The sequence below is a fragment of the Pannonibacter phragmitetus DSM 14782 genome, from assembly GCF_000382365.1.
Classification (GTDB): domain Bacteria; phylum Pseudomonadota; class Alphaproteobacteria; order Rhizobiales; family Stappiaceae; genus Pannonibacter; species Pannonibacter phragmitetus.
In genome coordinates this window covers 1-100,361 of record NZ_KB908232.1, presented here as the reverse complement: position 1 = coordinate 100,361, position 100,361 = coordinate 1, and the positions used below count along the sequence as shown (strand labels likewise).

Sequence of the window (100,361 nt, the reverse complement as noted above, 5' to 3'; positions counted from 1 at the left end):
CAGAACATCGCCCTCCTGCGAAAAATCGCCCTCAACGTCATCCGCTCCCATCCTGACAAGGCCTCAATCAGGCGGAAAATCAAAAAGGCTGGATGGGACGAGGACTTCCTAACATCGCTCATAAGCCATATGCGATAGCCCTGCCTTGAGGGGGAGATGCCCCCGTCAGGGGGCAGAGGGGGGGATGCAGCGTCTCGAAAGAACCGGAAGCCTGTACCGTGCCGGGGCGCTGGCACCCCCCTCTGTCTGCTGGCGCAGACATCTCCCCCTCAAGGGGGGAGAGGGGCGGAGAAGCCGCAGCATAGATCAGAGGCTTCACTGCGGAGTGCTGCAGCAACTACAGTTCAGTTCCGGTATCCATCCATACCGTAAATCATCCGGCCTCCTTCCTCAACTCCCTGCCCCCCTTGCCTTTGGACAAACGCAGCGGAATAAGGGGGCATCTGTCTCCATGAGACCATCCGGCACGAGGAAGCGCCATGTCTGTCGATATCAATACGGTGAAGCGCGTTGCGCGTCTTGCCCGCCTGAAGGTGAGCGATGCGGATGCCGAGCGCATGACCGGCGAGCTGAATTCCATTCTCCAGTTCGTCGAGCAGCTGGACGAGGTGAACATCGAGGGCGTCGAGCCGCTGACCTCCGTGGTGGCGCAGACGATGAAGAAGCGCGCCGATGGCGTGACCGATGGCGGCTATGCCGCCGACGTGGTGGCCAATGCGCCGGCCACCGAAGACAACTTCTTCATGGTTCCCAAAGTCGTCGAATAAGCCGGGCAAGGACATAACATCATGACCGATCTGACCAATCAGACCCTTGCCGAAGCCCGCCGCGGCCTGCGCAACAAGGACTTCACCTCCGCCGAGCTGACGGATGCCTTCCTTTCCTCCATCGAGGGCTCCAACGGCGCAATCAACGCCTATGTCGCCGTGACGGCGGACAAGGCCCGTGCCATGGCCAAGGCATCGGATGAGAAGCTGTCAAAGGGCGAAGGCGGCGCGCTGGAAGGCCTGCCGCTGGGCATCAAGGACCTGTTCGCCACCAAGGGTGACCACACGCAGGCCTGCTCGCATGTTCTGGACGGCTTCAAGCCGACTTACGAATCCACCGTCACGTCCAACCTGTGGGCCGATGGCGCGGTGATGCTGGGCAAGCTGAACATGGACGAATTCGCCATGGGTTCGTCCAACGAGTCCTCCTACTACGGCAATGTGGTCAACCCCTGGCGCAAGACCGGCTCCACCCAGGCACTGGTGCCGGGCGGTTCCTCCGGCGGTTCGGCGGCAGCCGTTGCGGCGAGCCTGTGCCTTGGTGCGACGGCGACCGACACGGGTGGCTCCATCCGCCAGCCTGCCGCGCTCACTGGTACTGTCGGCATCAAGCCGACCTATGGCCGCTGCTCGCGCTGGGGCATCATCGCCTATGCCTCGTCGCTGGATCAGGCCGGCCCCATCGCCAAGACGGTGGAAGACTGCGCCATCCTGCTGAAGTCCATGGCCTCCGTTGATCCGAAGGACACCACCTCCGTCGATCTGCCGGTCCCGGACTACGAGGCCGCGATCGGAAAGTCCGTGAAGGGCCTGCGCATCGGCATTCCGCGTGAATACCGTGTCGAAGGCATGCCGGCGGAAGTGGAGGCTCTCTGGCAGCAGGGCATCGTCTGGCTGAAGGAAGCCGGTGCCGAGATCGTCGACATCTCCCTGCCGCACACGAAATATGCCCTTCCGGCCTATTACATCGTCGCCCCGGCGGAAGCCTCCTCGAACCTTGCCCGTTATGACGGCGTGCGCTACGGCCTGCGCGTGCCGGGCAAGGACATCGTCGAGATGTACGAGAACACCCGCGCCGCAGGCTTCGGCAAGGAAGTGCAGCGCCGCATCCTCATCGGCACCTATGTGCTGTCGGCCGGCTATTACGACGCCTATTACCTCAAGGCCCAGAAGGTGCGGACGCTGATCAAACGCGACTTCGATCTGGCCTTTGAAGCAGGCGTCGATGCCATCCTGACCCCGGCAACCCCGGATGCCGCCTTTGCGCCGGGCGAGTTCTCCGATCCGGTCGCCATGTATCTCAACGACATCTTCACGGTGACGGTGAACATGGCCGGCCTGCCGGGCCTCTCCGTGCCTGCGGGCCTGTCCTCCACCGGCCTGCCGCTCGGCCTGCAGCTGATCGGCCGCCCCTTCGGCGAGGAAACCCTGTTCCAGGCTGGTGCCGTGATCGAAAAGGCCGCCGGCCGCTTCACCCCGGCCCGCTGGTGGTAACATAAGTCTGGCGCTGTCAGGCTAAGATTTCAGACCCGCCGGGGAAACCCGGCGGGTTTGTTTTTGCGAATGAGTGACGGTGGAGCTTGTTTTTCTCAGTAATAAAAATAAGCTCCGTCATGCCATGACTTGATCATGGCATTCATTCCGATGCTCACCCGCATCCATTTTCTCGGGTATGTTTCTTTATTATTGCGCTGAAGGGCTTTCCATTATTTGCTTTCAGGGAACGGTATGGATGCCACGATCAAGTCGTGGCATGACGAATGCTGCTGGCACTTCATATGTGTCTGCATGCTGCAAGCCTCGGGCAAGGTCCGGCCCGTCTAAGCCGTAGAGGCCTGCGCGAAAGCCCTGCGGTGAGTCCCGGCTGTGTTGCCGTCCGTCTTTCACGCCAGCCCCCATGGATGCGTCTCCTCCTAAGGGATAGGGAGCATCTTGAGAGAGACGGCGATGATCGAAGACTATCTGATGCAGGCGCATGGCGCCGTGACGGCCGCCATGCAGACCCGTGGCCAAGGCCACCTGCCGCTGACGCTGGCCTATGTGGACTGGGAAACCGGCGTCCTCACGGCCGGGCTCGATTTCAGGGAAGGTCCGTCCGAGGAGACCTTTGCGCATCTGCGCCATCTCACCTGCGGTCTGCCGCTGCGGCTTCAGCCCTTCACGGCACGCCGGCACATGTCCAATCAGGACCGCATCCGCCCGGTCGTGGGCGGGATCCAGATGGTGGTGAACCGCAGCTATCAGGAGTTCACAGGCACCATCTGCATCGGCTGCAGTTATGATGATGGATCCATCACGCTCAAGCACGGGGTCCTCGTCTCCGGGCATGTGGTCAGCAAGACGAACACGACCGTCTATCAGAACAGCAAGGTACCGCAGGACAACATCGGCAAGGTTCAGGTGATCACCAGCTGGAAGAACGGCAGCTGCGATGCTGCCTTCGTTGCCAAGACTGACGCCGCCGCCGTCACCAAGGGAGAGATCTGGACGGCTGCCGGGCCCTATTTGCGCGTGACGGGTGTTGCGGGGGATGACGTGATCGTGCCCGGCCTTGGTGTGAAGATGCTGGGCATGAACAACGAGGCCCCGCAGGAGGGCCAGGTGGTTGCCACCGGCGTCAGCGTCACCTTCGCCGTGGGCGAATATGACGAGCCGCAGACCCTGACCAATCAGGTTCTGGCGTCCTATGCCTCCGAAGAGGGGGACAGCGGCGGTCCGGTCTACACGCAGGTGGGCACGAGCACCGATGTCACATTCTGCGGCATCAATGTCGGGTCCTGCTCCAACACGGATGTGACCGCGAGCACGCAGACAGTCAAACCAGGAACCTATGGCATCTTCTCCCCCTGGTCTCAGATTGATGCCGCTTTCGGTGGCAATCTGGATGCCCTTTCGGCTTGACGCTGTGAGTTGAGCGCGGTCTTCTGCCAGCCTTTCTGCCGGATTTATTCCTGCCGTTGCTGGAGAAGGCCGTGTTTGACGTGGATGCTGTTGTCATCGGAGCGGGTGCCGTAGGGCTGGCCGCCGCCCGTGCTTTGACCGAAAGCGGGCGCGAGGTCATGGTGCTGGAGCGCCATGGGCTGATCGGCTCGGAGACAAGCGCCCGCAATTCCGAAGTCATTCACGCAGGGATCTATTACCCGAAAGGCAGCCTGAAGGCCGAACTTTGCGTGGAAGGCAAGGAGCGGCTCTATGCCTATTGCGCGGCGCGCGGCATCGGCCACCGGCGCTGCGGCAAGCTGATCGTTGCAACCTCTGAAGAGCAGGTGGCGGAACTGGAAAGCATTGCCGCCCGCGCTGCTGCCAATGGCGTTCATGACCTTGCGTTTCTGACGAGGGCTGAGGCGCAGGCGCTGGAGCCGGCGCTGGCCTGCGAGGCTGCGCTCCTGTCACCGTCCACCGGCATTCTCGACAGTCACGGCTACATGCAGGCACTGGAGGGAGACATCACCTCGCAGGGCGGGCAGATGGTGCTGCACAGCTGTGTGGCCGCAATCCATCACCGCAGCAGTGGCGGCTTCGATTTGCTGATGGAGGGGCCGGAGGGTTACCGGCTGTCCTGCCGTCATCTCGTGGTCAGCGCCGGCCTTTCCGCAATGCGGCTGCTGTCAACGCTGGACGGCTATCCGCAGCGGCCTTTCCACATGGCCAAGGGCAACTATTTCCGCCTGTCCGCCCGCCCGCCGTTCTCGCGTCTGATCTATCCGGTGCCGGAGCCGGGCGGCCTTGGCGTGCATCTGACGCTCGATCTGGCAGGGCAGGGGCGCTTCGGACCGGATGTGGAATGGGTCACGGAGGAGGACTACACGGTCGATCCGGCCCGGGCGGATGGATTTTATGCCGCGATCCGGCGCTATTGGCCGGATTTGCCCGGTGAAGCTCTGCTGCCTGACTATGCAGGTATTCGCCCCAAACTGACAGGTGAAGGAGAGGCTGCTGCAGATTTCCTCATCGAAACTGAGGCTGGCCACGAAATCGCCGGTCTTGTGAATCTTCTCGGGATCGAATCGCCCGGGCTGACCGCTTCAATGGCCATTGGCGCCCGCGTTGCCTTGATTGTTAACGAGCAATGAAGCCTATTTTGCGTTCTGCGAATTACTGCCGCATTTCGTTTCTAAAAGGATGCCAAGGAAGACCGGATTAAGGGTTTGGTATTCCTGTTTTGTGAGGTGTTCAGAAAACGTGAGGTAAAAGGTGCCGCATTGCAGCATTTTGATGGACGAGAGGCCTAAGTATCTCATATTATTGTTGCAACGCTTTGTGTCGTGTGCGACATCCAAGGCCTTCCTGCATCGCTGGTGACCCACTCTCCTCGGGCAATTGACGTGATCGATCGACGCAAGTTTCTTGTGACCAGTTCGCTGTGTCTCGGTTCCCTCGCAGGTGCTCTGGGGCTGACGCCGGGCGTTGCGTTTGCGCAGGATAGCGGTGCAGCCGCCCCTGCAGCTCCCGCCTTTTCCTTTGATGCCATGGTCGAGCAGATGCGCCAGAAGGCGCGCGAAGCCTATCAGGAAAGCGCTGCAGAGCTGCCGGAGCGTTTCGCCACGCTTGATTACGACCAGTACCGCGCCATCCGTTTCCGTCCGGACAAGGCGGTCTGGCGTGATGCGGGTGTGAATTATGAAATGCAGGCCTTTCCCCCGGGCGGGCTCTACAGCACGCCGGTCCAGATCTATGAGGTCGACGGGCCGAACCTGCGTGAGCTGCATTTCACAGGCGCGGATTTCGAATACCGTGAGCCGCTCAATGCATCTGACTTCGAAGGCCAGGATCTTCCCGGCGTCGCCGGTTTCCGGCTGCACTATCCGCTTAACCGTCCCGAGTACAAGGACGAGTTGATCGCTTTCCTGGGCTCCAGCTATTTCCGTGCCCTCGGCAAGGGGTCGATCTACGGCCTGTCGGCGCGCGGTCTGGCCATTGATACGGCTGCCGGGCGTCCGGAAGAGTTTCCGCGCTTCACGCGTTTCTTCATCGAGCGGCCGCAGCCGGGGCAGAACAGCCTCAAGATCTGGGCTGAGCTGGAGAGCGAGCGGGTGACGGGGGGCTATGCCTTCGTGGTAACGCCGGGCATCAATACCGAGGTCGAGGTGGATGCGCGTATTTTCCTGCGCGGCGACGTGGACCGTCTGGGCATTGCGCCGCTGACGTCCATGTATCTGTACGGCGAGAATGACCGGCTGGGGTTCGATGATTTCCGCCCCGAAGTTCATGACAGCGATGGTTTGCTTATCCTTCAGGCGTCCGGCGAGCGGCAGTGGCGGCCGCTGGTCAACCCGCGCCACCTGGCCTTGTCCTTCTTTTCGGCCGAGAAGCCTCAGGGTTTCGGGCTGATTCAGCGGGACCGCAATTTCGAAAACTATCAGGACACGGAAGCCAAATACGAGCGCCGTCCGTCCTTGTGGATCGAGCCGCTGGATGACTGGGGCAAGGGCCACGTGATGCTGGCGGAAATTCCTTCCCAGAAGGAAATTCACGACAACATTGCGGCATTCTGGATCCCCTCGGAGCCTGCGAAGGCCGGTGCCGAGCTGCGCTTCCGCTACCGCATGTATTGGGGCCGCGAACCGGAGCCGGGCACGGAGCTTGCGCAGATCACCGATACCCGCACCGGCCACGGCGGCAGCGCGGCCTCGGATTACGACAGTGCGCTGCGCAAATTCGTCGTCGAATTCAAGGGCGGACCGCTGCTGTCGATTGGCGGCGATGCGGCGCTTGAACCGAAACTTTGGGCTCAGAATGCGGAGGTGCGTAACCCGCAGCTTCAGCAACTGCAGCCGGGGCACTGGCGTTTCATCTTCGACCTTTACAGGGAAGATGCGAACCAGCCGTCCGAAATGAGCTTGTCCCTGTCCTTGAATGGCAAGGCAGTGACAGAGACCTGGATGTACCAATGGAACAAAACGGTTTGAATGGGGTTGTCATGGGAGACCTGGAGGCTTCTATGTCGATTGAAACGGACTTTACCGCAGATGCGGAAGTGTCAGCGGTTTCAGCTGGTTTGGAGTTTGTCAGCACCCATACCGGCCGGGCGGACGTCGAGGATGCCGTGCTTTTGCAGGCGGTAACCGAGACGCTTGCGGTGCTTGGATTGGACCGGACGGCGGAAGATCTGCTTGCGCAGGCTGACCGGGATGCGGCGACGCTGCGTCTGGTTGCCTCCTGCATGGCTCTGCCGCAGCCGCAGGTCGCTCTGGCCATGCCCGAGCATGACCTGCAGGGATATTTCGTTCCGGCCCGCCTGCGTTCGGCTGCTGGTTTCCGCAGCCTTTTCGGTGCTCAGCCGCCGGTGGGTGAGGGCTGACATCCATGATAGGGTCGGGGGAAAGCCGCCTCGCGGTGGCAATCCGGCGTATTGGAGCTTTCGTGCTGGCGGCGACCCTGACGGTTGCCGCCGCTTCCATGTTTGGCACGGTGGTTCAGTCGGACGGGTTTGACTGGGTTGACGTTCTGCGTATTACGCTGATTGTCATCACCGCATTCTGGCTGGCCTGGGGCGCTTGTACGGCGCTGCTGGGTGTGCTTTTCACGCCGCCGCAGGTGCATGCCGTGCAGGGCCGTCCGACCGGGCGGACAGCCATTCTGGTGCCGGTCTACAATGAAGACACCGGTCCCGTTTTTGCCCGGATTGCGGCCATGTACCGCTCCATCGAGGCTGCCGGCTACATCGATCTTTTCGATGTGCATGTGCTGTCGGATTCGACAAAGGCGCCCAGTGTGGCTGCCGAGAACGAGGCCTACCGTTCGGCACTGATCAGCCTGAAGGCGGGCGGGCATCTCTATTACCGCAACCGCAGCCCGAATGTGGGCCGCAAGGCCGGCAATATCGCGGATTTTATCCGCACTTCGGGCGGCGCCTATTCCTACATGCTGGTGCTGGATGCCGACAGTCTGATGCGCGGCGAAACCATCATCGAGATGGTACGCCGCATGGAGGCTGAGCCGAAGCTCGCGCTGCTGCAGGCCCTGCCGCAGGTCATTGGTCTCAGCACCCTGTTTGGCCGGATGCTGCAGTTCTCGGCCGCCTTCTATTCCCCGGTCTTCACCCGCGGTGTGGCAGCGCTGCAGGGCTCTGAGGGGCCGTTCTGGGGCCATAACGCACTCATCCGCGTGCGGGCCTTTGCCGAAAGCTGCGGCATGGGCGCGCTTACCGGCAAGCCGCCGTTCGGCGGGCATATTCTCAGCCACGACACGGTGGAAGCGGCGATGCTGGCCCGTGACGGCTGGACCGTGCGCGTCGACCCGGATCTGGAAGGCTCCTATGAGGAGGCTCCGGCCAATATCGTGGCCTATGCCAAGCGTGACCGGCGGTGGTGCCAGGGCAACCTGCAGCACGCCCGGCTGCTGATCGCGCCGCGCTTCCGCCTGTGGAGCCGCATCTCGATCCTGCAGGGGATCTTCGCCTATCTGTCCTCGCCGATCTGGCTGATCTTCATCATCGCCAGCCTTGCCGCGCCGCTGTTCGCGCCGCCGCCGGTCTATTTCGATGCGTCCTCGCCATTCCCGGTGTTCCCGCATCCGGAGACGACCACGGCTCTGGCGCTGCTGTTCGGCGTGGTGGCGCTTCTGATCCTGCCCAAGGCCATCCTGCTGGTGCGGGCGCTGGTGCGGCGGGATTCCCGCAACTTCGGCGGCGCCATCTGTGTGACCCTGACGGCGTTTCTCGAGCTTGTCTTCACCTCGATGCTGGCGCCGGTACACATGATGTTCCAGAGCCGGTCCGTTTTGCAGATCCTGCTCGGGGCCGATTCCGGCTGGCCTGCGGCTGACCGCGCCGATGGCTCCATGTCCTTCTGGGACAGCATCAAGGCGACATGGTGGATGACCATCGGTGGTGCTGCCGCCATGGTCTTCGCCTATAACTACACACCGGACCTGCAATTCTGGCTGATGCCGATTGCCCTGCCGCTGGTGCTGGCACCGCTTCTGGTCTTCCTCACGTCATCCGTAATGGTGGGGCAGGCTTTCCGCCGGCTCCGACTGTTCGTCACGCCTTTCGAGATGAACCCTGAGCCGGTGATTGCCGATCTTGAGCGCACACTGGAAGCTGGCGCCAATGCGCCCACGACGCCGCTCGCGGCCAAGGCAGCGCAGGCGGTCTGAGCCAGGCAGTGAGTGTTTGACAGTCAAGGCGCGGGGGCAGCTCCCGCGCCTTTTTTGCTTTCCAGGATATGAGCGGTCACCCCGCCTGTGTGAAAACGCCGCGCAGGCCCTGCAAAGGCTCGCCAGCGGAGCGATCGCGGGCTAGAGTGCGCGCATGATTGATGTTTCAGCCATGTGGGCGGATCTTTTCGAATTCGCCGGACTTCTCAATCCGATCGCGCTCGTGATCGGCGCCGTCATGGGCTATTTTGCGGCCCAGCGGCGTCAGATCATCATCGCGGCCTTTGCCGCAGCGGTGTTTTCGCTGATGGCTGACGCGCTGCTGCGCTCCATCGGGCTGCCTCAGTTCGCAGCGCAGGCAGGCCCGCTCGCCGCCTTTCCCTTCCGGTTTGCCGGCGGCGGCATTCTGGCTCTGGTGGTGCACCTTATCGTCCGGCGCAAGGCGCAGAAGGCTTGATGTCAGCACTCTGAGCGGCGGTGTGGATCAGCCGTAGCGGGTCCATTCCTTGAAGAGATTGGCATTCGGGCAGATTGCAGGAGCATGGGCGGCACCTTCCGGATGCGCATCCAGCCACTCCCGGCATTGCTTGGTGTGGCCGCAGCTGAGGCAGCGGGTGGCCGCTACGCGCAGATCATTTGCGCCGCTGAAACCCGCGTTTGGCTTGTTGACGGCACCGATGGCACTCATCATGCGGCCCATCAGTTCAGCACGTTCGTTCAGTCTGTCCATCCAGCTCATGAAACTTCCTCCTGCCGGGCAGCCCCGGATTTGGCTCATATTTCTCCGGCAAACAGCTTTGCGCCTTGACCCCGATCAAGCCAGGCCGAACAATATGCGGGTCAGTGAGCGCAAGTTCGGGGAAGGGCGCATGCCGTGACGCAGGTTTCAACCGGCCAGATGACGCCCACCCAGGCGGCGGGTCCAGCGCTTGAGGCACTGCCCGCCGGTGCGCAGTTGCGCGGTCAGGTGGTGAGCGGCGCGCCTGAGGGCATGATGCGGCTCGCGGTCGGTTCTGCCCGGCTCGATGTGAAGGCGGATCTGCCGCTGCCCGCCGGAACGCCGGTGCTGATCGAGGTCAAGCAGCCTGCCCCCGCCATGCTGCTGCAGGTGAGTGCCGATGAAGCTGCGCTTCAGGGGCGCGGCCAGCCGCAGGTGAATGCGGGTCAAAACGGTGGGGCAGGCGCCAGCCCGGCCACAGGTCTTGCTCCCGGTCAGGCAACGTCCGATGCAAGCCTTCAGGCCCAGCAGCTCAAATCCGCTGCTGCGCTGGATCAGGCTGCAGGCGGCGCCACGCCCGCGCAAGCCGCCCTCCAGACCGGAGCGGCCCAGGCCCGGCCTGTGCTGGCAAATGTCGATCTGTCCACCTTTGTCCTGTTGAAGGCCGATACGAATGCTCCGGCGGCTACGTCTGGGCCGAGCCCTGCGGCCTCTGCATCCGGCTCTGCCGCTTCTGGTTCTCCAGTATCCAGTGCTGCAGCAACCGGTTTGGCTGCGGCTCCCGGCACGCCTGCGGGCGGGCAGGCTGCTGCCTCTGCTCCGGCAGGAGGACAGGGGAGCGTTCAGCCTTCGCCGCAAGCAGGCTTGCAGCCGCCAGCACCTGCCGTCACGGACACGGCAGGGCGCGCTCAACCAACCGCTCAGGCACCCGTTGCAGGTGCGGCACCTTCGGGGATGGCACCGTCTGCGCCGGGCCCGGGGCAGGCCGCAGGAAGTGGAGCTGCCGGATCTCCCGCACAGGTGCCAGCGGCAGGAACGGTGCCCGCTCCTTCAGCTTCTGCCGGGCAGGGCCAGATATCAGGTCAGATACTGGGTCAGACTGTGGGCCAGCAGGCCGGGCCCGGACCCAATCAGGCGGCCAATCCGGGAGCAAGCCCGGTGCCAGCCCAGCCCCAGCCACAGGGGCAGGCCCAGAGTCTGGCCCAAGGTCAGGCAGCCGGTCCGCAGCCTGCTCCATCCTTGCCGTCCGCGCCACCATCCTCCGCTGCCGCAGCTGGCTCCACCGGCACGGGCGCGGAGGGAGTTGGTGCGGCAAAGCCCGCAGTCCCGTCCGCCGCCGGACTGCCGGCCGGAGCGGCCGTGCCTTCCGGGGCTGCTCCCGGTCAGGCCGCTACAGCTCCCGCATCTGGCCTTGCTGCGGCACCTCAGATGGCGCCGGGTCTTGGCCAGTCATCCCCGGCAAATGCCGGTACCGCTGCCTCAAATTCAGCCACAGCCACTGCGCCAGCGCAGATCGCAGGCCCGCCTGCTTCCTTGCCCGCTTCTGGCCCGGCTTCCGGCACCACTATGCAGGGGCCTGTGTCTGTGCCTTCGCCCGCGCCGGCTGCGGCCGGTTCAGGTGCCACACTCGCACGGCCTTCCCTGTCCGGTGCGCAGACGGAGGCGGAGCTTCAGGCTCTGGCGCGCGGGCCGGGGCCCTTGACGGCGGCAGGTGAAGCCGCGCGGGCGCTGGACCCGCAGGCGCTTAAGGCGGCGCTTGCCGAACCGGCGCAGGCTCGCACGGTGCTGTCCGCGCTCATGGCCAGTGCCGGCAAGCTGGACACGGCTGCGCTTCCGCCTGCCGGACAGAAGCTTGTCGAGGCCTTGAAGGGCTTGCAGGCGGATGCGGACAGCCTGTCCGATCCGGCAAGGCTGAAGGCTGCGGTGGATGCAGTTCTCGGGCTTGCCGCATCCGCCACCGGCGCCATGGCGGCCGGTCTGCAGCGCAAGGGCGATGTGCCGCAAAAGACGGACGGCCTGACCATGCTCTTGGTGCGGCTGGCAGGCCTTGCCGATGAGGCTCTGGCCGCCCAGCCGCAGCTGCCCTCCGGCCGCAAGGGGGCGGCACAGGCGGGCCGCGGGGGCATGCCGTCCAGTCTCGATCCGGAAACTGCCGCGGCGCTGGCGCAAAAGACCGGCGCAGAGGTTGGCGAGCGCGTGCGGCTGCAATCCGTCTCGCGCATGGCGGCGGAATATCTGATCCGGGACATGGCGCGGGCCGCAGGCAAGGGCGCCGCGCAGGAATCCCAGGCCGGGCAGGCCCGTGCCGTCTCGGGCGCCACGGCAGGGGCTGCCCCAGCGGGAACGTCCTCAGGTGCACCGGCGGCGCGGCCCGTGGATGTGTCGCTGGATCTGCCGGTGCTGATCGACGGCCAATCGCGGGTCCTCAGCCTCAGGATCTCGCGTGATCCGCAAAATCCTGATGTGCCGGCCGACCCCAAGGGACCGGAATGGCGCGTGCGCTTCAGCCTTGATCTGCCCGAAGGCGGGCTGGTGGAGGCAGCGGCGGGCCTGCGCGGCACCAGCAGCTATGTCACGCTGCGCGCTGCCGAGGACGAAACGCTGGCCGGTTTCCTCAGCCGCCGGGAGACGCTGGCGGCGCTTTTTGCCGATGAAGGGCTGGACTTGGAGGATCTGCGCATCCTGAAGGCAAAGCCTGAAGCCGCTCCGGCCATTGCGCCTCTGCCGCTGGACCGCAGTTCATGAAGAAGACCGAAACGCCGGATCCCGCTACGGAGGGAGTGGCGGCAAAAACTTTGGCAAAACCGCCCCGCAAGCTCGCCATTGCCCTGCATTATGACAACCGCAGCGCCCCGCGTGTTTCGGCCAAGGGCATGGGGCCGGTGGCCGAGCGGATCGTCGAGATTGCCCGGGAGGCCGGGGTGCCGGTCGAGGCCAACTCGCCGCTGGCCGAGGCCCTGTCGCATCTGGAGCTGGACGAGGAAATCCCCGAGGCACTCTATCAGGCGGTGGCGGTGCTGATCAGCTTCATCCTGCGAAAAGGCAAGGCCCCCAATCCGCCCGGCTGACGGCTGGCGGGTTTCATCTGCAATTTCCAGCGGCCGGGCGGGCTCTCCCTCTTGCAGGCAGGGCAAATCCCGTCTAGGCAACAGGAGCGTGCGCCGGCGCAGCCAGACCTCCGGAAACGGGCGGGAAAGGCCTGTGCGGCAGACGCGCAACCCGCCGGAATTTGAACAGGATTAGAGATCAGATGACGATTGTCGAGGCACGCAAGCCCGATCCGAAAAAATTCATCAAGGGAGCCACCGGTGACTGGGAAGTCGTGATCGGCATGGAAGTCCATGCGCAAGTGACCTCCCAGGCCAAGCTCTTCTCGGGCGCCTCGACGGAATTCGGCAATGATCCCAATGCGAATGTCAGCCTCGTTGACGCGGCCATGCCCGGCATGCTGCCCGTGATCAACGAGGAATGCGTGGCACAGGCGATCCGCACGGGCCTTGGCCTGAAGGCGCAGATCAACCTGAAGTCCGTGTTCGACCGGAAGAACTATTTCTACCCGGATCTGCCGCAGGGCTACCAGATTTCCCAGTTCAAGCAGCCGATCGTTGGCGAGGGCATCATCATCCTCGACATGCCGGACGAGCGCGTGGAAGTGGGCGTCGAGCGTCTGCATCTGGAACAGGATGCGGGCAAGTCGCTGCATGACCAGCATCCGACCATGTCCTTCGTCGATCTGAACCGCTCCGGCGTGGCGCTGATGGAAATCGTCTCCAAGCCGGACCTGCGCTCGGCGGACGAGGCCAAGGCCTATCTCACCAAGCTGCGCATCATCCTGCGGTATCTGGGCACCTGCGACGGCAACATGGACCAGGGCTCCATGCGCGCCGACGTGAACGTCTCCGTGCGCCGTCCGGGCGAAGGCTTCGGCACGCGCTGCGAGATCAAGAACGTCAACTCCATCCGCTTTGTCGGTCAGGCCATCGAGTATGAAGCCCGCCGCCAGATCGCCATTCTGGAAGACGGCGGCTCCATCGATCAGGAAACCCGTCTCTATGATGCGGTGAAGGGCGAGACCCGCTCCATGCGCTCCAAGGAAGAGGCGCATGACTACCGCTATTTCCCGGACCCGGACCTCTTGCCTCTTGAGTTCACGCAGGCCTATGTCGATGAGCTGGCCCAGCACCTGCCGGAACTGCCGGACGATAAGAAGGCCCGCTTCGTTGCGGATTACGGCCTGACGCCCTATGACGCGGATGTGCTGGTGGCCGAGAAGGTGTCGGCAGACTTCTTCGAATCCGTTGCCAAGGGCCGCGATGCCAAGATGGCGGCAAACTGGGTGATCAACGAACTGTTCGGGCGCCTCAACAAGGAAGGCCTGACCATCGAGACGAGCCCGGTGAACGCCGGCCAGCTCGGCGGTATCATCGACCTGATCAAGGAAGGAACGATTTCGGGCAAGATCGCCAAGGATCTGTTCGAGATCATCTGGACCGAGGGCGGCGAGCCGGCGGCTGTCGTGGAAGCGCGCGGCATGAAGCAGGTGACCGACCTTGGCGCCATCGAGGCGGTCGTCGACCAGATCATCGCCGCCAACCCGGACAAGGTGGCCCAGGCCAAGGAAAAGCCGACGCTGCTCGGCTGGTTCGTCGGTCAGGTGATGAAGGAATCCAAGGGCAAGGCCAATCCGCAGGCGGTGAACGACCTGCTCAAGGCCAAGATCGGCATCGAGTAACCGGTGCTCTCTGGTTTTTGAAGTTTTCACGCCCCGGACCATGGTTCGGGGCGTTTGCATGTGGAGATAAGGTGATGGACGGATTTCGTATCGAAAAGGCGCGCTCTGAGCATCTGGCGGATATTCTCGCCATCATCAACGCCGGTGCAGTCGGCGCAAGGGAGGACTATGAGAGCAGCGATCCGGAGGACTATCGCGCTGCCTTCGATGCGGTTCTGGCTGCTCCCGAAACGGACATCTATGTGGTGCTGGGCGGGGCAAGCGGCGAAGAGGTTCTGGCCACCTATCAGCTGATCTTCGAGAAGGGCCTTGCCTTTCGGGGGCGCGGCCGGGCGAGCCTTGAAAGCGTCCATACGCGGGCGGATATGCGAGGGCAAGGCATCGGCAAGGCGATGGTGGAACATGCCGAGGCTCTGGCGCGGGCGAGGGGCGCTGCCCTGATCCAGCTCACCTCCAACCGCATCCGCCTCGATGCCCACCGCTTCTATCTGCGCGAAGGCTATGAGCAGAGCCATCTCGGGTTCAAGAAGATGCTTTGAGGTGCTGCGATGACCGAGGCAGTTGAAATAGGAACAGGTACAACAGTGAGCATCCGCATGAAGACACCGGCGCATCCCGGTGGGTTTGTGAAGCATGAAATCACTGAGCCGCTGGAACTGTCGGTAACGGATGCGGCAAAGGTGCTGGGTGTGACAAGGCCGGCGCTTTCGGCCCTTCTGAACGAGCGTGCCGCGCTATCGCCTGAGATGGCGTTGCGTATTGAAAAGGCCTTCGGTGTTTCGATGGAGACACTGATGCGCATGCAGAACAGCTTCGACATTGCGCGCACGCGGCTGAAGTCTGACGAGATTGTGGTGACCCGTTACGAAGGCGGTATCCCAGACGCATGACTTGCCGGGCGGGAGCGGCTGGCCTAGCTTGGCAGGTGAGAGCGGGCATTTGCCCGCGCTGATCCCCTGACCGGATCTCCCGAGCTGATCCCAAGACTGGAGCCCCTGATGCCCGTGACCCAGACTGCGCCCATCGAACTGCATTACTGGCCGACGCCGAACGGCTGGAAGATCTCGATCCTTCTGGAGGAGCTCGGCGTTCCCTACGACGTGAAATACGTCAATATCGGCAAGGGCGAGCAGTTCCGCCCCGAGTTTCTGGCCATTGCACCGAACAACCGCATGCCGGCGATTGTTGATCCGGAAGGCCCGGGCGGCGCGCCCATTTCCGTGTTTGAATCCGGCGCCATCCTGCAATATCTCGGCCGCAAGTTCGGCGCGTTCTATCCGGCAGACGAGCGCAAGCGTACCGATGTGGATCAGTGGCTGATGTGGCAGATGGGAGGTTTTGGCCCGATGCTTGGTCAGAACCATCATTTCCGCATCTATGCGCCTGAAAAGATCCCCTATGCCATGGACCGCTATCTCAACGAGACGCACCGGCTTTATGGGGTTCTCAACAAGCAGCTGCAAGGGCATGACTACGTTGCGGCAGATGAATACACCATCGCCGACATGGCCATCATCGGCTGGGCGCAGGGCTGGAAGAACCAGGGCATGGACCTTGAGGAGTTCCCCCATGTGAAGGCCTGGAAAGCCCGGCTGGAAGAGCGTCCCGCCGTGCAGCGCGGGCTTGCGGTTGGCCGTGAGGAACGCGAACGGCAGGCTTCGCTGGCCGGCGACAAGGACGCGCAGAAAGTTCTGTTCGGCCAGCGCGCCCGCTAATATCAAGGCTTTCGATGCTGACGCATCGCGCCTTGAGAACGCTCAAGCGCCGCACGGGCTTGACCAACTCTCGATGAGTCAAGCTCATCGAGAGTTGGTATCAGCGGTCAGGCTGCGGGGGGGCACGGCCTCCGTGGCCCTGATTGCAGCCGTGGTTGCAGCCATCGGATGAGCGAAGCTTGCGTTTTTATTGTCAAAAATATCAATGAGCCTGCATATTCTGTGCGCCATGTGAGTGTTTAACTGCTGATTTCATTGCTTCTTTATTGTTTTTCCCGATCCTGCCGTCTTGCTGCTGGCGCGCCTTTGCCGCTGGCGCCACTTCAAGATCATGGGAACACGTCAGTGACAGGAAGATTGATCGATATGTCTGCAACCGGGCGTTCGCGTGTCTGGCTGCTTACGGGGTTGATCACGCTGTGTGTCATGCTGCTGGCCGTGATGGCGGACAGCTACAATCTGCCCGACCTTGAGCCGGAGCACCGTTTCTGGTCGCTGGCGATTGCTCTGGTCATGCCCATCGTGACGACGGGACCCTTTTGTTTTGTCGTGTTCAACCGGCTGCGTCAGGCCGCGTTGCGCGAGAAGGAGCTGGAGGCGCTGGCGACAAGGGACAGCCTGACATCCGTTCTCAATCGCGGCGCTTTTACCATGCTGGTTTCCGCCTATCTCGATGATGCGCGCCGTCAGGAACAGACCTCTGAAGGCGCTTTGCTGATCGTGGATGCGGACCATTTCAAATCGATCAACGACACTTTCGGCCACCAGACCGGTGATACCGTTCTCAAGGTGATCGCGCGCGCCATCAGTTCCCCCTTACGCAAAGCCGATCTGGTCGGACGGGTCGGCGGCGAAGAGTTCTGTGTTTTCCTTCCGGGAATCTCCGCTGATGATGCGCGGAGCATTGCCGAGGCGATCCGTTGCAGCGTGCGCGAGGCAGCGCAGCTGCTTCAGGCACCAGTTCCGGCAGTTTCGGTCAGCGTCGGCGGCGTCGCTTTCAGGGAGCCTGTCGCCTATGACCGGTTGTATGAAGTTGCGGACCTGCTGCTCTACAAGGCCAAGAACGGTGGACGTGACCGTATCGAATTTCAGCATTTCGGCGTGCTTGCCTGATTTTCGGGGAGCCAGGGCTGTCAATCTGCCGGGGCGGGGCGGCTGACATGATCGCCGCCGCCTCACCGAACCCGCGTGAAACCATCCGGTGCCGGCTCCCCGCGCCTTGAATAGGCTTGGATGCCGCACGGATCTGGGATCACTTCACCCGAGACCAGGTTTCGCCCTTGCAGATGAGGCCGCCCATGACGCAGCCTTCCAGCGTCATCTTGCCGGCGCCGTCCATCTGGATGAAACCGGTGTAGGTCTTGCCGTCCTCGGCATTGTAGACCTCGCCCTTCCACTGCCCATCCTTGCCGGTCGGCTTCATGCCGAGCACGATCTGTGTGCCGAGCAGGGGCTTGCTCTGCTTTGCCGGGTCCGGGTTCTTGGTGTCGTTGCGCGGTTCTTTCAGCCAGATGATGGTGCCGCACAGATTGCCGCCGCAGGGGGCGATCTTGATGCGCGACGAACCGCTGGGGCGCGTCCATTCGCCTGAAGCATCCGCAGCATGAGCAGAGGTGGCCGGAAGCATCAGCATCAGGGAAGCTGCCAGCATCAGGCCGCCGCCGAGCGTTGCGGACAGGCTGCGGGCTGATGTGTTGCGGACAAGTGAAAGCATCATTGCGTGTCTCCTCCCAAAGCACCTGCCTGCCTCCTCAAGCAGACAAGGTGCCGTTTACGCAAAGGGAAAGCTATGACGTTTCGAGGCGGCTGAAAAGCCGTGCCCTTAGGGAAGGAGGCAGCTAAATTTTCACGGCTTGAGACTGCCCTTCGTCAAAGCCGGGTCAGGCTGCTCCCTGCGGCACAGATTTATCGGGCCTCGGCATCGGCAGCCGCAACGGCCGCGTGATAATGGCGGCGGATCTCCTCCAGATCGACACTCACCTTCGGGGTCTTCAGGTCCATGGACTGAAGCGTTTCCTCGATGATCCGTGCGACGGCAAAATTGCGCACCCATTTTCGGTCGGCCGGGATCACATACCAGGGCGCGTCCTTGGTGGAAGTGCGTTCCAGTGCATCTTCATAGGCCTTGGTGTAAGCGTCCCAATGCTTGCGTTCAGTGTAGTCCGCCTCGCTGATCTTCCACTGACGCGTCGGGTCATTGAGGCGGACGGCAAAGCGTTCCAGCTGTTCTTCCGGGCTGATGTGCAGGAAGAACTTGAGAATGCGCGTGCCACTGGCCGTCAGAAGCTGCTCGAAGGCGTTGATCTGGTCATAGCGGGCGCGCCAGACCTTTTCCTCCACCATTTCATGCACCCGCACCACCAGCACGTCCTCATAATGGGAGCGGTTGAAGATGCCGACTTCGCCCTTGCCCGGCACCGCCTTGTGCACGCGCCAGAGGAAGTCATGCGCCAGCTCCTGTGCCGTCGGCTGCTTGAAGGAGGTTACCTTCACCCCTTGCGGGTTGAGGCCGGACATGACCTTGCGGATGGTCCCGTCCTTGCCGGCCGCATCCAGCCCCTGCAGCACGACAAGCAGAGAGGAACGGGCGTCCGCATAGAGCAGGAATTGAAGCCGCGCGAGCGACTGTGTCACTTCCGCCGTACGTGCCTCTGCCGCGTCCTTGTCGTGCCCGTTGGGTTTGTCTGCCGTGGGCAGGGCGGACAGATCCACCTTCTGGCCCGGCCTTACCCTGAGGGATTCAAGCCAATCGCGTTCGTCCTGACTGCCGGCCATGCTGGTCTCCCTTGGTTGCTCTGTCGGCTGACAATGACTGCCGCCGCCGGCAAAGGCAACAACGCGGCAGCTGTCTCAGGGTTTCAGCCATTCCACCAGCAGGAGCGACATGCCCGGCACTGCACAGACCACGGCAAGGCCGATGAGGCTGGTGACGAGGAAGGGCAGCACACCTTGGGCAACTCGCTCCAGTGGTAGTTTCGTAATGTTTGCAGCTACATAGAGGTTGATGCCAACAGGCGGCGTGAAGAGGCCGATGGCTAGGTTGATCATCACCACGACGCCGAACCACACCGGATTCCAGCCAAGGTGCTGGGCTACGGGCAGGAAGATCGGCAGGCAGATGAACATGATGGTCACCGCATCCATGAACATGCCCGCAATCAGCAGGATGAGCATGATGACCAGCAGGATCACCCACTGATTGTCGGAAATCCCCAGCAGGGCCGTGGAGTATTGGCCGATCAGATCATCGACCGTCACCACCCAGCCGAAAAGGCTGGCATAGGCGACGACAAGCATCACCACAGCAGAGGAAGCTGCTGCCTCCACCAGAGCCTGATAGAGCCCGCGCAAGGTCAGCGTGCGATAGATGAGGCCGCCCACGAGCAGGGCATAGACGGTGGCGACAAGCGCGGCTTCCGTCGGTGTGAAGGCGCCGGAATAGATGCCGCCGAGGATGACCACCGGCGTCAGCAGCCCCCAGAAGCTGGAGACGAAGGAGCGGCGCAGGCGCTGGCCATAGGGCAGGCCTGCATCCGGATCGGCCGGAAGCAGCCGCTTCAGCGTTTCGGCTCCTTTGGCCGCATCGCCGCTGCGCGCAAAGGGCAGGGCGGCCAGCATCAGCAGGCCGAGGAACAGGCCGGGAATGATGGCGGCGATGAAGAGGCTCGAAATCGAGGCTTCGGCGATGACGCCATAGATGACAAGGCCGATCGAGGGCGGGATGACGATGGAAAGCGCAGCGCCGGTGCACACGAGCCCGGCGGCAAAGGCCTTCGGATAGCCGTCCTCCTCCATACCCTTGATGATCAGCGGGCCGATGGCGGCAACGGAGGCAGGCCCCGACCCGCTGACTGCGCCCCAGAACAGGCAGACGGTGGTGCCGACAATGCCCATGCCCCCCGGCAGGCCGCCGATGAGCACGCGGAAGAAGCGGATCATCCGTTCGGCAATGCCAAGGCTGCCCATCAGTGTGCCGGCGAGAATGAAGAAAGGGATCGCCAGCAGCGAATATTTGGCGATGCCGGTGGCGATGAGATCGCCCGCCATTTCCAGCCCGAAGCCGATGGACCACATGGCATAGAAGGCGGAGAGCCCCAGCGCGAAGGCGACGGGCAGGCGCAGGGCCAGCAGCACGAAGAAGACCAAGATCATCTGCGTGCCCGCACCCATATCTGACCAGAGTTCAAGCATGGGCTTTTCCTTCCGCACAGAGCGCGCGCCAGCAATCCAGACTGTACTGGAGGTGGCGCAGCAGAATGAAGGCAAAGCCTATCGGCAGGGCGAAACTGTAATACCAGGCCGGGATCTGCAGCGCGTAGGACCGCACGCCACTCTTCATCTGGCTCTGGACGAGGTCGAAGGTGTATTTGGCCGAGAGCGCCAGCAGCACGGCAGACATGAGCGCGGCGAAGATCAGCATCGCCTTGCGCAGCGGTTGCGGCACCATCTCGTAGATCAGGGTGACGGCCAGATGGTCGCCCTTGCGCGCAGCAACCGCCGCGCCGAACACGGTCAAAAGCAGGAAGCCGTTCGTCAGGATCTCTTCCGTCGAGGCGAGGGAATAGCTGGTGGCGTAGCGCACCACCACATTGACGAAGCCAAGCAATGTCATGCCGGCAAAGATGACGGCGCAGATGAGTTTTTCTGCCTCACGCAGCAGGAAGGACATGCGGACGGGCTCCACGGCTGGCAGACCGGATCTCCGGACTGGCCCGGCGGATCAGGGATCAGACACAAGGCGAGGGGGAGCGGTGCGCCTGCCAAAGGGGCAGCCGCACCGCACGGCCTGCCTACTGCTTGGCTGCGATGGTGTCCGTGAAGGTCTTCACCAGCTCGGGGCCAACTTTCTCCGACCACTTGTCGAAGGCCGGCTTCGTGGCGTCACGGAAGGCCTGGAGTTCCTCGGCAGTGGGCTCGTAAATTTCCATGCCCTTTTCCTTCAGCAGCTCGATGCCGCTGGCGGTTGCCTGACGGGTGATGTCCTTCTGATAGGCCATGGCTTCGCTGGCGGCCTGCTGGACCTTGGCCTTGGTGGCATCATCGAAGCTTTCCCAGCGCTTGCGGCTGATGCCGAGGAAGACCGGGTCATAGGAATAGTGCCAGGTTGAGAGGTATTTCTGCACCTCATAGACGCGCTGGGGAATGATCACGGCACCGATCGGGTTCTCCTGTCCGTCCACGACGCCCTGCTGCAGCGCGGTGAAGGTCTCGGTCCACTGCATCTGCTGCGGGTTGGCGCCTAGGGCGTTCATGACGTCGATATACATCGGGCCTGCAACGCGCATCTTCAGGCCCTTCATGTCTTCGGGAGACTTGATGGGCCGCACGTTGTTGGTGACTTCGCGGAAGCCATTTTCGCCCCAGGCCAGCACGATGATATCGTGGGTGGCCATGATTCCCTTCATCTTCTCGCCCGGCGCGCCATCCGTGGTCGCATCGACGGCCTCATAGCCCGAATAGAGATAGGGCAGGGAGAAGACCGCCATTTCCGGCACCAGCGGCGTCACGTTGATGGCCGAGGTGACGACGAAGTCGAGGAAGCCGCGGCTGACCATCTCTGCCTGCTTCATCTGATCGCCGCCCGAGAGGGACGCGTTCGGGAAGACCTTGACGTCATAGGCGCCAGAGGTCGCTGCGCTGAGCAGTTCGTTGAACTTTTCCGCGCCCTTGTGCCACGACGTGGCGTCGCCGGTGTTGTGCGACAGGCGCAGGGTTTCTGCCGATGCCGTACCCATGAGGGCTGCAAGGGCAACGGTGGCCGTCAGCGCGAGCCGGTTCAGCTTCTCGAACTTCATTGTCTCTCCTCCACTTTTTTGCCGCTCAGCGGTGTTCGTTCCGTGAGCGTGCCGTCATGCTACCTGCAGCTTTATCCGGTCCTTCTGGCGTTGCTGTTTCCCTCCCGCATCGCCAAAAGGTCCATAATGTGGATCATCTGCAAGTCCAATCCGTTCCATGACAATAGCCTCTTGCGGCTCTTGAGCAAGAAGAAATAAGCTGGCTTTTGTGATGATGCAGAAAGGCCGGATTTAAGGTCCATAATATGAACCACTTGATGGCAACCTCCAGATGCTGAATGGCTCACAGAGCGTCGATCGTGCCCTGTCGCTTCTGTCGAGGGTGGGGCGGCATGCGGCAGCGGGTGCGCCGCTGTCCGTGCTTGTCGAGGAAAGCGGCCTCAACAAGCCGACGGTGCGCCGCCTGCTGCTGGCGCTGATCCGTGCCGGTCTTGTCGAGCAGGACCTGGTCACGCGCCGCTACTATCCGGGTGCGGAGGCCTATGTGCTGGGCATCATGGCGGCGCGGCGGTTCAGTCTGGTGGAAATCTGCCTGGAGAGCCTGCGGCGCCTGTCCCGCCGCTCGGAGGACACGAGTTTCGTGTCGCTGCGGCGCGGGTTGTTTTCCGTGTGCCTGCACCGGGAGGAGGGAGCCTATCCGGTGCGCACCCATGCGCTGCTGGCGGGGCAGGAGCATCCCCTTGGCGTGGGGGCCGGGTCGCTGGCCATGCTCGCCGCGCTGCCGGATGAGGAGGTGGCGCAGGTGCTGGCCGAGAATGCCCAGATCCTTGCCGAGCGCTATCCGGCCTTGCCGCCGGAGCGGATTCTTGAGCGGGTGGAGGAGACGCGCAGGCGCGGTTTCTCGGTCAATCCGGGGCTGATCTTTGCCAATTCCTGGGGTATCGGCGCTGCCTTGCGTCACCCGGACGGGCAGGTGATCGGCGCACTGAGCATTGCGGCCATCGACAGCCGCATGCAGGAGCCGCGCCAGCAGGAACTGGCCGGATTTCTGCACGAGGAAGTGCTGCGGGTGGAGGAGAAGCTCGCTGCCATGTTCGCCAGCCGGGAGCAGAAGGCCGCAGTGCGGGCCATAAGCGCCTGAGTTTTTCGCCCGCCTTGAGGAGAGGCGGGCACGCAATTCGTTGTTTGGGAGGACAAGCGCAAGTGACAGGAACAAGCCAGATGCAGGATCTTTCGGCCGGGGTGGCGCCCGCCACCACGCGGGTGATGAACCTCAGCCAGTTCCTCACCCAGGCCGCCCGCCGCCATCCCGGTGCCATCGGCTTTGTCTGGGGGGAGCAGCACTGGACGTGGGCGGAGATGGAGGCCCGCGCAGAGGCCATGGCCCATGCGCTGGTGCATGAATTCGGCGTTCGCAAGGGCGACCGGGTGCTGATCCAGTCGGCCAACTGCAACCAGATGTTCGAATCCATGTTCGCCTGCTTCCGGGCCGGTGCCGTCTGGGTTCCGGCCAATTTCCGCCAGTCACCGGAGGAGGTGGCCTATCTGGCGGCGGCCAGCGGCGCGAAGGGCATGATCTGCGGCGCGCAGTTTCCCGCCCACGCCGCCGCCTGCCGGGCGGAAGCAGCTTCACTCAGCTTTGTCATCTCCATCGGCGCATCGGAGTTCGCCGAGGATTATGACGCCATCACCGCGCGCAACATGGGCCGCAAACAGGCGCCCGTGCCGGTGTTCCGCGATGATCCTTGCTGGTTCTTCTTCACCTCCGGCACCACCGGACGGCCGAAGGCGGCGATCCTCACCCATGGCCAGATGGCTTTCGTCATCACCAACCACCTGTGCGATCTGATGCCGGGGACGGGGCCGGAGGATGCCTCAATCGTCGTGGCGCCGCTGTCGCATGGCGCGGGCGTGCATCAGCTGACGCAGGTGGCCCATGGCGCCAAGACGATCCTGCCTGCCTCCGAAAAGCTCGATGTGCCGGGCATATGGGCGCTGGTGGAGCGCTGGAAGGTGACCAATGCCTTCACCGTGCCGACCATCCTGAAGATGCTGGCAGAAGACCCTTCGGCGGACCAGTACGACCATTCCAGCCTGCGCTATGTCATTTACGCCGGTGCGCCCATGTACCGGGCCGACCAGAAACGGGCGCTGGAAAAGCTCGGCAAGGTGATCGTGCAATATTTCGGCCTCGGTGAAGTGACCGGCAACATCACCGTCCTGCCGCCCGCCTTGCACACGCTGGAAGACGGGCCGGGCGCCCGCATCGGCACCTGCGGTTTCGAGCGCACCGGCATGCAGGTGGAAATCCAGGACGAAAACGGTGCGCCGGTGGCGCCGGGCGCGACGGGGGAGATCTGCGTCATCGGGCCTGCTGTTTTCGCGGGCTATTTCAACAATCCGGAAGCCAATGCCAAGGCCTTCCGCAATGGCTGGTTCCGTACCGGAGACCTGGGCCACATGGATGAGCGGGGCTTCGTCTACATCACCGGCCGCTCCTCGGACATGTATATCTCCGGCGGCTCCAACATCTATCCGCGCGAAATCGAGGAGAAGATCCTCCTGCATCCGGACATCACCGAGACGGCCGTGCTGGGCATTCCTGATCCGGTGTGGGGCGAGGCAGGCGTTGCGGTCTGCGTGGCGCGGCCGGGTGCGGACCCATCGGCCATTGATCTGCGCGGCTGGCTGGACGGCAAGGTCGCCCGCTACAAGCTGCCGAAAATCACCGTGTTCTGGGAGGCCATGCCCAAGTCGGCCTATGGCAAGATCACCAAGAAAATGATCCGGGAGGAACTTCTGCGCCGGGGTGAAATCCCCGCGCCGGATGCCGGAGCCTGAGCAGGACAGACAAGGGAGGAACTGGGATGAGCGATCAAGGCAAGGCCAAGGCTGTAGCCATCACCGGCGGTGCGTCCGGCATCGGTCTGGCAACCGCACACAAGCTGCAGAGCCTCGGCTATGAGCCCTGGCTTCTGGACCTGAAGCCCGAGGCGCTGGCTGCCGCCTGTGCGGAACTGGAGATTCCGGCAGAGCGCGGCATTGTCTGTAACGTTGCAGATGAAACGTCGGTTGAGGCGGCCATGCGCCGCATCGCAGCCGCCACCAGCCTAGCCGGTGTGGTCAACTCCGCCGGCATCGGCTTTGACCGTCCGGCTGTGGAGACCAGCGTCGAGGACTTCCGCAAGGTGGTCGATATCAATCTCACCGGCAGTTTCATCGTCTGCCGCTCTGCGGCGCGGCTCTGGCTGGAGCGCAATGAAACGGGCGCCATCGTCAACATCACTTCCATCTCCGGCATCTGCGGCAACAAGGGCCGCTCGGCCTATGGCGCGTCCAAGGGCGGGCTCAATCTTATGACGCTGGTGATGGCCAATGAACTCGGCCCCTGCGGCGTGCGGGTGAACGCGGTGGCTCCCGGGCCGATCGACACGCCGCTGGCCCGGGCCGTGCATACGCCGGATGTGCGCGAACAATGGCACAAGCGTGTGCCGCTGCACCGCTATGGCCAGCCGGAGGAAGTGGCAAGCGCGGTTGCCTTCCTCCTCTCGGACGAGGCATCCTATGTGAATGGCCAGGTGCTGGCAGTGGATGGCGGCTTCGTCATGGCGGGGCTGTCCGCATGAGGCCGGATGCCGGAAAATCCATGCGCCAGATCGTTCATCCGGGGCCGGTGGCAAGGGAACGCCTTGCTGCCGTGCCCTGCCGGGTGCGGCCGCTGAAGTTGACGCTGGAACCTGCTGCCGGAGAGACGGTCCTTGCGGCACTCGCCCGCGCCTTTGCAGATGCCGGCTATGCGGCGGGTTATGCCTGCCTTGAAGACGTCGCCATGGCGCGGATGAATTACGTGATCCCCGCCGCAAGCCCTGATGACAGCCACGCCGCCTGGTACAGCGCGACGCATGAGGGCGGGCCGGGCAGCCGGATCTCCCGGGCCGGGCTGCATCTGGGGCAGAGGGATGGGGCGCCTTTCTTCCATTGCCACGGCATCTGGACACCGGCAGGCAGGTCCGAGGCCATGGGGCATCTTCTGCCCTTCGAGGCGGAGCTTGCCGGGCCGGTGGAGGTGGATGTGCTGGCCATTTCCGGCGCGCATCTGGTGACGCGGCCCGATGCCGAGACCAACTTTCCGCTGTTTGCGCCTGAGGCTGCCCCGCCTGCACCCGGCGAAGCCGAGCGGGAAAGGGCGGGCAGCGCCCGCGGCCTGCTGCTGACCATCCGGCCCAATGTGGATGTCTGCGCCATGATTTCAGAGGCCTGCGAGGCGGCAGGCTTTGCCGCCGCATCGGTGCATGGCATCGGCTCGCTGGTGGGGGCAGACTACGAGGACGGAACCTCCGTCTCGTCCTACGCAACGGAAGTGCTGGTGCGCTCCGGCTCCTGGCGGCGCGGGCAGGGCACATGCCTCGACATTGCCCTTGTCGGGCTGGACGGGGCGATCAGCACCGGCATCCTGCGGCAGGGCTGCAATCCGGTTTGCGTGACCTTCGAGCTGCTGCTGACCGAAGTGGCGTGAGCGCCGCTCCGGCCAGGATCAGCGGCGGATGCCGTTGAGAATGCCGCCAATGGCGCCGCCCAGAAGCGCCGCTCCGGCTGCATCAATCATGGGATCATGCTCGGGAGCGCCTCCCGGCGGCAGGCGCTCCGGCTCGGCCGCGTAGATGGGGGAGCCATCGGCCGTAGTCCCGCGCTGCACCTGTTGCGGCGGGCGCTGGAACTGGCGCTGCGGCCGCTGTTCCTGCACCGTCGCGGCCAGAAACTCGGCCTGCGTCTGCTCCTTCAGCAGGTCATATTCCTCTTCGGACAGGCTGCCGGTTTGCTCATATTCATTGTAGCTCTGCCATTCCTTGATGGCTGCGCGTGAGCGGGCGCCGAAGACACCGTCCGGCGTTCCCGAATCATAGCCGGCAAGGTTCAGGCGCAGCTGGATTTCGCGGCGCTTGACCCGGGACCAGGACGCTTCGTCGTCCGTCTCGGCTGATGTGGCGGAGGCGCTGGCCGTGACGGCCTTTTGTGTTCTGGCGCCTTCGGCCGTTTCCTCTTCCGCTTGCGTGTCTGCCGTTCCGTCTTCTGCTGCAACCTCGCCGGACGCAGGGGCATTGGCCGCTTCAATCCGCTTGATCTGGTTGCGGGCAAAATCGGCAAAGCTGCCGGTGGGATAGGCGGCCAGATAGACGTTGTAGTCCTCCACCGTTCCGCCAGCCGCCGCGGCATCCCACAGCGCCTTCTCCCGCTCCCAGGCAAGGGTGGCACTGGCGGGCACCGTGCCGGAGGCTACGGCTGCAGCATCCTGCGAGACGGTCGTTTCCGTGGTGGCATTGGCCGGTGCGGCAGAGCGGTTGAGATAGACTTCGCCAATCAGCGAGGCATTGACCCATGGGCGCTGTTTCTGCCCGGTTTCCTTGAACACATCCCCCGTCACGCGGGTCATCACGGTCTGGATTGGCGTGTCCGGCGCATCGATGTGGCGCAGCAGGGCGCTGGTGAAGGGCGAATTGCTGCCGGTGCCATCCAGTGCCACGTCACCGGGGCTGGTGGCAAAGGCGATGACGGAGCCTTCGCCGCCCTGATCCTGCAGTTTCAGTTCGGCAAGACCGGCACCAACGCCGGCCGAACGGGAAGGATTCATGGAGCGGGCCAGCGTGCGCGCCAGCGGGTTGTCGCGGCAGGCATCCAGAAACACCATCCGCACCTTCACGTCATTGGACATCTGGCGCAGCACGAAGTCGGCGGAGATGGTTTCAAAGTCCAGCGCCGTTTCGTCATCGAATTTCGCATCCACGGGGACGAGATAATTGGTGCCGCCCACCTGCATGCCGTGTCCGGCATAGAACAGCAGCGCCACATCGGCGCCGCGCGCTTCCTTTGCGAAGTCGGCAACTGTGCGCCGCATGGCCTGATAGTCGAGGTCATAGCCTGCCACCACCTCGAAGCCGAGCCCCTTGAGCTTGGCCGACATGGCACGCGCATCATTGGCCGGATTGGGAAGCGCGACGGTGTGGACATAGGCCCCGTTGCCCATGACCAGCGCCACGCGCTTGGCCAAAGCCGGGCTGCTGCCGGCCAGAATCAGGAGAAGACAGGTGAGCGCGCGCGCAAGCATCTTCAGGACCTTTCGCAGGGAAGCGAAACCGGCAGTTCGTCAGGTTTTCTCTGGTAAAGTTCTGCCACGGCTGGCTGCATGCCTGCAAGCGCCCCCGCGTCCGGTATCTGCTTTTTTGGCGTGACCAGCCCTGCCTGCAACTCACAGGCTTCGAAGCTTCGAAGGCCTGGCGCGCGCCCAATGTGTCTGCCGTCAGGTGCTGAAGAAAAGAGCGGGGAACTTTAAACGAAAAAAGACGCCTAAGCGTCTTTTATACCGTCACTCTCTAGAAGGAGAGTGGTACGCCCAAGGGGAATCGAACCCCTGTTTTCGCCGTGAAAGGGCGACGTCCTGACCGCTAGACGATGGGCGCTTGACTGTCTGGCCCGTGTGGGCCGCGTCGTGTGAGGAGGCTTATATGCAGATTGTTCCGGGCTCGCAAGAGGGTATTTGCATGTTTTTCCACAGGTCCGGATCATCCGGGCGGCGGAGAGGCAATGGAGGCGGCAGAGGGCGCAGAAATCTGCGCCTTTTTGCCGGGCAAAATATCCACAGCCTTGATTTCAGACCATGATTTCCTGCCCGGCAGTGCCCATGCCTGACCCGGATTGCCGGGAAAGAGCTTACCAGCTGCCGGTGTTCGGCATGGAAGACCAGGGTTCCGCTGGTGCCTTGGCCGCGCCCTTCTGCAGAAGTTCGATCGAGATTCCATCCGGAGACCGGACGAAGGCCATGCGGCCGTCGCGCGGCGGGCGGTTGATGGTGACGCCCTTGTCCATCAGGCTGGCGCAGAAGGCATAGATGTCGTCCACCTCATAGGCGAGGTGGCCGAAGTTGCGCCCGCCCGTGTAGGTTTCCGGATCCCAGTTATAGGTCAGCTCCAGCAGCGGGGCGGCATGGGCCTTGCCGCTTTCCACGTCGCCGGCGGCTGCGAGGAAGATCAGCGTGAAACGGCCGCCCTCGTTCTCGATGCGGCGGACCTCGGTCATGCCCATCTTGTTGCAATAGAAGTCGAGAGAGGCTTCGACATCGGTCACGCGGACCATGGTGTGCAGGTAGCGCATCTTGATTCCCTTATCTGATGTCCCGGAGGGCACTGGCGGTGCCGGCTTGTGGCTTTTGGCCTGGGGCTTGCCATGGGCTGCAGCCTTGCGCCACTCTCGGGGTCTGTTCGTTGAACGGAACCAGCGTGACGGTCGGACCGCAAAATGACAAGACACCGCAATGCCAAGACAGATTGATGACCTGACCGCTGCGCAGGCCGCGCTCCGGGAGGTGTTTTCCGGCGGCGGGCGGATTGTTGTCCTGACCGGCGCCGGCATTTCAACCGAGTCAGGCATTCCTGACTACCGGTCTCCGGGAGGCATATGGTCCAGGATGGCGCCTGTTCAATATGCTGATTTCGTTGAAGACAAGGCGCAGCGGCTGGAAGACTGGCGCCGGCGTTTCATCTTCCACGGCGATTTCACCCGAGCCCACCCGAATGCCGCCCATCTTGCCCTGGCGCAGGAGGCAGAGGCCGGGCGGGTGCAACTGGTCATCACGCAGAACATCGACGGGTTGCATCAGCGGGCAGGACTGCCGGAGGACAGGCTGGTGGAGCTGCATGGCAATGGCACCTGCGCCGCCTGTCTTTCCTGCGGTCAGCTGGCAGAGCTGATGGCGCAGAAGGAGCTGGCGGATGCGGGCCGCAGCCCGCGCTGTGCAACCTGCGGCGGGCTTTTGAAGGCTGCCGTGATCAGCTTCGGCCAGTCCATGCCGGAAGAGCCCTGGCAGCGGGCTGTCGCGGTATCCCGAAAGGCCGATGTCTTTATTGTGGCCGGGTCATCGCTGCAGGTTTATCCCGCTGCACGCCTGCCAGAAATAGCAGTTCAGGCCGGGGCGGAAATGATGATCGTTAATCAGCAGCCCGGACCTCTCGATGATCTTGCTTCTCTTCTCATCCGCACACCGGCAGCCGCGACCTTTGATGCTCTGTTATCCGGGTAAAATTGACAGGTATGATGCAATTGCAGTGGGCAAAGACTGAGAGGTTGTGGTTTGTTAACAAAAGGCTCTGGCCGTGCCCCCTGTGAGTGTTATCCTTTTCTTAGGAATCAGTAAGCGGTGAGTCGGATGGTTCACCCGAAGCTGACGTAAGCGGCACAGAGATGGGGCTTGGACACATGGGGGCTAAGACGGCTCAGGATCCCCGGCTGATTGAGACGATGGCGGAAGACGCCGGCGTCGACGTGATCGAGCTGGCCGGGACGATCAAGTGGTTCGATATTGCCAAGGGGTATGGCTTTATCGTGCCGGACAATGATGGCCTGCCGGACATCCTGCTGCACGTGACGTGCCTGCGCCGGGACGGTTTCCAGACCGCCTATGAAGGTGCGCGCGTCGTCTGCGAGGTTCTCGACAAGCCGCGCGGCCTTCAGGCCCTGCGCGTTCTGTCGATGGACGAATCCACCGCCGTGCATCCTTCCCAGCTGCCGCCCTCGCGCACCCATGTGCAGGTCGTGCCGGAAAGCGGCTTCGAGCGGGCAACCGTCAAGTGGTTCAACCGCGTCAAGGGCTTCGGCTTCCTGACACAGGGCGAAACGTCCGAAGACATCTTCATCCACATGGAGACCCTGCGCCGCTTCGGCATCACGGAACTGCGTCCGGGCCAGGAAGTGCAGGTCCGCTTCGGTCAGGGGCCCAAGGGCCGCATGGCTGCCGAAATCCGTCCGCTCGGCGGTGGCTCTCACATCCCGTCCTCCCATTGAGGATCAGCTGCGGCGCGCCTGTATCTTGCGCTGCAAAGGAAATATCCGTCCGTTAATCGGGCGGGAACACCTTGCACCTAGGGTGCGGGGCGAAATGAAAGGGCAGGGCGGCCAGGTTATGGCAAACCCGGCTGGAAGACATCCGCCAAAAGAAGCGGTGCTTTCGATGAGACTGACCTCCTGAGGTGGCCTTGTACCGGCCCTGAAGGATTGGTTATTGTACCAGTTGCGTATGAGTCTGGAGGGGGAAGTAATGCGTATCGCCCACTTCACGGCACCTTTGCGTGCCTTGAGCGTCCGGAGCACAGGTGTTCCGGCGCCATGTCTGCGTGGAGCCTTCGGGATCGCCGTCAGGGCCATTCTGGTTGGCATGATCGTTCTGGGTGCGGCAGCCTTTGCCAAGGCGGCCGGACTGCCGGCCGAGCAGCTGACGGTGGAAACAGCGGCAGGCCCGCAGACCTTTACCGTAGAAATTGCCGCCACAGAGGCAGACCGGGCCACGGGTCTGATGAACCGCAAGGAAATGGCCGCAGATGCGGGCATGCTCTTTGTTTTTCCGGAAAGCGGCGAGAAGTTCTTCTGGATGAAGAACACCTACATCTCCCTCGACATGATCTTCATTGATGAGGCGGGCCGTATCGTTTCCATCGCCAGGGACACGGAACCTCTGTCGGAGAAGATCGTCGCTTCCGGCGGCAGCGCCCGCTATGTTCTGGAAGTGATCGCAGGCACCTCAGCGCGCCTGCAGTTTGCGCCGGGCCAGAAGGTCTCGGCGCCCAGCATCAAGCCCTGAGATTTGCCGCAAGGTGCCGGTCCGGAAACCGGCGGTGCGCAACTGCGCAGAGGCAGTCATTGTCCCGGCCTTCGGGCTTGACGCTGCGCAGGGGAAGGCGGTACACCCGCACACATACCGGACGTCGGGGTATAGCGCAGCCTGGTAGCGCATCTGCTTTGGGAGCAGAGGGTCGCAAGTTCGAATCTTGCTGCCCCGACCACTTTCTTTCCCCAGCCTGCAATCCATGAAGAATCCGTGTTTCCCCGCCTGATACCGGGGCTTCCGATGCTGAAGAAGCAAGCCTTGAATTGGTTGAGCCCGTGCGGCGCTTGAGCATCTTCAAGGCGTGATGCGTTCGCACCTCAGCGCCTTGTATCAGGTGCTGCACGGGCGGGTTTACGAAAGGCAAAGCTCGCTTTTTTGCGTCCTTCATCGCTTCATGGTTGTGCTGCGGTTTCGCAGCATCTGCATGATGGGGAAACGCATGACCTTGATACTTCAGGAAGATCCGACGCTTGTCGTCGCTGACGCTCTCGCCGCCCTTACGGGGCGCATCCGGGAGCAGGGGTTGTCCTTGCAGGAAAGCACGGACTTTCAGGCCTTTGAAAAGGCTGTGTCCCGGACGGAAGACCGCTATCTGATGGAGGACTTCTCCATCCGCTTCGTCGATCTGCACGCCAGCCTTGCCTTCTGGGTTGGGGCCTATAACGGGCAGGGCGAGCTTGTGTCCGTTCAGGCCGCCAAGATTGATGATCTCAAGGACAGGAGCCTTGCTGCCTTCTGGCAGCAGCAGCAGCGGCGCCTGTTTGAAGATCCGCATGCGGAGGCAAGACTTGGCACCGCCCATGCCGCTGAAGCGTTCCGGATGCGGGGCCGGATCGTCTACCATGGCAATCTGTGGCTGAGAAAGGACATCCGGGGCAGGGGCCTTGCCGAACTGCTGACGCAGACCGGCTTTCTGCTGGCGCTGCTCAAGTGGTCACCCGACTATCTTTATGGCCTGATGGCGCAGGCCAATGCGATGAAGGGCTTCGGGGTGCGTGTCGGCTACAGGCACTTTGCGCCGTCCGGAACGCACTGGATCTCGGCCCCCGCCCACATCCGGCCCGATGACTGGCTCGTCTGGGCGACGCGGGCCGATCTCGTCACTCTGGCGCGGGGCCTTGCGGCTCCAGAGCCTGAATGACGCCGAAATAAGCCAGCATCCGCACCGGTGAATCGGGTCTTGGGCGCAGGGGCATGATCAGCCGTTCATAGGCCACGTCGTGCATCCGTCCGCCCAGCCGGATGCCGGTGCGGCCATAGCCATAGTAGGTGCCGGCATCCAGTGCGCTCAGGTAGCCTGCTGCGGCAGCCCGCTCGAGTTCGGGATCCGGCGTCACCATCGCAGCGCCGGACTGCTCGCTCCAGATGCTGCCGAATAGCTGGACCTGCGAGGAAAGCCGCCCCGCATAGACGATCGGCGGCGCCGTGCCGCTGTCATCCGGTAATGCGCAGAGGCTGAGGTAGGGCAGGTGCTTCTGCAACTCCGGCCCGGTAACAGAGCCAGCCCTGCGCATGTCTTCATAAAAATGAGACAGCCGGGGGTCCGCAAGCCCGCGCTCGATCGCACTGCTGCCTAGGTCGGCAAAGAGCTGTCGGGGTCTGGCGAGCATCGGGCCTGTCAACTTTCTCGGGGCATTCGCCTCCCGGCTCGGGGCGTCTGCCGCAGGGCATATGTACAGACAAAGATGCCCTAGTCATCCTGCAAACGGAAGCGTGAAGTGAAGAGGATGCGTGCTGGTACCTATGGCTTCCGGCGGGATCAGTCGCGTGCCAGTGTCCGGAGCAGCACTTCGATCACATCACAAAAGTCCTCGCGTGCTTCGGGTGACAGATCCTCGGCGCTCACGGCTTGGTAATCGACCGCCAGAATCATGTCCCAGACCAGAGCGAGCTCCTGCTGTTCCGCTTCGGAGCGCAAGCGGCTGGCCCGGTTCCGGGCCGGAGCAAGATGCTCGTGCTGCAGTCTGGTCAGATCAAAGAGGGACATCATGAACTTTCCTGGAACATGCGAGTGGGGCAAAGCCTGTCCGGCAGCGGCACGTCCCGGATTGTACACGGCATATGCGCAATCCTTGGGTGCTTGGTTAGAATAGTTCCAGCCGGGCTCTTGTCATAGCAATCGAAAGTGAGCGCTGCGGTTGCAATTTGTAGCAAGTCCCGTCAGTTCTTGACTTCCAGTGCCGTCAGGCCGCCAGCTCCTTGTGTCAAAACCGGTTGCGTGGCCGCTGCAATGCGCAAGTGATGTTGACATTCGCTCCGTTCCCGCAGAAAACAGCCATGAATGGCTGGTGCAGCACCGTGGGAATGCCGCAGCCCGGAAAACCCCGGCAAACCAGCAGCTTGCAGCACGTGTGCGAGACAGGACAGACACAATGGTGGCGCGAATCTACCGGCCGGCGAAGACGGCCATGCAGTCGGGCAAGGCCAAGACGCAGCGTTGGGTGCTCGATTACGAGCCCGAAGTTGCACGCAGCATCGATCCGCTGATGGGTTACACGTCGTCTTCTGACATGAAGCAGCAGGTGCGCCTCTTCTTTGAAACCTGTGAAGAAGCCGAAGCCTATGCACAGCGCAAGGGCATTGCCTACCGGGTGGAAAAGCCGAAGGACCGCACCATCCGCGGTGCAAGCTATTCGGACAATTTCCGCTTCGACCGGCACGCGCCCTGGACACATTGATGCGGGTCTGACCAGATCAAGCCTGCCGGGCGGTCATGCCGCCCGTACTGCCTTCCGGGCGTTTTGAAATCGACACCGGGCAAAGCCGCCCCTGCGGCATGCCACGCGCGGCAGATCCGCGCAAACGGCCCCTTAGCTCAGCTGGATAGAGCACTCGCCTTCTAAGCGAATGGTCGCAGGTTCGAATCCTGCAGGGGTCGCCAAAAACTTACTTAACTCATTGATTTTGTTGTAGGTGCGACCATTCTAAGAATGACGTGCGACCTAGAGCTTGTTTTGCAGGCGTTCGCTGCCGCTTTGGGCTAGCGCCTTGCGGCCTGCTGTCGCCGTATAATGAACGGGGCAGGCCAACAGTCGCTGGCCTGCCCCGGGAAGAATAGCTCAGATGCGAAGAGCGCCTGCGATGTCATGTCCGGACGGTTAGCCGGCAGGGAACGGCAGCGAAGCTTGCTCAGCCCGCTTTCGTGCTCCGCAGCAGATCACCCGGCGACAGCTTTGCCCGCAGCGCCTCATTCACATCAGCAGCATCCTCGTCCAGCGCGTTGGCTGCCATCGTCAGCAGATAGGCGCAGAAGGTGCGGCCATCCTTTTCAGCTTCACGGCGGGTGAAATAGATCATGCGCTTGAGGGACTCCGCAGACATGTCCTGCATGGCATCATGACCATGCACTGTTTCCGCGGCTGCTTCAGCCTTCGTCAGTCCTGCAGCTTTCGACATGTGCAACCTACCGTTCTGATATTGACCGGTTCTCCGGCCTTGCGTGAAATACCCAGTTCTTGGGCGGCAGCTGGTCTCCCGGCTCACTGAAAACCAGCCTGCCACGGCACCGGTACGTTGATCATCGGGTTGTAGCGTGAAATGAACGTGATAGGTTGACCATGATTGCGGTAATGCTGAAGAATCGGCACTCTTGAGTTGCAGGTTGTGCGTGTGCTCTGAGAAACCTATCCTAGTACATAAGGAAAAATAGCAAGGGAATGGCGGAGGGCGGGAGTGCCTGCAGCAGAATTTCTTGCTTCTGGTCCGGAATGATTGTGGGACAAACAGCATGACGAGGTTGTTTTTCAGGACGCTCGGGGTGCCGCAGCTTGAGGACAGCAGCGGAAGGGTGCTGAGTCTGAAGACGCGGAAGGCCTTGGCCATTCTCGGCTATCTGGCGCGCTGCCCCGGAGGAACCGAGACGCGCGGCGAGCTTTCAGCCTTGCTGTGGAGCGACGGTGACCGCTCCCGTTCGGCCATGTCCCTGCGTCAGGCCCTGAGCCACATCCGCCAGGCGGAGAAAGAGGCGGGGATGCGGCTGGTGGTGGCAACACCTTCCACCTTGTCGCTGCTGCGTGAAAACATCCAGACCGACATCGACGTGCTGACACGGGGCGTGGGCGGAGCCGATCCGGCTGAACTGGACCGCATCAGCTCGCTCTGGGCGGGTGACTTCCTGCATGGCTTTGATGTGCTTGACCCTGCATTTGGCGAATGGCTTGCTGTCGAGCAGGCACGGGTGCGCTCGGTGCTCAGCAAGAAAATCACCGAAGTGCTGGAGGAAAGCCGGGCGGGCATAGGCCATGTTGCCTGTGTCAAGCGCGAGCGGCTGGCACGGTTTCTCCTGTTGCTTGATCCGGCCAATGAATATGGGCATCAGGAACTGATCCGGCATTTTCTCCGGCAGGGGCAGAAGGAGAGAGCGCAGCAGCAGTTCCGGGACTGTGCCCGGGAGCTGCGCAATCTCCTCGACATTGAGCCCTCCGTGGAAACGCGCCGCTTGCTGGAGGACCTGCCGGATGCTGCCGGTTCCGGCGCGCGTCAGGCTGTGCTTTCCCAGGTCTCAAGCAGCGGTCCAGAGACCCGGCAGCCCAGTGTCATTGCCTTTCCCTCGGGCAAATGGGCCGCTTCTGTCCCGCCGCCTGCGCCGGTGGCCGGCGGCGAGGCGGGACGGTTTGCGGGCGGCGGCGGCATCGAGGCCGCAGGTTCCGGTGAGATGCGTCTGCCAGTCATTTCGATCTCCAGCATGGCCTGGGACGAGACAGCCGGAGATGAAACGGCTTTTGCTGTCCGGGAAGAGGTGGTGACGGGGCTTTCCGCCTACCGGTCGTTTGAGCTCTACGAGGCTGCCTATTGGGCAGGGGACGGCAGCATTGCGCCGGTGCGCGTGGACGGCGGGGATCTGGGCAGCTTCCTTTTGCGTTTTCACCGGGACCGGACGCTCAACCGGCTTGGCATCCAGCTGGAGAACAGGACCAGCGGCCAGATCGCCTTTCACGAGCTGATAGATCTCGATCTGGTCAGGTCCAGCCACGAGCTTCACGAAGCCGTCTACCGCACGGTCAGCCGCATCCACAGTCATATTATCGGGCGCCTGCGCCAGCGGCCGGGCCGCAGCCCATTTGCGCGCTGGTGCCAGGCCGATGCGTTGATCTGGGAGTTCAACGCTGCCGCCGACCGCAAGGCCCTGGCAATCATGAAAGACCTGCAGACCAGCGATCCTGCCTTCAGCCTGACCTATGCCGGTCAGGCTTCGATCCTGATGAAGCAGGCGCTGTTTTACCCGACCGGGGAAGTTCAGATTGCGGATGCCGAGCATGTGCTTTCCCTGACAGAAAAGGCCGTGGCTCTGGATCCCTGGCAAGTGGTGAATCACCGGGTGAATGGCTGGGCGCTGATCCGTTCCCGCCGCCCGGAAGATGCCCGGCGTGCCTTCATACAGGCTCTGAAGCTCAATCCGCTCGATCCGATGAATGCTATTTCTGCCGCTGAAGCGCTTGCCTATATCGGAGAGCGGGAAAGCGCGCTCAAGACGGCCGAGAAGGGCTTTGACGGGCTGATTGTCACGCCGCGCATCGTCTATGGATATCTGGCGAATGTATTCTTTGCGCTTGGCGACTATGAACGGTCGGCCGACTACGCAAGACGCGGCCCCTTTGACAATCTGCATGGTCTGGCCACCCGCTTCGCCGCGCTGTACAGGGCAGGACACATGCAGGATGCGGAAGCAGCCCGTGCCCTGCTGCTGCAATGTATGGAGCGTCAACTGGGAGCGTCCTCGCGCTGGCACAGTTCCGTACAGCTGCGGCAATGGCTGGATGAGGCCAACCTCTTTCAGGATCCGGAGGCCCGGGCCTCCTTCGACATGGCCCTGAACAGCCTGCGGGAGACTGTCGGGATCACCCGGCGCGCTTGATTCTCGCGGCTATGGCCTCTGACGCAATGCCGGAAGGTGGCGGGCAGGGTCTTGCGCCGACCGGAACTCTTGTCAATGGCGCGCGGCCGGTCTGTCCTGACCGAGGCTGGCCTCGATATCCTGCAGATAGGAAGCGTCTGCGAGGGCCAGCTTTTCCGCATTGTAGCGGAAAGGCAGCACCACATGACGACTTCCGGGCGTTTCTGTGATGATCCTGAAGTCGAACAGGGCAGTCAGGCTTGCGGGCAGGCCTGCAGCGGCCAGAACCGCTGCCGGATTGCGGCAGAGTGCTTCACGCTTGTCCGGATCAGCAGCTGCCTCAGCCAGAATGCGGCCAAGAGCCGGGATCTTGGAGGCGGGCAGGGGAAAGCGGGCCATGGCACTTTTCCTTGAAAGATCTTCAGAGCATTGGTTGTACAGGTCAGCCCGCCACATCTGCGGGCTGACCTGTATTCCGGGCTTACTCCGGCAGGATGTCGTAGTAGCAGGCGCCCAGGGCCTTCCGGCCGAGTTCCTCGAAATAGGTTTCGTCGGCGGCCGCAAGGCGTGCGGTGTCGATGACCGAAGGAATGACCAGATGCACGGTGTCGGCACTGTCCGCATGGATGGTAACGCCGGAAAGATGCTTGGCAGCAGCGGTTGCAGCTTCGCTGGCAGTGGCCGCATCATTCACGGTCTTGCCGATGAGCGCGCCGAGGGAGAGCTTGCTGTCGAGAATGGCTTCCTGCTTCATGACGAACCTCTTCATTCTGGTGTTTGACCTGCAGGCACCGGGTAAAGCGAAGCTCTTCCTGGAAACTGTTATGTTCCTGGGTCGAAGGGCCTTGCCTGATGCTGGTGTCACGTGTTCCCGTCAGATGATCTGGCCGGGCTGCCGTTGCTCGATCAGGCTGCGCCGGACAGAGCACTTCGGCAAGAGGCGGGCTGGAGCTCGCCAGCAATGCAACTCTTGAGCGGTGAAGGCTTGTGGACAAGGCAGTGGCACAAAAAGGGGCATTTCTGCGCGCTGCCGAGACGGCCGGAGCGGAGCCGCATGGGGCGCTCCGATCAGCGGCGCAGGGCCGTGACGTTGGGGGAGAAACGGCGCAGGCTCTGGCCTTCCTTCTGTCCTGCGGCCTTCTGGAGCAGCGCGGCGGCAGGGTGCAGGCCGCAGAAGGCATTCCGCCTGAGACCCTGCGCCTGTTTGCCGGGTTTTTGGACCGTTTCGGGCCCCGGATCGCCTTTGCACCGCTGGCGGACTGTCCGGTTCATGTTTGTACGGCCATGCCGGGGGCACTGCCTCAGGGCTGGCGGCGTGAGGCTCTCCAGCCACTTCTGGCGCAGCTGGCCTGCGGCGGGCAGGGGCTGGAGCGGCACCGGGCCGTCCTCGGCTGCCTCGGCGAACTGGCGGAAAGGCTCAGTCTGATCTCGCAAGGGCCGGAGGATCCGCTCGTCCTGGAGCGGCAAGGCGAAGAGGACGAGGATCTGCCGGCCGGGGCCTTCCTGCAGTTCAGCGCCGCTCAGGAGAAGGAGCTGGCCGCCCGCGTTCCCGCGCTTTCTGCGGTATGGGAGGACCAGAGGATCGGCTGGAACCGGCTGTCCCAGCGCCGGATGCGTGTTACCTCTGCCTTCTCGGATGAGGCTGCGCTGATTCCTGCCTTTGCAGTTCTCCTTGGCGAAGGACAGAACGCGGGGATAGCGCAGCTCCCGCTTGGATCGACGCTTGGTTCGACGCTGGGGGCGGCCGTCTGGACGGACCGGGAAACAGCAGCCCGGCGGGCAGTGCTGGAACTCGCCGAAAGGGACGCTGCCGGGATCTGGTGGCACAACCGGTTGGGGATAACCCCTCTGCCCCCGGGGCAGGTGAGAGAGTATCTGCCTAAAATATGTGCTGATTGGCTCTCTGCACGGGCGCGCGTCACCCATTTTCTTCACTTGCCGGTTGACTTTTCCTTGCATGTGATTGCGGCCGTTTCCCATGGTGAAGACGGGAAATCCGGCGTGATCGGTGTGGCCGGCGGGCTGGAGCCTGGGGCGGTGCTTCAGTCTGCAATCGGAGAACTCGTACAAGGTGAATTTTCACTGGAGCTTGCGGGCCGTGCATCTGTTCGGGACAAGGCCGGCAGAACTGGCTCACCATTGTTGTCCTATGCCGCAATGGACGTGCGGCAGGATCTGAGGATGAAGGCGCCTGCGGTCTCTGCCGCAAGGGCGCTGGAGCGCGAGTTTTCCTGGCAGGAGTTCGAAACCTCGTTGAGGGCGCAGAACATCCGGATCTGGCTTGCGGATTGCTCAAGAGCGGAGGCCGGGCTTGCCTGCGTGAAGGCCATCAGCCCGGATCTGTGCTCCTGGCTCCCCCGCTTCGGCAATCCGCGGCTTTTCACGGCCCCGGTCCTGTGGGGGCTGAGGTCCGGTCCTGCAGACGAAAGCGCGTTTTCCGGACGGCGCTATCCGTTCTGAACCGGCGGCTGCCACTGCATGTGAAGTCCGGCCTGTTTGCCGCAGTCAGATGCGTGGAAATCCGGATGGCAGAGCGCTTGACAGGTCCGGTCTGACGGCTTAGAAAAAACCTGAGACTGATACTCCACTTTTGGAGCGGCGCTCTCACCGGCTTCGTGCCGGTTCCCCTCTTGGGGTCTCTGGAAACCAGACTTTAAAGGCGGGCTTTTGGCCCGCCTCTTTTTTTAGTTCAGCTTTTGAGCGTTGTCAGCCCGGACGGCCATCTTCCTTGGGCCGGGCCAGGGTCATCACCCAGAAATGGCGCCACTTGCCGGTTGGGCGGCGCACCCGCGAAATGCCGACCCGGGTCACATAGGGATTGAGCAGGTTGCGCCGGTGGCCGGCAGACCCCTTCCATCCGGCCATGGCGGCATCGAGGCTGTCATAGCCGGCGCCGAGGTTTTCAGCGGCCGCATAGTGGTCATAGCCATGCCCATCCAGACGGCGGGCAAGGGCGATGGCCCGGTGCTCGCGCGTGTCCATGCTGTCCCAGCGGGCAATGTGGTTGGCCATCCATGCCGAGATTTCGTTCAGGCGCCCGTCGGCCCGCAGCGGCGGCAAGCCGTTTTCCGCCCGGAAGCCATTCAGCCTCTGCAGCATCTCGTCCCGGTCAACGGAGACCGGATCAATGGGCACATTTCGATCAAACTGGCTGCCGGATCCGCCGCCACAGGCCGCAAGGGGAAGAACGGCTGCGCCAAGCAAGGTCAGGCGCAGGGCGTCGCGTCGGGAAAGATTAGGTCTCAGCATCGTCCCTCAGGATCTTGAAAGGATGTTGTTATTTTCCGCCAGGCCAGCTGACGCCCTTGTCCGCAAAGAAGGGATAGGGCCCCGGATATGCCTCTACATAGTGAAGATGGCTGGACAAACCAGCCTCCGGGTCGAGCCGGTGCACAAAAAACGCAGGCGGTTCCATCACAAATTCGGCAGGGGCGTCCGGCGCGAAGTCCAGAACGCAGGCATGGGCCGTGCTGGGGCACAGGGTCATGACCGTACCGGCAAAGCGCGCGATGATTGTCCGGTGCACATGACCGCAGATCAGCCGCTCCACGTGATGATGGCGTGAAAGGATCGCCGCAAGCGCCTCGGTGTCCGCAAGGCCGATCACGTCCATATGGGCGATGCCGGTCACCCTGGGCGGGTGATGAAGGGCAACGAGGGTGGGGGTGTGATCGGCTGCAAGGGTCTGGTCAAGCCAGGCGATCTGGTCCCCGCCCAGCCGGCCATAAGGCTTGCCCGCAACGCTGCTGTCCAGCACTACGAGGCGCAGGCCGCCGATGGTAACGGCATAGTGCAGCTTGTCCCCGGCGGGCGCATCCCCGACACCCGGAAAATCCGCCAGTTCGCTGCGCATGGCGGCTGTCAGGTCATGATTGCCCGGCATCACATAGACCGGGCAGGGCATCTGGCGGCAGAGCTGGCGCAGCAGGGCATATTCCCGTTCATCGGCGCCATCCGTCAGGTCGCCGGTGATGACAACGGCATCGGGCTTCTGCGGCAGGGCGGCAATGGCGCGGAAGGCACGGGCCGCAAGCATGTTTGTGTCGCTCACCCTGTAACAGGCAAGGCCGCGCGGGCGCAGGTGAAGGTCGGTTATCTGGACAATCAGGGTCATCGGCCTCGGGTACTGTTCCATGGAAAGGGCGGGAGGACGATAGTGGAAACCACGTTTCGCGCAAGTCTCAGGTTCCCCTTTGGATTGCTCTCCTGTAGGAAGCGGTGCAGCATCACATGGCAGGTGCAAACGGTTCCGGAACAGTCATATGCATGAGACCGAGCAGCAGACAGGCGAGAGCATCGACGGCGGCGCAGCCGGCATGGCACAGGCGCGCGATCCACGGCCGCATACGGCCTGGCTGAAGCTGCTTGGCCATGACCTGTTTGCCCCCGCATTGCTGCTTCTTCTGGCGCTGTTCATGTTTGTGCCGGGCCAGTCGGCCGTTCCACCGCTTGACCGGGATGAGCCGCGCTTCACCCAGGCCACCAAGCAGATGCTGGAAACCGGCGACTACATGGACATCCGCTTGCAGGAGGAGCCGCGCTACAAGAAGCCGATCGGCATCTACTGGCTGCAGGCCGCTGCCGTGAAGATCACGGGACATGACGCGTCCGCACCCTTGTGGGTCTACCGCTTGCCGTCCCTTTTGGCGGCGCTGACGGTTGTGCTGGCGGTCTATTGGACGGCACGCGCCTTCACCGGGCCGCCTGCCGCCCTCGTGGCCGGCATGCTGGTGGCTCTGGCGCTGATCCTTGGTGTTGAAAGCCGCCTCGGCAAGACGGACGCCACGCTCTTTGCTTCCATCGTTCTGGCGCAAGGGGCGCTGGCGCGGATCTATCTGGCGGATGATGCCACACGCCGCCATTGGGGGCTGGCACTGGTCTTCTGGGTGGCGCTGGCGCTTGGCATTCTGGTCAAGGGGCCGGTGGCACCGATGGTCGTTGGCCTGACAGTTGCCGCGCTCGCCCTGATGCGCCGCCGGATCGGCTGGTTCCGCGCTGCCGCGCCGCTGCCGGGTGCCGTTCTGGCGCTCCTGCTGGTGCTGCCGTGGTTTGTGGCGATCTGGATTGCCTCCAAGGGCACTTTCTTTGAAGAGGCCATCGGCCGCGATCTGATGGGCAAGGTGGCCGAAGGGCAGGAGAGCCACGGTGCCCCGCCGCTGACCCATATGGCGGCCATGCTTGCCGTGTTCTGGCCACTGCCGGCTTTTCTGGCGCTGGCAGCCCCGCGCATCTGGGCGCTGCGCTCCCTGCCGCTGGTGCAGTTCTGTGCGGCCTGGTTCTTCCCGGCCTGGGTGGTGTTTGAACTGGTGGCGACCAAGCTGCCGCATTACACCATGCCGCTGCTGCCCGCTCTTGCGCTGCCCGTTGCCCTGGTGATCGTGGACGAGCGGCCGGCTTCCGGCCGGGTGCTGCGCTGGATTGCGGCGGTGCTGCTGGCGCTGCTGCCCGTGGCGATTGCCGCGGCCTCCGTGGCCGGGCCGCTGTTCCTTGGCGACTGGCCGTCCCCTCCGGGCGTGGTCTTCTGTGTCATCGCGGCCGTGATCAGCGTCTGGGCCTCCATGCGTCTGCTGCGCGGCGACATGACGGGTGCGCTCTGGCGCTCCTGCGCGGCTGCGGTTGCCATGACCACCGGCTTCTGGGGCTTTGTGGGGCCTGGACTGTCGGCGATCTGGGTCAGTCCGCGCCTGGTGGCCGCAATTTCCGAAGCTGCAGGCTGCACACCTGCAAGAGTGGCCTCGACCGGCTTCAGCGAGCCAAGCTTTGTCTTCCTGCAGGGCACGGACACCGTTCTTGGCCCGCCGGAGGAAGCTGCTGCCTTTTTGGCGCAGGAGCCGGGTTCCTGCCGCCTTGCCGTGGTGGAAAGCCGTCAGGAACAGGCGTTTCTGGCCGCCGCCGGCAAGGATGGGCTTGTGCCCGTGCTGGCAGGCAGGGTACAGGGCCTGAATATCAACGGGGGGCGGCAGCTTGATCTGGGGCTTTATGTGCCCGCAGCTGCCGCAAGATGAGCGAGCAAGAGGTAAGGCCCCTGATGGCATCCGGTCGTTTTTCCAAGATCCGCAAGCGCTTTGCAGCCAATGTTGCGGCCATTCGCGCCATAATCGGGAACCGCCGCGCGCGGGCTCAAGGCGTGCATGAGCCTCTGGCCGCGGGCCAGCGTCCGCAGGATCTGCTGGCCGTACTGTTGTTTGCCTCGGGTCTCGGTCTTGTGCTGCTTGATATTCCCGCCATTCCCTGGGTGCGTGCCTTGCCGCCCGAATATGGCATGGTGTTTTCCTGGGTGACCGATCTGGGCAAGTCCAACTGGATCCTGTGGTCGACCGGGATCTTCTGCCTTGCCTATCTGGCTTTTGTGAACACGCAGGCGCTCAGGGTCAGGGTCCGTCTGGCCGGAGCCATGATCTGGACCTATGCGGCCTTTGTCTTCTATGCCGTCGCGCTCAGCGGCATTCTCGTGGTGATCCTGAAGTGGAGCATCGGCCGCGCACGGCCGAAGCTTTATGAAGTGGCCGGGCCGGTGGACTTCAATCTCTTCGCCTTTCACAGCACCTACACCAGCTTTCCGTCCGGGCACTCAACCACTGTTGCTGCCTTCGCGCTGGCTTTGGCGCTGATTTTTCCGGCCTGGCGCTGGCTGATCGCCGCCGTGGCCTTCTGGGCGGCTTTCAGCCGTGTGATGGTTGGTGCGCATTATCCCTCTGACGTGGCTGCCGGTCTGGTGCTGGGCGCTGCGACAACGCTTTACTGCGCCCGCTGGATGGCGAAGCGCCGCATCGGGTTCGTGCTGCTGCCCGGCGGCCGGATCAGGCCAATTGCGGGCGGTTTATCTGCACGCGCAGCCTTCCGGGCGCTTTGGAATGCGGCACTGGGGCGCCGGTCTGCGGCCGCGCATCCCGCCGCTGCTCAGGATGAAAAGTGAGATGCCGATGAACGGTACAGCACAGGCCATGGCAGATGCCGGACTTGAGGTGAGCGTGATCGTGCCGGCCAAGGACGAGCGCGACAACCTGCCCATCCTGCTGGACGAAATTGCCGAGGCGCTCCAGGGCCGGGCCTTCGAGGTGCTGGTGATCGACGATGGCTCGACCGATGGCACCGATCAGGTTCTTGCCAGCTATGCCGCTTCCCACCCCTGGCTGCGCCCCCTGCGCCATGCCCGGTCTGGCGGCCAATCCTGCGCTGTGCGCACCGGGCTTCGCCATGCACGCGGGCGGATTGTTGCCACGATCGATGGCGATGGTGAGAACAATCCCGCCTATATCCCGGAGCTGATGGCCGCTCTGGAAGCTGGCGGGCCGTCCGTGGCTCTGGCCGCCGGTCAGCGGGTGGGGCGCAAGGCGAGCCGGGCCAAGCGCATCGCCTCGCGGCTTGCCAACCGCCTGCGCGGTGCAATGCTGAAGGACAACACGAGGGACAGCGGCTGCGGCCTCAAGGCGCTGCGCCGCGAGGTCTTTCTGCAGCTGCCGTACTTCGACAGCTGGCACCGCTTCCTGCCCGCGCTGGTGATCCGCGAGGGCTATGGCGTGGTGCATGTGGATGTGCTGGACCGGCACCGCCGCCATGGCACGTCCAAATATGGCATCTTCGACCGGGCCCTGATCGGCGCACTCGATCTGTTTGGCGTCTGGTGGCTGCGCCGCCGCCGCAAATCCATCCCTGAGGTTTCGGCCATCGTACCGGCCGCCGGACCCCGTTGAGACCACGCCGGAGCGGATCACAGGAGCCGCAATTCAGATGAACGCTTTGCTTGACTGGCTGCATACGGTTTTCGTTGAGCAGCTGGATGTTTGGATCATTCTGGGCTTCGTTGCCCAGTTCATGTTTTCGATGCGCTTTGTGGTGCAGTGGATTGCATCGGAGCGGGTAGGGCGGTCCATCGTGCCGGTGGCCTTCTGGTTCTTTTCCATCGGCGGCGGCACATTGCTGCTGATCTACTCGATCCAGCGTCAGGACCCGGTGTTCATCGCCGGACAGGCCCTTGGGCTGATCATCTATGTCCGGAATCTGTGGCTGATCTTCAATGAAAAGCGGCAGGATCCCACGATCTGAACCGAGCTGCTTGGCCAGCAGGAAAAAACAACGGGCGGGATGGTGACCATCCCGCCCGTTGTTGTTCCGGCACGCCCGGCTTTCAGGCGGCGCGGATGGTGCCGAGGAAGCGGGAGAGCTCGCGGTTGAGCTGATCGGCCTGCTTGGCGAGATCGGCCGAGAAATGCAGCACGTCCGTCGAGGCGGAGCTGGATTCCTGGGCGGCGCGGGTCACCGTGGTGATCGCGCCGGATACTTCCGCCGTGCCGCTGGAGGCCTGCTGCACGTTGCGGGCAATTTCCTGCGTGGCGGAGGACTGCTCTTCCACCGAGGCGGCAACTGCGCCGCTGATCTGGCTCATCTTGCGGATGGATTCGGCGATATCCGTGATGGCTGCGGCCGAGTCCGTGGTCGAGAGCTGGATGGAGGCGACCTGCGAGGCAATCTCCGTGGTGGCCTTGGCTGTCTGGTCGGCGAGCTGCTTCACTTCGGCGGCAACCACCGCAAAGCCCTTGCCGGCTTCGCCCGCACGGGCCGCCTCGATGGTGGCGTTGAGCGCCAGCAGGTTGGTCTGGCTGGCGATGCCGTTGATGAGCTCGACGATGTCACCAATCTTCTGGGCTGCATCCGACAGGCTGTGAACCTTGCGGGCGGCCGTATCGGCATCGGTCACGGCCACATTCGACATGCGGTTGGACTGGTCAACCTGACCGGCGATCTCGCGCACGGACGCGGTCAGTTCCTCGGTTGCCGCAGCAACGGTCTGGACGTTGGCCGAGGCCTGCTCGGCGGCCGCTGCCACGGTGATGGACTGCTGGGACGTGTGTTCCGCGTTGGAGGACATGGCCTGCGCCGCCTTTTCGAGACGGTTCGCGGCCACCGTGACATTGCTGACAATGCCGCCGACGGCATCTTCAAATTCCTTGGCAATGCGCGCCATCATTTCCCTCTGACGGGCTTCGGCACTGGCCTTCTCCGCATCGGCTTCCCGCTGCAGACGTTCCTTCTGGATGCTGTTTTCCTTGAAGATCAGCGCGGCCTTGGCGACAGCGCCGATTTCATCACGGCGGTCCGTGCCCGCAACGGCGACCGCATTATCACCGCCGGCAAGCCGGGTCAGCGTTTCGACCATCTGTCTGATCGGCTTTGCCACGCCATACTGGCTGACATAGAGGCCAATGCCGATACCTGCGATAATGGCGATGACGGCCGTGACCACCATGGTGGTTGCGGCGGAGATGGCGGAACTGGACGCCGTCTCGCGCTGGGTCTTCATCATGTCGCCGGAGTAGGTGCTATAGACCTTCACTGCGTCCGTCACGGCTTTCTGGCCGGAGAGAGCGGTTGCAAGGGCGCTGTTGATGGCTTCTCCATTAGCCGGATCCTTGGCGGCCACGTCCACCATGGCAATGATGGTCTTGAAATAGGCATCCAGGGCTTTGCGCACATCCGCCAGTTGCTGCTTTTGCGCCGTGTCGGCCACCGCTTCGAGAACTGGCAGGCGTGCGAGCATTTCCGTCGACCGGCGGTCTGTCTCGGCGCGGAAATCGGAAGCCTTTTCAGGGGCAAGTGCCAGCTGATACGTCATGCGGCTGATGGCGATGATATCGATACGCAGGTCCATCGCTTCCCGTGCCGCTTCCTCGGATGCACCAACTTCGGTGAAGGAATGGCTGAGGGTGTTGATCTGCGTCCAGGCGACGGCCGCGATCCCGGTCGCGCAAAGCCCCATGAGGATAAGGACCGCCAGAATTTTCTGAACGATCGGAATATGCTTGAGTGCCATCGGTAAGGCCTTTCTGCCGAAGCGGAAGATTCTGGCCGTTACGATAGGATGTGGTGATTACTGAAGCTTTAAATGAAAATGACAGCTGAGTGACGTTTAGGACAGTTGGTCCGGCTTCTTTGTAATTTCAGATTGTATGTAATTTTTCCGGTAAAATCTTCGATTGCCGAATGTGAGGCAGGAGGTCTTCCGGCTTTGTTTTGCGGCGCACAAGAAATCAGCCGCCCTGAGGGCAGCTGATCCCTTCTGCTGGCGGCGAAGAGCGGTCTCATACCAATGCTCGATGAGCTTGACTTGTCGAGCGTTGGTTAAGCCCGTGCGGCGCTTGAGCAATTTCAAGGCGTGATGCGTCAGCATCGAAAGCCTTGGTATCAGATGCCGGAAAGTTCGCTGCGGAAAGGCGGATTGGCGCCCGCGCGTGAAACCGTGATGGCCGCGACCGCGACCGCACGGGCCAGTGCGGCTGCAAGGCTCTGGTCCGCGATGCCTGCAATCGCCTCCTTGGTCAGGAGGTCCGCATCGTCCAGCGCCGAGAGGAAACCTGCGTTGAACGTGTCGCCGGCGCCGACCGTATCCACCACCTCGACCTTGCGGGCAGGAACGGTCACGTCGAGCGTGCGGGTCAAAGCCCTTGCGCCATCCTTGCCCAGCGTGAGGATGACGATCTTCGCGCCGCTGGCGATCCAGCCTTGTGCAAGAGCCTGGAACGGCTCGCCGGGGGCCAGCCAGTCCAGGTCCTCATGCGAGACCTTGATGATGTCTGCCTGCGGAATGATGCGGGCAAGGCGGGCGCGGTAGGCAGCTTCATCGGTGATGAAACCGGGGCGGATGTTGGGATCGAGCGAGATCACACGGGCGGGGGCCTCACGTGTCAGCAGGGCCTCATAGGCGGTACCGCAAGGCTCGCCGATCAGGCTGATGGCACCGAAGTGCAGGGCGCTTGTCCCGTCCGGCAGCACCGGCAGGTCCTCCGGCGTGATCAGCCGCCCGGCCGAGTTCTCATCATAGAAGGTGTAGGTGGCGTCTCCATTGACGAGGCGCACGAAGGCGAGCGTCGTGGGACGGGCAGAGCGGATGCACAGGTCTGAAGTGACGCCGGAGGCCGCAAGATGGGCCAGAAGCTGCTCGCCAAAGAGATCCGTTGAAATGCCGCAGAGGAAGCCTGCGCGGTTGCCGAGGCGGCCAAGCGCAAGGGCCGTGTTGAAGATGGCGCCGCCCGGTACCGGCAAAAAGACTGTGCCTTCCGTGCCAACGGTCCTGGGCAGCATGTCCATCAGCGCTTCGCCGCAACACAAGATCATCCGCGTTCCTCCCGGTTTCCGGATCAAGTCAGGTCCGCACTGCTTGTGCCCCGGCACGCGCGGCGGCGCAAGATCCCCCGGGGCCGAAGGTGGGCCTCCTGCCTCCTGTTCCGCCGCCGGATGCCGGGATTGCACGCCCTGACCATCTGGTCTGGTGCGCTCATCGTGAAACGGTGTCAGCGGTATTTTTCGATGAACTCATCAATGGACAGCATGCGGATATCCGGGAGGGCTTCGCGCAGGGCGTCATGGCTCCAGTCCCACCAGGCAATGGCCTGCAGGGCTTCGGCCTGAGCTTCGGAGAAACGCCGCTTGATCGGACGGGCCGGAACGCCGCCGGCAATGGTGTAGGGCGGCACATCCTTGGAGACCACGGCGCCTGCGCCAACGACCGCACCGGTGCCCACGGTGACCCCGGCCAGAACCGTGACCCCATGACCGATCCAGACATCGTGGCCGATGGTGACCCAATGATCCTTGCGCCACAGGAAGAACTCGGCATCGTCCTCGCCGAGGCCGTATTGGGCAGCGCGGTAGGTGAAGTGGTGCTGGCTGGCGCGCCAGGTGGCATGGTTGCCCGGATTGATGCGTGCGCCTTCGGCAATCGAACAGAACTTGCCGATGGTTGACCAGACAATGTTGCCGCCCTTGACGATGTAGGAGTAATCACCAAGGCTCGATTCCCGCATGGAAACATGCGCCATGATTTCGGTCCACTTGCCGATCTGGCAATCAACCACCGTTGCGGTTTCATGGATGCTGGGGGCTTCGGAGAGTGTTTTCATTATCTTGTACCGTTGTATGTGCCGATGAAACGGGTGCGGATGACTGCCGATAGCGCGTCGATGACATAGACCATGGCGATGATCAGGAAGATGATCGACCAAGCCTCGTCCCAGCGGTAGGCGCCGATGCGGTCGGAAAGCAGGAAGCCGATGCCGCCCGCGCCGACGATGCCGAGGATCGTGCCGGAGCGGACATTGGATTCAAAATTGTAGAGCGTGATCGACAGAAGCACGGGCAGGACCTGTGGCAGAATGCCAAAGCGGACGGATTGCAGCGGTGCGCCGCCCGAGGCGATGACGCCTTCGACTGGCTTCTTCGAGGTGTTTTCGATGGCTTCGGCGTAAAGTTTGGCCAGCACACCTATCTCGCTGACGGCAATCGCCAGCACACCGGCCAGAGGGCCAAGGCCGAAGGCGCGGATGAAGATCAACGCCAGGATCAGCGTCTCGAAGGCGCGGATGATATCAAAGCCGCGCCGCACGCCGAAGCGCAGGAACGGAATGCGGTTGATGTTCTGGGCGCCAAGGAAGGAAAGGGGAAAGGCGATGAAGGCGCCCAGCACGGTTCCGAGGAAGGCCATCGACAGGGTTTGGGCAAGGCCGGTCAGGATCTCCGACATTTCCCGCCAGGACGTCCAGATATGGGGCGGGAACATGAAGGACAGCACCCGGCCAAGGCGTTGCAGTCCGTTCCAGAGCCGTTCGGGCGACGCATCGAAATCATGGAGGCACCAGGCAAAAAGGGCCGTGAAAGCAAGCCAGAAGCACGGCCGGGCGAACCGCTGCAGCGGAGGGCGCCGGAAGGCATGTGGCAGGCGGGCTCTGGCACGGGCGATTTCGGCTGCGGTGATGGCAGGGGCGGCAGCCGGGCCGTGACGATATGCGGTGTCGCGCTGCATCACGCGTTCCTTTCCAGGCCGATGATGTGATGGCGGAGCTTTTCCGACAGCCAGTCGATCACGGTGACGGTGACCAGGATGATCAGGAACAGGGCCGAAAGGTCGGTGTATTCCTGATAGGACAAGGCGGTGCGGAACTCCTGTCCAAGACCGCCGGCGCCCACATAGCCGATGATCGAGGAGGAGCGGACGTTGATCTCGAAGCGCAGCAGCGTGTAGCTGATGATATTCGGCATGACCTGTGGCACCGCGCCATAGCGGATCTGGTCGAACCAGCTGCCGCCTGCCGCCTTCACACCTTCCAGCGGGCGCATGTCGATGTTTTCGTTCACTTCGGAATAGAGCTTTCCGAGCGAACCGGCGGTGTGGAAGGCGATGGCGAGCATACCGGCCAGGGGCCCGGCGCCGAAGCAGAAAACGAAGATCAGTGCAAAGACCAGATCCGGCACAGTCCGGGCAATTTCCAGCACCCGCCGCGAAACCCACAGCGTGACAGGGCCCGGTGTCAGGTTGCGGGCAGCGAAGAAGGACAGCAGGAAACCGCCGGCAAGGCCCAGAACAGTCGCCATGAAGGCTATCAGGATTGTTTCCAGCAGCAGCCAGAGCCAGACCTTCCAGCGCCAGAACCATTCGGCCAGATCTTCGCCGAGGCTGGCGGGCGATAGGACGGGGATGGTCTTGTACAGATATTCGCCAAGCCGGGGCAGGCCGGCCAGCAGCACCCAGCGCTCGGCGCGGCTGCCGTCGGCGAGTGTGATCTGGCTGACCTTGAAGAAGTCGGAAAATCCGGCCGTGACCAGAAACAGCACCAGAAGGAGGGCCGAGACGACAAGGAAAGTCAGCCGGGCGCGGCTGCGTTGCGCGGCATAGTCCCGCTCGAAGGCCGTTACTGTCGGGGATACAAGGGTCATGAGCTGTCCGTTGCTGCGTATTTTCTGCCAATGCCCAGCGTCACCGCCCCAGGTCTTGCGATGCTGACGCATCACGCCCTGAAATTGCTCAAGTGCGGCATGAGCTTGACCAACTCCCGATGAACAAGGCTCATCGGGAGTTGGTCTTGTTCACAGAGCGCTGATGTCAGCTCCGGCGCTGCTTCTTGAACCAGTCGCGCATGTCGATGATCCACTGGTAGCGGTCATGGTCGACCTCGACATAGCCCTTGGCCGTGGATTTTTCGGCGCCGGACATTTCCTTGAAGGCCACCGGATCGGCCGTGGGGACGTTCTTGACCGCGTCCTTCATTGCGGTGATCAGGCCTTCCGGCAGATTGGCGCGGGCCGCAAAAGGACCGGAGGTGATTTCCGGTGACTGCCAGATCCAGCAGATCTCGCCCTTCTGGATCATGCCCTTGGCTTCCATGCGCTGCGGAATGCCGTTGATCTCGTTGTTGATATAGGTGGCGGCCGCGTCGAACTGGCCGTTGGCGACACCGGCAACTCCCGCTTCATGGCTGCCGGAGAAGGGCGTTGCGCCAAAGAATTCGGACGGCTTGAAGCCTTGCTTGTCGAGATTGTAGTAGGGCACGTTGTAGCCCGAGGTGCTGTCCGGATCGGCAAAGGCGAGCGTCTTGCCCTTCAGGTCCTCGATCTTCTTGTAGGGGCTGTCACAGCGCACGGCGATGACCGAGAAGTAGCCGGTGGAACCGTCCTGCTGCACCTGTGTCAGAAGCGGGATCATGCCGCCTTCGGACTCCGTGTAGGCGGCCGCATAGGCGGAGGAGCCGAGGAAGGCGAATTCGATCTGGTTGGCCGCGAGCGCCTGGATCACGCCATCGTAGTTTCCGGCCGTGAAGATCTCCACATCCACACCTACCGTCCGCTTCAGATAGTCCTTGAAGGGGGTGTAGCGGGAGACGCGGTCGCTTTCGTTCTCGCCCGAGAGAATGCCGAACTTGACGACCTTGTAGTCGTTCTTCCAGTCCTGGGCGTGGGCGGTGGTTGCACCGAGGCCGAGGGCAAGCACGGTGGCGGCGGCAATGATACGCATGTCAGTCTCCCTTGAGAGGTCAGGCCTGCATCGCGACCCTGAGGCTCGTCGATGTCACGGTTTCGGTGAAGTCCTCGAGGTCCTCGCTGCCGTAGATGCTGCGCATCACCTCGCAGGTGAGCAGCCGCGGCGCGCCATCGAACATCACCCGGCCGGAGCGCATGGCGATGATCCGGTCGCAGTAGGTGCGGGCGGTGTCGAGGGTGTGAAGGTTGACGAGGATGGTGATGCCATCCTCGCGGTTGATGGTGCGCAGGGCATCCATCACGCGGGTCGCATTGCCGGGATCAAGGCTTGCGATCGGCTCGTCGGCAAGCAGGATGCGCGGGTTCTGCACGAGGGCGCGGGCGATGGCGACACGCTGCTGCTGGCCGCCGGAAAGCGTTCCGGCCCGTTGCAGCGCTTGCGGGGCCATGTCAAGCCGGTCAAGGGCGTGGATGGCGAGCGTGCGCTCCTCGTCGGAGAACTGCATCGCCATGGAACTGAGGAAGCCGTGGGCAGAGAGGCGTCCGACCAGCACATTGGTGAGAACGTCGAGCCGTTCCACCAGATTGAACTGCTGGAAAATCATGGCGCAGTCCCGGCGCCAGGCGCGCAGGGCCTTGCCCTTCAGCGCACCGACATTGAGACCGCCGAAATGGATCGTCCCTTCACTCGGGTCGATCAGCCGGTTGATCAGGCGCAGCAGCGTGGATTTGCCTGCGCCCGAGCGTCCGATCACCCCGACGAACTGGCCCGGGGCAATGGAGAGCGTGACGTTGTCGACGGCGCGCGTGGCGCCGAAGGAGCGGCCGAGGCCGGAGAGGGAAAGGATGTTCTGTTCCATGACGGGAAGACTGCCCGCCCTCTGTAACAGCGCCGCGTCATCCGAATGAATTTTCGTCTGGGCCTTTGTGACGTATCCGTGACTGATATGCAGCTTTTACGGGCAAGGGACGTTGTTCCCGCTGCGGAAAGTCTTTCAGGAGGTGGCTGAAGCCCGGTTTAAACTCATCAATCCAATAGGTTAGCCTGTGGGCTGGGCTGACGGCCGGAGTTTGCTGCAATGAAAGGTTCATCTGTCCTTCGCTGAACTGTCATGTAAACGGCGGAAAGTCATTCGAACCAATTTTCACACTGTCCGCCGGCTCCATGCCATTTGCCGGGCCGGTGCGTCAGGAAAAGGCAATGATCGAGACAGCGCATCAGTTCGAGGGACTGGCCGAGTTCTATGAGGCCGGCCGTCCCGGGTATCCACCCGCGGTGTTTGCGCATCTGGCGCGGATCTGTCCGGCCCGCTCCGGGCTGAAGGTGGCCGTCGATGTGGGGGCGGGGCCGGGCAATTCGACGGGCGATCTGCTCACCGGTCTTGGTGATGGCTGGAGCGTCATTGCGGCTGAGCCGGGAGAGGACATGCGCCACGTGCTCATGCGCCGGTTCCGCAATACGCCGCAGGTGCAGATCATCGGCGCCCCGGCCGAGCAGCTGAGCCTGCCGCCGGATTTTGCCTCGCTGGTGGTGGCCTGTTCGGCCGTGCACTGGTTCGACCGGCCGAAATTCTACGCCGAAGCTGCGCGGATCCTGTCGCCGGGCGGCATTCTGGCGGTTGTGCGCAACCGGCGCAGGCCGGGGCAGATCTTTGACGGGTTCGACGCCTATGTCTGGAAACATTATCCCAACAGCGCGGAGCTGGAGGCCCGGGAGCAGCGCAAGGAGCCGAGCCATGAGGAACTGTCGGGACTGGACGGTTTCCTGACCGCGCACAGCCGGCGCTGGCCCTGGTCCCGCGCCTTTACAGCGCGGGAGCTGATCGATTTCTATCTGACGCGGGCAGTGGTCTGGACTGTTGTCCGCCGTCTTGGCCTGTCGCGGGTGATGGCGGATTTTCAGGAAATCTGCGCGTCCCATGGCCTTTCGGGCGAGACGCGGATGGACATGCACTTTGACACGCTGGTGCGCTGGACGCAGCGCCGGGCCCGTCCGGCAAGAACGGGCTGATACCAATGTTCGATAAGCTTGACTCATCGAGCATTGGTTAAGCCCGTGCGGCGCTTGAGCATTTTCAAGGCGTGATGCGTCAGCATCGAAAGCCTTGGTATGAGAGGAACGGTGCCGCCGCATGTGGCGGCACCGCAGGCGCGGCTCAGGCCGTCTTTGCGCGCGCCCCGAGATGGCCGCCGGAGTAGATGAGCCGGCCCTGCCGCAGCGTGGCCCGCACATGGCCGATACCCGTATCATCTGCAATGACAAGGTCAGCGAGGCGGCCGGTTTCGATGCAGCCGCGATCGTCGAGACCGAGGGCTTTTGCGGGGTTGAGGGTTGCCAGACGCACGGCGCCGGGAAGGCCATCCCGGTCTGTTCCGGCGAGTTCCAGCAGGGCCGGAAGCATGGCCGAGGGGTGATAGTCGGAGGCCAGCATGTCGAGAAGACCGGCGGCATGGGCCTCGCGGGCCGAGAGATTGCCGGAGTAGGACTGGCCGCGCAGGGCGTTGGGAGCGCCCATGGCCGTGGCCAGCCCGCAGCGGCGCGCTTCGGCGGCAGCCTCCAGCGTCACCGGGAATTCGCTGATGACCACGCCGAGGCCATGCATCAGTTCCACCTTGTCCGTTGTGTCGTCGTCATGGCTGGCAAGGGCGACACCATGCGCCATGCACAGGCTGGAAATGGCTTCGAGCGTTTCGGCCAGAACGCCGGCCGGCTGCGTCCGCTCTTCGATGCGGCGGGCGATGGCCTCGGCCGCTTCTTCGCGGCTCAGGCCTCTTTCCCGGGCCATCTTCTGCACGTGCCGCTCGATGTCGCGGTACTGGCCCTGGCCGGGCGTGTGGTCGGTGAGCGAAATGAGATCGACGGTTCCCTCCGTGATCAATTCCTCGATGACGCTGAGTGCCTTGGGGAAGGTGATCTCGAACCGGGCGTGGACGCGGTGATCGACATTGAGCATGTGCCGCATTGCCTTCAGCTCGCGGATCACGGCGCTGGTGTGTTCATAGCTGCGCAGATGCCCGTAGGTGGACATGGGACTGAAGGAGAGGGCGGCATAGGCGGTGGTGAAACCTGATCCGGCGAGGCGCCGGTCAAGATCGCGCAGCCCCAGTTCCAGCGGCATCGGCACATTCGGGCGCGGCTCGACCTCGCGTTCCACCATGTCGCCATGCATGTCGACAAAGCCGGGCAGCAGCAGAAGGCCGTTCCCCTCAAGCTCTGCGCCCGCAACCGGAGTATCGCGCAGTTCGGCGATGCAGCCATCCTCGATCCGCAGGGAGCCGTGTTCGATCACCTCGTTCGGGGTGACAATGCGAAAGTCAGACAGCCACATGATCAAGTTCTCCGGTTGCCGCAGGCGCGTAGGGGACCGCCGTTTCCGGCTCAGTCTGGGTGGTGAGAAGGATTTCCCGGTCGATCAGGCCCGCCACATCACCCGGGTGATGGAAAACACCGATCATGGCGACTCCGCCGGCCTTCAGATCCGCCAGCCGCCGCACCAGTGCAGCGCGGGCACCGGCATCGAGCGAGGCGGTTGGCTCGTCCAGAAGCAGAAGCTTCTGCGGCAGGATCAGAGCGCGGGCAAGGTTGACCTTCTGCTGTTCGCCGCCGGAAAACGTGGTGGGATAGGCACGCCACAGATCACGTTTCACGCCGAATTCTTCAAGCCAGCGGTGTGCCTCGTCAAGGGCCTCCGCTCTGGCCATGCCCGCCCGGCGCAGCGGTTCGGCGACGATCTCGACGGCGGCAACGCGCGGCCGCGCGGTCAGGAACTGGGTGACGAAGCCGATGTCACGGCGCCGCAGCAGGGTGATGTCGACATCGGCGGCTGTTGCAAGGTCGATGCGGCCTTCGCCGGCCGCGTACCAGATGTGCCCGGCCTGCGGCAGGTAGCTGCGGTAGAGCGTGCGCAACAGGGTGGATTTGCCAGCCCCGTTTTCGCCCCGCAGCAACAGGAACTCGCCGGCATGGAGGCGGAAGGAAATGCCGCTGAAGGCGTGCAGTTCCTGGTCGAGGTGATACATGTGGAAGCGCTTTGACAAACCTTCCACGTCGAGAAGCGGGGGCATGCGGACTGGTTCCTTGTTGTCAAAGTTTGGCCTGCACGAGCTGCTGGGTGTACTCGTGCTGCGGATCCTGGAACACCTGGTCGACGAGCCCCTGTTCCACCACCTTGCCACGGCGCATCACCATGACGCGGTCTGCCATGGTGTGGATGACGCCCAGATCATGCGAGACGATGACCATGGTGATGGCGCGGTCGCGCTGAAGACGCTTCAGCGTGTCCAGCACCAGCGCCTGCACCGAGACATCGAGGCCGGTGGTGGGCTCGTCGAGCAGCAGCAGCGAGGGTTCCAGCGCGATGGCCTTGGCCAGCTGGACGCGCTGCTGCATGCCGCCGGACAGTTCGATGGGCCGGGCGTCCATGCGCTCCAGCGGGAATTCCGAGGCGTCGAGTGCATCCCTTGCCTTGCCGCGCAGCACCTTGAAGCTGCGCTCCCCGGCCACCAGTAGCCGTTCGGCCACATTGCCCGACGAGGAGTGGCGCATCAGCAGGCCGAGGTGCGGGTTCTGGTAGACGATGCCGATGTTGCGGGCGCAGAGCATCCGGCGCTCGAACCGGCCGAGGTCGAACAGGTTGCCGGTCAGACCCGCTCCGTCAGGCCCTGGCAGATTGAGATGATAGGTGCCGCTGCCGGGCGTGTCCTCGAGGTTCATCATGCGCAGCAGCGTCGACTTGCCCGAACCGCTCTCGCCGACGATGCCCAGAACTTCGCCGGGATAGACGGTGGCATCAACACCGTCGAGGGCGGTGACCCCGCCAAAGCGGCGGGAAATGCCGCGCATGGTGAGGAGCGGGGGAATGGTCATCAGCCGGGGCGCGGCCTCGATGCGCTGAGCGGGGCTTTGGACGGTCATGTGCGGAACTCCCCGTTCTTGTACCAGGTCCCGATGTCCGGGATGGCTTCGCCTTCGCTGCGGCGGATGGCTTTGATGCCGAAATGGCTGTCGGACACCTCGAAGGAGGAGCTGCCATCGTCCTGCGGGATCTCGTTCATGAAATAACCTGTCACGCCGGAGCGGTGGCAGGTGAGCGGCTGGTGCTCCTCGACCTTGTAGGGCACATCCGAGAAGACCAGCGGCTCCACCTTCGTATAGGGTGGCACGGCATAAAGGCGCTTCTCGCGGCCGGCGGAAAGGAAGGTCAGATGCCGCGCCATGTGAAGTTTCGGCACATCCCAGCGCGGGATCGGCGAGGGCGTCATCACATGGCGGCCGTTGACAAGGCTGGGATAGGCCGCGCCCTGCATGATGCGGCCAGAGCGGACCATCTGCTCGTAAAGGGTCAGCCAGAGGCGGCCATAGTCGGCATCAGCGTGCATCTGCCGGGCCACCGACATGTTCGGCTCGACGGGGCGCAAGGGCTCCGGGTTCGGCACCTGCAGGACAAGGATCTGGTCCTCCCGCAGGATCTCCTCCGGCACCCTGTGGCGGGACTGCAGGATGGTGGCTTCGCCCGTGTCCCAGGTCTCACCAGCGCCCGAGACGCGGGCGAGGAACTTGCGGATCGAAGCGGCGTTGACGCTGTCATCGGCGCCCTGGTCGATGACCTTGACGACGGACGAGGGCTTCAGCAGCGTCAGCGTCACCTGCAGGCCGCCGGTTCCCCAGCCGCGGGCAATGGGCACCTCTCGGCTGGCATAGGGCATCTGGCAGCCGGGCACGGCGACGGCCTTCAGCATCTTGCGGCGCAGTTCACGCTTGGCGGAGGCATCCAGGAAGCCGTAGGAGAACGCCTTCCAGGGCTTGGTCAGGCTGGCAAGGCTGGTCATGCGGAAATCTCCCCGGTGATGGCCGGCTCCGGTGCGGCGCCAGATACGGGATCGGGTGCCGTCTTCGCCCCGGCAGCATTCCCCCCGGTGGCCTTCGACTTGGCGTCGCGCAGGGCATCCAGCGCCGACTGGAAGGTGACATAGTGGGGCAGCTTGAAGTGGATGCAGAAGCCGGAGGCCTCCACCGGCTCGGTGTGATAGAGGAAGAATTCCTCGTTCACCGGCGAATTCTGCGGCGCTTCCGGAGCGTTGAGGTCGAGGGTCGCTCCGGCGATGACCTTGATCTCGTTCCAGCCCAGCGTGGCGCAGAAGCCAAGGTCGAGCTGGCCCGACTTGCCCTTGGAGGTGACTTCGGCCTGAGAGACCTTGACCCGCCCGGCGCTGAACAGGGTGCCGCACGGATGACGGACAGTCACCTCCGCTTCAGCAAGGCGCAGTTCGTTGACCGTCGGATGCGCGTTGCCGTAGCCGCGCATGGCGGAATAGCCCAGTGCCAGAACGCCGCCGGTGTCGGCCCGGGCAAGGCTTTGCAGCGTGTGGGCGCGTTTGGCCGGGAACAGCAGCGGCTCGCGTGTCAGGTCGGGAATATCGTCCGGTGCCACCTCTTCGCGCGCCGGATCGGCGACGAGGCCCTGCGCCTTCTGCCAGGCGGCCAGAGACGGCTGGCGGGCGGGAGCGGGCAGGGGCGCCGGCTCAACCGGCTCCGGCACAAGAGGGCGGCCTTCCAGCACGCCGGTGGCCAGCAGCCGGTGGGAATAGTCGAGCGAGGGCCCAAGAATCTGGCCGCCGGGAATATCCTTGAAGGCGGCAGAGATGCGGCGGTGGGTGAAGAGCTGATCCTGCGTCACCGTTTCGGCAATGGCAAGGCGCGGCTGCGTGGTGCGCCAGGCCCGCAGCAGCAGCACGGCCTCATAGAGGTCGCCGCCGGACTGGGCCAGCGCCAGCGCCGCCAGATCCTCCTCATAAAGCGAGGCCTCGCCCATGACCCGGCCGATCAGCCAGGGCAGGGACTGGCGGATCTCCGCCACGCGGTCCGCGCCAATGGTGCCCATTCCGGCCCTGTAGAGCCTCTCGGACTGGTCAATAGCCCTTTCCCCGCCACGGGTTGCGACATAAGCCATCAGAGCACCTCGATCCGGGTTGAGCGCGGCAGGCCCATCACCTTGCTGCCATCGGCGATGAAGAGGTCAAAGCCGAGCGGGTAGCGGCACAGGTCATTGCGCAGGGCAAAAAAGCCCTGTGGCAGGCCGGCGACAGCGATCTCGCGCGTGGTTTCGATGCCGGGGCCCGACAGGCGCAGGCGCTGGCCTTCGCCCAGGCGGGCTTCGGTGACAATGGTCGCGCCCTCGTCCGGGTAGAGTGCGGAGCCGGTCTTCAGGGCGGCAAGCCGGGCCGCATCTGCGCGAGGGTCCAGTTGCAGGAACACGTGGCAGGCCTCATGCAGCGGGGCAAGCGTTGCACCCGTCTGCGCTGCAAGCCCGGCAATCACCGGGTCATCGGCATGGACCCGGCATTCCCGGTCGATGAGCGCGAGAAGGATGGTGCGCGGGCCGGGTTCGGGCAGATGGCGCACATCACCGGGGCGGCTCAGCGCCCAGAGGATCGCCTCGAAGGCAGCATTGTCGCGGATTTCATCCTCACCCCGCAAAGGCGCTGTGATGAGGGCATGTGAACTGGCGGGCAGGGCACCCATGACCGGGCCTCCTTGAGGAATAGGGGGATCAGAAGGTTTCCATGTCGACGCGTGTCGCCTCGATGGCGCAAAGGCTTTGCCGGTCGCGGGCGGCATTGGCCTCGATGGTTTCGGCAACGAAGGCACTGATGGCTGCGGGCTCAATCCCGGCGGCGGCTGCAGCGTCAATCAGGGCCATGGCCATGGCCCATTCGAGATCGCGCCCCGTGACCATGCCATAGCCGGTGGAGCCGTGACCGGTCAGGCGGACCTCGGCTTCCGCCACAAGAACCTCACCAAGGTGAAAGTCGGTGCCCTTCACCGTGTCGCGGAAGGGCAGCATGACGAGGCCGGTGCGGCTGCGCAGCACGTCAATGGCACCCAGCACCGGCAGCAGGCTTTCGGCGAAGTGCTTCACGCTGTCCGCGCAGGCGTGGGAAAGGGCTGTCAGCATGGCGCCGTGATCGGGGGCGGCGGCGCCAGGTTGCTGTGCAAGGGCAGGCTGGGCAGTGTCAGTCATTCTGGTCCGGGCTCCCGGTTTCGGGGGGAAGATCGAAGGTGAATTGCACGCGCCCGGCAGCCCAGATGGCCTGGGAATAGCCGATGGGCCGCCCGGTCAGATCCACATCGGTCTTGGTCACGGCCAGAACCGGCTGGTCCTGGTGCTGTTTCAGCAGGCGGGCTTCTTCCGCCGTCGGGCGGCGGGCGTAGATGGTGGTGCTCTTGCGCAGGTAGTCGGTGATGCCATGCGAGCGGTAGACATCGGTGACGGACAGGCCCGCGCGGCGCTGCCCGGCCATGTCCGGGAACAGCGCCTGCGGATGGTAGACAAAGCTGAGATTTACCGGCACGTCATCGGCAAGGCCGCGGCGCATCAGCCGGTGAACCGGCGTTCCTTCCGGCAGGCCGAGCGCTTCGGCAACCCGGCGCGGCGCGGGGATCACATCATCGGAGACCTGTTCGCCCGCAGGCGTCACGCCCTGGCTGATCAGGTTCTGGCGGAAGCGGGTGCGGTGGCCGATCTGGTAGTTGATGAGAGGCGCGCTTTCAACGAATGTCCCGCGTCCCTGCTCGACCCGCAGCTTGCCCTCGACGGCCAGCGCGGCGATGGCGCGGCGCACGGAATGCCGGCCCGCTCCAAATTCGGCGCAGAGTTCCGGCTCGGTCGGCAGTTGCGTTTCCGGTGCAAGAACGCCTGAGAGAATGTCAGCTGCCAGCCGGTCCCGGATCGATTGCCACGTTTCACGCGCCATCAAGGCCTCCAATTCATTCGAATGAATTGCGTGATAGCTGCTTTAGGTGACAGGGCCGTGACGCGGGCGTTTTTGTTCTTCCTGTTCTGCTCGTTGTGAACCGGCTGCTGACATGAGGCTACCGGCGTTCGGGCATGGCGCCCAGCATCAACTCAGGTCCGAGCCGCCAGTCAGAAGGGATCAGTCCCGCGGCTTGATGCGGCCTGGCGGGCGGCGGTCGATGAGAGAGAGAACCAATGGCGCGAAGGAAATCAGCAGCACGATGCGGGTGATGTGGTGGCTGGCCACGTAAGCGACTTCTGCTTTCATGGCCAGCGCAATGAGGCTCATCTCGGTGAGGCCGCCGGGGGCATAGGCCAGCACGATCTGCGAGGTGGTCTGGCCGATGAAAGCGCCAAAGCCAAAGGCAAAGGCCAGCGTCACCAGCAGGGTCATCAAGGTGGCGCCAAAGCTGAGGGAGACGGCGTGGATCACCTCGCGCCGGCCGGCGCCTAGGAACCGGCAGCCCATGATGGTGCCCATCAGCACCTGACAGGCGATCACCAGCCCCTGCGGCGGGGCGCTGGTGGTGATGCCGGTGACATGCACGGCGGCGCTCAGCAGCATGGGGCCGACAAGGGTGGCAGCGGGCAGGCGCAGTTTCAGCGCGGTAAAGGCGCCGATGACGCCGCAGGCCCCCAGGATGGCAAGGTCCTGCCAGGACGGACTGCCGCCTTTGGTAATGGCGGTGCCCACGCTCTGGCCCTCGATGATGCGGAACCAGAAGGAGATGAGGCTGATGGTGACGACGATGCGGGCGGCATGGGCGAGAATGATCTTGCGCTCATCTCCGCCGAGGTCCTTGCCGAGGCTGACCATTTCCATCAGCCCGCCCGGCATGCCGGAGCAGAAGGCCGTGACCCGGTCAAAGCCGCCCACCTTCATGTAGAAGGGGACGGCCAGCACGCCGGAGACAACGAGATAGAGCGCCAGAAGGCCAAGGGAGATGACCCAGTCGCCCAGTTGGCCGATGAGGGCGGGTGAAAAGCCGGAGCCGAGCAGAACGCCAATGACAGCCACAAGCGCAGGACGGATGCGGCCTGGCGGCAGGATCGGCGCGCCGAAGATCGAGGCCACCATGGTGAAGAGCATGGAGCCCAGCATCCACGGCAGCGGCATGTGCGCCAGCCAGAACAGAATGCCGCCTGCGGCCCCCAGCAAGCTGCCAAAGAGGATGCGGCGCAGGACATCCGGTGTCAGCGCGCGCGCAGTCTCGGTCCCGGGGGGTACCGGGCTGGGCTGGTCTTCGTCTGGATCAGGTCGGGACAAGGGAACGCTGCGGAACGGGGACAATCAAGGCGGGGGTGCACCGCAGCCACGCAAGAAAGAAAGCCCTCCGGCCCCGGTACACGCGGGACTATAGGCGGCTTGTTGCCGTGAGACAACCGCAGCCTGTCCTTCATGCACCGGCCCCGCGGCCGGAGGGATCTCCTGAAGGTTGGGGTCTTCAGGAAATGTCCATGACAATGCGGCCATCAATCTGACCTGCGCGCATCTTGTCAAAGATCGCGTTGATGTTGTCGAGCTTGTCCATGGCGTAATGTGCCTTCACCTTGCCGTCGGCGGCAAAGGCGAGGGATTCGGCCAAGTCATTGCGCGTGCCGACGATGGAGCCGCGAATGGTCTTGCGGTTGAGCACCGTGTCGAAGATCGGCAGCGGGAAGTCTCCGGGCGGCAGGCCGCATAGCGCCATGGTGCCGCGCCGGGCCAGCATGCCGAAGCCTTGCGCAAAGGACTTGGTGGAGACGGCGGTGACGAGCACGCCCTCTGCGCCGCCCAGCTTCTGCACCTCGGCCACGGGATCGGTGGTCAGCGCGTTGATCGTCAGGTCTGCGCCAAGGCTGCTGGCCAGCTTCAGCTTGTCGTCGCTGATATCGACCGCAACCACCTTCATGCCCATGGCCCTGGCATATTGCACCGCCATGTGGCCGAGGCCGCCGACACCGATGATCACCACCGTTTCACCGGGCTTGGTCTCGGTTTCCTTCAGGCCCTTGTAGACAGTGACGCCGGCGCAGAGCACGGGCGCTGCGGGCGCAAAGTCGAGGCCATCCGGGAGGTGGCCCAGATAATCGGGGTCCGCGAGCACATACTCGGCAAAGCCGCCGTTGACGCTGTAGCCGGTGTTGTGCTGGTCGTGGCAAAGGGTTTCCCAGCCGCCCATGCAATGCTTGCAATGGCCGCAGGCCGAATGCAGCCAGGGAACGCCCACCCGGTCACCTTCCTTGACGCCCTTGACGCCGGAGCCGACCTCGCAGACGTAGCCGACGCCTTCATGGCCCGGAATGAACGGGGGATTGGGCTTCACCGGCCAGTCGCCTTCTGCGGCGTGAAGATCGGTGTGGCAGACGCCGCTCGCCATCATCTTGACGACGATCTTGCCCGCCGTTGCTTCCGGCTTCTGAACCTCGCTGATGTCGAGCGGGGCTCCGAAAGCCCTGACGACGGCTGCTTTCATCTTCGCAGACATGATGTCTCCCTCCAGCAAAAATGCGCTGTGCCGGCTGGAGCGGATGCTTCAGGGCGGCGGTTCGCAACGGAGAGTGCCAGTGAAGAGGAGGTGCCGGCCTTGCTCCAGATCAATTCCCGGTTGTTTCTTGCTCCTGACTGTGGCTTGACAGCCGGGGCGCCGCACCGAACCATGGCGCAACAGTCAGTTCTTTCAGGAGTTTGCCGCCATGAGCCAGTCCACCTTCAAATCCTGGGCCGAAACGGCTCCCCGGCTCGTGGCGGTGGCGGCGGGGCGGACGCCTGCGGATCTCCTCATCCGGGGCGGACGGCTCGTCAACGTGCAGAGCCGGGAAGTTCTCGATGGCTGGCAGGTGGCGGTCAGTGAAGGCCGCTTTGCCTATGTGGGCCCTGATGCCTCGCACTGCATTGGTGAAGGCACGAAGGTGGTGGAGGCGGAAGGGCGCTTTCTCATTCCGGGGCTGCTCGATGGCCACATGCATGTGGAAAGCGGCATGCTGACACCGGCGGAATTTGCCGCTGCCGTCATTCCCCATGGCACCACCACGATCTTCCATGATCCGCACGAGATCGCCAATGTGCTGGGGCTGGCGGGCGTGAAGATGATGCATGACGAATCGCTGCTTCAGCCCATCAACATGTTCACGCAGATGCCCTCCTGCGCGCCGTCTGCGCCGGGGCTGGAGACGACGGGCTTCGAGATTTCCGCCGAAGATGTGGCTGAAGCCATGAGCTGGCCGGGCATCATCGGCCTTGGCGAGATGATGAACTATCCCGGTGTCATCAACGGCGACCCGCAGATGCTGGCGGAAATGGCGGCGACCATGGCCGCCGGAAAGACGGTGGGCGGCCATTATGCCAGCCCCGACCGGGGCATTCCCTTCCATGCCTATGTGGCGGGCGGTGCGGCGGATGATCATGAGGGCACGGCGGAATCCGATGCCATCGCCCGCGTTCGTCAGGGCATGCGCTCCATGATGAGGCTGGGCTCTGCCTGGTATGACGTGGAAAGCCAGATCACGGCGGTGACGCAGAAGGGGCTCGACCCGCGCAACTTCATCCTGTGCACCGATGACTGCCACTCCGGCACCCTGGTGAACGATGGCCACATGAACCGGGTGGTGCGCCATGCCATCGCCTGCGGCTGCGATCCGGTGATCGCGCTGCAGATGGCAACGATCAACACGGCCTCCCACTTCGGCCTTGAGCGGGAACTGGGCTCCATCGCGCCGGGGCGCCGGGCGGATGTGATCCTCACCTCCAGCCTCACGGATCTGCCCATCGAGGATGTCTATGCCCGCGGCGTTCTGGTGGCGCAGGGGGGCAAGCTGCTGGCGGAGTGCCCGCATTATGACTGGCCGCAAAGCGCCCGGGAGACCGTGCGGCTTGGCAAGGTGCTGGAAGCGGCGGATTTCGCCATTCCCGCGCCTGCCGGGGCCAATGCGGTGAAGGCCCGCGTTATCGGTGTCGTCGAAAATCAGGCCCCCACCAAGGCGCTGACGGCGGAGCTTCCCGTCTCCGGCGGACTGGTGGAAGCGGAAGACGAGGTCTGCCAGATCGCGCTGGTGGAGCGCCACCGCGCCACGGGCAAGGTGGTCAACGGCTTTGTCTCCGGCTTCGGCTACACGGGAGAGATGGCGATTGCCTCGACCGTCGCCCATGACAGCCATCACATGATCGTCGTCGGCACCAGCCGGCAGATGATGGCGAAGGCCGCCAACCGGCTGGGCGAGGTGGGCGGCGGCGTCACCGTCTGGAAGGACGGCAAGGAACTGGCGCTGGTGGAACTGCCCATCGCCGGCCTCATGTCCGACAGCCCCGCCGTGGATGTTGCTGCGAAGGCGGCGGCGATGGTGGAGGCCATGGCGGCCTGCGGCTGCACCCTCAACAACGCCTACATGCAGCACTCGCTGCTGGCGCTGGTCGTGATCCCCGAACTTCGCATTTCCGATCTCGGGCTCGTTGATGTCATCCGTTTTGAAATGACCGATCTGATCATGGAGAATGCGCAGTAGCAGGTTGTAAGGCACTGCCTCCCCGGCAGGTCCCCGCACAGGGCGGGGACGGCGCGGGGGGAGGGCTCAAGCCGCCACGTTGGCCGTTTGCGGGTGGAAGCAGGCGGAGACGTGGGTGGGCTGGCCGCTGGCCGGAACAAGCTCTGGCTTCTGCGACCGGCAGACATCGGTTGCGAAGGCGCAGCGCGGGGCGAAGGAGCAGGAGACGGGTTTTGTTTCGAGCGCGGGCGGGGAGCCGGGGATGGCGTCGAGCCGCTGGCCCTTGACCACATCATGCAGGTTCGCCGCCAGAAGGCCGCGCGTGTAGGGATGCTGCGGGTTGCGGATGATCTCGCGCGCCGGGCCCATCTCCACGATATTGCCCGCATACATGACCGCGATCCGGTCCGACACCTCGATGGCAACGCCAATGTCGTGGGTGACGAAGATCACGCCCATGCCGAATTCCTTCTGCAATTCGCGCAGCAGCAGCAGGATCTGGATCTGCACGGTGGCATCAAGGGCGGTGGTCGGCTCGTCAGCCAGCAGCAGCTTGGGACGGCAGGCGAGCGCGAGCGCGATCATGGCGCGCTGGCGCATGCCGCCGGACATTTCATGCGGATAGTTCTTCAGCCGCCGTTCGGGCGAGGGGATGCGCACGCGGGTGAGCATGTCGAGCGCCACATCCATGGCCGCCAGCTTGCTCACGCCCTTGTGGCGCATCACGGTTTCGGCGATCTGGTCGCCGATGGTGAAGACAGGATCAAGCGCCAGCGCCGGTTCCTGGAACACCATGGAGACTTCGCTGCCCCGGAAGGCGGAAAGGGCTGCGCCCTGCAGCTTCATCACATCGGTGCCGTTCACCCGCACGCTGCCTTCGATGTCTGTCCGGCGCGGCGGCAGCAGGCGCAGCAGCGTCTTCAGCGTCACGCTCTTGCCGGAGCCGGACTCGCCCAGCAGCCCGAGGGTTTCGCCCTGCTGCATGGTGAGGCTGACGCCGTTGATGGCATGGACCGTGCGCTCGCCCTTGAAGCGGACGGTGAGATTGTCGAATTCCATCAGGGGGGCGGCGGTGGTCATTGTGCTGCTCATTCTGCTGCCTCCTTCACGGCAAGGCTGTGGCCGGAGGCGGGCTCCAGCATGTGGCAGGCGGCCATGTGATCCTCTGCGCCGGGAAGGGCGGCAAGGGCGGGTTTGGCCGCAGCGCAGACGCCTTCGGCAAAGCGGCAGCGGGTGTGGAAACGGCAGCCGGTGGGCGGGTTGATCGGGTTGGGCGGATCGCCTGCGAGCGGTGGTTCCATGGTGCGGTTGTCCGGGTCCATGGAGGGCATCGCGGCAAAGAGCGAGGCGGTGTAGGGGTGAGCCTGCCGCTCGTAGATGCTTTCCGCTGGTCCGATTTCCACCACTTCGCCCAGATACATCACCATCACCCGGTCGGAAATGTAGCGCACCACATTCAGATCATGGGAAATGAAAACGTAAGTCAGGCCCAGCTCCGCCTTGAGATCGTTGAGCAGGTTCAGCACCTGCGCTTCCACCGACTTGTCGAGGGCGGAGACGGCTTCATCCAGGATGACGAGGCGCGGGGCCATGGCGAGCGCCCGGGCAATGTTGATGCGCTGGCGCTGGCCGCCGGACAGTTCGTGCGGGTAGCGATGGGCAAAGCGGGCCGGATCAAGCCCCACCTTTTCCATCAGACTGCGGGCGCGGCCTTCCGGATCGTCCATGCCATGCAGCTTCGGGCCGAAGGCGATGGAGTCGAGGATGGTCAGGCGCGGGTTGAGCGAGGCGTAGCTGTCCTGAAACACCATCTGTACGCCGCGCCGCAGGTCCTTCAGTGCCAGTTCCGCGCCCAGTGCCTCGCCGTCGAAGATGATCTGGCCGGCATCATGCGGGATGAGACCGATCAGGAGGCGGGCGGTGGTGGACTTGCCGCAGCCGGACTCGCCGACGATGCCGAGCGTCTCGCCCTTTTTCACATGGAATGAAACGTCATCCACCGCATGCACCGTGCCGGTGCGCCGGTTGAGAAGGCCGGAGCGGATGGGGAAGTGCTTGGTCAGGTTCTGCGCCATCAGCAGGGGCTGGGCCGGGCCGCCCCTGTCTTCGGTCTGCGCAAGAGTTTCTGCGTTCAAGGCGTTGGTGGCTGTCATTTGCGTGCTCCTCAGTCCTTGACGTTCATGGCGCTGCGCAGGCCGTCGCTGAGCAGGTTGAGGCAGAGGGAGGTGGCAAAGATCATCAGGCCGGGCAGAGCGGCGACATAGGGGTTCACGTAGATCGCCGTGCGCAGTGTGTTCAGCATCAGGCCCCATTCCGGCTCGGGCGGGCGCACGCCGATGCCGAGGAAGGAGAGGCCGGCAGCGAGGATCATGCACACGCTGGTGAGGCTGGTGGCATAGACGAAGATCGGGCCGATGACGTTGCTGATCACATGGGCGCGGATGATGGTGAGCGCCCCGCCGCCGCTGGCCCTTGCTGCATCGATATAGTCGAGGGAGCGGACGCTTGCGGTGGCGCTTTCGGCGACGCGGGCAATGGGCGGGATGAAGACGATGGTGAGCGACACCAGACTGTTGACGATGCCGGCGCCCAGCGCACTGGAAATGGCGATGGCGAGAAGCACGGACGGAAAGGCGAAGAAGATGTCCACGGTGCGCATGATCACCGTGTTGAGCCAGCCGCCCGCATAGCCGGCGATGATGCCCAGTGCCGAGCCGATGAAGAAGGCCAGGACCACCGGCATCAGCCCGACAAACAGGGTCAGGCGGCCGCCGTAAATCAGCCGTGCCAGCATGTCGCGGCCCTGTTCGTCGGTGCCAAGCGGATTGCCGTCGAAGCCGATGGGCTTCAGGCGGCGGATCATACTGGCCTTGTATGGGTCGGCCAGGCCCAGATACGGGGCAAAGATCGCGGCCAGAACCAGCGCCGCCAGAATGACGAGGCAGACCACGGCCAGCCGGTCGCGGGTGAAACGGCGGGCGACGCCGGACCAGTAGCCGGGGGCTGACTGAACCACGGGTGGGGTGATCGTGGCAGGGCCTGCCGCGGGGCTTGTCACGCTCATGGCTCAGGCTCTCTTGATGCGCGGGTCGATGGCGGCCTGTGCCACATCGACGAGGAGGTTCATGGTGACGAAGAACATGGCGAGTACCAGGATCGTGCCCTGCAGCAGCGGAAGATCGCGCTGGAAGATGGCGTTGGACAGGAGGAAACCCGAGCCGGGCCAGTTGAACACAGTCTCGATCAGGATCGAGCCGCCCAGCAGATAGCCGAGCTGCAGGCCCATGACAGACAGTGCCGTGGGCGCGGCATTCCACAGCACGTGGCGCAGCACCTCGCGGTGGCGCATGCCCTTGGCATAGAGCGCCTGCACGAAGTCCATCGTGAGAATATCGCCCACAAGTGCACGCACCGTGCGGGCGACCAGCCCGATGGGCACAACAGACAGGGTGACGGATGGCAGGATCAGATACTTGAGGTGCTCGAGGTCCCAGACCCACTCGCCCGAACCGCCGGGCCCTGCGCCCATGGCCGGAAGCCAGCCGAGCTGGACGGAGAAGATGATGACCAGCACGATGCCGAGCCAGTAGTTGGGCACGGAGACGCCGGTGATGGCAGCGCCCGTCACCAGGCGGTCAAAGGCGGTGCCGCGCCAGTATCCAGCGAGAAATCCGAGCGTCAGGCCGACAGGAAAGGCGATGAGGCTTGCCATCATTGCCAGCAGCAGGGAGTTCTGGACAGCGCCGAACACTTCCTGCGCCACCGGGCGGCCCGTCGCGATGGATTTGCCAAGGTCGCCGGTCACCACCTTGCCGACCCAGATGGCGTATTGAAGGGGCAGGGGCTTGTCGAGCCCGTAGGCCGAGCGCATGGCGGCCTGTTCCTCCTGCGTCGCGTCCACCGGCATGATGGCCGTCAGCGGATCGCCGGGGGCGATATGCACGAGCAGGAAGCAGATCAGGCTGACGCCGATGGCAACCGGCAGCACATAGATCAGACGGCGCAGAAGATAGATGAACATGGGCGGTGGCCGCTCTTCTCTGGAAACCGGTGTCTTTTGCGTCCCGGCTCTTGCGGCCGGGATCCTGGGGTATGCTCGGGAGAGCCTGCCCGGCGGAGAAGACCCCGCCGGGCAGAAGGCCTCATTCCATCGTGATGGAGGAGAAGTTCAGGTACCAGTTCTGCGGCTGGACGAAGCCCTTCACCTTGCCGGTCATGGCGCGGGGCGCAACGTCATGGGTGACCATCAGGAACAGCGCGTCATTGACGAACTTCTCGTGGGTCTTGCGGATCACCTCATCCTGCTTTTCGGGATCGAAGGTGGTCTTGATCTGCTTGAACAGGCCTTCCATCTCCGGATCGCAGTAGTGGCCCCAGTTGGTGCCGTTCGGCGCCACGAGGTCGCAGCTCAGGTGGCGCAGGAAGCCGGTAAACGGGTCCTGGATGAAATAGGTGAAGTTGATCGACTGGGAGCCCTCGACGCTCGGGTCCTTGGCGCCGGCGCGCCACAGGTTGATCATCTGGTTCCATTCCACCACCATGAACTCAACCTCGATGCCCACTTCCGCAAGGCTTTGCTGGATGTATTCGTTCATGGGCAGCGGCAGCATCTGGCCGGAGCCGGAGGGCGAGATCAGCGCCTTCACCTTCAGCGGCTTGTCCGGGCCGTAACCGGCTTCCGCCAGCAGGCGCTTGGCCTCTTCCGGATCATACTTCACGTCGAAGGTGGGCTTGCCGAACCACTGGTTGGACGGCGGCACGAAGCCCTTGGCCGGGATCATCAGCCCGCCCAGCAGTTCGGACAGGCCGTCACGGTCGATGGCGAGGTTCGCTGCCTTGCGCACGTTGATGTCGTTCCAAGGCGAGCCTTCGGCGCGCGACAGGTGCCAGGTCCAGTTGTGCGGGAAGGCATTGGAGGTGATCGTCATGCCCTGTGCCTTGATGGCCGGGATCGTGTCCGGGGCGGGCGCCTCGATCCAGTCCACCTGACCGGAGAGGAGCGCCGCGGTGCGGGCATTCGGCTCGGGCAGGGGCACCAGCACCATCTTGTCGAGTTTCGGGATGCGGGCTTCATCCCAGTAACCGGTGTTGGGCACGAGTTCGGCGCGCTCGCGCGGGACGAAGCTCGCAAGCTTCCACGGGCCGGTGCCGGACGGCTCCTTGGCAACTTCTTCCCAGTTCTTGCCCTTGGCTTCCCAGTTGGCCTTGGAGCTCATGAAGATCCAGGCGAGCTGATAGGGCAGGGTCGCATCGGGAGCCTTGGTGACGACTTCCAGCGTGTAGTCATCGATGGCGCGGTAGGTGTCGACAGCAGGAATGCGCGACTTGCCCTGTGCGGCCTGACGCGGGTCATACTGTTCCGCATCGGTCTTCAGCAGCTTGTCGAGGTTCCACACCACGTCATGGGCGGTGAAGTCCGAGCCGTCATGGAACTTCACGCCTTCGCGGATCTTGAAAGTCCACTTCTTGGTGTCGGCCGGATCGGCGCTCCATTCGGTGGCAAGGCCCGGCGTCAGGACGGAAGGCTTGTCGGCGCTCGAAAGATCCCACTCGACCAGCGAGTTATAGACCGTGTAGCCGATGAAGCGCATGCCTTCGCCGCCCTGATCGACCTGACCGGTGGTGAGGGGAATATCCGACGCTGTCATGCCGATACGCAGCGTGCCTGCTGCCAAAGCATGCATTGACGTGCCGGCAAGGGCGGCAAACGAAAGGGCCGCAAGTGCTGCGCTTCGGAATGTCTTCAACGCCATCAATGTCTTCCTTATCTGAGAGGTTCGATATGTTTCTTATTGAACGACTTTTCAGAACTTGCGGGATTTGCAATGTCTGGAAGTCATTTTAATTTTTGACTTGAAGGTCAGGTTTTCGTGCGCTACCAAATCCTTCTGGTCTGACCAGATGAGCGTATGAACAGCGCATTTTTGATGCAAGGCGAAGATTTAGGCAGATATGACCAGTCTTTCACCACATGACGCATACGGCACACTGGCGCTGCCGGAGGATGACGCGTCCGCCTCCGTTCCGGCGCGCGTGGCCCGGGCGATCCAGGCGATGATTGCCGATGAAGGGCTGGAGGAGGGCGATCCCCTGCCGTCCCAGCGCGATCTGGCGGGCATTCTGGGCGCATCGCGTCCTTCGGTGCGCGAGGCGATTTCCATGCTGGAAGCGCTGGGTCTTGTGCGGGTGGAACAGCGGCGTGGGCTCTTCGTCGCCGCCGCCTCCAGCCTTCAGCCGGCGGATCTGTGGTCGCACGGCACCGGTTACTCGCTTGAGGAGACCTATCAATTCCGCATGGCGATGGAGCCGCAGGTACTGCGCCTGGCCATGCCTGCACTCACCGGTGATGTGAAATGGCGGCTGTGGCGCTCTGTCGAGGCGCTGATGGCGGCTGCCCGCACGGGCCGCAGTGTCGAGGCGGCAGAGCAGGACACCCTGTTCCATGACCTCATTGTCGAGGCCTGCGGCAACCGCATCTTCCAGTCCATGCACCGGCTGATGGCGCGGGAGTTCCAGAGCAGCCAGTGGGTGCCCATGGTGCGGATGGAAAGCATGGTGGAGACCGCCAGTGAGCATCTGGCGATCATGGAAGCAGTGGACCGGCTGGACCGGGATGCCGCCTGCCACGCCATGGCTGCCCATATTCAGGGCGCGGCCCGCCGCGCCGGCATAGACCTGACCTCATGAGGAAAATGATTTCATGATCAATGATGCAGCCGAAGCCTTCATCGAGGTTCTGGACACACCGCTGGTGGCGGGCGAAGGGCCATTGAGCGGTCTTACCTTTGCCGCCAAGGACAATTACGCCTTCGCGGGGCGTGTTGCGGGCAATGGCAGCCCGGCCTGGAAGGCAAGCCATGCGCCGGACGCAGTCACAGCGCCATCGCTGCAAACGGTGCTGAATGCGGGGGCTGCGCTCGCCGGTTTCACGAAAATGGATGAGCTTGCCTACAGCATGATCGGCAGCAATGCCCACACCGGCACGCCGCTGAACAGCGCTGCGCCGCTGCGGGTGCCGGGCGGCTCGTCGTCCGGTTCGGCCTCCGCGGTGGCTGCAGGCCTCGTGGACTTTGCCCTTGGCAGCGATACGGGCGGTTCGGTGCGCATTCCTGCGTCCTTCTGCGGGCTCTACGGCTTGCGTCCCGGCCATGGCCGCGTTGATGGCACGGGGCTGAAACCGTTGGCCCCCAGCTTCGACGTGCCGGGCTGGTTTGCCCGTGACCTTGATCTGATGCTGCGGATCAGCGCGGTCTTCGGCATCAAGGCAGGCAATGCACCGGCCCCCGCGCGGCTGTGGATGCCGGAAACCATATGGGCCATGCTGGACCCTGCAATGCGGAGCGCTCTTGCGCCAGGTGTCGCCCGGGCTGAAAGCCTGCTGGGGCCTGCGCTCACCCATGCCATCCCGCTCTACGGGGAGATCGACTGGTTCGAGACATTCCGGCTGCATCAGGCTTATGAGGCCTGGGGCGCGCTGGGGGACTGGATCGAGACAGAGCGGCCGGACTTCGGGCCCGGCGTCGGCGAGAGGCTGGCGGCGGCCAAGGCCGTTTCCGGTGAGACATTCGCCAAGGTCTCGCAAGACCGGTCTGCCATCCGCGCGGCCATGGATGAAGCGCTTTCCGGCGGCGTGATCCTGCTGCTGCCAACGGCGCCCGGCCCGGCGCCCTTGCGTGACGCCAGCCAATCCGATCTTGAGCTTTACCGCCGGGCCACCATGCCCATCACCTGCATTGCCGGCCTCAGCAGCCTGCCGGAGCTGACAATTCCCGGCGCTTTGGTGGACGGGGCTCCGGTTGGTCTCTCGCTGGTGACGGCAAGGGGCGGGGAGGAGATGATTCTGGATTTCGCCCGCCGCATGGCAGCCGCGTGAGGTCGCAGAAATGAAGCCGCGCGTGGCGCTGATCAACCCGAATACCACCGTGGTGACGACGCTTGCCATGGTGCGGCTTGCGGCGGAGGCGGTGCCGGAGATCGAGTTTCTGCCCGTGACCGTTGCCAAAGGGCCTCCGGTGATCACGGAGCCAAAGGCTTTGGCGGAAGCGGCAGGGCATGTGGCGGCGCTGGCGGATCATCTGCCGGAGGGGATTTCCGGCGTCATCACGGCTGCCTTCGGCGATCCCGGGCTGGAGGAGCTGCGCGCCGTTCTACAGGTTCCTGTCACCGGCATTGCGGAAGCGGGCATGCTGGCAGCGGCTGAGGGCGGGCGGCGGTTCTGCGTCGTCACGACGACCCCGGATCTGGCCGTCCCGATCAAGGCACGGGCAGTGGCCTATGGTCTTGGTGACAGTCTCGTTTCCGTGCGGTTGACGGCGGGCGATGTGCATCAGGTGATGGCAAACCCGGAACGGCTTGAAGCGGCTCTGGCAGAGGCCATTCATCTGGCCATTTCGGAAGATGCAGCCGAGGCGATTGTCATCGGCGGCGGGCCGCTGGCCGTTGCGGCACGGGCTCTGGCGGGGCAGTTTTCCGTGCCCATCATCGAGCCGGTGCCTGAAACGGCGCGCCGGATCGCAAGGCTGATCCGGCGCGCAAGTTTTTGAATCAGACTTTGATGATGGCCTTGATCAGCGTACCCCGGTCCTCTGCCCAGAGCGGCAGGTTGGTCACGGCGTCCTCGAAGCTCGTTTCATGGGTCGCCAGCACATCCACCGGAACCTCGCCGCTGCGGATCTTGGCAATGACGTGCTCGAAGTCTTCCTTCAGCGCATTGCGGCTGGCGAAGAGCGTCGTCTCGCGCTTGTGGAACTCGGGATCGGCAAAGACCAGATCGCCCTTGACCACGGACAGCAGCACATAGGCGCCGCCATGAGCGACGTGGGCAAGACCTGCATTCATGGCCTTGATGTTGCCGGTGGCATCGAAGACCACGTCATAGGCACCCGGCGTTTCCTCTCCCACCAGTTCGTAGCGGGCAGAGGGCAGGGCCTTGCGGGCAAGATCCAGCCGCGACTGTGAGGTGTCGCGCAGGGTAACGTCTGCCCCTTCAATGGCGGCAAAGATCGCAGCGCCAAGGCCGATGGGGCCAGCACCGACGATCAGCGCACTCATGCCGCGCTTCACACCGCCCCGGCGCACGCCATGGGCACCGATGGCCAGAAACTCGACCATGGCCGCTGCCTTGGGCGACAGCCCTTCCGCCGGATAGAGATTGCCCTCCGGCACCACGATTTCCTCGCACATGCCGCCGTCCGTGTGGACGCCGAGCACGGCGATGGCCTCGCAGCAGTTGGGCTTGCCGATGGTGCAGGCGTGGCACTTGCCGCAGGTGATGTAGGGGTTCACCACGACGAGATCGCCCTTGGCAATCCGGCCATCGGAGGAGGCTTCCTCTGCGGTGCCGGAAAGCTCGTGGCCCATGACGCGCGGATAGGCGAGGAAGGGCTGATGACCACCGTAGATGTGGTAATCCGTGCCGCAGATGCCGATGTGGCCGACCTTCACCCGCACGTGCCCGGGCTTTGCCTCGGGGCGCGGACGCTGGGTCTGTTCAAACTTGCCGGGCTCGGCACATACGAGGGTCTTCATCATGGACATGGGGCAGCTTCCGTTTTCTTGATCTGCGCGCTTGCATCGCTTACGGTTTTTTATTGAATAAGATCCGTTTCCGTCAAACTGAATCCGGTTGATCCCGGTTGAAAACCAGAGGCCTGTTCGTGGCGCGCAACCGCAACCTCTTCAAACTGCATGTGAATCTGATGCTGGACCGCCTGCAGCAAATGGCGCCCGGCGAACGGCTGGGCTCGGAAGCAGAGCTGGCGGAGGCTCTCAGCGTGAGCCGGACCACCGTTCGGGCCGTGCTGGCGCATCTGGCCGAGGCCGGGATTCTCGACTGGGACGGGCGCGAAAAGGTCCTGCGCCGCCTGCCGGAAGCGGCCGACCGGTTCGAGGAATCGGAAACCCTGTCCCATCAGGCGCATGTGGAAAGCCAGTTTCTGGACTGGGTGCTGCGCGGCGATCCGCGCCCCAACACGGTGCTGAGCGAGGCGGGGCTTGCCCGCCGGTTCGGGGTCAATGTGGCTTCCGTCCGTGAATTCCTGATCCGCTTCGAGCCCTTTGGCCTGATCGAGAAGCAGCCAAACCGGCACTGGGTGCTGAAGGGCTTCACCCGGGGCTTTGCCGAGGAAATGTTCACCGTGCGCGAGATGTTCGAGCGCAAGGCGCTGGCCGGGCTGCTGGCGGCCTGCGGGCCGGGCGGGGCGCGGGCAGGGGAGTTGCAGGAACTTTCGCTGGCGCATCAGGCTCTGGCGGCCGGGCCGGACGAGGGGCTGGACGCCTTTCCACAGCTTGATGCAGCCTTCCACCAGTTGCTCTGCGCCTCATCCGGCAACCGCTTCATCATCGATTTCAGCCGTACGATCTCCATCATCGTGCACTTCCATTACCGCTGGAACAAGCGCGACGAGCAGCATCGCAACCGCGCTGCAATCTCCGAGCACATGGCCATTATCGAGGCGGTTCAGGCGGGGAATGCAGAGCGCGCTGAAGCCGCGCTGGATGCCCATCTCGCCACCGCCCGGCGCACGCTGATGGCCTCGGTGATCTGGCCGGAGGGCCCCGGGTCAGATGCGGTCACTGCCTGAAATTTTCAGTCTGCTTGTCTGACAAGGCTTGACAACCGGCCCTCATCCGGGAGAACCATAGCGCCGAGTTTGGTCCAACCATAGGACCAATAGCCAGTGGAGGGGAGGCCATGGCAGGACTTTCAGCAGTCGAGGACATTCGCGAGGTACTGCGCCGGGAGATCGTGGAGCGCATGCAAGTCGGGGATCTGCTGCCGAACGAGCGGGATCTGGCCGAACGCTTCGGCGTGGCGCGCAACACCGTGCGCGAGACCATGATCCATCTGGAAGCCTTCGGTCTCATCGAGAAGACGCGGCGCGGCGCCAAGGTGCGCAAGCCGGACTTCGATCCGATCTTTTCCATCTTCGCCCAGCATTTCGACAACTCCGCCAAGACGCTGGAAGACGTGCTCAATTTCCGCCGCATCGTGGAAACCGGCGCCGCACCTCTGGCTGCGATTGGCGTGACCGACGTGCATCTCGACCAGATGACCGAGGCCAACGAACGCATGCGCCTGGCCATGACGGTGTCGGAAGCCGCCGGGCACGACTATGACTTTCACATGGCCATGGTGGAGGCGGCGGGCAACACGGTGCTGATCCGCATGTACCGGGTGCTGTCGGTGCCGCTGCGCTTCTACATGGAGGTGGGTAAGTCCCGTTCGGCCCAGACGGTCGAGTCCCATGCCCAGCATCAGGACATCATCGACAGGCTGCGCACCCGCGATGCCGCCGGGCTGACGGCCAGCCTTAACACCCATTTCGACTATTCGGGAGCCGTGTTTGCGGCTCTCGCAAATCAGGCGGCTGACACTGTCTGAACTCACCCAAGTGGAGGAATTTTAAATGAAACTGAAATCGCTTGCGCTTGCCGCGCTCATGGGCGTCGCGGCCATTCTGCCGGTGGCTGCGCAGGAAGTGGTCGTCAAGGTGGCCTATGAGAACAATCCGGGCGAGCCGGTCGACAAGGTGATGCACCGCTGGGCCGATCTCGTGAAGGAAGCTTCCGGCGGCAAGGTGGCGCTGGAGCTGTTTCCCTCTTCGCAGCTGGGCGCGAAGAAGGACGTGATCGAGCAGGCCATGCTCGGCGTGAACGTGGTGACCATCGCCGACGCCGGCTTCCTCACCGACTTCGATCCGGATCTGGGCATCCTGTTCGGGCCGTATCTGGCCGACAATCCGCAGCAGCTGCTGAAGATCTACGAGAGCGACTGGTTCAAGCAGAAGGATCAGGAGCTGCGCGCCAAGGGCATTCACATCGTCATTCCGAACTACCTCTATGGCACCCGCCAGCTGCTGGCGACCAAGAAGGTGGAAAAGCCGGAAGACCTGAAGGGCCTGAAGATCCGCGTTCCGAACAATCCGATGCAGATCAAGGCCATCGAGCTGATGGGCGCCACCCCGACGCCGATGCCGCTGGGCGAAGTCTATCCGGCCCTGACGCAGGGCGTGATCGACGGCGTGGAAAACCCGCTGCCGGTGCTCTACGGCCAGAAGCTGCATGAGCCGGCCAAGGAGCTCTCCATGATCGGTTATCTCACCAACACGGCCCTGTGGCTGGGCGGTGAAGAGTTCTTCTCCACCCTCGACCCGCAGGTTCTCGAAATGCTGCACAAGACCGGCTACGAGGCTGGCCTTTACAGCCAGGAGATTGCTGCTCAGGAAGAAGAGCGCATTCTCTCGGAGATGAAGGCAGCTGGCGTGAATGTTACCCAGCCGGATGTGGCGGCCTTCCGCGAGAAGACCATGCCCTTCTACACCCAGTTCCCGGAATGGACGCCGGGCCTCTATGACATGATCCAGGCAGAACTCGCCAAGTGATCCTTCCGGCTGGCCGCTTCCCGCAAGCGGCCGGTCCTCCCTCTTCGCGGAGACTGTCATGTCCCTCATCTTCCGTGCTGCCTCGGCCTTCGGGGCCGTATGCGTGGCCCTGCTCGTGCTGATGACCGTTGCAGCCGTCATCGCGCGCTATCTTATGGGAACGCCCTTTGCCTGGACCGAAGAGGTCTCGGGCATCTTGATGATCTGGATCGTCATGATCGGTGCCATCGCCTGCGAGGCGAACCGGCAGCATCTGACCATCGATCTTCTGGAAAATGCGCTGAAGGGCCTGCCGCGCCGTCTGATGGTGTTTGCCGTCAATCTGGCATCCGCCGGGCTTCTTGCCTTCATGGCCTGGCAGGGCTGGGCGCTCGCCAAGGCGACGGCATTCAAGAAGACGCAGATCCTCGGCATTTCGTGGTTCTGGCTGGATCTGGCGATCGTCATCGGCGCCGGTGGCACCGCGCTCGTCATGGCCTGGCGTCTCTACCGGCCTGATGCGGCGGCAAACCCGCCCGCCGATCCTGAGCACAAGGCCTGATCTCCCGCCCTCACTTTCCTTCCTGACGGCCACGTATTCGCGTTCAGAAAGACGTCCATGACCTGGTTCATCATCATTGCTCTCATGTTCGCGCTCTTTGCCCTGAACATGCGCATCTATCTCGCCATGTTCGCGGCTGTGGTCGCCTATTTCGTGTTCTTCTCCTCGGTGCCCCTGCAGATCTCCGTGCAGCGGATCATTGCGCCGACGCAGAACCCCTCGCTGCTGGCCATTCCCTTCTTCGTGCTGCTCGGCACGCTTCTGGGCACCACCGGCATTGCCGGGCGCCTGATGAAGCTGGCGGATCTGATGGTCGGACGCCTGACCGGCGGTCTTGGCCACACCAACGTCATGCTATCCACCCTGATGGGCGGTATCTCGGCCTCGAACCTTGCTGATGCTGCCATGATGTGCCGCATTCTGGTGCCGGAAATGCGCCGCCAGGGCTACAGCGCCGGTGCGGCCGCTGCCATCACCGCCTGCGGCTCGCTGATCACCCCGATCATCCCGCCCGGCATCGCGCTGATCATCTATGCGCTGGTGGCTGACGTTTCGATCGGCTCCATGTTCACCGCCGGCATCCTGCCGGGCCTGCTCTGTGCGGCGCTGCTGATCATGGCCGTGTGGATCAACGCCCGCCGCAAGGGGTTGAAGCCGTCGCGCGAGAGCTGGCCCACTGCCGCAGAAACGAAGACGACGCTCATCGGCGCATGGCCCGCCATCTTCCTCGTGCTGGTCATCGTCGGCGGCATCCGCCTGTCGATCTTCACGCCGACGGAAGCCGGTGCCGTTGCCACGGTCTTCACCCTCGCCATCGGTTTCCTGATCTACCGGGAAATGAAGCTTTCGGATGTGGGCCGCGCCTTTGCCGAAACCGGCCGCCAGACCGCCTCGATCCTGCTGGTCATCATGACCTCGTCGGCCCTTGCCTGGATCTTTTCGGTGGAGCGGGCCGGTGTTGCCATGGCGGAGATCATTACCAGCCTGACGACCGACCCCTGGGTCTTCCTCATTGCCGTCAACGTTCTGCTGCTCGTGCTGGGCATGTTCATCGAGGGCACGGCGCTGATGATCATTCTCGTGCCGCTGCTCAAGCCCGTGGTCATGCAGCTCGGCATTGATCCGGTGCATTTCGGCATCGTCATGATCCTCAACCTCTCCATCGGCACACTGACGCCGCCAGTGGGAACGGTGCTGCTGATGGTGTGCAACCTGACGGGGGCCAAACTGGTCGAGTTCCTGCGCGACGGCTGGATCTTCCTCGCCACGCTTCTGGTGGCGCTGCTGCTGGTCACCTTCGTGCCGGCCTTTTCGCTGGCACTGATCTGAAGCGCCCGGATGAAAACAAAGGCCGCCTGCGGGAAGTGTTCCGCAGGCGGCCTTTTGGCATTCCGGGAAGGGCTTTTATGCTGCGGTGCAGGCTTTCAGCGGCTGAGTGCCATCCGCAAGCCGGTCTGCGGCAAGCCGGGTGCCTTGCGCCAGCCAGCGGCGGGCAAGGACAAAGTCGCGGGCGCAGTTGAGCGCCCAGGCGCCGATAAGGCGTCCTCCTGTCAGATGAAAGGCCATCTGCTCCGTGCCGCTGCCGCGCAGGATTACTTCCTCCGCGCCCTCAAGGCTGCCCGCCATCTGCACCTTGGCATCGAACTGATCCGACCAGAACCACAGCGGTTCGGGAGCAGGCAGCGGCGTGCCGGTGATCTGACAGGCCACCGCGAGGCCGGAGACATTGGCATTCTGCCAGGATTCCAGCCGCAAGCGGCTGCCGTCACTCTGCGTTGCCACGGCACAGTCGCCAATTGCAAAGATGGAAGGATCGCTGGTGCGGAACTGGCTGTCCACGACGATGCCCCGGTCAGTGGCAAGGCCTGCGGCAGCCGCCAGCCCGTCATTGGCTTCCATGCCGATGGCGGCAATCAGGAAATCCGGCGTCAGGGCTGTGTCATCTGCAAGGCGTATGCCGCCCGGCACGAAGCTGAAGCCTGCACCGCAGTGCAGGCGGATGCCGTTGGCTGCATGAAGGGCGCTGAGGGCTTCTGACAGGGCAGGCGGGGCAACACGGGCACAAGGGCGCGGCGCCATTTCCAGAACATCCACCTCAAGGCCTGCCTGACGGCAGCTTGCGGCGGCCTCCAGTCCCAGCCAGCCGCCGCCAACAACGGCAACGCTGCGGCTTGAAGCGATGAGAGCCTTGAGCTGCTCCGCATCTTCCGCCTTGCGGACAGAGACCAGCGGCAGGCCGGTGAGGGCAGCCCCGGGCAGGGCGCGTGCCCGCCCGCCAGTGGCCAGGACCAGCCAGTCATAGGAGAAGCTGTCAGCGTCCGTCCCAACTTTGCGTGCGTCCCGGTCAAGGCCCGAAACGGTGCAGCCGGTCAGGAGGCGGATGCCGAGGCTTTCGGCTTTTGCGGCATCAAGTATGGTGACATCGGCAAGGCTGCGTCCGCCGCTGACCAGTTTCTTGGACAGCTCCGGCCGCTCGTAAGGGGCGTGCGGCTCCTCGCCTGCCAGGATGATTTCGCCTTGAAATCCCTTGTCCCGCAGCGCCATGGCACAGACCGCGCCTGCCTGTCCGGCGCCCGCGATAAACACAGTTTTTCTACTCATGATGCCTCGCAAAAGAGAGTTCAGTACCGTAAGGTTTGGAGAGGAAGACAGGCTTCTGGAAGGTTTCCCCGTGACCGGCAGTTCCAACGACAGTCCCTCCGCTGCGAATGAACCGGCGGTGCCCGCCGATGCAGCGGCAGATGGAAATACGCCCTTGCGCCGTTCGCCGACGCGCCGGGTGAAGGACAGCCCGCTGACCGAAACCGACTGGGTGGAAGCGGCGACCGAAATTCTCGTGCGCGAAAATGTGCGCGGCATCCGCATCGATACCCTGTGCCAGAAGCTGGGCGTGACCAAGGGCAGCTTCTACTGGCACTTCAAGACACGCGCCGAACTTCTTGCAGCCATGTTGAAAAACTGGCAGCGGAAGATGACGCTCAACGTCATCCAGAACATTTCCAAGGCCAACGAGACCGGCTTTGAGCGGCTGCGCAAGCTGATGGCCCTGCCGCGCATGCCCAAGTCTCCGGCCTTTGCCCAGGTCGAGATGAGCATCCGCGACTGGGGCCGCCGGGTCGATCTGCCGCGCAATGCGGTCGAGGAAGTGGACCATATCCGTTACGAGTATTTCGCCGAGCTGTTCCGCATCGAGGGTTTTTCCGATGAGGAGGCCCGCACCCGGGCCTATCTCGCCTATTGCCTGATGATGGGGGACTCGGTGCTGCACAAGACGCTGAAGCCGCTGGACAACGAGGAGTTCATCTCCGCAGCCATGGCCTGCCTGCGTGCGCCCCGGGAAGAGCGCACGCGCTGAGCCTATTGCGCTGCCGGTTTCTCTCTGGCGGCGGCCAGATCAAGCGCCACATCCACGATCATGTCTTCCTGACCGCCCACCATGCGGCGGCGGCCAAGTTCCATGAGGATCTCGCGGGCATCGACGCCATAGTCTGCCGATGCCTTTTCCGCATGGCGCAGGAAGCTGGAATAGACACCGGCATAGCCGAGCGACAGGGTTTGCCGGTCCACCTGTACGGGACGGTCCTGCAAGGGGCGCACCAGAGTGTCGGCAGCGTCCTGCAGCTTGAACAGATCGCAGCCATGCGGCAGGCCCATCTTGTTGGCGACCGCGACAAAGGCCTCGATGGGCGTGTTGCCTGCGCCTGCACCCATGCCGGCCAGAGAGCAGTCAATACGGGTTGCTCCATGCTCGATGGCGGTGATGGAGTTGGCGACGGCCAGTGACAGGTTCTGGTGGGCATGCACGCCCACTGCCGTCTCCGGCTTCAGCACGCTGCGCAGGGCGGTGATGCGGGCTGCATAGTCGCGCATGGTCATGGCGCCGCCCGAGTCCGTCACATAGACGCAATGGGCGCCGTAGCTTTCCATCTTCAGCGCCTCACCGGCCAGAACCTCTGGCTCCGTCATGTGTGACATCATTAGGAAGCCGACCACATCCATGCCCATGCCGCGGGCTGCCGCAATGTGCTGGGCCGAAACGTCTGCCTCGCTGGAATGGGTGGCGATGCGCACCGACGTGACACCCAGATCATGGGCTTTCTTCAGGTCATGAATGGTGCCGATGCCGGGCAGCAGCAGGGTGGCCAGCTTTGCCCGCTTGATCACCTTTGCCGCTTCCGCAATCCACTGGCCGTCCGTGTGGCGGCCGAAACCGTAGGTCATGGTCGAGCCGGTAAGCCCGTCGCCATGGGCAACGGAAATGGCATCAACGCCTGCCTCGTCCAGCGCCTGGGCGATGTCGCGGATATGGCCAAGATCATACTGGTGACGGATGGCGTGCATGCCGTCGCGCAGGGTTACGTCATGAATGAACAGCTTGCCCATCACGCAGCCTCCTTCACCCAGTTGCGCAGGATTGCGATGCGCTCGGCCGTCTTCATGGCGGCAGAGGTCATGATGTCGAGATTACCGGCGTAGGCGGGCAGATAATGCGCCGCGCCTTCCACTTCGAGGAAGACGGTTACCTTCAGCCCGTCCACGTGGCGGCCCAGTTCCGGGATCCACAGCGGCGCGTTGCCGCCGATGCGTTCGAATTGCACGTCCTGCTTCAGGCGGTAGCCGGGGACATAGGCCCGCACTTCCTCCACCATGGCGAGGATCGAGGCGCGGATGGCGTCCCTGCTGGCGTCATCCGCAAGGCAGATCACCGTGTCGCGCATGATCAGCGGCGGTTCTGCCGGATTGAGGATGATGATCGCCTTGCCCTTGTCCGCACCGCCCACCTGTTCGATGGCGGCTGCCGTCGTCTCGGTGAACTCGTCAATATTGGCGCGGGTGCCGGGGCCAGCGGATTTCGAGGCGATGGAGGCGACGATTTCGCCCCAGTGCACCTTTGTCACGCGGGAAATGGCGGCAACGATAGGGATCGTCGCCTGACCGCCGCAGGTCACCATGTTGACGTTCGGCGCATCCAGATTGGCATCCAGATTGACCGGCGGGATGGTGTAGGGGCCGATGGCAGCGGGGGTCAGGTCGATCACCTGCTTGCCATCTGCAATCAGCGCCTCGCTGTGGCGCTTGTGCGCACCTGCCGATGTGGCATCGAAGACGATGGCGATGTCCTTGTAGACGGGTAGGGCGCGCAGGCCCTCCAACCCTTCGTGGGTGGTGGCAACGCCCAGCCGTGCCGCGCGGGCAAGGCCATCGGATGTTGCATCAATGCCCACCAGGGCGGCGCATTCCAGCACGTCCGACAGGCGCATGATCTTGATCATCAGGTCGGTGCCGATGTTGCCCGAGCCGATGATGGCGCATTTGACCTTGCTCATGCCGCAAGTCCTCCGAATTCGACGCTGACTTCTCCAAGGCCTTCAATGCGGGCGGTGCAGGTGCCGCCGGGGCTGACGGCCACCATGGGGCCAAGCGCCCCGGAAAGCACCACATGCCCGGCCTGCAACGGCCTGCCGCTGGCGGCCATGGTGCGGGCGAGCCAGACGAGAGCGGAGAGGGGGGAGCCGAGGCAGGCGCGGCCCTTGCCGGAGGACTTCTTCTCCCCGTTCAGCTCCAGTTCCATGGCGCAGTCGAGCAGATCCACCGCTGCCAGCGGTTTAGCCACCGGCCCCAGCACGAAATGCGAAGAGGAAGCGTTGTCGGCGATGGTGTCGGTGATGCGGATGTCCCAGCCTGCGACCCGCGAACCGACGATTTCCAGCGCCGGAACCACATGGTCAACGGCGGCGATTACCTCGGCGCTGGTGCAATCGGCATGGGGCAGATCCTTGCCGAGAATGAAGGCGATTTCCGCCTCCACCTTGGGCTGGCTCAGCTCTGCGAAAGGCACGATGCCTGCATTCAGAACATCCATGTCTGCAAAGAGCAGACCGAAGTCGGGCTGGTGCACCCCAAGCTGCTGCTGCACCACGCGGGACGTAAGGCCGATCTTGGCACCCACGATGCGGCTTTTCTCAAGCTGCCGGCGGGTGTTGATCTCCTGTACGGCATAGGCGGCGGCCACATCGCTTTCGCCCAGAAGGTCGCGCACAGGTGCGCAAGGGGTGCCGGTCTGCCGCGCCTGCCAGAGGCGGTCTGCGGCCTGTTCGATGATGCTCATGCTGCATTCCTTCCTGAAAGTCTCTCCGCAAAGCCGGTGCGGGCGCGCTCTGCCGCAAAGGCGGCGAGATAGCCTTCGCTCAGCCCGTCCACGATGCGGGCCACCGGCTCGCTGGCGGTGATGGCGCCGACGCCCTGGCCTGCGCTCCACACATGTTTCCAGGCCTTGGCGCCGGAATGCATGTCGCCGGAGAAGTCGATCTTTGCCTCTGCCTTCATGTCGGAGAGGGAAATTCCGGCCCGCTCGACGCTGGCCTTCATCCAGTTGCCCAAGGCTCCGGTGATGGCGCGCGAGGCGATGAGGTCTTCCATGTGGCTGGCGATGACCATCTGCCGGTATTCATCCGGGATCATGGTTTCGGGCGCTGCGAGGAAACGGGTGCCCACATAGGCGAAGTCCGCGCCAAGGTTCTCGACCGCCCGCACCGCCTGCCCGGTGGAGATGCCGCCGCCCACGATCAGCGGCCCGTCAAAGAAGGAGCGCACCTCGTCGATGAAGGGCATCATGGCATATTCGCCCGTGTGTCCGCCCGCACCGGCACAGACAAGCACCAGCCCATCCGCGCCTTTCTCGACGGCCTTGCGGGCATAGAGCGGCGAGTTCACGTCTGCAAAGACAAGCCCGCCATAGCCGTGCACGGCATCTGTCACCCGGTGCGGCCCGCCCAGCGCGGTGATGACCAGCGCCGGCTTGTACTCGGCAACAAGGGCGATTTCCTCGTCAAAGCGGCCATAGCTGGTGTGGGTGATCATGTTGAAGGCCCAGGGTGCATCCTGCGGGCCGAGATTGCCGGAGATGGTTTCAAACCAGTCGCGCAGATCCGCCGTGGTGCGGGCATTTGGGCCGGGCAGGGCGCCCATGACCCCTGCGCGGCAGGCGGCGGTCACCATGTCCGGGCCGGAGACGAGGAACATGGGGGCTGCGATCACCGGAAGGCGCATGCGGGCCTTCAGCCCGGCCAGTGCAGCATCGGTCTTGCTCATCAGGCTTCCTTTCTCTTGCGTCCGCCGCCACGCACCATCAGTCCCCCGTCCGAGCGGATGATTTCGGCAGTGACGAAGCGGGCCTCCTCCCTGGAGGCGAGCGTTACATAAAGACCGGCGTGATCCTCCGGCTCGGACAGGAAGCCGAGCGGCACGGTCTTGGCGACCATGGCATCGAAGCCGGGAATATCTGCGAGCGAGCGGCTGTGTCCGGCCGAACTGAGCCCGCCTAGACCGGTGCGCGTGCCGCCGGGCGCAACCGCGTTGACGCGGATGTCCGGAGCAAGCTCGAAGGCAAGCTGCTTCACCGTGCCCACCAGCGCGTGCTTGGACGACACGTAAAGCACGCCGCCGCCGCCCGGATAGAAGCTGGAAGAGGAGAGGGTGAAGACCACCGAGCCCTGCGAGGCGCGCAAGGGATCGAGCGCTGCGCGCACCGCCAGCAGGTAGCCCTGCACGTTGACGGCAAACAGTTCCTCGAAACGGGTCTGCAGATCCTCGCCGGAGATCGTCTCGAACCGGTCGGAGAAATCATAGACGCCCGCATTGGGCACCAGCACATCCAGTTTGCCAAAGGCCGAAGTTGTGGCCTCGACCAGACGGCTGTTGTCCGCCCAGCTGCGCACATCGCCCAGCACGGGAAGCACGGCATCGCCATGCTGCCCGGTGAGCGACCCGGCATCCGCCTCGCTGCGCACGAGAACGCCAACCCTCGCGCCCTCTGCCACGAAACGGTCCACCACCGCCCGCCCGATGCCCTTGCCGCCACCCGTGACGATGGCGCTGTATCCCTGAAGCCGTCCGCTCATGGGTGTTCTCACAGGAAGGTGTTCAGGTTCTTGGACAGAAGCACGTTCTGCACGATGAAGATGCGCCGGCGCAGCAGACGGAAACCGTCTCCCTCCCGCCGCAGCACGTCTTCGCGCCGGCCGTGGATGATGTCCTGATCCGTTTCGTTGCGGTTGCGCACGTTGGTAAAGGCCGAGCAGGCCGCTACCAGATGCGGGTCATCCGTCTCGAACACCTCGATGTTGCTGATGAGATGCGCGTGGCGGGTGGCAGGATTGTCAGCCCAGGCCGAGGGCTCGTTGTAGCGCTTCACGCGCACATGCAGCTCGTCCCAGGTGTCATCGAAATAGGCAGACTCGCCGTAGCAGAAGGTGCCGCGCTTGTCGTCGCGGCGGCGGGTTTCCATGTCCGGCATCCAGTAGCGGATGTCCTTGTCGATGAAGGTCTCCAGCCATTCCTGATAGGCCTCCCGGTCCAGCACCCGGGCCTCTGCATGGAGGAAGCGGGTGACGAGCCGTTCGGTTTCGCTATCGGCGTAGCGGGTGAAGTCCGTAAAGGGTCTGGCGATGTCAAGCATGGGCCTACTCCGCTGCCTGCTGCTGCTGCACGGCCCGGCGCGGCGGGGCGGTTTCCCCGTTCTGCAGGTCGTGCCAGTTGTCGTGGCGCATGAACTCGGCCCAGCGCGTGTAGAAAAGGCGCTGGTTCGCATCGTTCAGCGAGCCCTTGTGGATGATGCCCGGCAGATCGCGGGTCTCATCCCTGGTGCCGAGGCCAAGTGCATAGTGCAGGGGCTGCTGGCGGGTGACGTAGCCCTTGTTGACCCGGGTGGAATATTCCCAGTTCTCGCCATCATCCATTTCGAACACACCGGCAGGCGAGAACGTCATCATCACGCCCTTGCGGTACAGTTCCTTGATGTGTTCGGGCATGTTCTTGTTGACGAGGGTCCAGACCACCAGCTCGATCTTGTCCGGCCCGCGCGGATGCCAGACACGGAATGTCGCCTGACCAGGCAGGAAGGAGAAGTTCGGAAACACGGTGGCGGAAGAAACCGCCCCCACCATGCGCGCCCGTACATCCCCCAGACGCTCCGCCATTTCCTTCTGCCGGGAGAAGACGTAGTCCACCAGCTCCGGATAGCCGAGGGTGCGGGTGTTGCCGACCTTGTCGAGATTGGTCTCGATGCCGTGGCCGTAGACCGACGCCTGGAAGGCCAGCTCGTCATAGCGCGCGCCCAGATCGACGCCTCCGCCCAGAATGGCCTGCGCACCGGACTGATGCGTCCAGAAGGCATGGAGAATGTCACCGACGAAGTTCTCCGCCGGGAATTTCCAGTTGCAGTCAACGACGGACTTGATGGCCCCGCCGATGAATTCGGTGCCGCCTTCGTCATTGTCGAGCATCACGTCGAGATACCAGGTGAAATCACCCAGAAACTCGGTCAGGCTCGGAGCCTCCGGATCAAAGGTGCCGAAGATGAGCCCCTTGTAGGAGGCGACCTGCGCCACCGGAGTGAGACCGATGCCGGCCTTGTCGAAGGTGACATCCGTGTCATAGACCTTGCCGTCAGTACCGCGCAGGCCGCCGTCGATGCCGAAGGACCAGCCGTGGTAATTGCAGATGAAGCCGCGTGCCTTCTTGCCCGCGTCCACCATGCACACCCGGTTGCCGCGATGCGGGCAGGAGTTCAGGAAGGCGTTGACCGACTTGTCCCGCTGGCGCACGACAATGACATTGTCCTCGCCCATGTAGGTGCGGATGAAATCGCCCGGCTCGGGGATCTGGCTCTCATGCGCAAGGAAAAGCCAGGCGCGGCCGAAGATCTGGCGCAGCTCTGCCTCGTAGACAGCCTTGTCATGGAAGACCTTGCGGTCGACCTGTGCACGCTGCGTGTCTACAAGCCCGGCGAAGTCCGGGTAGCTGCCGGCCCTGGGATAGACCGGCCGCATGTCGGGGCGGTTGCCGCCCGCTTCTGCGCTGCCTGCGCAGCCGTCATGTTCACACATCCATAAGCTCCCTTAGTCTGTTCGGGGGAGGCCGGATCAGCCGGCGAGCCGGGCGTAAAGCCCGTCGCCGCGCAGTTCGCAGTCAAAGAATTTCAGCTTGCCGCATCCAACGGGGCCGTTGTGCACGTCACCATTGCCCAGTTCGAACTCGGCGAAATGCACCGGGCACACCACGCGCCCATCCTCCACCCAGCCTTTGGCCAGCGACTCATTGGCGTGGGGGCAGGTGTCGGGAAAGACGTAGAAGCTGCCGTCCGCTTCGGTCACACCGAGGGGCTCATGCCCCTCGATGGTCACCTTCAGGATCTCGCCGCCGGAGATGTCCGAGGCGTCGCAGATCCGCACCATGTCCAGCGTTTCTGCCATCATGCGGCTGCCCTCAGCTCGGCAAAGCCCATGCCGGTGACCCACTCGGTGATCGGCTCATAGGCAACCACCTGGCCACCCGCCGCGCCCACCGCCGCCATGGCACAGGCGAAGGTGCGGATTTCCATGGCGCCGTTGCCCCCTTCAGCAAGGATGATCTCGTCCGTGAAACCCAGCATGGCGGCCTTGTCGCCAGTGGTGACGGCAGCCAGAACGCGCTTGTCGAAGTCCGGGTTGACTTCGCCCATGCGCTCGTCCCCCACATGGTGGGAAATGCCGCCAGAGCCGATGACCACGACGCGCTCGCTGCCGGGGAAGCTCTTCACCGCTGCCGCGATCTGCTCGCCCAGTTCCCAGGCACGCTTCATCGGCAGATAGGGATCAACGCCGCAGGCCAGCATCACGGCAACCGACTTCATGCCGGGGTTCGGCTTGACCATGTAGTGGTGCGGAATGGCGACGGAATGATCCACCGCCATGGCGCGGCCGACGGTCCAGTCGAAACCGGTCTCGAAGCCTTCCTTGCAGATGTGGGTTCCCAGCGCTGCATGGCAGTCGATCGGCTCGCGCTTCAGACCGGGCAACTGGTCCACCGGACCATCCATCTCGCCGGTGGAGATGACATAACGCGGAAGGCATTCAGTACCATAGAGTATGTAGTGGTCACACCCAATGATGATTGCGGTGTCGGCCTTCAGCTCCGCAATGCGCCGTGCCGTCGCCGCGTAGGCATCCAGCACCACCTGCTTTTGCGCGGCGCTTGGTGCATCCGGCGCGTAGAACATGATCGGGTTGTGGGGAACGACAAAACCGCCAACGATCTCAGCCATGGCTCAAGCCTCCTCTCGCTTCATTACCTTCATGTAGTCCCGCTGGCCCCGTCCGCTCTGCAGCCAGAAGCCCCAGGTGAGCATGGTGTTCACGCCGAGGTCGGCGATCTCGCGCACCTTGTATCCGGTGATCAGTCCGCGCTCTTCTTCGGAGAGCTGGTAGCGGGACAGGAACTTGTCCGGGTCGGCGGCAAACATCTTCTTGTTCGCGCCCGAGGTGGACAGGTCGTACAGGACCTTTTCGAGTGTGTTGCGGCTCATGCCTTGCCTCCAAGGAAAGTGGTCACCAATGCCATGAATTCGGCTTCCCGCTCGATCTGCACCCAATGGCCGCACTTGCCGAAGGAGTGCAGTTCCGAGTTTTCCAGCCACTGGTGCATGTCCAGTGCCCGCTCGTAAGGCACCACCCGGTCCTCGCGCCCGTGAAGGATCAGCGTCTTGTGCTTCACCTGGCGCAGCAGCTTTTCCGGGATGCCGCGCACTTCCGGATTGTCACCGGAGGGCGGGGGCATCAGGCGGCGGAAGGCTTCCAGCGCGCCATCGCGTGTGGCGGCTTCGAACCGGGCGGCGATCAGGTCTTCGGTCAGGATCGAGCTGTCATAAGGGAAGAAGCTCATGGCACGGCGCAGGCTCTCCATGGAGCCGTCGAATTCGCCCTGAGCCTTGAGGCCATCGGTCATCGGGAAGCGGCCGCAGGGGGTGCCGAGCAGCACCAGCCGGTCGATGCGGTCCGGGTGGTGGATTGCCGTCATCAGGCCGAGCGCACCGCCAAAGGAGTTGCCGGCGACCGAAATCTTGCTGATTTCCAGCGCATCAAGAATGGCGATGAAGTGCTCCACCCAGAACATGATGTTGTACTGGGTATCGGCCTTGAGTTCCGTTGCGCCAAAGCCTGCGATATCGGGCGCAACCACGTCGAATTGCTGCGACAGCGGGCCGAAGACCTTGCGCCAGTTGGCCCAGGCCGAGACACCGGCGCCAGAGCCATGCAGCAGGGCAACGGGTTTGCCGCTGCCGTTGCGGTGCAGGTTGGTGCGGTGGTCCGCTGCGGTGATCTGAAGGGAATAGTCGTGTGAGCCGGGCATATCGGATCTCCGGACAAGTTCAGCGCATGAGCGCGGGCAGCGCCAGCGAGATGGAGGGAACGCCGATGATCAGCGCTGCACGCAGCACATCGGCGAGGACGAAGGGGGAAACGCCCCGGAAGATCGTGGTCAGCCGCACACCCGGCAGCACCGATTTCAGGACGAAGACATTGAGGCCGACCGGCGGGGTGATGAGGCTGATTTCAACCACCACGACCACAACGATGCCGAACCAGACGAGGTCATACCCAAGGCTCGCCACCAGCGGGTAGAACACCGGCACCGTCAGCAGCATCATGGAGATGGATTCCAGCACGCAGCCCAGCACCACATAAATGCCGACGATGACGAGGATGACCAGGATCGGCGCAAGCTGCATGCTCTCCACCCAGGCAACCAGCGCCTGAGGCACGCGCCCGGCATTGACCAGATTGGCGAAGATGAAGGAGCCGATGAGGATCATCATCAGCTGCACCGTGGTGCGCATGCCATCGCGCAGGGAGTCCAGCACCATGGTCATCGACGCCTTGCCGCGGGCAAGTGCAATCAGCAGCGCGCCGCAGGCCCCCACACCGGCGCTTTCCGTCGGAGAGAACAGGCCCGCATAGATGCCGCCCATGACAAGGCCGAACAGTGCGATCGTGGACCAGACACCAGCAAAGGCCTTGAGCCGGGCACGAAGGCTCATGGGCTCTCCGGCGGGACCTGCTGCCGGATTGAGCAGGACGACGGCACCGACCGCACCCATGTAGAACAGGATGCCGAGCAGGCCCGGAATGATGCCGGCTATGAACAGCTCGCCAATGTCCGTCTCGGTCATGATGCCGTAGAAGACCAGCGCGATGGAGGGCGGAATGAGGATGCCCAGCGTGCCACCGGCGGCGATGGAGCCGGTGGCCAGTTCGTCCGAGTAGCCATAGCGCTTCATCTGCGGATAGGCGATGCCGGACATGGTGGCCGCCGTCGCAAGGCTGGAGCCGGACACCGCACCGAAGCCGCCGCAGGCTGCGATTGTGGAGAGGGCGAGCCCGCCGCGCAGCTGGCCGACCAGCGCGTAACAGGCGTTGAACAGCTCTTCGGCAATGCCTGAGCGGGCGATGAAGGCGCCCATGACGATGAACAGAGGAATGACCGCGAACTCGTAGGTCAGAACTGTTTCAGTGGCAATGATGCCAATCTGCGAGAAGGCCGCTTTCCAGCCCTGCAGAGCCGTAAGGCCGGCAAGACCTGTCAAAGCTGTCGCGACTGCAATCGGCGTGCGCAGAAACAGCAGCACGGCAAGTGCCAGCAGGCAGAGGAGGGTGATCGTCATCAGTCTTGGCTCCGCGCCGGGCTTCCGGGCGCCTTGTTGCGCGTGAGGAGGTGAACGGCAAAGCCGCTGAGGGAGAGAACCAGAAACACTGCAATCAGGATGATCGGCAGCCACTTTGCCATGGGCAGGAAGAGGAATTGCTCGCCATAATCCTTCAGCAGAAGCGCTTGCCTGGCGACCATGACGGCCAGAAGCAGGCTGAAGGCCAGCTCCAGCAGCCAGACAAATCCATCGGCAAGCCTTTCCAGTCCGGGAACCTTGCCGAGCAGCGTGTCGGCAAGGTCGATGCGGATGTGATCGCGCCGCCAGTTCGCATCCACCAGCCCGGCAAAGACGGCAATGCCCAGGAGCACGCCGATCAGTTCGTAGGCAAAGCCAAGCGGTGCGTTGAAGAGCACCCGGCCAGCCACATCCACGCCCGTCACCACCACAAGGGCGAAGAGGGACGTGAGTGTGACGGCATTGCAGAACCGGGTGAGATGGTGAAAGGCAGCGCGCATCAGCAGTCTGTCCTCACTTGCCGAGTGCGGCGATCTGGGCCTGGTAGAAGTCCAGCGCCTCCTGACCATTCACACCGGCGGCTTCCGCCTGCTTCAGCCAGCTTGCGCGTTCTTCGGCGAAGTGGCCTTCCAGTTCCTTGATGAATTCCGGCGATGCGGTGATGTAATTTTCGCCGAGGCTCGATTTGAACGCGGCCTTGGCCTCGTCGTCGAACTTCTGCCAGAGATCGCCCATGAAGCGGCTGAGCTTCTCGCCCGAAATGGCGAGGATCGCCTGCTGGTCTTCCGGAGAGATCTGCGCCCACTTGTCCTGCGAGATCACGACAAAAGCGGAACTGGAGAAGAGCCCGCCCGGCACTTCCGTGACCGAGGTGACGTATTTGTCCACCTTGAAGCCAACCGTCAGCTCCGAGGAAATGGCCGTGCCATCGACGATGCCCCGCGACATCATCTCGCGCAGTTCGGACAAGGAGCCATTGATCGGCACGGCGCCCATGGTTTGCAGCACGCGGCCCACAACAGGTGTCGGCACACGCAGCTTCTTGCCGGAGAGATCAGAGGCCGAGCGGACAACGCCGTTGTTCATGTGAATGTTGCCGCCTGCCGTCACATGCATGGCCAGCGTCACCACCTGGTTCTGCATGCCGGTCTTTTCAAATTTCTCCTTCCACAGCCGCCAGTAGGCCGCGGAGGAGATGCCCGCATGTTCGGTAATGAAAGGCAGTTCCACCATTTCAGTGAGCGGGAAGACACCGGGCGTATAGCCATGCGGCCCCCAGGCCAGATCCGTCACACCGTCTGCAACGGCCTGATAGTTGCGGTTGGGCGGTGCCAGCGGCTTTGCCGAAGGCTCGACCACGACGCGGCCGTTCGTGACTTCCTTGATCTGGTCGAACCACTTGTAAAGTCCGCCGGACTGGGACCAGTGCGCGGTCGGGAACCATTGATTGTAGCGCAGCACAACCGTTTCAGCACGGGCCGGACGGCCCAGCGTGACGAGGGCTGCGGCACCGGCTGTGCCTGCGAGAACCTGACGGCGATTCAGTACCTTTGAGTATGTCATGGGCATGCACCTCCCTTGCAGTGCTCATTGCACACCGGAGCCGGATTGCGGCCCCGGTCATTCCTGTTGGTTTGTCAGCTTGCGGGTCCGTCAGGCGTCTTCGGCGCCGCGGCCATGGACTGCATGGCCATCCTGTCCGCCTTGCCGGCTGGCGTCAGCGGCATCTGGTCGAGAAACTCGATCCGGGCCGGAATCTTGTAGGGCACCAGTGCCGCCGCGCAGTGCTGCATGAGCGTTTTCGCCTCAACGGGCGCCCGGGCGACAACAAAGGCCACGGCGATTTCGCCCGAACGTTCATCCGGCGTGCCGACGACAGACACGGAGGACACCGCCTCATGCGTCATCAGCACTTCCTCGATCTCGCGCGGGAACACGTTGAAGCCCTTGTGGAAGATGACGTTCTTCTTCCGGTCGGTAATCGTCAGGAATCCGTCTTCGTCCAGCACGCCGATATCGCCGGTGTAGACCCAGCCATCACGCAGCATCTGTGCGGTTTCTTCCCGGCTATCGGCATAGCCGGTCATCTGGTGGGGGCCACGCACCCGGATTTCACCCGGTTCGCCCGCAGGCATAAGCCTTGTGCCCGTCATCGTATCGACAATCTGGATCTGGGTGCCCGGCACAGGTTTTCCGGCTGCGCCAAGCTTGATGCCGGTCTGCGCATTGTTGATGGCAATCGGGGCGATTTCCGTCATGCCGTAGCCTTCGTGGATGGTGAGGCCCGTGACCTCCTGCCAGCGCCGGTGCAGCTCGACAGGGAAGGGCGCGCCGCCACCCGGGCAGACGCGCAGCGAAGGCAGGCTGCCACGCCCGAGGTCCGGCACGGACAAGAGCCCCTGATAAATGGCCGGAGGCCCGCCGCCGAAGACCGTGACATCGTGCTCCGCCAGCATCTCGACAATGGTGGCCGGATGGAACCGGTCTGGAATGATGATGCTGCCGGCGTTCAGCATCGGATTGGCCACGCCCATCAGGAAGCCATAAACATGGGTGAAGGGCGCAATCGGCAGCCACACATCACCATCGACCGTCGGCCAGCCCCATTCCATCCGCTCCACGGCGGCACAAAGCGCCCGGTGCGTATGGGCCACCCGCTTCGGCACGCCCGTGGTGCCGCCGCTGTAAAGAAACACGGCAACGTCATCGGGCTGCGCCCTGTTCTGCGGGATCACACCCTCGGCCACCAGATCCGGAAGGCCGGCATCGGTGATGAAGATCACGTCCGGGCCAGTCAGTTCCGGGTCGCTGGTGATGATGGCTGCAGGGGCCAGCCGGTCGAGCAGCTTCGTCCGGGTCTGGGTGGGCAGAGCCGGGTTCAGCAGGGCCGGCTGACCACCTGCAAACAGTACTCCAAGGTATGTTATGAGCAGCGAAACGCTGTTTGGAAGCACAAAGCCCACGGGCTTGCTGTCCACCTTTCCGGCAAGCCGGGCAGCAATGGCGCCAGCGGCAAGTGCAGCTTCGCGGTAGGTGAGGTCTGCGGTGAAACTCTTCGCAAACCGGCGGTCCGGCGCGGTTTCCAGCGAATTGAGAAAGATTTCGGCAACAGTGTTGCGCGCAAGCGCAGAGATACTCTGCGCCATCAAGGCTGCCTGAGACACGTGGGGCTCCTCCTCCCGAATTTCGAAGGGAAGTAGGCCTCAGTTCCGCCCCGCTGTCAATACCAAAAGGTATGGAAATGTGCGTATCGCATAAGTGATTGTTCTGTCAGTGAAAAACCGTATTGCGGGCAGCGTGCCGGATCTATGCCGGATGTGCGAATGAGGAAGCCTGCCGGGCGGAGATCTCCTGCATGGTGCCGTTGCCATGCTTCGGCCTGCCGGATGTGCTGTCTGTGACGGAAGAGCGGTGCAGCTTGTTCATGGGGTGCCGGTCAGGCCCGTGCAGCGCATGAGTGGCTTGAGGGCATGATGCGTCAGCATCTTTGCGCCTTGGTATGAGGCTGCGATCCGTTGTTCCCCGGCTCTGCTCGCGCAAGGCAATGCCATTGGCGCGCCTGTGTTGGAGCGCCGGGGGGGGGGGATTGTCCCTAATGATGTGCTGTTAAGAGATCAGTCCTGAGGCGGTGCCTTGCCGTCAAGGCGGGCAAGATCGTTCAGATCCGCTTCATCCGTCCAGGCGTCGTCCGGCTCATAGATGAGTTCGCCCTGAGGGGCTTCTTCTTTCACGCGGGGTTCAGCTTCGTCCTGTCCGGGCTCCGCAGGCAACTGGCCTGCGTCCCGGTTTGCAGGCTGATCCTGAGGTGTCACTGCAGTATCCGCCTGAGCGGCAGATGCATCGTCCTGTCCGCCCTGTGCCACCGCTGCAGACTCAAGATCCGCCTCAGGTAGCACACCGGGCATTACAGCCGTGTGAGCCTCCGGGGCAGGGTCTGCTTCGGCTGCAGTGAAGGGCAGTTCTTCTTCTGCTTGCCGGTCAACTGCCGCGCTGTCTGGGCCTCTGCCCGTTTCTGTTACGGCAGGGGCTTCGGCTGACTCTTCCACCTGTGCTGCAGGTCCTGGCAGACTTGCGCCGCCCGTGTCCGAGTCACCGGCAGTGATGTTTTCGCGGCTGGCATCTCCGGCAGATTCGGCTGAGGCTGCCATCTCCTTTGCCGGCTCATCATGGTCATCAGCCGGCAAAGGATCTTCGTCCGGCTCCGCACTTGCGGCCATGACGGCGCCTTTTGCCAGCGCCTTTGTGGCAGCGGCGCGGGCCATGGCAGCGGCCTTGTCCGCCTCGGCAGCAGCTGTCAGCGCGGCCATGGCTGCCGTCTTGCTGGCCTTGGCCGCATGAAGCGCTTCCTCGCTGGCAACCCAGTCGACGGAGGGCATGTCCACCTTGCGGTGGGTTTCGATGACATGGCGCACCCAGTCGGGTGCCTGCCTTCCATTGGCGACGCTGGTCAGCACCTCGCGGGCCGCTTGCCGCTCGCCCAGTGCGGCAAGGGCTGCGCCCAAGGCATTGCCCGCCTCGCGGAAATCGGGAGCTTCGGTCCAGGCATCATCCGCCTGCCGCAGGGCCATCTTGATGTCACCGGCGCGCCGGGCCAGCGAACTGAGCTTGACGCGTGCGGCATGATGCTGCGCATCGCGGCCAAGGGCTGCTTCAAAGGCGCGTCTGGCGGCAACCATCTCTCCCTGGGCGGCCATCACGTCGCCCAGAACGACGAGCGCTTCCACCGGCCCCGCGCCGCCCTGGGTGGCACGCTCGGCCAGTTCCCGCGCCTCATCGAAGCGGTGGCGCTTCAACAGAAGATTGGCAAGGCCAAGGAGAGCCGGCTGGTAATCGGGATCAAACCGCAGGGCATGGCGGTAATTGGCGATGGCGGCACCAGGACGCGCATCCTGTGACCCTGTTTCGGCCAGCAATGACAGCGCGGCCGCACTGTCCGGCAGCACCTCGACCAGCTTCGCCGCATGAATGGCCGCTTCATCATGGGCCTCCCGCCGCAGCAGCAGCGTGGCGAGGCCATAAAGCGCGTTCTGATCCTTGGGATCCATCTCCAGCACGGCGCGGAACGAGGCTTCGGCATTGACGAGGTCGCCGGTCATCAGCTGGCAGTTGCCAAGGCTGGCGCGCGCCCGCGTGTTGGCAGGTTCGGCAAAGACAATCTTGCGCAGGTGCGTGGCTGCCTCCTCGAACTGGCCCTCGCGCAGCAGGCGGCGCGCCAGCCGGTGGGCGCTCTCGATGCTGCTGGCGCTGATCGGGCCAAGGCCTGCTGCGTCCCCTTGCGAGGCTGCGGATGAGGTGTTTGCAGACACAGGTTCCCGTCCGCCGGCTCCGCCGCCGGTGGCTGTTGCTTCCTTCAGCCGGGTGTCCTCCGCATCCGTCATGTCAGACGACCATTTCCGGAGCCTTGAGCGGTACTGCCACCCTCTGGCTCCTGTTTGCTTGCCATTCCTGTTTCTGCCCCCTGACCCCCATGCGTTCCGCATCGAATCAAAAAGCATGAACTGCCCATAGTCTAAGCACTCACTCTGGGGCGGTCAAAAGGCGGATCGGGGTCAGAACGGGCCTGTCCACCCGCATCTTGGCGCGGCGGAAGGTTTTTTCCCGCCCTCCTGCGCGCCATCACGCGGCTTTTCGCCATGCAACCGGCGAGGGGGCGCCGCTGCGCGCGTGAAATGCGGTGCGCGCAAATTCTGTGGAGGAGACTGCGCGGCCCGGCAGCAAAGCCTTTTCAGATGAACTGAAATTGTTTTAAGCGGGCGGCTTGCAAGCCTTGGAGATGCCGTTGATGTCTCCTGTGGCTGCGCCATCGGCCGCCGGACGGATCTTCACAAGGACGCGCGGCCTGCGCCGGAAGGGCACGGAACATGAAACAGTCAGGCGGCAAAGAGCCCAGAGCCAAATCCGCAGCCAAGCCGGCACCGGCGCAGGCGGCTGGTCAGGTCAGCCTTTTCGACACGGTGCCCGAGACCGGGCTCGACAATTTTCTGCCGCTGAAAATCATTTCGGCCGCAAGGCTGGTGGAGCGCCGCCTCGTCAAGGCGCTGCAAAGCCAGCACAGCCTGGCCCTGGCCGAATGGCTGGTTCTGGCGGCGCTGATCGAGGCGGGCGAAGGCTCGGTGCGCGATCTTGGGGCGAAGACCGGGCTGGATGCGGTGGCCATCAGCCGTGCCGCCATGCGCCTCACCGACCGCAAGTTCCTGAAGAAGAGTGAGAACCGGCAGGACCGCCGCCTTGTGGTGCTGAAGCCCACAAAGGCCGGCCGCGACCTTGCCGATGAAATCAACGCCCGTCTGGTGCCGCTGGAAGCGGAGATCATGAAAGGCCTCGGCACGCCGGACCGCATCCGCCTTGCCAGCCTTCTGGGCTCTCTGCAGACCAAGGAAAACGCCTGACTCCGTGCCGCTTGCGGCTGCCGTTTCAAGAGCCGGGACAGGGCAGGGCGCAGCCCTTCACAAAAGCTTTGCAAGGCGCAAGATTCCGGTTCAAATCCACCCTCTGACCCGCTAGAAGCTGCTCATGACCCAGCACGACCGTCTTCTCATCATCGACTTCGGCTCCCAGGTGACGCAGCTCATCGCCCGGCGTCTGCGCGAGCTGAATGTCTATTGCGAAATCCACCCCTATCAGAACGTCACGGATGACTTTCTGGCGGCCTTCAAGCCGAAGGCGGTGATCTTCTCCGGCGGGCCGGATTCGGTCACCCGCGAAGGCTCTCCCCGCCCGCCGAAGTCGGTCTACACCCTCGGCGTGCCGGTCCTTGGCATCTGCTACGGACAGCAGGTGATGATGCAGGATCTGGGCGGCCAGGTGGATGGCGGCAAGATTTCCGGCGGCGGCGGCACGGCAGAATTCGGCCGCGCCTATGTGACCCCGTCCGATCAGAGCGATGCCTTCATCGCCGGATGGTTCGCCGAAGGGCGCGAGCAGGTGTGGATGAGCCACGGCGACCACGTCAGCCGCATTGCGCCGGGCTTCAAGGTCTATGGCACCTCGCCGAACGCGCCCTTTGCGATCACGGCAGATCCGGAGCGGCATTTCTATGCGGTGCAGTTCCACCCGGAAGTGCACCACACGCCGAATGGCCGGACGCTTTACGAGAATTTCGTGCGCCTTGCCGGTTTCAAGGGCGACTGGACCATGGGCGCCTACCGCGCCGAGGCCATTGCCAAGATCCGTGCGCAGGTGGGGGACAAGCGGGTCATCTGCGGCCTGTCCGGTGGTGTAGACAGCTCGGTGGCAGCCGTTCTCATTCACGAAGCGATTGGTGATCAGCTCACCTGCGTCTTCGTCGACCACGGCCTGCTGCGGCAGGGTGAGGCCGAAGAGGTCGTCACCATGTTCCGTGACAATTACAACATCCCGCTCATCCATGCAGATGAGCAGGAGCTGTTCCTGGGCGAGCTTGAAGGCGTCACCGATCCGGAAGTGAAGCGCAAGACCATCGGCCGGCTGTTCATCGACGTGTTCCAGAAACACGCCAACAGCATCGATGGCGCCGAGTTCCTGGCGCAGGGCACGCTCTATCCGGACGTGATCGAAAGCGTCAGCTTCTCCGGCGGCCCGTCGGTGACGATCAAGAGTCACCACAATGTCGGCGGCCTGCCGGAAAAGATGGGCCTGAAGCTCGTCGAGCCGCTGCGCGAACTGTTCAAGGACGAAGTGCGCGCCCTCGGCCGCGAACTGGGCCTGCCGGCGAAGTTCATCGGCCGCCATCCGTTCCCCGGTCCCGGCCTTGCCATCCGCTGCCCGGGCGAGATCACCCGTGCCAAGCTGGAGATCCTGCGCAAGGCGGATGCGGTCTATATCGACCAGATCCGCAAGCACGGCCTTTATGACGAGATCTGGCAGGCCTTCGTCGCCATTCTGCCGGTGCGCACCGTCGGCGTCATGGGCGATGGCCGCACCTACGACTACGCCTGCGCCCTGCGCGCGGTAACTTCCGTGGACGGGATGACGGCGGATTACTACCCCTTCACCCACGAATTCCTTGGCGAAACCGCGACCCGCATCATAAACGAGGTCGAAGGCATCAACCGCGTCACCTACGACATCACCTCCAAGCCCCCCGGCACGATCGAGTGGGAATGATTCAGACCCCTCCGAACGCCGCCGAATTTACGCTGAAATACGATCTAACCAACTGAAAAAAATTCCTTCTGCGCCTATCGACATCTATCGGTGGGCATGGATCGCGTTTGGCAGCCTCGCTGACGGGCCTCGCCCCCATTGATCAACCGGGAAAACGAAAGTACCGTCAGGTCAAACGAGGCCAATGACGGTACTTTTTTCGAGATAATACGCTGAAATATAAGCGTTTTCGACGCCATCGGCCTCCAAAAACCGCGTGACGGTACTTTTCCGCGAGGAGGCCCGAAATATTGACCGATGCAGCGCTTAAGTGTCGGAAACCAACGTAACCCCACGGTGAGTGCCGCCTTGTTCGGTGATGGCGAACATCGGAAGTCCTAGTGCAACACTAGGAGTAGTCGTATGACGAAGCAGCCGATTGCAGTGATCACATCTGTCGAGCGCCGCAGGCGCTGGTCTCGGGAGGATAAGGAGCGGCTCGTTGCAGCCTGCCTCGAGCCGGAAGCGGTTCTTTCGGAGATTGCCCGTGGGGCCGGTATCCATGTCAGCCAGCTCTTCCGTTGGCGCAAGGAGCTTTGCCAGATCGAGCAGCCGCGAATGGAGGCCAGGAACACCT

The 100,361-nt window shown here is 63.5% G+C and carries 100 protein-coding genes, 3 tRNA genes and 1 pseudogene; 47 read left to right on the top strand and 57 right to left on the bottom strand.

Annotated features, from left to right (window positions below; all coding sequences use genetic code 11):
• The 9 genes and pseudogenes from H163_RS24465 to H163_RS0119320 form a co-directional block, all read left to right on the top strand.
• Positions 1–138, top strand: a pseudogene (locus H163_RS24465) (ISAs1 family transposase); the annotation flags it as partial.
• 341 nt (positions 139–479) lie between these two features.
• Positions 480–767, top strand: a complete 288-nt coding sequence (gene gatC / locus H163_RS0119355; protein ID WP_019966277.1) for an Asp-tRNA(Asn)/Glu-tRNA(Gln) amidotransferase subunit GatC — start codon at positions 480–482, stop codon at positions 765–767.
• 21 nt (positions 768–788) lie between these two features.
• Positions 789–2,261: an Asp-tRNA(Asn)/Glu-tRNA(Gln) amidotransferase subunit GatA gene (gene gatA, locus H163_RS0119350; protein ID WP_019966276.1), complete on the top strand. Its 1,473-nt coding sequence runs from the start codon at positions 789–791 to the stop codon at positions 2,259–2,261.
• Between the two features lie 453 nt (positions 2,262–2,714).
• Positions 2,715–3,668 (top strand): chymotrypsin family serine protease, encoded by a 954-nt coding sequence (locus tag H163_RS0119345; RefSeq protein ID WP_019966274.1) that lies wholly within the window; start codon positions 2,715–2,717, stop codon positions 3,666–3,668.
• Positions 3,669–3,739: 71 nt separating this feature from the next.
• Positions 3,740–4,840, top strand: coding sequence for an NAD(P)/FAD-dependent oxidoreductase (locus H163_RS0119340; RefSeq protein ID WP_026356075.1), 1,101 nt, complete (start codon positions 3,740–3,742; stop codon positions 4,838–4,840).
• 252 nt (positions 4,841–5,092) lie between these two features.
• Positions 5,093–6,676 (top strand): OpgD/OpgG family glucan biosynthesis protein, encoded by a 1,584-nt coding sequence (locus H163_RS0119335; RefSeq protein WP_026356074.1) that lies wholly within the window; start codon positions 5,093–5,095, stop codon positions 6,674–6,676.
• A gap of 32 nt (positions 6,677–6,708) precedes the next feature.
• Positions 6,709–7,068 (top strand): hypothetical protein, encoded by a 360-nt coding sequence (locus H163_RS0119330; RefSeq protein ID WP_019966271.1) that lies wholly within the window; start codon positions 6,709–6,711, stop codon positions 7,066–7,068.
• A gap of 5 nt (positions 7,069–7,073) precedes the next feature.
• Positions 7,074–8,867 carry a glucans biosynthesis glucosyltransferase MdoH gene (mdoH, locus tag H163_RS0119325; protein ID WP_019966270.1) on the top strand — a complete coding sequence of 598 codons (1,794 nt, stop codon included), beginning with the start codon at positions 7,074–7,076 and terminating at the stop codon, positions 8,865–8,867.
• Positions 8,868–9,021: 154 nt separating this feature from the next.
• Positions 9,022–9,324 (top strand): hypothetical protein, encoded by a 303-nt coding sequence (locus H163_RS0119320; RefSeq protein ID WP_026356073.1) that lies wholly within the window; start codon positions 9,022–9,024, stop codon positions 9,322–9,324.
• A 27-nt stretch (positions 9,325–9,351) separates the two neighbouring features.
• On the opposite strand, the gene H163_RS0119315 is transcribed toward H163_RS0119320, so the two are convergent.
• Both H163_RS0119315 and H163_RS0119310 read right to left on the bottom strand, forming a co-directional pair.
• The gene (locus H163_RS0119315) at positions 9,352–9,606 is read right to left on the bottom strand and encodes a DUF6455 family protein (protein WP_026356072.1); all 255 of its coding nucleotides are present in this window, start codon (positions 9,604–9,606) and stop codon (positions 9,352–9,354) included.
• Between the two features lie 147 nt (positions 9,607–9,753).
• Positions 9,754–10,170: a hypothetical protein gene (locus H163_RS0119310; protein WP_019966267.1), complete on the bottom strand. Its 417-nt coding sequence runs from the start codon at positions 10,168–10,170 to the stop codon at positions 9,754–9,756.
• Between the two features lie 993 nt (positions 10,171–11,163).
• On the opposite strand from H163_RS0119310, the gene fliK reads away from it, so the two are divergent.
• The 7 genes from fliK to H163_RS0119265 all read left to right on the top strand — a co-directional run bounded on the left by fliK (position 11,164) and on the right by H163_RS0119265 (position 17,145).
• The gene (gene fliK / locus H163_RS0119295) at positions 11,164–12,330 is read left to right on the top strand and encodes a flagellar hook-length control protein FliK (protein WP_155975139.1); all 1,167 of its coding nucleotides are present in this window, start codon (positions 11,164–11,166) and stop codon (positions 12,328–12,330) included.
• Positions 12,327–12,653, top strand: a complete 327-nt coding sequence (locus H163_RS0119290; protein WP_019966264.1) for an EscU/YscU/HrcU family type III secretion system export apparatus switch protein — start codon at positions 12,327–12,329, stop codon at positions 12,651–12,653. Before fliK ends, H163_RS0119290 begins: the two co-directional genes overlap by 4 nt.
• A gap of 182 nt (positions 12,654–12,835) precedes the next feature.
• Entirely contained in the window at positions 12,836–14,317 is a 1,482-nt protein-coding gene (gene gatB, locus H163_RS0119285) for an Asp-tRNA(Asn)/Glu-tRNA(Gln) amidotransferase subunit GatB (protein ID WP_019966263.1), read from the top strand.
• Between the two features lie 74 nt (positions 14,318–14,391).
• Positions 14,392–14,856 (top strand): GNAT family N-acetyltransferase, encoded by a 465-nt coding sequence (locus H163_RS0119280; protein WP_019966262.1) that lies wholly within the window; start codon positions 14,392–14,394, stop codon positions 14,854–14,856.
• A 9-nt stretch (positions 14,857–14,865) separates the two neighbouring features.
• The gene (locus H163_RS0119275) at positions 14,866–15,207 is read left to right on the top strand and encodes a HigA family addiction module antitoxin (RefSeq protein WP_051105432.1); all 342 of its coding nucleotides are present in this window, start codon (positions 14,866–14,868) and stop codon (positions 15,205–15,207) included.
• A gap of 108 nt (positions 15,208–15,315) precedes the next feature.
• Positions 15,316–16,032 carry a glutathione S-transferase N-terminal domain-containing protein gene (locus H163_RS0119270; RefSeq protein ID WP_019966260.1) on the top strand — a complete coding sequence of 239 codons (717 nt, stop codon included), beginning with the start codon at positions 15,316–15,318 and terminating at the stop codon, positions 16,030–16,032.
• A 366-nt stretch (positions 16,033–16,398) separates the two neighbouring features.
• Complete coding sequence (locus H163_RS0119265; protein ID WP_040679256.1) at positions 16,399–17,145, top strand: GGDEF domain-containing protein; 747 nt, start codon at positions 16,399–16,401, stop codon at positions 17,143–17,145.
• A 139-nt stretch (positions 17,146–17,284) separates the two neighbouring features.
• Here the strand turns inward: H163_RS0119265 and H163_RS0119260 are convergent, their stop codons facing one another.
• The 5 genes from H163_RS0119260 to H163_RS0119240 form a co-directional block, all read right to left on the bottom strand.
• The gene (locus H163_RS0119260) at positions 17,285–17,749 is read right to left on the bottom strand and encodes a DUF2147 domain-containing protein (RefSeq protein WP_019966258.1); all 465 of its coding nucleotides are present in this window, start codon (positions 17,747–17,749) and stop codon (positions 17,285–17,287) included.
• A gap of 188 nt (positions 17,750–17,937) precedes the next feature.
• Complete coding sequence (locus H163_RS0119255; RefSeq protein WP_019966257.1) at positions 17,938–18,807, bottom strand: polyphosphate kinase 2 family protein; 870 nt, start codon at positions 18,805–18,807, stop codon at positions 17,938–17,940.
• A 75-nt stretch (positions 18,808–18,882) separates the two neighbouring features.
• Positions 18,883–20,223, bottom strand: a complete 1,341-nt coding sequence (locus H163_RS0119250; protein ID WP_026356068.1) for a TRAP transporter large permease — start codon at positions 20,221–20,223, stop codon at positions 18,883–18,885.
• A complete protein-coding gene (locus H163_RS0119245; protein WP_019966255.1) occupies positions 20,216–20,701 on the bottom strand; it encodes a TRAP transporter small permease in 486 nt (161 codons plus the stop codon). The genes H163_RS0119250 and H163_RS0119245 overlap by 8 nt, the downstream gene beginning before the upstream one ends.
• A 121-nt stretch (positions 20,702–20,822) precedes the next feature.
• Positions 20,823–21,827, bottom strand: coding sequence for a DctP family TRAP transporter solute-binding subunit (locus H163_RS0119240; RefSeq protein ID WP_019966254.1), 1,005 nt, complete (start codon positions 21,825–21,827; stop codon positions 20,823–20,825).
• 271 nt (positions 21,828–22,098) lie between these two features.
• Between H163_RS0119240 and H163_RS0119230 the strand changes: the two genes are divergently transcribed.
• The 4 genes from H163_RS0119230 (at position 22,099) to H163_RS0119215 (ending at position 26,283) form a co-directional block, all read left to right on the top strand.
• The gene (locus H163_RS0119230) at positions 22,099–22,908 is read left to right on the top strand and encodes an IclR family transcriptional regulator (RefSeq protein ID WP_019966252.1); all 810 of its coding nucleotides are present in this window, start codon (positions 22,099–22,101) and stop codon (positions 22,906–22,908) included.
• A gap of 80 nt (positions 22,909–22,988) precedes the next feature.
• The gene (locus H163_RS0119225; RefSeq protein WP_019966251.1) at positions 22,989–24,608 is read left to right on the top strand and encodes an acyl-CoA synthetase; all 1,620 of its coding nucleotides are present in this window, start codon (positions 22,989–22,991) and stop codon (positions 24,606–24,608) included.
• 26 nt (positions 24,609–24,634) lie between these two features.
• Entirely contained in the window at positions 24,635–25,393 is a 759-nt protein-coding gene (locus tag H163_RS0119220) for an SDR family NAD(P)-dependent oxidoreductase (protein ID WP_019966250.1), read from the top strand.
• Positions 25,394–25,413: 20 nt separating this feature from the next.
• Positions 25,414–26,283 carry a PPC domain-containing DNA-binding protein gene (locus H163_RS0119215; RefSeq protein WP_019966249.1) on the top strand — a complete coding sequence of 290 codons (870 nt, stop codon included), beginning with the start codon at positions 25,414–25,416 and terminating at the stop codon, positions 26,281–26,283.
• A gap of 18 nt (positions 26,284–26,301) precedes the next feature.
• Here H163_RS0119215 and H163_RS0119210 read toward each other — a convergent pair whose 3' ends face one another.
• From H163_RS0119210 to H163_RS0119195, 3 genes are all read right to left on the bottom strand, one after another.
• The gene (locus H163_RS0119210; RefSeq protein WP_019966248.1) at positions 26,302–27,870 is read right to left on the bottom strand and encodes a caspase family protein; all 1,569 of its coding nucleotides are present in this window, start codon (positions 27,868–27,870) and stop codon (positions 26,302–26,304) included.
• 277 nt (positions 27,871–28,147) lie between these two features.
• Positions 28,148–28,222 (bottom strand) — tRNA-Glu (locus H163_RS0119205).
• A gap of 250 nt (positions 28,223–28,472) precedes the next feature.
• Entirely contained in the window at positions 28,473–28,913 is a 441-nt protein-coding gene (locus tag H163_RS0119195) for a VOC family protein (RefSeq protein ID WP_019966246.1), read from the bottom strand.
• A gap of 160 nt (positions 28,914–29,073) precedes the next feature.
• Between H163_RS0119195 and H163_RS0119190 the strand changes: the two genes are divergently transcribed.
• From H163_RS0119190 to H163_RS0119170, 5 genes are all read left to right on the top strand, one after another.
• Complete coding sequence (locus tag H163_RS0119190) at positions 29,074–29,838, top strand: SIR2 family NAD-dependent protein deacylase (RefSeq protein WP_019966245.1); 765 nt, start codon at positions 29,074–29,076, stop codon at positions 29,836–29,838.
• Positions 29,839–30,014: 176 nt separating this feature from the next.
• Positions 30,015–30,599 (top strand): cold-shock protein, encoded by a 585-nt coding sequence (locus H163_RS0119185; protein ID WP_026356066.1) that lies wholly within the window; start codon positions 30,015–30,017, stop codon positions 30,597–30,599.
• A gap of 253 nt (positions 30,600–30,852) precedes the next feature.
• On the top strand, positions 30,853–31,392 hold the full coding sequence (locus tag H163_RS0119180; RefSeq protein ID WP_208975442.1) for a DUF192 domain-containing protein: 540 nt from the start codon (positions 30,853–30,855) through the stop codon (positions 31,390–31,392).
• A 125-nt stretch (positions 31,393–31,517) separates the two neighbouring features.
• Positions 31,518–31,594: transfer RNA gene (locus H163_RS0119175), tRNA-Pro, on the top strand.
• A 264-nt stretch (positions 31,595–31,858) separates the two neighbouring features.
• Entirely contained in the window at positions 31,859–32,560 is a 702-nt protein-coding gene (locus H163_RS0119170; protein WP_115336562.1) for a hypothetical protein, read from the top strand.
• Here H163_RS0119170 and H163_RS0119165 read toward each other — a convergent pair.
• Both H163_RS0119165 and H163_RS0119160 read right to left on the bottom strand, forming a co-directional pair.
• Positions 32,520–33,029 carry a hypothetical protein gene (locus H163_RS0119165; protein ID WP_026356064.1) on the bottom strand — a complete coding sequence of 170 codons (510 nt, stop codon included), beginning with the start codon at positions 33,027–33,029 and terminating at the stop codon, positions 32,520–32,522. The two genes, H163_RS0119170 and H163_RS0119165, sit on opposite strands and share 41 nt — an antisense overlap.
• A 149-nt stretch (positions 33,030–33,178) precedes the next feature.
• The gene (locus H163_RS0119160; RefSeq protein WP_147290418.1) at positions 33,179–33,406 is read right to left on the bottom strand and encodes a hypothetical protein; all 228 of its coding nucleotides are present in this window, start codon (positions 33,404–33,406) and stop codon (positions 33,179–33,181) included.
• Positions 33,407–33,791: 385 nt separating this feature from the next.
• On the opposite strand from H163_RS0119160, the gene H163_RS0119155 reads away from it, so the two are divergent.
• Complete coding sequence (locus H163_RS0119155) at positions 33,792–34,097, top strand: ETC complex I subunit (RefSeq protein ID WP_019966239.1); 306 nt, start codon at positions 33,792–33,794, stop codon at positions 34,095–34,097.
• 126 nt (positions 34,098–34,223) lie between these two features.
• Positions 34,224–34,300: transfer RNA gene (locus H163_RS0119150), tRNA-Arg, on the top strand.
• A gap of 248 nt (positions 34,301–34,548) precedes the next feature.
• Here the strand turns inward: H163_RS0119150 and H163_RS0119145 are convergent.
• Positions 34,549–34,815, bottom strand: a complete 267-nt coding sequence (locus tag H163_RS0119145; RefSeq protein ID WP_019966238.1) for a hypothetical protein — start codon at positions 34,813–34,815, stop codon at positions 34,549–34,551.
• Positions 34,816–35,146: 331 nt separating this feature from the next.
• Here H163_RS0119145 and H163_RS0119140 point away from each other — a divergent pair, with 331 nt between their 5' ends.
• A complete protein-coding gene (locus H163_RS0119140) occupies positions 35,147–37,273 on the top strand; it encodes an AfsR/SARP family transcriptional regulator (protein WP_115336437.1) in 2,127 nt (708 codons plus the stop codon).
• Between the two features lie 72 nt (positions 37,274–37,345).
• Here the strand turns inward: H163_RS0119140 and H163_RS0119135 are convergent, their stop codons facing one another.
• Complete coding sequence (locus H163_RS0119135; RefSeq protein WP_019966236.1) at positions 37,346–37,651, bottom strand: hypothetical protein; 306 nt, start codon at positions 37,649–37,651, stop codon at positions 37,346–37,348.
• An 82-nt stretch (positions 37,652–37,733) separates the two neighbouring features.
• Positions 37,734–38,006, bottom strand: a complete 273-nt coding sequence (locus H163_RS0119130) for a hypothetical protein (RefSeq protein WP_019966235.1) — start codon at positions 38,004–38,006, stop codon at positions 37,734–37,736.
• Between the two features lie 245 nt (positions 38,007–38,251).
• Between H163_RS0119130 and H163_RS0119125 the strand changes: the two genes are divergently transcribed.
• Positions 38,252–39,712 (top strand): YcaO-like family protein, encoded by a 1,461-nt coding sequence (locus H163_RS0119125; protein ID WP_147290419.1) that lies wholly within the window; start codon positions 38,252–38,254, stop codon positions 39,710–39,712.
• Between the two features lie 246 nt (positions 39,713–39,958).
• Here H163_RS0119125 and H163_RS0119120 read toward each other — a convergent pair whose 3' ends face one another.
• Together H163_RS0119120 and H163_RS0119115 are read right to left on the bottom strand one after the other, a co-directional pair.
• Positions 39,959–40,501 carry a CAP domain-containing protein gene (locus H163_RS0119120; RefSeq protein WP_081626061.1) on the bottom strand — a complete coding sequence of 181 codons (543 nt, stop codon included), beginning with the start codon at positions 40,499–40,501 and terminating at the stop codon, positions 39,959–39,961.
• A 28-nt stretch (positions 40,502–40,529) separates the two neighbouring features.
• Positions 40,530–41,366, bottom strand: a complete 837-nt coding sequence (locus H163_RS0119115; protein ID WP_019966232.1) for a phosphodiesterase — start codon at positions 41,364–41,366, stop codon at positions 40,530–40,532.
• A gap of 148 nt (positions 41,367–41,514) precedes the next feature.
• Between H163_RS0119115 and H163_RS0119110 the strand changes: the two genes are divergently transcribed.
• From H163_RS0119110 to H163_RS0119095, 4 genes are read left to right on the top strand one after another with little or no spacing between them, the layout of a single operon-like run.
• Positions 41,515–43,257 (top strand): ArnT family glycosyltransferase, encoded by a 1,743-nt coding sequence (locus H163_RS0119110; RefSeq protein WP_019966231.1) that lies wholly within the window; start codon positions 41,515–41,517, stop codon positions 43,255–43,257.
• A 23-nt stretch (positions 43,258–43,280) separates the two neighbouring features.
• Positions 43,281–44,168: a phosphatase PAP2 family protein gene (locus H163_RS0119105; RefSeq protein WP_208975441.1), complete on the top strand. Its 888-nt coding sequence runs from the start codon at positions 43,281–43,283 to the stop codon at positions 44,166–44,168.
• 7 nt (positions 44,169–44,175) lie between these two features.
• Positions 44,176–44,946, top strand: coding sequence for a glycosyltransferase family 2 protein (locus H163_RS0119100; RefSeq protein ID WP_051105433.1), 771 nt, complete (start codon positions 44,176–44,178; stop codon positions 44,944–44,946).
• A 37-nt stretch (positions 44,947–44,983) separates the two neighbouring features.
• Positions 44,984–45,298, top strand: coding sequence for a lipid-A-disaccharide synthase N-terminal domain-containing protein (locus H163_RS0119095; protein WP_019966228.1), 315 nt, complete (start codon positions 44,984–44,986; stop codon positions 45,296–45,298).
• Positions 45,299–45,380: 82 nt separating this feature from the next.
• Here H163_RS0119095 and H163_RS0119090 read toward each other — a convergent pair whose 3' ends face one another.
• The 7 genes from H163_RS0119090 to phnC all read right to left on the bottom strand — a co-directional run bounded on the left by H163_RS0119090 (position 45,381) and on the right by phnC (position 52,860).
• A complete protein-coding gene (locus H163_RS0119090) occupies positions 45,381–47,063 on the bottom strand; it encodes a methyl-accepting chemotaxis protein (protein WP_019966227.1) in 1,683 nt (560 codons plus the stop codon).
• A gap of 371 nt (positions 47,064–47,434) precedes the next feature.
• A complete protein-coding gene (locus H163_RS0119085; RefSeq protein WP_019966225.1) occupies positions 47,435–48,364 on the bottom strand; it encodes a carbohydrate kinase family protein in 930 nt (309 codons plus the stop codon).
• A gap of 176 nt (positions 48,365–48,540) precedes the next feature.
• Entirely contained in the window at positions 48,541–49,149 is a 609-nt protein-coding gene (locus tag H163_RS0119080; protein WP_019966224.1) for a DapH/DapD/GlmU-related protein, read from the bottom strand.
• Positions 49,149–50,048 (bottom strand): phosphonate ABC transporter, permease protein PhnE, encoded by a 900-nt coding sequence (gene phnE / locus H163_RS0119075; protein WP_019966223.1) that lies wholly within the window; start codon positions 50,046–50,048, stop codon positions 49,149–49,151. Before phnE (H163_RS0119075) ends, H163_RS0119080 begins: the two co-directional genes overlap by 1 nt.
• Entirely contained in the window at positions 50,048–50,959 is a 912-nt protein-coding gene (gene phnE / locus H163_RS0119070) for a phosphonate ABC transporter, permease protein PhnE (RefSeq protein WP_026356058.1), read from the bottom strand. The genes phnE (H163_RS0119075) and phnE (H163_RS0119070) overlap by 1 nt, the downstream gene beginning before the upstream one ends.
• A gap of 166 nt (positions 50,960–51,125) precedes the next feature.
• A complete protein-coding gene (phnD, locus tag H163_RS0119065; RefSeq protein WP_019966221.1) occupies positions 51,126–52,034 on the bottom strand; it encodes a phosphonate ABC transporter substrate-binding protein in 909 nt (302 codons plus the stop codon).
• A gap of 19 nt (positions 52,035–52,053) precedes the next feature.
• Entirely contained in the window at positions 52,054–52,860 is an 807-nt protein-coding gene (gene phnC, locus H163_RS0119060; protein WP_019966220.1) for a phosphonate ABC transporter ATP-binding protein, read from the bottom strand.
• A gap of 341 nt (positions 52,861–53,201) precedes the next feature.
• Here phnC and H163_RS23805 point away from each other — a divergent pair, with 341 nt between their 5' ends.
• A complete protein-coding gene (locus tag H163_RS23805) occupies positions 53,202–54,011 on the top strand; it encodes a class I SAM-dependent methyltransferase (protein WP_051105431.1) in 810 nt (269 codons plus the stop codon).
• A 145-nt stretch (positions 54,012–54,156) separates the two neighbouring features.
• Here the strand turns inward: H163_RS23805 and H163_RS0119050 are convergent, their stop codons facing one another.
• The 10 genes from H163_RS0119050 to adhP form a co-directional block, all read right to left on the bottom strand.
• A complete protein-coding gene (locus H163_RS0119050) occupies positions 54,157–55,329 on the bottom strand; it encodes an alpha-D-ribose 1-methylphosphonate 5-triphosphate diphosphatase (protein WP_019966218.1) in 1,173 nt (390 codons plus the stop codon).
• Positions 55,316–56,065: a phosphonate C-P lyase system protein PhnL gene (locus tag H163_RS0119045; RefSeq protein WP_019966217.1), complete on the bottom strand. Its 750-nt coding sequence runs from the start codon at positions 56,063–56,065 to the stop codon at positions 55,316–55,318. Before H163_RS0119045 ends, H163_RS0119050 begins: the two co-directional genes overlap by 14 nt.
• A 19-nt stretch (positions 56,066–56,084) precedes the next feature.
• The gene (locus H163_RS0119040) at positions 56,085–56,915 is read right to left on the bottom strand and encodes an ATP-binding cassette domain-containing protein (protein ID WP_019966216.1); all 831 of its coding nucleotides are present in this window, start codon (positions 56,913–56,915) and stop codon (positions 56,085–56,087) included.
• The gene (locus H163_RS0119035) at positions 56,912–57,829 is read right to left on the bottom strand and encodes an alpha-D-ribose 1-methylphosphonate 5-phosphate C-P-lyase PhnJ (protein ID WP_019966215.1); all 918 of its coding nucleotides are present in this window, start codon (positions 57,827–57,829) and stop codon (positions 56,912–56,914) included. Before H163_RS0119035 ends, H163_RS0119040 begins: the two co-directional genes overlap by 4 nt.
• The gene (locus H163_RS23235; RefSeq protein WP_051105430.1) at positions 57,826–58,950 is read right to left on the bottom strand and encodes a carbon-phosphorus lyase complex subunit PhnI; all 1,125 of its coding nucleotides are present in this window, start codon (positions 58,948–58,950) and stop codon (positions 57,826–57,828) included. The genes H163_RS0119035 and H163_RS23235 overlap by 4 nt, the downstream gene beginning before the upstream one ends.
• Positions 58,950–59,522 carry a phosphonate C-P lyase system protein PhnH gene (gene phnH / locus H163_RS0119025; RefSeq protein WP_019966213.1) on the bottom strand — a complete coding sequence of 191 codons (573 nt, stop codon included), beginning with the start codon at positions 59,520–59,522 and terminating at the stop codon, positions 58,950–58,952. The genes H163_RS23235 and phnH overlap by 1 nt, the downstream gene beginning before the upstream one ends.
• 28 nt (positions 59,523–59,550) lie before the next feature.
• The gene (locus tag H163_RS0119020; RefSeq protein WP_019966212.1) at positions 59,551–60,021 is read right to left on the bottom strand and encodes a phosphonate C-P lyase system protein PhnG; all 471 of its coding nucleotides are present in this window, start codon (positions 60,019–60,021) and stop codon (positions 59,551–59,553) included.
• On the bottom strand, positions 60,014–60,754 hold the full coding sequence (gene phnF / locus H163_RS0119015) for a phosphonate metabolism transcriptional regulator PhnF (RefSeq protein ID WP_019966211.1): 741 nt from the start codon (positions 60,752–60,754) through the stop codon (positions 60,014–60,016). Before phnF ends, H163_RS0119020 begins: the two co-directional genes overlap by 8 nt.
• Before the next feature lie 180 nt (positions 60,755–60,934).
• Positions 60,935–62,062, bottom strand: coding sequence for an AbrB family transcriptional regulator (locus H163_RS0119010; RefSeq protein ID WP_208975440.1), 1,128 nt, complete (start codon positions 62,060–62,062; stop codon positions 60,935–60,937).
• 178 nt (positions 62,063–62,240) lie between these two features.
• Complete coding sequence (gene adhP, locus H163_RS0119005) at positions 62,241–63,263, bottom strand: alcohol dehydrogenase AdhP (RefSeq protein WP_019966209.1); 1,023 nt, start codon at positions 63,261–63,263, stop codon at positions 62,241–62,243.
• Between the two features lie 208 nt (positions 63,264–63,471).
• Between adhP and H163_RS0119000 the strand changes: the two genes are divergently transcribed.
• Complete coding sequence (locus tag H163_RS0119000) at positions 63,472–65,277, top strand: adenine deaminase (RefSeq protein ID WP_019966208.1); 1,806 nt, start codon at positions 63,472–63,474, stop codon at positions 65,275–65,277.
• A 66-nt stretch (positions 65,278–65,343) separates the two neighbouring features.
• On the opposite strand, the gene H163_RS0118995 is transcribed toward H163_RS0119000, so the two are convergent.
• The 5 genes from H163_RS0118995 to H163_RS0118975 all read right to left on the bottom strand — a co-directional run bounded on the left by H163_RS0118995 (position 65,344) and on the right by H163_RS0118975 (position 71,009).
• On the bottom strand, positions 65,344–66,348 hold the full coding sequence (locus H163_RS0118995; protein ID WP_019966207.1) for an ABC transporter ATP-binding protein: 1,005 nt from the start codon (positions 66,346–66,348) through the stop codon (positions 65,344–65,346).
• A complete protein-coding gene (locus tag H163_RS0118990; RefSeq protein ID WP_019966206.1) occupies positions 66,345–67,409 on the bottom strand; it encodes an ABC transporter ATP-binding protein in 1,065 nt (354 codons plus the stop codon). The genes H163_RS0118995 and H163_RS0118990 overlap by 4 nt, the downstream gene beginning before the upstream one ends.
• Before the next feature lie 11 nt (positions 67,410–67,420).
• A complete protein-coding gene (locus tag H163_RS0118985; RefSeq protein ID WP_019966205.1) occupies positions 67,421–68,320 on the bottom strand; it encodes an ABC transporter permease in 900 nt (299 codons plus the stop codon).
• Between the two features lie 3 nt (positions 68,321–68,323).
• The gene (locus tag H163_RS0118980) at positions 68,324–69,277 is read right to left on the bottom strand and encodes an ABC transporter permease (protein WP_019966204.1); all 954 of its coding nucleotides are present in this window, start codon (positions 69,275–69,277) and stop codon (positions 68,324–68,326) included.
• Positions 69,278–69,398: 121 nt separating this feature from the next.
• The gene (locus tag H163_RS0118975; RefSeq protein WP_026356055.1) at positions 69,399–71,009 is read right to left on the bottom strand and encodes an ABC transporter substrate-binding protein; all 1,611 of its coding nucleotides are present in this window, start codon (positions 71,007–71,009) and stop codon (positions 69,399–69,401) included.
• A 199-nt stretch (positions 71,010–71,208) separates the two neighbouring features.
• Here H163_RS0118975 and H163_RS0118970 point away from each other — a divergent pair, with 199 nt between their 5' ends.
• The 3 genes from H163_RS0118970 to H163_RS0118960 are packed head-to-tail and all read left to right on the top strand — an operon-like array spanning position 71,209 to position 73,799.
• Positions 71,209–71,943 (top strand): FadR/GntR family transcriptional regulator, encoded by a 735-nt coding sequence (locus H163_RS0118970; RefSeq protein ID WP_019966202.1) that lies wholly within the window; start codon positions 71,209–71,211, stop codon positions 71,941–71,943.
• A gap of 13 nt (positions 71,944–71,956) precedes the next feature.
• The gene (locus H163_RS0118965; protein ID WP_019966201.1) at positions 71,957–73,129 is read left to right on the top strand and encodes an amidase; all 1,173 of its coding nucleotides are present in this window, start codon (positions 71,957–71,959) and stop codon (positions 73,127–73,129) included.
• A 10-nt stretch (positions 73,130–73,139) separates the two neighbouring features.
• Entirely contained in the window at positions 73,140–73,799 is a 660-nt protein-coding gene (locus H163_RS0118960) for an aspartate/glutamate racemase family protein (protein WP_019966200.1), read from the top strand.
• 1 nt (position 73,800) lies between these two features.
• Here H163_RS0118960 and H163_RS0118955 read toward each other — a convergent pair whose 3' ends face one another.
• Positions 73,801–74,784, bottom strand: a complete 984-nt coding sequence (locus H163_RS0118955) for a zinc-binding alcohol dehydrogenase family protein (RefSeq protein ID WP_026356052.1) — start codon at positions 74,782–74,784, stop codon at positions 73,801–73,803.
• A 128-nt stretch (positions 74,785–74,912) separates the two neighbouring features.
• Here H163_RS0118955 and H163_RS0118950 point away from each other — a divergent pair, with 128 nt between their 5' ends.
• The 5 genes from H163_RS0118950 to H163_RS0118930 all read left to right on the top strand — a co-directional run bounded on the left by H163_RS0118950 (position 74,913) and on the right by H163_RS0118930 (position 79,509).
• Positions 74,913–75,839: a GntR family transcriptional regulator gene (locus H163_RS0118950; RefSeq protein WP_026356051.1), complete on the top strand. Its 927-nt coding sequence runs from the start codon at positions 74,913–74,915 to the stop codon at positions 75,837–75,839.
• Positions 75,840–75,949: 110 nt separating this feature from the next.
• Complete coding sequence (locus tag H163_RS0118945) at positions 75,950–76,639, top strand: FadR/GntR family transcriptional regulator (protein WP_019966197.1); 690 nt, start codon at positions 75,950–75,952, stop codon at positions 76,637–76,639.
• Positions 76,640–76,664: 25 nt separating this feature from the next.
• Positions 76,665–77,639 carry a C4-dicarboxylate TRAP transporter substrate-binding protein gene (locus H163_RS0118940; protein ID WP_019966196.1) on the top strand — a complete coding sequence of 325 codons (975 nt, stop codon included), beginning with the start codon at positions 76,665–76,667 and terminating at the stop codon, positions 77,637–77,639.
• A 58-nt stretch (positions 77,640–77,697) separates the two neighbouring features.
• Entirely contained in the window at positions 77,698–78,180 is a 483-nt protein-coding gene (locus tag H163_RS0118935; RefSeq protein WP_019966195.1) for a TRAP transporter small permease, read from the top strand.
• Between the two features lie 57 nt (positions 78,181–78,237).
• The gene (locus H163_RS0118930; RefSeq protein WP_019966194.1) at positions 78,238–79,509 is read left to right on the top strand and encodes a TRAP transporter large permease; all 1,272 of its coding nucleotides are present in this window, start codon (positions 78,238–78,240) and stop codon (positions 79,507–79,509) included.
• A gap of 75 nt (positions 79,510–79,584) precedes the next feature.
• Here the strand turns inward: H163_RS0118930 and H163_RS23230 are convergent, their stop codons facing one another.
• Positions 79,585–80,781, bottom strand: coding sequence for an NAD(P)/FAD-dependent oxidoreductase (locus tag H163_RS23230; RefSeq protein WP_040679252.1), 1,197 nt, complete (start codon positions 80,779–80,781; stop codon positions 79,585–79,587).
• Positions 80,782–80,851: 70 nt separating this feature from the next.
• Here H163_RS23230 and H163_RS0118920 point away from each other — a divergent pair, with 70 nt between their 5' ends.
• Positions 80,852–81,535: a TetR/AcrR family transcriptional regulator gene (locus H163_RS0118920; RefSeq protein ID WP_019966192.1), complete on the top strand. Its 684-nt coding sequence runs from the start codon at positions 80,852–80,854 to the stop codon at positions 81,533–81,535.
• A 2-nt stretch (positions 81,536–81,537) separates the two neighbouring features.
• Here H163_RS0118920 and dmpG read toward each other — a convergent pair whose 3' ends face one another.
• From dmpG to H163_RS23790, 16 genes are all read right to left on the bottom strand, one after another.
• A complete protein-coding gene (gene dmpG / locus H163_RS0118915; protein ID WP_019966191.1) occupies positions 81,538–82,563 on the bottom strand; it encodes a 4-hydroxy-2-oxovalerate aldolase in 1,026 nt (341 codons plus the stop codon).
• Positions 82,563–83,507, bottom strand: a complete 945-nt coding sequence (locus H163_RS0118910) for an acetaldehyde dehydrogenase (acetylating) (RefSeq protein ID WP_019966190.1) — start codon at positions 83,505–83,507, stop codon at positions 82,563–82,565. Before H163_RS0118910 ends, dmpG begins: the two co-directional genes overlap by 1 nt.
• Positions 83,504–84,289, bottom strand: a complete 786-nt coding sequence (locus tag H163_RS0118905; RefSeq protein ID WP_019966189.1) for a 2-keto-4-pentenoate hydratase — start codon at positions 84,287–84,289, stop codon at positions 83,504–83,506. The genes H163_RS0118910 and H163_RS0118905 overlap by 4 nt, the downstream gene beginning before the upstream one ends.
• Positions 84,286–85,272, bottom strand: a complete 987-nt coding sequence (locus H163_RS0118900; protein WP_019966188.1) for an NAD(P)H-dependent flavin oxidoreductase — start codon at positions 85,270–85,272, stop codon at positions 84,286–84,288. The genes H163_RS0118905 and H163_RS0118900 overlap by 4 nt, the downstream gene beginning before the upstream one ends.
• Entirely contained in the window at positions 85,272–86,081 is an 810-nt protein-coding gene (gene hcaB / locus H163_RS0118895; protein ID WP_019966187.1) for a 3-(cis-5,6-dihydroxycyclohexa-1,3-dien-1-yl)propanoate dehydrogenase, read from the bottom strand. The genes H163_RS0118900 and hcaB overlap by 1 nt, the downstream gene beginning before the upstream one ends.
• 8 nt (positions 86,082–86,089) lie before the next feature.
• The gene (locus H163_RS0118890; RefSeq protein ID WP_019966186.1) at positions 86,090–86,638 is read right to left on the bottom strand and encodes a 3-phenylpropionate/cinnamic acid dioxygenase subunit beta; all 549 of its coding nucleotides are present in this window, start codon (positions 86,636–86,638) and stop codon (positions 86,090–86,092) included.
• Between the two features lie 4 nt (positions 86,639–86,642).
• Positions 86,643–88,067, bottom strand: a complete 1,425-nt coding sequence (locus H163_RS0118885) for an aromatic ring-hydroxylating oxygenase subunit alpha (RefSeq protein ID WP_019966185.1) — start codon at positions 88,065–88,067, stop codon at positions 86,643–86,645.
• 36 nt (positions 88,068–88,103) lie between these two features.
• Positions 88,104–88,436, bottom strand: a complete 333-nt coding sequence (locus tag H163_RS23800) for a Rieske (2Fe-2S) protein (protein ID WP_019966184.1) — start codon at positions 88,434–88,436, stop codon at positions 88,104–88,106.
• Entirely contained in the window at positions 88,433–89,263 is an 831-nt protein-coding gene (locus H163_RS0118875) for a DODA-type extradiol aromatic ring-opening family dioxygenase (protein ID WP_019966183.1), read from the bottom strand. Before H163_RS0118875 ends, H163_RS23800 begins: the two co-directional genes overlap by 4 nt.
• 3 nt (positions 89,264–89,266) lie before the next feature.
• Positions 89,267–89,524 (bottom strand): hypothetical protein, encoded by a 258-nt coding sequence (locus H163_RS23220; protein ID WP_019966182.1) that lies wholly within the window; start codon positions 89,522–89,524, stop codon positions 89,267–89,269.
• The gene (locus tag H163_RS0118865) at positions 89,521–90,348 is read right to left on the bottom strand and encodes an alpha/beta fold hydrolase (protein WP_019966181.1); all 828 of its coding nucleotides are present in this window, start codon (positions 90,346–90,348) and stop codon (positions 89,521–89,523) included. Before H163_RS0118865 ends, H163_RS23220 begins: the two co-directional genes overlap by 4 nt.
• Positions 90,349–90,367: 19 nt before the next feature.
• Positions 90,368–91,660, bottom strand: coding sequence for a TRAP transporter large permease (locus H163_RS0118860; protein WP_019966180.1), 1,293 nt, complete (start codon positions 91,658–91,660; stop codon positions 90,368–90,370).
• On the bottom strand, positions 91,660–92,160 hold the full coding sequence (locus H163_RS23795) for a TRAP transporter small permease (protein WP_019966179.1): 501 nt from the start codon (positions 92,158–92,160) through the stop codon (positions 91,660–91,662). Before H163_RS23795 ends, H163_RS0118860 begins: the two co-directional genes overlap by 1 nt.
• A 13-nt stretch (positions 92,161–92,173) precedes the next feature.
• Positions 92,174–93,223 (bottom strand): TRAP transporter substrate-binding protein, encoded by a 1,050-nt coding sequence (locus H163_RS0118850; protein WP_019966178.1) that lies wholly within the window; start codon positions 93,221–93,223, stop codon positions 92,174–92,176.
• Positions 93,224–93,297: 74 nt separating this feature from the next.
• Entirely contained in the window at positions 93,298–94,806 is a 1,509-nt protein-coding gene (locus tag H163_RS0118845; protein ID WP_019966177.1) for a class I adenylate-forming enzyme family protein, read from the bottom strand.
• A gap of 468 nt (positions 94,807–95,274) precedes the next feature.
• Entirely contained in the window at positions 95,275–97,038 is a 1,764-nt protein-coding gene (locus H163_RS23790; protein ID WP_019966175.1) for a tetratricopeptide repeat protein, read from the bottom strand.
• Between the two features lie 483 nt (positions 97,039–97,521).
• Here H163_RS23790 and H163_RS23205 point away from each other — a divergent pair, with 483 nt between their 5' ends.
• From H163_RS23205 to H163_RS0118815, 3 genes are all read left to right on the top strand, one after another.
• Positions 97,522–98,049, top strand: coding sequence for a MarR family winged helix-turn-helix transcriptional regulator (locus tag H163_RS23205; protein WP_019966173.1), 528 nt, complete (start codon positions 97,522–97,524; stop codon positions 98,047–98,049).
• A gap of 124 nt (positions 98,050–98,173) precedes the next feature.
• Positions 98,174–99,745 (top strand): glutamine-hydrolyzing GMP synthase, encoded by a 1,572-nt coding sequence (guaA, locus tag H163_RS0118820; RefSeq protein ID WP_019966172.1) that lies wholly within the window; start codon positions 98,174–98,176, stop codon positions 99,743–99,745.
• A 402-nt stretch (positions 99,746–100,147) separates the two neighbouring features.
• Positions 100,148–100,361 (top strand): transposase (locus H163_RS0118815; protein WP_019966171.1); only part of this gene is annotated, 214 nt, incomplete at its 3' end.

Bases quoted from the DNA above. Each gene is read 5' to 3' on its own strand.
- gatC (WP_019966277.1), top strand. From the start codon at position 480: ATGTCTGTCGATATCAATACGGTGAAGCGCGTTGCGCGTCTTGCCCGC.
- gatA (WP_019966276.1), top strand. From the start codon at position 789: ATGACCGATCTGACCAATCAGACCCTTGCCGAAGCCCGCCGCGGCCTG.
- H163_RS0119345 (WP_019966274.1), top strand. From the start codon at position 2,715: ATGATCGAAGACTATCTGATGCAGGCGCATGGCGCCGTGACGGCCGCC.
- H163_RS0119330 (WP_019966271.1), top strand. From the start codon at position 6,709: ATGTCGATTGAAACGGACTTTACCGCAGATGCGGAAGTGTCAGCGGTT.
- mdoH (WP_019966270.1), top strand. From the start codon at position 7,074: ATGATAGGGTCGGGGGAAAGCCGCCTCGCGGTGGCAATCCGGCGTATT.
- H163_RS0119320 (WP_026356073.1), top strand. From the start codon at position 9,022: ATGATTGATGTTTCAGCCATGTGGGCGGATCTTTTCGAATTCGCCGGA.
- H163_RS0119315 (WP_026356072.1), bottom strand. From the start codon at position 9,606: ATGAGCTGGATGGACAGACTGAACGAACGTGCTGAACTGATGGGCCGC.
- H163_RS0119290 (WP_019966264.1), top strand. From the start codon at position 12,327: ATGAAGAAGACCGAAACGCCGGATCCCGCTACGGAGGGAGTGGCGGCA.
- gatB (WP_019966263.1), top strand. From the start codon at position 12,836: ATGACGATTGTCGAGGCACGCAAGCCCGATCCGAAAAAATTCATCAAG.
- H163_RS0119280 (WP_019966262.1), top strand. From the start codon at position 14,392: ATGGACGGATTTCGTATCGAAAAGGCGCGCTCTGAGCATCTGGCGGAT.
- H163_RS0119275 (WP_051105432.1), top strand. From the start codon at position 14,866: ATGACCGAGGCAGTTGAAATAGGAACAGGTACAACAGTGAGCATCCGC.
- H163_RS0119270 (WP_019966260.1), top strand. From the start codon at position 15,316: ATGCCCGTGACCCAGACTGCGCCCATCGAACTGCATTACTGGCCGACG.
- H163_RS0119265 (WP_040679256.1), top strand. From the start codon at position 16,399: ATGTCTGCAACCGGGCGTTCGCGTGTCTGGCTGCTTACGGGGTTGATC.
- H163_RS0119260 (WP_019966258.1), bottom strand. From the start codon at position 17,749: ATGATGCTTTCACTTGTCCGCAACACATCAGCCCGCAGCCTGTCCGCA.
- H163_RS0119255 (WP_019966257.1), bottom strand. From the start codon at position 18,807: ATGGCCGGCAGTCAGGACGAACGCGATTGGCTTGAATCCCTCAGGGTA.
- H163_RS0119250 (WP_026356068.1), bottom strand. From the start codon at position 20,223: ATGCTTGAACTCTGGTCAGATATGGGTGCGGGCACGCAGATGATCTTG.
- H163_RS0119245 (WP_019966255.1), bottom strand. From the start codon at position 20,701: ATGTCCTTCCTGCTGCGTGAGGCAGAAAAACTCATCTGCGCCGTCATC.
- H163_RS0119240 (WP_019966254.1), bottom strand. From the start codon at position 21,827: ATGAAGTTCGAGAAGCTGAACCGGCTCGCGCTGACGGCCACCGTTGCC.
- H163_RS0119230 (WP_019966252.1), top strand. From the start codon at position 22,099: ATGCTGAATGGCTCACAGAGCGTCGATCGTGCCCTGTCGCTTCTGTCG.
- H163_RS0119225 (WP_019966251.1), top strand. From the start codon at position 22,989: ATGCAGGATCTTTCGGCCGGGGTGGCGCCCGCCACCACGCGGGTGATG.
- H163_RS0119220 (WP_019966250.1), top strand. From the start codon at position 24,635: ATGAGCGATCAAGGCAAGGCCAAGGCTGTAGCCATCACCGGCGGTGCG.
- H163_RS0119215 (WP_019966249.1), top strand. From the start codon at position 25,414: ATGCGCCAGATCGTTCATCCGGGGCCGGTGGCAAGGGAACGCCTTGCT.
- H163_RS0119210 (WP_019966248.1), bottom strand. From the start codon at position 27,870: ATGCTTGCGCGCGCGCTCACCTGTCTTCTCCTGATTCTGGCCGGCAGC.
- H163_RS0119195 (WP_019966246.1), bottom strand. From the start codon at position 28,913: ATGCGCTACCTGCACACCATGGTCCGCGTGACCGATGTCGAAGCCTCT.
- H163_RS0119190 (WP_019966245.1), top strand. From the start codon at position 29,074: ATGCCAAGACAGATTGATGACCTGACCGCTGCGCAGGCCGCGCTCCGG.
- H163_RS0119185 (WP_026356066.1), top strand. From the start codon at position 30,015: ATGGGGGCTAAGACGGCTCAGGATCCCCGGCTGATTGAGACGATGGCG.
- H163_RS0119180 (WP_208975442.1), top strand. From the start codon at position 30,853: ATGCGTATCGCCCACTTCACGGCACCTTTGCGTGCCTTGAGCGTCCGG.
- H163_RS0119170 (WP_115336562.1), top strand. From the start codon at position 31,859: ATGACCTTGATACTTCAGGAAGATCCGACGCTTGTCGTCGCTGACGCT.
- H163_RS0119165 (WP_026356064.1), bottom strand. From the start codon at position 33,029: ATGCTCGCCAGACCCCGACAGCTCTTTGCCGACCTAGGCAGCAGTGCG.
- H163_RS0119160 (WP_147290418.1), bottom strand. From the start codon at position 33,406: ATGTCCCTCTTTGATCTGACCAGACTGCAGCACGAGCATCTTGCTCCG.
- H163_RS0119155 (WP_019966239.1), top strand. From the start codon at position 33,792: ATGGTGGCGCGAATCTACCGGCCGGCGAAGACGGCCATGCAGTCGGGC.
- H163_RS0119145 (WP_019966238.1), bottom strand. From the start codon at position 34,815: ATGTCGAAAGCTGCAGGACTGACGAAGGCTGAAGCAGCCGCGGAAACA.
- H163_RS0119140 (WP_115336437.1), top strand. From the start codon at position 35,147: ATGACGAGGTTGTTTTTCAGGACGCTCGGGGTGCCGCAGCTTGAGGAC.
- H163_RS0119135 (WP_019966236.1), bottom strand. From the start codon at position 37,651: ATGGCCCGCTTTCCCCTGCCCGCCTCCAAGATCCCGGCTCTTGGCCGC.
- H163_RS0119130 (WP_019966235.1), bottom strand. From the start codon at position 38,006: ATGAAGCAGGAAGCCATTCTCGACAGCAAGCTCTCCCTCGGCGCGCTC.
- H163_RS0119120 (WP_081626061.1), bottom strand. From the start codon at position 40,501: ATGCTGAGACCTAATCTTTCCCGACGCGACGCCCTGCGCCTGACCTTG.
- H163_RS0119115 (WP_019966232.1), bottom strand. From the start codon at position 41,366: ATGACCCTGATTGTCCAGATAACCGACCTTCACCTGCGCCCGCGCGGC.
- H163_RS0119110 (WP_019966231.1), top strand. From the start codon at position 41,515: ATGCATGAGACCGAGCAGCAGACAGGCGAGAGCATCGACGGCGGCGCA.
- H163_RS0119105 (WP_208975441.1), top strand. From the start codon at position 43,281: ATGGCATCCGGTCGTTTTTCCAAGATCCGCAAGCGCTTTGCAGCCAAT.
- H163_RS0119100 (WP_051105433.1), top strand. From the start codon at position 44,176: ATGAACGGTACAGCACAGGCCATGGCAGATGCCGGACTTGAGGTGAGC.
- H163_RS0119095 (WP_019966228.1), top strand. From the start codon at position 44,984: ATGAACGCTTTGCTTGACTGGCTGCATACGGTTTTCGTTGAGCAGCTG.
- H163_RS0119090 (WP_019966227.1), bottom strand. From the start codon at position 47,063: ATGGCACTCAAGCATATTCCGATCGTTCAGAAAATTCTGGCGGTCCTT.
- H163_RS0119085 (WP_019966225.1), bottom strand. From the start codon at position 48,364: ATGATCTTGTGTTGCGGCGAAGCGCTGATGGACATGCTGCCCAGGACC.
- H163_RS0119080 (WP_019966224.1), bottom strand. From the start codon at position 49,149: ATGAAAACACTCTCCGAAGCCCCCAGCATCCATGAAACCGCAACGGTG.
- phnE (WP_019966223.1), bottom strand. From the start codon at position 50,048: ATGCAGCGCGACACCGCATATCGTCACGGCCCGGCTGCCGCCCCTGCC.
- phnE (WP_026356058.1), bottom strand. From the start codon at position 50,959: ATGACCCTTGTATCCCCGACAGTAACGGCCTTCGAGCGGGACTATGCC.
- phnD (WP_019966221.1), bottom strand. From the start codon at position 52,034: ATGCGTATCATTGCCGCCGCCACCGTGCTTGCCCTCGGCCTCGGTGCA.
- phnC (WP_019966220.1), bottom strand. From the start codon at position 52,860: ATGGAACAGAACATCCTTTCCCTCTCCGGCCTCGGCCGCTCCTTCGGC.
- H163_RS23805 (WP_051105431.1), top strand. From the start codon at position 53,202: ATGATCGAGACAGCGCATCAGTTCGAGGGACTGGCCGAGTTCTATGAG.
- H163_RS0119050 (WP_019966218.1), bottom strand. From the start codon at position 55,329: ATGTGGCTGTCTGACTTTCGCATTGTCACCCCGAACGAGGTGATCGAA.
- H163_RS0119045 (WP_019966217.1), bottom strand. From the start codon at position 56,065: ATGCCCCCGCTTCTCGACGTGGAAGGTTTGTCAAAGCGCTTCCACATG.
- H163_RS0119040 (WP_019966216.1), bottom strand. From the start codon at position 56,915: ATGACCGTCCAAAGCCCCGCTCAGCGCATCGAGGCCGCGCCCCGGCTG.
- H163_RS0119035 (WP_019966215.1), bottom strand. From the start codon at position 57,829: ATGACCAGCCTTGCCAGCCTGACCAAGCCCTGGAAGGCGTTCTCCTAC.
- H163_RS23235 (WP_051105430.1), bottom strand. From the start codon at position 58,950: ATGGCTTATGTCGCAACCCGTGGCGGGGAAAGGGCTATTGACCAGTCC.
- phnH (WP_019966213.1), bottom strand. From the start codon at position 59,522: ATGGGTGCCCTGCCCGCCAGTTCACATGCCCTCATCACAGCGCCTTTG.
- H163_RS0119020 (WP_019966212.1), bottom strand. From the start codon at position 60,021: ATGACTGACACTGCCCAGCCTGCCCTTGCACAGCAACCTGGCGCCGCC.
- phnF (WP_019966211.1), bottom strand. From the start codon at position 60,754: ATGGCGCGTGAAACGTGGCAATCGATCCGGGACCGGCTGGCAGCTGAC.
- adhP (WP_019966209.1), bottom strand. From the start codon at position 63,263: ATGTCTGCGAAGATGAAAGCAGCCGTCGTCAGGGCTTTCGGAGCCCCG.
- H163_RS0119000 (WP_019966208.1), top strand. From the start codon at position 63,472: ATGAGCCAGTCCACCTTCAAATCCTGGGCCGAAACGGCTCCCCGGCTC.
- H163_RS0118995 (WP_019966207.1), bottom strand. From the start codon at position 66,348: ATGAGCAGCACAATGACCACCGCCGCCCCCCTGATGGAATTCGACAAT.
- H163_RS0118990 (WP_019966206.1), bottom strand. From the start codon at position 67,409: ATGACAGCCACCAACGCCTTGAACGCAGAAACTCTTGCGCAGACCGAA.
- H163_RS0118985 (WP_019966205.1), bottom strand. From the start codon at position 68,320: ATGAGCGTGACAAGCCCCGCGGCAGGCCCTGCCACGATCACCCCACCC.
- H163_RS0118980 (WP_019966204.1), bottom strand. From the start codon at position 69,277: ATGTTCATCTATCTTCTGCGCCGTCTGATCTATGTGCTGCCGGTTGCC.
- H163_RS0118975 (WP_026356055.1), bottom strand. From the start codon at position 71,009: ATGGCGTTGAAGACATTCCGAAGCGCAGCACTTGCGGCCCTTTCGTTT.
- H163_RS0118970 (WP_019966202.1), top strand. From the start codon at position 71,209: ATGACCAGTCTTTCACCACATGACGCATACGGCACACTGGCGCTGCCG.
- H163_RS0118965 (WP_019966201.1), top strand. From the start codon at position 71,957: ATGATCAATGATGCAGCCGAAGCCTTCATCGAGGTTCTGGACACACCG.
- H163_RS0118960 (WP_019966200.1), top strand. From the start codon at position 73,140: ATGAAGCCGCGCGTGGCGCTGATCAACCCGAATACCACCGTGGTGACG.
- H163_RS0118955 (WP_026356052.1), bottom strand. From the start codon at position 74,784: ATGAAGACCCTCGTATGTGCCGAGCCCGGCAAGTTTGAACAGACCCAG.
- H163_RS0118945 (WP_019966197.1), top strand. From the start codon at position 75,950: ATGGCAGGACTTTCAGCAGTCGAGGACATTCGCGAGGTACTGCGCCGG.
- H163_RS0118940 (WP_019966196.1), top strand. From the start codon at position 76,665: ATGAAACTGAAATCGCTTGCGCTTGCCGCGCTCATGGGCGTCGCGGCC.
- H163_RS0118935 (WP_019966195.1), top strand. From the start codon at position 77,698: ATGTCCCTCATCTTCCGTGCTGCCTCGGCCTTCGGGGCCGTATGCGTG.
- H163_RS0118930 (WP_019966194.1), top strand. From the start codon at position 78,238: ATGACCTGGTTCATCATCATTGCTCTCATGTTCGCGCTCTTTGCCCTG.
- H163_RS23230 (WP_040679252.1), bottom strand. From the start codon at position 80,781: ATGAGTAGAAAAACTGTGTTTATCGCGGGCGCCGGACAGGCAGGCGCG.
- dmpG (WP_019966191.1), bottom strand. From the start codon at position 82,563: ATGGGCAAGCTGTTCATTCATGACGTAACCCTGCGCGACGGCATGCAC.
- H163_RS0118910 (WP_019966190.1), bottom strand. From the start codon at position 83,507: ATGAGCAAGGTCAAATGCGCCATCATCGGCTCGGGCAACATCGGCACC.
- H163_RS0118905 (WP_019966189.1), bottom strand. From the start codon at position 84,289: ATGAGCATCATCGAACAGGCCGCAGACCGCCTCTGGCAGGCGCGGCAG.
- H163_RS0118900 (WP_019966188.1), bottom strand. From the start codon at position 85,272: ATGAGCAAGACCGATGCTGCACTGGCCGGGCTGAAGGCCCGCATGCGC.
- hcaB (WP_019966187.1), bottom strand. From the start codon at position 86,081: ATGAGCGGACGGCTTCAGGGATACAGCGCCATCGTCACGGGTGGCGGC.
- H163_RS0118890 (WP_019966186.1), bottom strand. From the start codon at position 86,638: ATGCTTGACATCGCCAGACCCTTTACGGACTTCACCCGCTACGCCGAT.
- H163_RS0118885 (WP_019966185.1), bottom strand. From the start codon at position 88,067: ATGTGTGAACATGACGGCTGCGCAGGCAGCGCAGAAGCGGGCGGCAAC.
- H163_RS23800 (WP_019966184.1), bottom strand. From the start codon at position 88,436: ATGATGGCAGAAACGCTGGACATGGTGCGGATCTGCGACGCCTCGGAC.
- H163_RS0118875 (WP_019966183.1), bottom strand. From the start codon at position 89,263: ATGGCTGAGATCGTTGGCGGTTTTGTCGTTCCCCACAACCCGATCATG.
- H163_RS23220 (WP_019966182.1), bottom strand. From the start codon at position 89,524: ATGAGCCGCAACACACTCGAAAAGGTCCTGTACGACCTGTCCACCTCG.
- H163_RS0118865 (WP_019966181.1), bottom strand. From the start codon at position 90,348: ATGCCCGGCTCACACGACTATTCCCTTCAGATCACCGCAGCGGACCAC.
- H163_RS0118860 (WP_019966180.1), bottom strand. From the start codon at position 91,660: ATGACGATCACCCTCCTCTGCCTGCTGGCACTTGCCGTGCTGCTGTTT.
- H163_RS23795 (WP_019966179.1), bottom strand. From the start codon at position 92,160: ATGCGCGCTGCCTTTCACCATCTCACCCGGTTCTGCAATGCCGTCACA.
- H163_RS0118850 (WP_019966178.1), bottom strand. From the start codon at position 93,223: ATGACATACTCAAAGGTACTGAATCGCCGTCAGGTTCTCGCAGGCACA.
- H163_RS0118845 (WP_019966177.1), bottom strand. From the start codon at position 94,806: ATGGCGCAGAGTATCTCTGCGCTTGCGCGCAACACTGTTGCCGAAATC.
- H163_RS23790 (WP_019966175.1), bottom strand. From the start codon at position 97,038: ATGACGGATGCGGAGGACACCCGGCTGAAGGAAGCAACAGCCACCGGC.
- H163_RS23205 (WP_019966173.1), top strand. From the start codon at position 97,522: ATGAAACAGTCAGGCGGCAAAGAGCCCAGAGCCAAATCCGCAGCCAAG.
- guaA (WP_019966172.1), top strand. From the start codon at position 98,174: ATGACCCAGCACGACCGTCTTCTCATCATCGACTTCGGCTCCCAGGTG.